This window comes from Aestuariibius violaceus (assembly GCF_040779325.2).
Lineage (GTDB): Bacteria > Pseudomonadota > Alphaproteobacteria > Rhodobacterales > Rhodobacteraceae > Aestuariibius > Aestuariibius violaceus.
This window is the reverse complement of record NZ_JBFONT020000001.1, coordinates 1-110,172: the sequence shown is the minus strand read 5'-3', so window position 1 is coordinate 110,172 and position 110,172 is coordinate 1. Positions and strand designations below refer to the sequence as shown.

114 protein-coding genes (1 of these 114 only partly in view) are annotated in these 110,172 nt (G+C 65.1%); 54 read left to right on the top strand and 60 right to left on the bottom strand.

From position 1 onward, the window contains the following. The 8 genes from AADZ90_RS00570 to polA form a co-directional block, all read left to right on the top strand. A protein-coding gene (locus tag AADZ90_RS00570) for a cation:proton antiporter domain-containing protein (protein WP_367311418.1) crosses the window boundary here: on the top strand, positions 1 to 456 show its 3' portion. Its footprint begins 1,512 nt before the window's first position; 456 of the gene's 1,968 nt are visible here — the last part of the coding sequence; its start codon lies beyond the left edge, outside the window; its stop codon occupies positions 454 to 456. 99 nt (positions 457 to 555) lie between these two features. After that, entirely contained in the window at positions 556 to 1,422 is an 867-nt protein-coding gene (locus AADZ90_RS00565) for a metal ABC transporter substrate-binding protein (RefSeq protein WP_411996960.1), read from the top strand. Further along, positions 1,419 to 2,288: a manganese/iron ABC transporter ATP-binding protein gene (locus tag AADZ90_RS00560; RefSeq protein WP_367311420.1), complete on the top strand. Its 870-nt coding sequence runs from the start codon at positions 1,419 to 1,421 to the stop codon at positions 2,286 to 2,288. The genes AADZ90_RS00565 and AADZ90_RS00560 overlap by 4 nt, the downstream gene beginning before the upstream one ends. A gap of 276 nt (positions 2,289 to 2,564) precedes the next feature. Further along, on the top strand, positions 2,565 to 3,413 hold the full coding sequence (locus tag AADZ90_RS00555) for a metal ABC transporter permease (RefSeq protein ID WP_367311421.1): 849 nt from the start codon (positions 2,565 to 2,567) through the stop codon (positions 3,411 to 3,413). Next, a complete protein-coding gene (locus AADZ90_RS00550) occupies positions 3,410 to 4,255 on the top strand; it encodes a metal ABC transporter permease (protein ID WP_367311422.1) in 846 nt (281 codons plus the stop codon). The genes AADZ90_RS00555 and AADZ90_RS00550 overlap by 4 nt, the downstream gene beginning before the upstream one ends. Before the next feature lie 27 nt (positions 4,256 to 4,282). After that, entirely contained in the window at positions 4,283 to 5,128 is an 846-nt protein-coding gene (locus AADZ90_RS00545) for a fumarylacetoacetate hydrolase family protein (protein ID WP_367311423.1), read from the top strand. After that, positions 5,125 to 5,814, top strand: coding sequence for a TIGR02117 family protein (locus tag AADZ90_RS00540; protein ID WP_367311424.1), 690 nt, complete (start codon positions 5,125 to 5,127; stop codon positions 5,812 to 5,814). The genes AADZ90_RS00545 and AADZ90_RS00540 overlap by 4 nt, the downstream gene beginning before the upstream one ends. A 228-nt stretch (positions 5,815 to 6,042) precedes the next feature. Continuing rightward, the gene (gene polA, locus AADZ90_RS00535; protein WP_367311425.1) at positions 6,043 to 8,832 is read left to right on the top strand and encodes a DNA polymerase I; all 2,790 of its coding nucleotides are present in this window, start codon (positions 6,043 to 6,045) and stop codon (positions 8,830 to 8,832) included. Between the two features lie 9 nt (positions 8,833 to 8,841). Here the strand turns inward: polA and AADZ90_RS00530 are convergent, their stop codons facing one another. From AADZ90_RS00530 to AADZ90_RS00515, 4 genes are all read right to left on the bottom strand, one after another. Continuing rightward, on the bottom strand, positions 8,842 to 9,147 hold the full coding sequence (locus AADZ90_RS00530; RefSeq protein WP_367311426.1) for a phosphoribosyl-ATP diphosphatase: 306 nt from the start codon (positions 9,145 to 9,147) through the stop codon (positions 8,842 to 8,844). Next, on the bottom strand, positions 9,144 to 9,959 hold the full coding sequence (locus AADZ90_RS00525) for a nucleotidyltransferase domain-containing protein (RefSeq protein WP_367311427.1): 816 nt from the start codon (positions 9,957 to 9,959) through the stop codon (positions 9,144 to 9,146). The genes AADZ90_RS00530 and AADZ90_RS00525 overlap by 4 nt, the downstream gene beginning before the upstream one ends. Further along, positions 9,956 to 10,714 (bottom strand): imidazole glycerol phosphate synthase subunit HisF, encoded by a 759-nt coding sequence (gene hisF / locus AADZ90_RS00520; protein ID WP_367311428.1) that lies wholly within the window; start codon positions 10,712 to 10,714, stop codon positions 9,956 to 9,958. Before hisF ends, AADZ90_RS00525 begins: the two co-directional genes overlap by 4 nt. Before the next feature lie 175 nt (positions 10,715 to 10,889). Continuing rightward, positions 10,890 to 11,339, bottom strand: a complete 450-nt coding sequence (locus AADZ90_RS00515; protein WP_367311429.1) for a DUF2867 domain-containing protein — start codon at positions 11,337 to 11,339, stop codon at positions 10,890 to 10,892. Between the two features lie 67 nt (positions 11,340 to 11,406). Between AADZ90_RS00515 and AADZ90_RS00510 the strand changes: the two genes are divergently transcribed. The 3 genes from AADZ90_RS00510 to AADZ90_RS00500 all read left to right on the top strand — a co-directional run bounded on the left by AADZ90_RS00510 (position 11,407) and on the right by AADZ90_RS00500 (position 12,937). Then, on the top strand, positions 11,407 to 11,853 hold the full coding sequence (locus tag AADZ90_RS00510; RefSeq protein WP_367311430.1) for a DUF302 domain-containing protein: 447 nt from the start codon (positions 11,407 to 11,409) through the stop codon (positions 11,851 to 11,853). 102 nt (positions 11,854 to 11,955) lie between these two features. After that, on the top strand, positions 11,956 to 12,348 hold the full coding sequence (locus AADZ90_RS00505) for a hypothetical protein (protein WP_367311431.1): 393 nt from the start codon (positions 11,956 to 11,958) through the stop codon (positions 12,346 to 12,348). 64 nt (positions 12,349 to 12,412) lie between these two features. After that, complete coding sequence (locus tag AADZ90_RS00500; RefSeq protein WP_367311432.1) at positions 12,413 to 12,937, top strand: redoxin domain-containing protein; 525 nt, start codon at positions 12,413 to 12,415, stop codon at positions 12,935 to 12,937. Positions 12,938 to 12,940: 3 nt separating this feature from the next. Here AADZ90_RS00500 and AADZ90_RS00495 read toward each other — a convergent pair whose 3' ends face one another. From AADZ90_RS00495 to AADZ90_RS00485, 3 genes are all read right to left on the bottom strand, one after another. Beyond that, on the bottom strand, positions 12,941 to 13,633 hold the full coding sequence (locus AADZ90_RS00495; protein WP_367311433.1) for a helix-turn-helix transcriptional regulator: 693 nt from the start codon (positions 13,631 to 13,633) through the stop codon (positions 12,941 to 12,943). Then, the gene (locus AADZ90_RS00490) at positions 13,633 to 14,010 is read right to left on the bottom strand and encodes a VOC family protein (protein ID WP_367311434.1); all 378 of its coding nucleotides are present in this window, start codon (positions 14,008 to 14,010) and stop codon (positions 13,633 to 13,635) included. Before AADZ90_RS00490 ends, AADZ90_RS00495 begins: the two co-directional genes overlap by 1 nt. A 61-nt stretch (positions 14,011 to 14,071) precedes the next feature. Continuing rightward, positions 14,072 to 14,314 (bottom strand): DUF2798 domain-containing protein, encoded by a 243-nt coding sequence (locus AADZ90_RS00485; RefSeq protein ID WP_367311558.1) that lies wholly within the window; start codon positions 14,312 to 14,314, stop codon positions 14,072 to 14,074. Between the two features lie 256 nt (positions 14,315 to 14,570). Here AADZ90_RS00485 and AADZ90_RS00480 point away from each other — a divergent pair, with 256 nt between their 5' ends. Continuing rightward, the gene (locus AADZ90_RS00480; RefSeq protein WP_367311435.1) at positions 14,571 to 15,602 is read left to right on the top strand and encodes a hypothetical protein; all 1,032 of its coding nucleotides are present in this window, start codon (positions 14,571 to 14,573) and stop codon (positions 15,600 to 15,602) included. A gap of 4 nt (positions 15,603 to 15,606) precedes the next feature. On the opposite strand, the gene AADZ90_RS00475 is transcribed toward AADZ90_RS00480, so the two are convergent. Both AADZ90_RS00475 and AADZ90_RS00470 read right to left on the bottom strand, forming a co-directional pair. Next, positions 15,607 to 16,290 carry an SDR family NAD(P)-dependent oxidoreductase gene (locus tag AADZ90_RS00475; protein WP_367311436.1) on the bottom strand — a complete coding sequence of 228 codons (684 nt, stop codon included), beginning with the start codon at positions 16,288 to 16,290 and terminating at the stop codon, positions 15,607 to 15,609. Then, the gene (locus tag AADZ90_RS00470; RefSeq protein ID WP_367311437.1) at positions 16,287 to 16,871 is read right to left on the bottom strand and encodes a DUF1285 domain-containing protein; all 585 of its coding nucleotides are present in this window, start codon (positions 16,869 to 16,871) and stop codon (positions 16,287 to 16,289) included. Before AADZ90_RS00470 ends, AADZ90_RS00475 begins: the two co-directional genes overlap by 4 nt. Before the next feature lie 69 nt (positions 16,872 to 16,940). Between AADZ90_RS00470 and AADZ90_RS00465 the strand changes: the two genes are divergently transcribed. From AADZ90_RS00465 to AADZ90_RS00445, 5 genes are all read left to right on the top strand, one after another. Continuing rightward, positions 16,941 to 17,948, top strand: a complete 1,008-nt coding sequence (locus AADZ90_RS00465) for an AAA family ATPase (protein WP_367311559.1) — start codon at positions 16,941 to 16,943, stop codon at positions 17,946 to 17,948. Then, positions 17,945 to 18,817, top strand: a complete 873-nt coding sequence (locus tag AADZ90_RS00460; RefSeq protein WP_367311438.1) for a DUF58 domain-containing protein — start codon at positions 17,945 to 17,947, stop codon at positions 18,815 to 18,817. The genes AADZ90_RS00465 and AADZ90_RS00460 overlap by 4 nt, the downstream gene beginning before the upstream one ends. Continuing rightward, positions 18,817 to 21,591, top strand: coding sequence for a DUF4159 domain-containing protein (locus tag AADZ90_RS00455; protein ID WP_367311439.1), 2,775 nt, complete (start codon positions 18,817 to 18,819; stop codon positions 21,589 to 21,591). Before AADZ90_RS00460 ends, AADZ90_RS00455 begins: the two co-directional genes overlap by 1 nt. Beyond that, positions 21,588 to 23,651, top strand: a complete 2,064-nt coding sequence (locus AADZ90_RS00450) for a hypothetical protein (protein ID WP_367311440.1) — start codon at positions 21,588 to 21,590, stop codon at positions 23,649 to 23,651. Before AADZ90_RS00455 ends, AADZ90_RS00450 begins: the two co-directional genes overlap by 4 nt. A 626-nt stretch (positions 23,652 to 24,277) precedes the next feature. Further along, positions 24,278 to 25,081, top strand: a complete 804-nt coding sequence (locus AADZ90_RS00445) for a M35 family metallo-endopeptidase (RefSeq protein WP_367311441.1) — start codon at positions 24,278 to 24,280, stop codon at positions 25,079 to 25,081. Positions 25,082 to 25,106: 25 nt separating this feature from the next. Here the strand turns inward: AADZ90_RS00445 and AADZ90_RS00440 are convergent, their stop codons facing one another. Further along, positions 25,107 to 25,655, bottom strand: coding sequence for a TlpA family protein disulfide reductase (locus AADZ90_RS00440; RefSeq protein ID WP_367311442.1), 549 nt, complete (start codon positions 25,653 to 25,655; stop codon positions 25,107 to 25,109). Between the two features lie 24 nt (positions 25,656 to 25,679). Between AADZ90_RS00440 and argH the strand changes: the two genes are divergently transcribed. From argH to AADZ90_RS00420, 4 genes are read left to right on the top strand one after another with little or no spacing between them, the layout of a single operon-like run. Then, a complete protein-coding gene (argH, locus tag AADZ90_RS00435) occupies positions 25,680 to 27,068 on the top strand; it encodes an argininosuccinate lyase (RefSeq protein WP_367311443.1) in 1,389 nt (462 codons plus the stop codon). Continuing rightward, on the top strand, positions 27,047 to 27,247 hold the full coding sequence (locus tag AADZ90_RS00430) for a hypothetical protein (RefSeq protein ID WP_367311444.1): 201 nt from the start codon (positions 27,047 to 27,049) through the stop codon (positions 27,245 to 27,247). Before argH ends, AADZ90_RS00430 begins: the two co-directional genes overlap by 22 nt. Further along, positions 27,247 to 27,582 carry a DUF2834 domain-containing protein gene (locus AADZ90_RS00425; RefSeq protein WP_367311445.1) on the top strand — a complete coding sequence of 112 codons (336 nt, stop codon included), beginning with the start codon at positions 27,247 to 27,249 and terminating at the stop codon, positions 27,580 to 27,582. Before AADZ90_RS00430 ends, AADZ90_RS00425 begins: the two co-directional genes overlap by 1 nt. After that, positions 27,579 to 28,211 (top strand): DMP19 family protein, encoded by a 633-nt coding sequence (locus AADZ90_RS00420; protein WP_425474919.1) that lies wholly within the window; start codon positions 27,579 to 27,581, stop codon positions 28,209 to 28,211. Before AADZ90_RS00425 ends, AADZ90_RS00420 begins: the two co-directional genes overlap by 4 nt. Positions 28,212 to 28,463: 252 nt before the next feature. Here AADZ90_RS00420 and ilvD read toward each other — a convergent pair whose 3' ends face one another. Further along, positions 28,464 to 30,197, bottom strand: coding sequence for a dihydroxy-acid dehydratase (gene ilvD, locus AADZ90_RS00415; protein ID WP_367311447.1), 1,734 nt, complete (start codon positions 30,195 to 30,197; stop codon positions 28,464 to 28,466). A 131-nt stretch (positions 30,198 to 30,328) separates the two neighbouring features. Between ilvD and AADZ90_RS00410 the strand changes: the two genes are divergently transcribed. The 3 genes from AADZ90_RS00410 to AADZ90_RS00400 all read left to right on the top strand — a co-directional run bounded on the left by AADZ90_RS00410 (position 30,329) and on the right by AADZ90_RS00400 (position 33,697). Then, on the top strand, positions 30,329 to 31,495 hold the full coding sequence (locus AADZ90_RS00410) for a cation:proton antiporter (protein ID WP_367311448.1): 1,167 nt from the start codon (positions 30,329 to 30,331) through the stop codon (positions 31,493 to 31,495). A gap of 105 nt (positions 31,496 to 31,600) precedes the next feature. Beyond that, positions 31,601 to 32,479, top strand: a complete 879-nt coding sequence (locus AADZ90_RS00405; RefSeq protein ID WP_367311449.1) for a CPBP family intramembrane glutamic endopeptidase — start codon at positions 31,601 to 31,603, stop codon at positions 32,477 to 32,479. Between the two features lie 102 nt (positions 32,480 to 32,581). Next, positions 32,582 to 33,697, top strand: a complete 1,116-nt coding sequence (locus AADZ90_RS00400) for a DUF4240 domain-containing protein (RefSeq protein WP_367311450.1) — start codon at positions 32,582 to 32,584, stop codon at positions 33,695 to 33,697. Between the two features lie 71 nt (positions 33,698 to 33,768). Here AADZ90_RS00400 and AADZ90_RS00395 read toward each other — a convergent pair whose 3' ends face one another. Next, complete coding sequence (locus AADZ90_RS00395; RefSeq protein ID WP_367311451.1) at positions 33,769 to 34,365, bottom strand: hypothetical protein; 597 nt, start codon at positions 34,363 to 34,365, stop codon at positions 33,769 to 33,771. A gap of 378 nt (positions 34,366 to 34,743) precedes the next feature. Between AADZ90_RS00395 and AADZ90_RS00390 the strand changes: the two genes are divergently transcribed. From AADZ90_RS00390 to AADZ90_RS00380, 3 genes are all read left to right on the top strand, one after another. Next, positions 34,744 to 35,649, top strand: a complete 906-nt coding sequence (locus AADZ90_RS00390; protein ID WP_411996911.1) for a CPBP family intramembrane glutamic endopeptidase — start codon at positions 34,744 to 34,746, stop codon at positions 35,647 to 35,649. A gap of 55 nt (positions 35,650 to 35,704) precedes the next feature. After that, positions 35,705 to 36,673 carry an acetyl-CoA carboxylase, carboxyltransferase subunit beta gene (accD, locus tag AADZ90_RS00385; RefSeq protein WP_367311453.1) on the top strand — a complete coding sequence of 323 codons (969 nt, stop codon included), beginning with the start codon at positions 35,705 to 35,707 and terminating at the stop codon, positions 36,671 to 36,673. 278 nt (positions 36,674 to 36,951) lie between these two features. Next, on the top strand, positions 36,952 to 38,223 hold the full coding sequence (locus tag AADZ90_RS00380) for a bifunctional folylpolyglutamate synthase/dihydrofolate synthase (protein WP_367311454.1): 1,272 nt from the start codon (positions 36,952 to 36,954) through the stop codon (positions 38,221 to 38,223). A gap of 37 nt (positions 38,224 to 38,260) precedes the next feature. On the opposite strand, the gene AADZ90_RS00375 is transcribed toward AADZ90_RS00380, so the two are convergent. Then, entirely contained in the window at positions 38,261 to 38,785 is a 525-nt protein-coding gene (locus AADZ90_RS00375) for a hypothetical protein (RefSeq protein ID WP_367311455.1), read from the bottom strand. A gap of 906 nt (positions 38,786 to 39,691) precedes the next feature. Further along, positions 39,692 to 40,747: a cell division protein ZapE gene (gene zapE / locus AADZ90_RS00370; RefSeq protein ID WP_367311456.1), complete on the bottom strand. Its 1,056-nt coding sequence runs from the start codon at positions 40,745 to 40,747 to the stop codon at positions 39,692 to 39,694. A 142-nt stretch (positions 40,748 to 40,889) separates the two neighbouring features. On the opposite strand from zapE, the gene AADZ90_RS00365 reads away from it, so the two are divergent. Beyond that, positions 40,890 to 42,131 (top strand): MFS transporter, encoded by a 1,242-nt coding sequence (locus tag AADZ90_RS00365; protein WP_367311457.1) that lies wholly within the window; start codon positions 40,890 to 40,892, stop codon positions 42,129 to 42,131. 1 nt (position 42,132) lies between these two features. Here the strand turns inward: AADZ90_RS00365 and AADZ90_RS00360 are convergent, their stop codons facing one another. The 4 genes from AADZ90_RS00360 to AADZ90_RS00345 are packed head-to-tail and all read right to left on the bottom strand — an operon-like array spanning position 42,133 to position 45,576. Beyond that, a complete protein-coding gene (locus AADZ90_RS00360; protein ID WP_367311458.1) occupies positions 42,133 to 43,053 on the bottom strand; it encodes an alpha/beta fold hydrolase in 921 nt (306 codons plus the stop codon). After that, the gene (locus AADZ90_RS00355; protein WP_367311459.1) at positions 43,050 to 43,973 is read right to left on the bottom strand and encodes an ornithine cyclodeaminase family protein; all 924 of its coding nucleotides are present in this window, start codon (positions 43,971 to 43,973) and stop codon (positions 43,050 to 43,052) included. The genes AADZ90_RS00360 and AADZ90_RS00355 overlap by 4 nt, the downstream gene beginning before the upstream one ends. After that, complete coding sequence (locus AADZ90_RS00350) at positions 43,970 to 44,590, bottom strand: HAD family hydrolase (protein ID WP_367311460.1); 621 nt, start codon at positions 44,588 to 44,590, stop codon at positions 43,970 to 43,972. Before AADZ90_RS00350 ends, AADZ90_RS00355 begins: the two co-directional genes overlap by 4 nt. A gap of 50 nt (positions 44,591 to 44,640) precedes the next feature. Next, positions 44,641 to 45,576 carry an AEC family transporter gene (locus AADZ90_RS00345; protein ID WP_367311461.1) on the bottom strand — a complete coding sequence of 312 codons (936 nt, stop codon included), beginning with the start codon at positions 45,574 to 45,576 and terminating at the stop codon, positions 44,641 to 44,643. A gap of 197 nt (positions 45,577 to 45,773) precedes the next feature. Here AADZ90_RS00345 and AADZ90_RS00340 point away from each other — a divergent pair, with 197 nt between their 5' ends. Together AADZ90_RS00340 and AADZ90_RS00335 are read left to right on the top strand one after the other, a co-directional pair. Further along, complete coding sequence (locus AADZ90_RS00340; protein ID WP_367311462.1) at positions 45,774 to 46,022, top strand: hypothetical protein; 249 nt, start codon at positions 45,774 to 45,776, stop codon at positions 46,020 to 46,022. Positions 46,023 to 46,095: 73 nt separating this feature from the next. Continuing rightward, a complete protein-coding gene (locus tag AADZ90_RS00335; protein WP_367311463.1) occupies positions 46,096 to 46,713 on the top strand; it encodes a TetR/AcrR family transcriptional regulator in 618 nt (205 codons plus the stop codon). Here AADZ90_RS00335 and AADZ90_RS00330 read toward each other — a convergent pair. The 4 genes from AADZ90_RS00330 to AADZ90_RS00315 form a co-directional block, all read right to left on the bottom strand. Further along, positions 46,710 to 47,423 carry an NYN domain-containing protein gene (locus AADZ90_RS00330; protein ID WP_367311464.1) on the bottom strand — a complete coding sequence of 238 codons (714 nt, stop codon included), beginning with the start codon at positions 47,421 to 47,423 and terminating at the stop codon, positions 46,710 to 46,712. The two genes, AADZ90_RS00335 and AADZ90_RS00330, sit on opposite strands and share 4 nt — an antisense overlap. Positions 47,424 to 47,586: 163 nt before the next feature. Beyond that, positions 47,587 to 48,090 carry a GNAT family N-acetyltransferase gene (locus AADZ90_RS00325; RefSeq protein ID WP_411996910.1) on the bottom strand — a complete coding sequence of 168 codons (504 nt, stop codon included), beginning with the start codon at positions 48,088 to 48,090 and terminating at the stop codon, positions 47,587 to 47,589. Continuing rightward, a complete protein-coding gene (locus AADZ90_RS00320) occupies positions 48,087 to 48,359 on the bottom strand; it encodes a hypothetical protein (protein WP_367311466.1) in 273 nt (90 codons plus the stop codon). Before AADZ90_RS00320 ends, AADZ90_RS00325 begins: the two co-directional genes overlap by 4 nt. Before the next feature lie 3 nt (positions 48,360 to 48,362). Next, entirely contained in the window at positions 48,363 to 49,472 is a 1,110-nt protein-coding gene (locus tag AADZ90_RS00315) for an S-(hydroxymethyl)glutathione dehydrogenase/class III alcohol dehydrogenase (RefSeq protein ID WP_367311467.1), read from the bottom strand. Positions 49,473 to 49,569: 97 nt separating this feature from the next. Between AADZ90_RS00315 and AADZ90_RS00310 the strand changes: the two genes are divergently transcribed. Together AADZ90_RS00310 and AADZ90_RS00305 are read left to right on the top strand one after the other, a co-directional pair. Next, on the top strand, positions 49,570 to 49,854 hold the full coding sequence (locus AADZ90_RS00310) for an I78 family peptidase inhibitor (RefSeq protein WP_367311468.1): 285 nt from the start codon (positions 49,570 to 49,572) through the stop codon (positions 49,852 to 49,854). An 89-nt stretch (positions 49,855 to 49,943) separates the two neighbouring features. After that, the gene (locus AADZ90_RS00305; protein ID WP_411996909.1) at positions 49,944 to 50,105 is read left to right on the top strand and encodes a hypothetical protein; all 162 of its coding nucleotides are present in this window, start codon (positions 49,944 to 49,946) and stop codon (positions 50,103 to 50,105) included. On the opposite strand, the gene AADZ90_RS00300 is transcribed toward AADZ90_RS00305, so the two are convergent. Continuing rightward, the gene (locus AADZ90_RS00300) at positions 50,102 to 51,271 is read right to left on the bottom strand and encodes a benzoate/H(+) symporter BenE family transporter (protein WP_411996908.1); all 1,170 of its coding nucleotides are present in this window, start codon (positions 51,269 to 51,271) and stop codon (positions 50,102 to 50,104) included. The two genes, AADZ90_RS00305 and AADZ90_RS00300, sit on opposite strands and share 4 nt — an antisense overlap. Positions 51,272 to 51,406: 135 nt before the next feature. Between AADZ90_RS00300 and AADZ90_RS00295 the strand changes: the two genes are divergently transcribed. The 3 genes from AADZ90_RS00295 to AADZ90_RS00285 are packed head-to-tail and all read left to right on the top strand — an operon-like array spanning position 51,407 to position 53,211. Beyond that, positions 51,407 to 52,144 carry a DUF899 domain-containing protein gene (locus tag AADZ90_RS00295; RefSeq protein WP_367311471.1) on the top strand — a complete coding sequence of 246 codons (738 nt, stop codon included), beginning with the start codon at positions 51,407 to 51,409 and terminating at the stop codon, positions 52,142 to 52,144. Continuing rightward, the gene (locus tag AADZ90_RS00290; protein WP_367311472.1) at positions 52,137 to 52,841 is read left to right on the top strand and encodes a DNA alkylation repair protein; all 705 of its coding nucleotides are present in this window, start codon (positions 52,137 to 52,139) and stop codon (positions 52,839 to 52,841) included. The genes AADZ90_RS00295 and AADZ90_RS00290 overlap by 8 nt, the downstream gene beginning before the upstream one ends. 37 nt (positions 52,842 to 52,878) lie before the next feature. Continuing rightward, positions 52,879 to 53,211, top strand: coding sequence for a DUF2794 domain-containing protein (locus tag AADZ90_RS00285; RefSeq protein ID WP_367311560.1), 333 nt, complete (start codon positions 52,879 to 52,881; stop codon positions 53,209 to 53,211). A 3-nt stretch (positions 53,212 to 53,214) separates the two neighbouring features. Here the strand turns inward: AADZ90_RS00285 and AADZ90_RS00280 are convergent, their stop codons facing one another. Both AADZ90_RS00280 and AADZ90_RS00275 read right to left on the bottom strand, forming a co-directional pair. Further along, positions 53,215 to 53,976 carry a C40 family peptidase gene (locus tag AADZ90_RS00280; RefSeq protein ID WP_367311473.1) on the bottom strand — a complete coding sequence of 254 codons (762 nt, stop codon included), beginning with the start codon at positions 53,974 to 53,976 and terminating at the stop codon, positions 53,215 to 53,217. Continuing rightward, entirely contained in the window at positions 53,973 to 55,355 is a 1,383-nt protein-coding gene (locus AADZ90_RS00275) for a leucyl aminopeptidase family protein (RefSeq protein WP_367311474.1), read from the bottom strand. Before AADZ90_RS00275 ends, AADZ90_RS00280 begins: the two co-directional genes overlap by 4 nt. A gap of 175 nt (positions 55,356 to 55,530) precedes the next feature. Between AADZ90_RS00275 and AADZ90_RS00270 the strand changes: the two genes are divergently transcribed. Together AADZ90_RS00270 and AADZ90_RS00265 are read left to right on the top strand one after the other, a co-directional pair. Next, positions 55,531 to 56,154, top strand: coding sequence for a LysE family translocator (locus AADZ90_RS00270; protein ID WP_367311475.1), 624 nt, complete (start codon positions 55,531 to 55,533; stop codon positions 56,152 to 56,154). Between the two features lie 72 nt (positions 56,155 to 56,226). Continuing rightward, positions 56,227 to 56,709 (top strand): hypothetical protein, encoded by a 483-nt coding sequence (locus tag AADZ90_RS00265; RefSeq protein WP_367311476.1) that lies wholly within the window; start codon positions 56,227 to 56,229, stop codon positions 56,707 to 56,709. Between the two features lie 66 nt (positions 56,710 to 56,775). On the opposite strand, the gene AADZ90_RS00260 is transcribed toward AADZ90_RS00265, so the two are convergent. Further along, the gene (locus tag AADZ90_RS00260; protein WP_367311477.1) at positions 56,776 to 57,159 is read right to left on the bottom strand and encodes a hypothetical protein; all 384 of its coding nucleotides are present in this window, start codon (positions 57,157 to 57,159) and stop codon (positions 56,776 to 56,778) included. Between the two features lie 140 nt (positions 57,160 to 57,299). Here AADZ90_RS00260 and AADZ90_RS00255 point away from each other — a divergent pair, with 140 nt between their 5' ends. From AADZ90_RS00255 to AADZ90_RS00235, 5 genes are all read left to right on the top strand, one after another. Next, the gene (locus AADZ90_RS00255; RefSeq protein WP_367311478.1) at positions 57,300 to 57,935 is read left to right on the top strand and encodes a carbonic anhydrase; all 636 of its coding nucleotides are present in this window, start codon (positions 57,300 to 57,302) and stop codon (positions 57,933 to 57,935) included. Next, a complete protein-coding gene (locus tag AADZ90_RS00250) occupies positions 57,932 to 58,909 on the top strand; it encodes a sodium-dependent bicarbonate transport family permease (protein ID WP_367311479.1) in 978 nt (325 codons plus the stop codon). Before AADZ90_RS00255 ends, AADZ90_RS00250 begins: the two co-directional genes overlap by 4 nt. 1 nt (position 58,910) lies before the next feature. Further along, positions 58,911 to 59,219 (top strand): P-II family nitrogen regulator, encoded by a 309-nt coding sequence (locus tag AADZ90_RS00245; protein ID WP_367311480.1) that lies wholly within the window; start codon positions 58,911 to 58,913, stop codon positions 59,217 to 59,219. Positions 59,220 to 59,393: 174 nt separating this feature from the next. Next, positions 59,394 to 60,053, top strand: a complete 660-nt coding sequence (locus AADZ90_RS00240; protein ID WP_367311481.1) for a hypothetical protein — start codon at positions 59,394 to 59,396, stop codon at positions 60,051 to 60,053. A gap of 134 nt (positions 60,054 to 60,187) precedes the next feature. Continuing rightward, positions 60,188 to 60,595, top strand: a complete 408-nt coding sequence (locus tag AADZ90_RS00235; RefSeq protein ID WP_367311482.1) for a hypothetical protein — start codon at positions 60,188 to 60,190, stop codon at positions 60,593 to 60,595. Positions 60,596 to 60,605: 10 nt separating this feature from the next. Here the strand turns inward: AADZ90_RS00235 and AADZ90_RS00230 are convergent, their stop codons facing one another. From AADZ90_RS00230 to fnrL, 10 genes are all read right to left on the bottom strand, one after another. Then, complete coding sequence (locus AADZ90_RS00230; protein WP_367311561.1) at positions 60,606 to 61,628, bottom strand: aspartate-semialdehyde dehydrogenase; 1,023 nt, start codon at positions 61,626 to 61,628, stop codon at positions 60,606 to 60,608. A gap of 385 nt (positions 61,629 to 62,013) precedes the next feature. Further along, a complete protein-coding gene (ccoS, locus tag AADZ90_RS00225; protein ID WP_367311483.1) occupies positions 62,014 to 62,172 on the bottom strand; it encodes a cbb3-type cytochrome oxidase assembly protein CcoS in 159 nt (52 codons plus the stop codon). Further along, a complete protein-coding gene (locus AADZ90_RS00220) occupies positions 62,169 to 64,319 on the bottom strand; it encodes a heavy metal translocating P-type ATPase (protein WP_367311484.1) in 2,151 nt (716 codons plus the stop codon). Before AADZ90_RS00220 ends, ccoS begins: the two co-directional genes overlap by 4 nt. Beyond that, complete coding sequence (locus AADZ90_RS00215; RefSeq protein ID WP_367311485.1) at positions 64,316 to 64,777, bottom strand: FixH family protein; 462 nt, start codon at positions 64,775 to 64,777, stop codon at positions 64,316 to 64,318. Before AADZ90_RS00215 ends, AADZ90_RS00220 begins: the two co-directional genes overlap by 4 nt. Continuing rightward, a complete protein-coding gene (gene ccoG / locus AADZ90_RS00210) occupies positions 64,774 to 66,291 on the bottom strand; it encodes a cytochrome c oxidase accessory protein CcoG (RefSeq protein WP_367311486.1) in 1,518 nt (505 codons plus the stop codon). Before ccoG ends, AADZ90_RS00215 begins: the two co-directional genes overlap by 4 nt. A gap of 237 nt (positions 66,292 to 66,528) precedes the next feature. After that, entirely contained in the window at positions 66,529 to 67,485 is a 957-nt protein-coding gene (gene ccoP / locus AADZ90_RS00205; RefSeq protein WP_367311487.1) for a cytochrome-c oxidase, cbb3-type subunit III, read from the bottom strand. Beyond that, a complete protein-coding gene (locus AADZ90_RS00200; RefSeq protein WP_367311488.1) occupies positions 67,482 to 67,709 on the bottom strand; it encodes a cbb3-type cytochrome c oxidase subunit 3 in 228 nt (75 codons plus the stop codon). Before AADZ90_RS00200 ends, ccoP begins: the two co-directional genes overlap by 4 nt. A 9-nt stretch (positions 67,710 to 67,718) precedes the next feature. Then, positions 67,719 to 68,540 carry a cytochrome-c oxidase, cbb3-type subunit II gene (gene ccoO, locus AADZ90_RS00195; protein ID WP_367311489.1) on the bottom strand — a complete coding sequence of 274 codons (822 nt, stop codon included), beginning with the start codon at positions 68,538 to 68,540 and terminating at the stop codon, positions 67,719 to 67,721. Positions 68,541 to 68,548: 8 nt separating this feature from the next. Continuing rightward, positions 68,549 to 70,147 (bottom strand): cytochrome-c oxidase, cbb3-type subunit I, encoded by a 1,599-nt coding sequence (ccoN, locus tag AADZ90_RS00190; RefSeq protein ID WP_367311490.1) that lies wholly within the window; start codon positions 70,145 to 70,147, stop codon positions 68,549 to 68,551. Positions 70,148 to 70,279: 132 nt separating this feature from the next. Then, positions 70,280 to 71,026, bottom strand: coding sequence for a transcriptional regulator FnrL (fnrL, locus tag AADZ90_RS00185; RefSeq protein WP_411996907.1), 747 nt, complete (start codon positions 71,024 to 71,026; stop codon positions 70,280 to 70,282). Between the two features lie 70 nt (positions 71,027 to 71,096). Between fnrL and hemN the strand changes: the two genes are divergently transcribed. The 3 genes from hemN (at position 71,097) to AADZ90_RS00170 (ending at position 73,696) form a co-directional block, all read left to right on the top strand. After that, positions 71,097 to 72,443, top strand: coding sequence for an oxygen-independent coproporphyrinogen III oxidase (gene hemN / locus AADZ90_RS00180; protein WP_367311491.1), 1,347 nt, complete (start codon positions 71,097 to 71,099; stop codon positions 72,441 to 72,443). A gap of 69 nt (positions 72,444 to 72,512) precedes the next feature. Further along, a complete protein-coding gene (locus tag AADZ90_RS00175) occupies positions 72,513 to 73,328 on the top strand; it encodes a DUF6478 family protein (protein WP_411996906.1) in 816 nt (271 codons plus the stop codon). Positions 73,329 to 73,339: 11 nt separating this feature from the next. Next, a complete protein-coding gene (locus tag AADZ90_RS00170; protein ID WP_367311493.1) occupies positions 73,340 to 73,696 on the top strand; it encodes an acyl-CoA synthetase family protein in 357 nt (118 codons plus the stop codon). On the opposite strand, the gene AADZ90_RS00165 is transcribed toward AADZ90_RS00170, so the two are convergent. The 9 genes from AADZ90_RS00165 to AADZ90_RS00125 all read right to left on the bottom strand — a co-directional run bounded on the left by AADZ90_RS00165 (position 73,693) and on the right by AADZ90_RS00125 (position 83,709). Beyond that, positions 73,693 to 75,183, bottom strand: a complete 1,491-nt coding sequence (locus AADZ90_RS00165; RefSeq protein WP_367311494.1) for a mannitol dehydrogenase family protein — start codon at positions 75,181 to 75,183, stop codon at positions 73,693 to 73,695. The genes AADZ90_RS00170 and AADZ90_RS00165 overlap by 4 nt on opposite strands. Continuing rightward, entirely contained in the window at positions 75,183 to 75,950 is a 768-nt protein-coding gene (locus AADZ90_RS00160; protein ID WP_367311563.1) for an L-iditol 2-dehydrogenase, read from the bottom strand. Before AADZ90_RS00160 ends, AADZ90_RS00165 begins: the two co-directional genes overlap by 1 nt. Further along, positions 75,947 to 76,948 (bottom strand): ABC transporter ATP-binding protein, encoded by a 1,002-nt coding sequence (locus tag AADZ90_RS00155; protein ID WP_367311495.1) that lies wholly within the window; start codon positions 76,946 to 76,948, stop codon positions 75,947 to 75,949. The genes AADZ90_RS00160 and AADZ90_RS00155 overlap by 4 nt, the downstream gene beginning before the upstream one ends. 12 nt (positions 76,949 to 76,960) lie before the next feature. Further along, complete coding sequence (locus AADZ90_RS00150) at positions 76,961 to 77,791, bottom strand: carbohydrate ABC transporter permease (RefSeq protein ID WP_367311496.1); 831 nt, start codon at positions 77,789 to 77,791, stop codon at positions 76,961 to 76,963. Between the two features lie 12 nt (positions 77,792 to 77,803). After that, positions 77,804 to 78,670, bottom strand: a complete 867-nt coding sequence (locus AADZ90_RS00145) for a carbohydrate ABC transporter permease (RefSeq protein WP_367311497.1) — start codon at positions 78,668 to 78,670, stop codon at positions 77,804 to 77,806. A gap of 119 nt (positions 78,671 to 78,789) precedes the next feature. Further along, positions 78,790 to 80,094, bottom strand: coding sequence for an ABC transporter substrate-binding protein (locus AADZ90_RS00140; RefSeq protein WP_367311498.1), 1,305 nt, complete (start codon positions 80,092 to 80,094; stop codon positions 78,790 to 78,792). Between the two features lie 95 nt (positions 80,095 to 80,189). Further along, complete coding sequence (locus AADZ90_RS00135) at positions 80,190 to 81,221, bottom strand: LacI family DNA-binding transcriptional regulator (RefSeq protein WP_367311499.1); 1,032 nt, start codon at positions 81,219 to 81,221, stop codon at positions 80,190 to 80,192. A gap of 176 nt (positions 81,222 to 81,397) precedes the next feature. Beyond that, a complete protein-coding gene (locus tag AADZ90_RS00130; protein WP_367311500.1) occupies positions 81,398 to 82,270 on the bottom strand; it encodes a hypothetical protein in 873 nt (290 codons plus the stop codon). Positions 82,271 to 82,776: 506 nt separating this feature from the next. Beyond that, positions 82,777 to 83,709 (bottom strand): YwqG family protein, encoded by a 933-nt coding sequence (locus AADZ90_RS00125; protein ID WP_367311501.1) that lies wholly within the window; start codon positions 83,707 to 83,709, stop codon positions 82,777 to 82,779. A 215-nt stretch (positions 83,710 to 83,924) separates the two neighbouring features. Here AADZ90_RS00125 and AADZ90_RS00120 point away from each other — a divergent pair, with 215 nt between their 5' ends. Then, the gene (locus tag AADZ90_RS00120) at positions 83,925 to 85,946 is read left to right on the top strand and encodes an FAD-dependent oxidoreductase (protein WP_367311502.1); all 2,022 of its coding nucleotides are present in this window, start codon (positions 83,925 to 83,927) and stop codon (positions 85,944 to 85,946) included. A gap of 92 nt (positions 85,947 to 86,038) precedes the next feature. Here the strand turns inward: AADZ90_RS00120 and AADZ90_RS00115 are convergent, their stop codons facing one another. Continuing rightward, positions 86,039 to 86,185: a hypothetical protein gene (locus tag AADZ90_RS00115; protein ID WP_367311503.1), complete on the bottom strand. Its 147-nt coding sequence runs from the start codon at positions 86,183 to 86,185 to the stop codon at positions 86,039 to 86,041. Between the two features lie 201 nt (positions 86,186 to 86,386). Here AADZ90_RS00115 and AADZ90_RS00110 point away from each other — a divergent pair, with 201 nt between their 5' ends. Further along, the gene (locus tag AADZ90_RS00110) at positions 86,387 to 86,812 is read left to right on the top strand and encodes a DoxX family protein (RefSeq protein WP_367311504.1); all 426 of its coding nucleotides are present in this window, start codon (positions 86,387 to 86,389) and stop codon (positions 86,810 to 86,812) included. Positions 86,813 to 87,086: 274 nt separating this feature from the next. Here AADZ90_RS00110 and AADZ90_RS00105 read toward each other — a convergent pair whose 3' ends face one another. The 9 genes from AADZ90_RS00105 to AADZ90_RS00065 all read right to left on the bottom strand — a co-directional run bounded on the left by AADZ90_RS00105 (position 87,087) and on the right by AADZ90_RS00065 (position 96,710). Continuing rightward, entirely contained in the window at positions 87,087 to 88,328 is a 1,242-nt protein-coding gene (locus tag AADZ90_RS00105) for a mandelate racemase/muconate lactonizing enzyme family protein (protein ID WP_367311505.1), read from the bottom strand. Continuing rightward, positions 88,325 to 89,404 carry a zinc-binding dehydrogenase gene (locus tag AADZ90_RS00100; protein WP_367311506.1) on the bottom strand — a complete coding sequence of 360 codons (1,080 nt, stop codon included), beginning with the start codon at positions 89,402 to 89,404 and terminating at the stop codon, positions 88,325 to 88,327. The genes AADZ90_RS00105 and AADZ90_RS00100 overlap by 4 nt, the downstream gene beginning before the upstream one ends. A gap of 46 nt (positions 89,405 to 89,450) precedes the next feature. Further along, a complete protein-coding gene (locus tag AADZ90_RS00095) occupies positions 89,451 to 90,707 on the bottom strand; it encodes a TCR/Tet family MFS transporter (protein ID WP_367311507.1) in 1,257 nt (418 codons plus the stop codon). After that, a complete protein-coding gene (locus tag AADZ90_RS00090; protein WP_367311508.1) occupies positions 90,704 to 92,032 on the bottom strand; it encodes a lyase family protein in 1,329 nt (442 codons plus the stop codon). The genes AADZ90_RS00095 and AADZ90_RS00090 overlap by 4 nt, the downstream gene beginning before the upstream one ends. 63 nt (positions 92,033 to 92,095) lie before the next feature. Further along, the gene (gene pcaD / locus AADZ90_RS00085) at positions 92,096 to 92,881 is read right to left on the bottom strand and encodes a 3-oxoadipate enol-lactonase (RefSeq protein ID WP_367311509.1); all 786 of its coding nucleotides are present in this window, start codon (positions 92,879 to 92,881) and stop codon (positions 92,096 to 92,098) included. A 148-nt stretch (positions 92,882 to 93,029) separates the two neighbouring features. After that, positions 93,030 to 94,220, bottom strand: a complete 1,191-nt coding sequence (locus tag AADZ90_RS00080) for an endonuclease/exonuclease/phosphatase family protein (RefSeq protein WP_367311510.1) — start codon at positions 94,218 to 94,220, stop codon at positions 93,030 to 93,032. Then, complete coding sequence (locus AADZ90_RS00075; RefSeq protein WP_367311511.1) at positions 94,217 to 95,197, bottom strand: threonine ammonia-lyase; 981 nt, start codon at positions 95,195 to 95,197, stop codon at positions 94,217 to 94,219. Before AADZ90_RS00075 ends, AADZ90_RS00080 begins: the two co-directional genes overlap by 4 nt. Then, positions 95,194 to 96,024 carry an alpha/beta fold hydrolase gene (locus AADZ90_RS00070; protein ID WP_367311512.1) on the bottom strand — a complete coding sequence of 277 codons (831 nt, stop codon included), beginning with the start codon at positions 96,022 to 96,024 and terminating at the stop codon, positions 95,194 to 95,196. Before AADZ90_RS00070 ends, AADZ90_RS00075 begins: the two co-directional genes overlap by 4 nt. Further along, entirely contained in the window at positions 96,021 to 96,710 is a 690-nt protein-coding gene (locus AADZ90_RS00065; protein WP_367311513.1) for a haloacid dehalogenase type II, read from the bottom strand. Before AADZ90_RS00065 ends, AADZ90_RS00070 begins: the two co-directional genes overlap by 4 nt. 166 nt (positions 96,711 to 96,876) lie before the next feature. Here AADZ90_RS00065 and AADZ90_RS00060 point away from each other — a divergent pair, with 166 nt between their 5' ends. Continuing rightward, complete coding sequence (locus tag AADZ90_RS00060; RefSeq protein WP_367311514.1) at positions 96,877 to 97,629, top strand: GGDEF domain-containing protein; 753 nt, start codon at positions 96,877 to 96,879, stop codon at positions 97,627 to 97,629. A gap of 91 nt (positions 97,630 to 97,720) precedes the next feature. On the opposite strand, the gene AADZ90_RS00055 is transcribed toward AADZ90_RS00060, so the two are convergent. Both AADZ90_RS00055 and AADZ90_RS00050 read right to left on the bottom strand, forming a co-directional pair. Then, entirely contained in the window at positions 97,721 to 99,862 is a 2,142-nt protein-coding gene (locus AADZ90_RS00055; RefSeq protein ID WP_367311515.1) for a xanthine dehydrogenase family protein molybdopterin-binding subunit, read from the bottom strand. Between the two features lie 3 nt (positions 99,863 to 99,865). Then, complete coding sequence (locus AADZ90_RS00050) at positions 99,866 to 100,327, bottom strand: (2Fe-2S)-binding protein (RefSeq protein ID WP_367311516.1); 462 nt, start codon at positions 100,325 to 100,327, stop codon at positions 99,866 to 99,868. Positions 100,328 to 100,575: 248 nt separating this feature from the next. On the opposite strand from AADZ90_RS00050, the gene AADZ90_RS00045 reads away from it, so the two are divergent. The 5 genes from AADZ90_RS00045 to AADZ90_RS00025 all read left to right on the top strand — a co-directional run bounded on the left by AADZ90_RS00045 (position 100,576) and on the right by AADZ90_RS00025 (position 106,526). Further along, positions 100,576 to 102,180, top strand: coding sequence for an alpha-glucosidase family protein (locus AADZ90_RS00045; protein ID WP_367311517.1), 1,605 nt, complete (start codon positions 100,576 to 100,578; stop codon positions 102,178 to 102,180). 279 nt (positions 102,181 to 102,459) lie between these two features. Then, positions 102,460 to 103,071 (top strand): hypothetical protein, encoded by a 612-nt coding sequence (locus AADZ90_RS00040; RefSeq protein WP_367311518.1) that lies wholly within the window; start codon positions 102,460 to 102,462, stop codon positions 103,069 to 103,071. A 189-nt stretch (positions 103,072 to 103,260) separates the two neighbouring features. Then, entirely contained in the window at positions 103,261 to 104,445 is a 1,185-nt protein-coding gene (locus AADZ90_RS00035; RefSeq protein WP_367311519.1) for an MFS transporter, read from the top strand. 39 nt (positions 104,446 to 104,484) lie between these two features. After that, on the top strand, positions 104,485 to 105,666 hold the full coding sequence (locus AADZ90_RS00030; protein WP_367311520.1) for an NAD(P)/FAD-dependent oxidoreductase: 1,182 nt from the start codon (positions 104,485 to 104,487) through the stop codon (positions 105,664 to 105,666). A 14-nt stretch (positions 105,667 to 105,680) separates the two neighbouring features. Next, a complete protein-coding gene (locus AADZ90_RS00025) occupies positions 105,681 to 106,526 on the top strand; it encodes an NAD-dependent epimerase/dehydratase family protein (RefSeq protein WP_367311521.1) in 846 nt (281 codons plus the stop codon). A gap of 68 nt (positions 106,527 to 106,594) precedes the next feature. Here AADZ90_RS00025 and AADZ90_RS00020 read toward each other — a convergent pair whose 3' ends face one another. The 3 genes from AADZ90_RS00020 to AADZ90_RS00010 are packed head-to-tail and all read right to left on the bottom strand — an operon-like array spanning position 106,595 to position 109,342. After that, positions 106,595 to 107,386, bottom strand: a complete 792-nt coding sequence (locus AADZ90_RS00020; RefSeq protein ID WP_367311522.1) for a hypothetical protein — start codon at positions 107,384 to 107,386, stop codon at positions 106,595 to 106,597. Continuing rightward, entirely contained in the window at positions 107,387 to 108,364 is a 978-nt protein-coding gene (locus AADZ90_RS00015; RefSeq protein WP_367311523.1) for a hypothetical protein, read from the bottom strand. Continuing rightward, on the bottom strand, positions 108,365 to 109,342 hold the full coding sequence (locus AADZ90_RS00010; protein WP_367311524.1) for a DUF4123 domain-containing protein: 978 nt from the start codon (positions 109,340 to 109,342) through the stop codon (positions 108,365 to 108,367). 595 nt (positions 109,343 to 109,937) lie between these two features. On the opposite strand from AADZ90_RS00010, the gene AADZ90_RS00005 reads away from it, so the two are divergent. Continuing rightward, on the top strand, positions 109,938 to 110,172 hold a 235-nt coding region (locus AADZ90_RS00005; protein WP_411996905.1), incomplete at its 3' end, for a GTP-binding protein.

Genomic DNA, 110,172 nt, shown 5'->3' with positions numbered 1-110,172 from the left:
ACGACAGAGCTGGTCAGATATGTCTCCGACGCCCACCCCCATGTCCATGTGACCGCCCGCGCGCAGGACAGGAACCACGTTTACGAGCTGTGGGCCGCCGGATGCCGCGACATCATCCGCGATACCTTCGATTCAGCGGTGAGGACGGGACGATCGGCGCTGGAGGCGCTGGGCTACCACCCCTTCGACGCCGAACGGCAGGTGAAGGATTTCGTTGCGCGGGACCAGCACGCGTTGCGGCGGATGGCCGATCTCTACGATCCCGAGACGCCATCCTACAAGAACGACGCCTATGTCGCCCGCGCCCGAGAGCTGATGAAGGAGCAGGACGAGGCGATGCAGCAGGACAGCCCCGACTATACCGACTGGATCGGGCGCGCCTGGGTGCCGCCGAGTCCGGCTGATCAGAAGAGCGATGCGGAGGCGGCGGACGAAGCCGAGCGGAAGGCATCATAGATCTGCCACTTTTTGTTGATAATAATTCGCATTTGCATTGACAGGTCAAAGTGCGACAATATCTTCCCATCGTCACTCATCAGGGAGTCGTCGATGCGTATGATCCTCTTGTGTTTCGCTTTGCTCGCTCCTCCGGCGGCGGCCCAGGACCAGTTGAAGGCTGTTACCACCTTCACCGTGATTGCTGACATGGCGCAGAATGTGGCGGGCGATACGGCAGAGGTCGTCTCGATCACCCGCCCCGGCGCCGAGATTCATGGATATCAGCCGACGCCGCGCGATCTGATCCGCGCCCAGGATGCCGATCTGATCCTGTGGAACGGGTTGAACCTCGAGCTTTGGTTCGAGCAGTTCCTCGCCAATCTGGGCGATATCCCGTCGGTCACCGTGTCGGACGGGATCGACCCGATCTCCATCGCCGAAGGCGAGTATGAGGGGCGTCCAAACCCCCATGCCTGGATGGGTCTGGATAACGCGTTGATCTATATCGACAACATCCGCGACGCATTCTCCGAGGCCGATCCTGAGAACGCTGAGATCTACGCTGCCAACGCCGAGGCGTATAAGAACGAGCTGCGCGCAGTGATCGGACCTTTGCGAGAGCGGGTGGCCGCCCTACCCGAAGAGGCGCGGACTTTGGTCACCTGTGAAGGCGCTTTTTCCTACCTCGCGCGGGATTTCGGGCTGGAAGAGCTCTATCTCTGGCCAATGAACGCGGATCAGACAGGAACGCCACAGCAGGTGCGGCGAGTGATCGATGGCGTGCGCGAAAGCGGCGTCCCGGCAGTGTTCTGCGAAAGCACCGTCAGCAACGATCCCGCCCTGCAGGTGGCGCGCGAAACGGGCGCGGCGTTCGGCGGGGTGCTTTATGTCGATAGCCTGACAGAGGCGGACGGGCCGGTTCCGACCTATCTCGACCTGCTGCGCGTCACGTCCGAGACCATCGCGGAGGGTCTTGGCGGATGAAGGATGCCGTCGCCGCACCGCTGATCGAGGCCGAGACAGGGATCTCGGCCTCTGGCGTGACGGTGACCTACCGGAACGGCACGACGGCACTGCGCGACACGAGCTTTGAGATCCCGAAAGGGACGATCACCGCCTTGGTGGGCGTGAACGGGGCGGGCAAGTCGACCTTGTTCAAGGCGATTATGGGGTTCGTCCCGGTCGCGGCAGGTGAGATTTCCGTGCTGGGTCGTCCGGTGAAGGCGGCGCTGCGGCAGAACCTCGTCGCCTATGTGCCTCAGGCCGAGGAAGTCGACTGGTCCTTTCCGGTACTGGTCGAAGACGTTGTCATGATGGGCCGCTACGGACATATGGGGCTTTTGCGCCGCGCGGCAGAGGCCGACCGGCGCGCGGTGGCCGAGGCGCTCGAGCGGGTCGGGATGAGCGCCTATCGCGAGCGTCAGATCGGGGAGCTCTCGGGCGGTCAGCGCAAGCGGGTCTTCCTGGCGCGGGCGCTTGCGCAGGATGCCCAGGTGATCTTGCTGGACGAGCCCTTCACTGGCGTCGACGTGGCGACGGAGGAGGCGATCATCAAGCTCCTCTCCGACCTGCGCGAGGAGGGGCGGGTGATGCTGGTGTCGACCCACAACCTCGGGTCGGTGCCGGAGTTTTGCGACCGGACGATCCTCGTGAAGGGGACGGTGCTGGCATACGGGCCGACGGCAGAGACGTTCACGCGCCGCAACCTCGAACGGGCGTTTGGCGGCGTGCTGCGGCATTTCGTTCTGGGCGGTGATGATCTGCACGACGATGACGACCCGCGCCGCATCCGGGTCATCACGGACGACGAGCGGCCGTTCGTTATCTACGACGATGATCACCGTGATTAGGCTGAGCCGATTGCGATGGCGCTTATCACTCATGACTCGTCCGGCGTTTACGCCAGGCAGCGCCCGACCGTGCAGGGCGATTACGCCGCGCCACTTGCGCCACGGTCACCCTGAACCCCACGGGTCGGGCGCTTTTGCGACGTCCGTGATCCGCACGACCGAATGGTCGGTTTCTGATCTTACAAGCTGCTCAAACCCGCCCCGTCGGGTCGGGCACTCCGCTCCTCACGTCCACCAAAGGTCTGGCGCGCCCCTCCATTCTTTGCCGGTCTGGGCATGACCGATACCCTGTTCACCCCGTTTGCCTACGGCTACATGGTCAACGCGATCTGGGTTTCGGCCCTTGTCGGCGCGGTCTGCGCGTTCCTGTCGGCATACCTGATGCTGAAGGGGTGGTCGCTGATCGGCGATGCGCTGTCCCACTCCATCGTTCCGGGTGTGGCGGGGGCTTACATGTTGGGGCTGCCCTTCGCGCTGGGCGCGTTCCTCGCCGGTGGGCTTGCCGCCGCGTCGATGCTGTTCCTGCGGGAGAGGACGGGCCTCAAGGAAGACGCGATCATCGGGTTGATCTTCACCGGCTTCTTCGGGCTCGGGCTTTTCATGGTCTCGGTCTCTCCGGTGCCGGTGGACGTGCAGACCATCATCCTGGGCAACATCCTCGCGATCTCGCCCACCGACACGCTGCAGCTGGCCCTGATCGGGGGCATTTCGCTGGCCGTGCTGCTGCTGAAGTGGAAGGACCTGATGGTCGCCTTCTTCGATGAGAACCACGCGCGGTCGATCGGCCTCAGGCCGCGGGTCTTGCGCGCCGTCTTCTTCACGCTTCTGGCCGCGTCCTGTGTCGCGGCGCTGCAGACCGTCGGCGCATTCCTTGTCATCGCCATGGTCGTCACCCCCGGCGCGACCGCCTACCTGTTGACCGACCGCTTCCCGCGGCTGATTGCCATCAGCGTGGCCCTGGGCGCGGGGACCAGCGCGGTGGGCGCCTATCTGTCCTTCTTCCTCGACGGGGCGACGGGCGGCGTGATCGTCTGCCTGCAGACGCTGGTCTTCTTTCTGGCATTCCTGTTCGCACCCAAACACGGGCGGCTCGCGGCGCGCCGCCGGGCACAGGCGGCGCTGTGATAGAGATGGCGCTCGCCCCCTTTGCCTTCCCGTTCATGGTGAAGGCATTCGTGATCGCTGGGCTGATCTCGATCCCCACGGCGCTGCTGTCGTGTTTCCTCGTCCTTAAGGGCTGGTCGCTGATGGGCGACGCGGTGAGCCATGCGGTGCTGCCGGGGATCGTGCTGGCCTATATCGCGGGCATTCCGCTGATCATCGGCGCCTTCGCGGCCGGTATGATCTGCGCCGTCGCGACCGGATACCTGGCCGAGCAGAGCCGGGTGAAGGAGGACACCGTGATGGGCGTCGTCTTCTCCGGCATGTTCGGGCTGGGGCTGGTCCTCTACACGCAGGTCCAGACGGATGTGCATCTGGACCACATCCTGTTCGGCAACATGCTGGGCATTTCGGGTGGGGAGCTTGCCACGTCGGGGATCATCGCCGGGGTCGTGGCCTTGGTCCTGCTGGCCAAGCGGCGGGATCTGATGCTGCACGCCTTCGACCCCGCGCAGGCCCGTGCCCTGGGGCTACCGGTGCGGTGGCTGCATTACGGGCTTTTGTCGCTTTTGTCGCTGACCATCGTGTCGACGCTGTCGTCGGTCGGGCTGATCCTGACGATCGGGCTGCTGATCGCGCCGGGGGCCATCGCCTTTCTGCTGACCCGCCGGTTCGAGCGGATGTTGGGGATCGCCGTGGCGGTCACGCTGCTGGCCGGGTTCGCGGGCGTCTACCTGTCGTTCTGGATCGACAGCGCGCCTGCGCCCACGATCATCCTGATCCTCAGCGGGATCTTCGTCATCGCCTTCGCCGCTTCGGCCCGCCGGGCGCGGGTGGCTTCCAAAGCCGGACGCGCGACGCCATAGTCGCGCCAGACGGCAAGGGAGGCAGGCATGAAATTCATCCGGTTCGGAGAGCCCGGGTCAGAGCGGCCGGGGATGGTCGACAGCGAGGGGCACCACAGGGACCTGTCGGAACATATCTTCGACCTTGCGGGAGAGGCGCTGGCGCCCGACGTTCTGGCCCGGCTGGCCGAGATCGACCCGGCAGAGTTGCCGCTTGTGCCCGACGGGACGCGGCTGGGCCCCGCGGTGGCGCGGCCCGGCAAGATCGTCTGCATCGGTCTGAACTACGCCGACCACGCCGCCGAAACGGGTGCGACCCCGCCGAAAGAGCCGATGATCTTCATGAAGGCGACCTCGGCCTGGTCGGGGCCGAACGACCCGATCCGCATCCCGCGCGGGTCCGAAAAGACCGATTGGGAGGTCGAGCTGGCTGTCGTGATCGGGCGGCGGGCCAAGTATATCTCCGAGGCGGAGGTGCCGGATCATATCGCGGGCTACGCGGTGATGAACGACGTGTCGGAACGCGCCTTCCAGAAGGAACGCGGCGGGCAGTTCACCAAGGGCAAGAGCGCCGACAGTTTCGCCCCGTTCGGGCCGTGGCTGGTCACGCCCGACGAAGTGGCCGACCCGCAGGCGCTGAGCCTGTGGGCCGAGATCGACGGCCACCGCTATCAGGACGGCACGACCGCCGACATGATCACGCCGGTCTTCGACGTCATAGCCCACCTGAGCCAGTTCATGACGCTGGAACCGGGGGACGTCATCGCGACCGGCACCCCGGCGGGGGTGGGCCTGGGTGTGAAGCCCGACCCGGTCTTCCTGAAGCCGGGCCAGGCGGTCAGGATCGGGATCGAAGGCCTGGGCGAGCAAGAGATGCAGACGGTCGCCGATTGATCTACCTGCGGCGCGCCCTGCTCGGCTTCCTCGCCGTTCCGCTTCTATGGCTGCTTGCGGCGATCCCGGGGGCGGTGATCCCCGGTGCAAAGGCCCCCGTCGCGCCTGCCCCGCAAGACCGGCAGATCTATGTCGCGACCGGGTTGATCCATAACGACATCATCCTGCCCGCCACGCCCGAGATCCGCCGCCGCTTCGCCTTCGCCGAGGCGGCGGGCGTCCCGGTTGGCTGGGACGAGGTCAACTGGATCGTCGTCGGCTGGGGTGCGCGCGACTTCTACACCAAGACCCGCTTCTGGAACGATCTCGCGCTAGGCCCCACGCTCAAAGGCATCGTCGGGGATGAGGGCATTCTTCGCGTCGATGTCGCGGGAACGCTCGAGACGACGCCGCAATTGCGGCCGCTCGCCGTCAGCGATGAGCAGCTAGACCGCCTCCTTGACGCGGTTCTCGCCGATTTTGCGCAGGGGCCGGATGGTCAGCCGATCGCGCATCCCGTGCGAGGGTTCACTCCGTTTGACCGGTTTTTCCTGGCGGAGGGGCAGTTCAATGCGCTGTTCACCTGCAATTCGTGGGTGGGCGCCCGGCTGCGGGATGCGGGCCTGCCGCTGGGCGCCTGGACACCGACGCCCTACGCGCTGACCCTGTCGCTCTGGTGGCACGGGCATCTCAATGGCGACGTCTGAGGGGCGGCGCACGGCAATCACCGCGAGCACGACCAACAGGATTTGTAACACGATCACGAACATCAACTCTCCTCCAAGGATTGCCGACATCCTTCAACGGAGAGATTTAAGAAAAGGTTTCCTAAAATCAGCCGGGTCGCCGACGTGTCGCGGGTCCGTCGCCGGAAGGGATGGAAGCCACCGCCCCCCCGTGGCATGACGGCAGGGCGCGCGACAAGGGGGAAAGCCATGGCGATATCGTTCGGAAAGGGGTGCCACCTGCACCTGATCGACGGCTCTGCCTTCATCTTTCGCGCCTTCCATGCGCTGCCGCCGCTGACGCGCAAATCCGACGGTCTGCCGGTCGGCGCCGTCTCGGGGTTCTGCAACATGCTGCAGAAATATATCGAGGGGAATTCGGCGACCCATATCGCGGTGATCTTCGACAAGGGCAGCCACACGTTCCGCAACGATCTCTACGATCAGTACAAGGCGAACCGGTCGGAAATGCCCGAGGATCTGCGCCCCCAGATCCCGTTGACCCGCCGCGCGACCGAGGCCTTCAACATCGCCTGCAAGGAAATCGAGGGCTATGAGGCCGACGATATCATCGCGACGCTGGCCCGGCAGGCGCGCGAGGCCGGCGGGCAATGCACCATCGTGTCGTCCGACAAGGACCTGATGCAGCTGGTCGGCGACGGCGTCGACATGTTGGACCAGATGAAGAACACGGTGATCGATCGCGAGGGGGTGGAAGCCAAGTTCGGCGTGCCGCCGGAAAAGGTGGTCGACGTGCAGGCGCTGGCGGGCGACAGCGTCGACAATATCCCCGGTGCGCCGGGGATCGGGATCAAGACCGCCGCGCTGCTCATCAACGAATTTGGATCGCTCGACGAGCTGTTGGAGCGGGCCGAGGAGATCCCGCAGCCCAAGCGGCGCCAGACCCTGATTGACCATGCCGAGCAGATCCGCCTGTCGCAAAAGCTGGTGACCCTCGACGATCAGACCCCGCTCGATTTCACGCTCGACGATCTGGAAAAACGCGACCCGAATCCCGAGACGCTGCTGGGCTTCCTGCAGGAGATGGAGTTCCGCACGATCGTCAAACGGATCTCGGACTATCTGGGGGTCGAGGCGCCGGCCATGCCGGATACCAATCCCGCGGGGGCAGAGCCCACCGCCGTGGAGCAGCCCGACTTCACTGAGGCGACCTACGAGGCCGTGTCGGATATGGCCGTGCTCGACGCATGGATCGCGCGTATCCACGAACGGGGCTACGTGGCCGTGGATACCGAGACGACGTCGCTCAACGAAATGCAGGCCGAGCTTGTGGGTATCTCGCTCGCCGTCGAGCCCGGACACGCCTGCTATATCCCCCTGACCCACAAGAAGAGCGAGGCCGATGACCTCTTTGCCGAAGAAGGGCTGGCCGAAGGGCAGCTGGAGCTGGAGGCGGTGCTGGAAAAGCTCAAGCCGGTGCTGGAGGACGATGCGATCCTCAAGATCGGGCAGAACCTGAAATACGACTGGAAGATCCTCGCCCGCTACGGCGTCACCGTGGCCCCCATCGAGGATACGCTGCTGCTGAGTTACGCGCTGAATGCCGGGCTGCACCAGCACGGCATGGACACACTGTCGGAGCGGTATCTGGCTCACAACCCGATCCCGATCAAAGAGATCATCGGGACCGGCAAATCCCAGATCACCTTCGACCGGGTGCCGATCGACAAGGCGGTGCCCTATGCCGCCGAAGATGCCGATATCACCTTGCGCCTCTGGCAGGTCTTCAAGCCGCAGCTGCACCCGAAACAGGTGACGACGGTTTACGAGACGCTGGAGCGGCCGCTGATCCCGGTGCTGGCCCGGATGGAGATGGCGGGCGTCGAGGTCGACCGCGCCGTGCTGCACCGCATGTCGTCCGCCTTCGCCCAGAAGATGGCCCAGCTGGAAGAAGAGATCCACGAACTGGCGGGCGAAAACTTCAAGGTCGGCTCGCCCAAGCAACTGGGCGAGATCTTGTTTGACAAGATGAACCTGCCCGGCGGCAAGAAGGGCAAGACCGGCGCCTATGCGACCGGGGCGGATATCCTTGAGGATCTGGCGACCGAACACGACCTTCCGGGCCGCGTCCTTGATTGGCGACAGCTCAGCAAGCTGAAATCGACCTATACAGACGCCTTGCAGGATCACATCAACCCGGAAACGGGCCGCGTCCATACCTCGTATTCCATCGCCGGGGCCAATACGGGCCGCCTCGCCTCGACCGATCCGAACCTGCAGAACATCCCCGTGCGGACGGAAGAGGGGCGGCGCATCCGCGAGGCCTTCGTCGCGCCCGAGGGCAAGACGCTGGTGTCGCTGGATTATTCCCAGATCGAGCTGCGGATCCTTACGCAATTCGCCGACGTGCCCGCGCTGGAACGCGCGTTCAGAGACGGGGAGGATATCCATGCCTCCACCGCGTCAGAGATGTTCGATGTGCCCCTGGACGAGATGACGCCCGAGGTGCGCAGGCGCGCGAAGGCGATCAATTTCGGGGTGATCTACGGCATCTCGGGCTTCGGGCTCGCCCGCAACCTGCGCATCCCGCGGGAGGAGGCGCAGGGCTTCATCGACCGCTATTTCGAGCGTTTCCCGGGCATCAAGGACTACATGACCGAGACGACCGATTTCGCGAAAAAGAACGGCTACGTGCAAACGCTGTTCGGCCGCAAGATCCACACGCCCGAAATCAATGCGAAGGGCCCGACGGCCGGCTTCGCCCGCCGCGCTGCGATCAACGCGCCGATCCAGGGGACGGCCGCCGATGTGATCCGCCGCGCGATGATCCGGATGGAGGCGGCGATTGCCGACATTCCAGCCAAGATGCTGCTGCAGGTCCACGACGAACTGCTGTTCGAGGTCGAGGAGGGGCACGAGGACGCCCTGATCGCCGCCGCCCGCGAGGTGATGGAAGGCGCCCACAAACCGGTCCTGGATCTGGAGGTCCCGCTTAGCGTCGATGCAGGTCAGGGACGGAACTGGGCCGAGGCGCACTAGCCGCCCGGCTTACCGCGACCGCTTCTCCTCGAGGCCGCTTTGCGTCTCGCGCGCGGTCAGTTCGGCCTCGATATCCGCCAGCGTCACGCCGCGCGCCGCGCACATGACAAGAAGGTGGTAAAGCACATCCGCCGCCTCTGACGTCAGCCGGGCGGTGTCCCCCTTGACTGCCTCGATAATCGCCTCGACTGCCTCTTCCCCGAATTTCTCAGCACATTTTTCGGGGCCTTGGGCAAGCAGCTTGGCCGTCCAGCTGGCCTCAGGATCCGCGTCTCTCCGGGCCTCAACCGTAGCTGCGAGCTTTGCGAGGGTCATAGAATATCTCCTTCGGCGCGTCGCGTCCATTCGATATGAAACTGGTCGGCTTGGATCAGGGAGTCCGGCCGCGTTTCCGGAGTATCCGTGCTGAGCGTATCCCGTGCCTCAGCGATCTCTGCCATGACGAGAGTCATGAGCGGTTCTGCGGCTTCCTCTGAAAGTGCCGCCTCAGCCGCCTTCTTCTCTTCGATCAGCGCATCAATCTGGTGCACGAGTGACGCGTCGAGCCCGGCGCCCTCGACGAGGGCATCCATCGCCATCGGCACCACCCCCGTTTCGGGACGGAGCCGGAGCCAGCGAAGGGCAAGTGCCGGACGAAGGGCGTAGAAGAACTTCTTCAGTCTCAAGCGGCCTTCCTTGTCGTGGGCACGTTCCATCTGTCGCTCAGCAAGGCGGAGATAATGCCACATCACAGGCTTGCGCCGGAGAGCGTGTTGGGCGAATTCCAAGAGCGCCCCTGAAAAGCCATCTGCCTCGCGATACCGCACGGGTGACTGCAACCATTCCAGAGCGACGGCATTGGAGCCGAGGATCAGACCCAGTGTCTTCCTCAGATCCCATCCCGAAATGTCGAGTTCATCCGAGATTGGGCGCTCGATCACATCACGACCAGGCCGGACAGACAGATGCCAGTCGATTGGCCGGGTATAGATGAAGCGGACGTCGTAATCGCTGTCTTCCGAATGGAAGCCCCAGGCACGGCTGCCGGACTCCACCGCCAGCAGAATACGCGCGTCCTCTTCCCGTTCGATCTGTCTGAGCCGTTCGAGGATGTCCGCTTGTATCTCGGGGCCGACCGGCATGGTCATGGTCTGATGGGAATCCCGGCGGCGGCCATGTGGGCCTTCGCCTGGGCGATGGTGAAGGTGCCGAAGTGGAAGATCGACGCGGCGAGGACGGCGGAGGCGCCGCCTTCGGTCACGCCTTCGACGAGGTGGTCGAGCGTGCCGACGCCACCCGACGCGATGACTGGGATCGGCACGGCGTCGGCGACGGCGCGGGTGAGGGGGATGTTGAAGCCCTGTTTGGTGCCGTCGCGGTCCATCGAGGTCAGCAGGATCTCTCCCGCGCCCTTGGCGGCGACGGTCTGGGCGAAGGTGACGGCGTCGATCCCCGTGGGTTTGCGGCCGCCATGGGTAAAGATCTCCCACGTACCCGGGGCGACCGTCTTTGCGTCGATCGCGACCACGATGCACTGGCTGCCGAAGCGGTCGGCGGCGCGGGCCACGACATCCGGATCAGCCACAGCCGCGGAGTTGAAGCTGACCTTGTCGGCCCCCGCGAGAAGGAGATTGCGCACATCCTCGGGCGATCGCACGCCGCCGCCGATGGTCAGCGGCATGAAGCAATGTTCGGCCGTGCGGGTGGCAAGATCGTAGAGCGTGCCGCGGTTTTCGTGCGTGGCGTGGATGTCGAGGAAACACAGCTCATCTGCGCCCGCGGCGTCATAGGCCTTGGCCGCATCAACCGGATCGCCGGCATCGACGAGATCGACGAAGTTCACGCCCTTGACCACGCGGCCATCGGCCACGTCAAGGCAGGGGATGATGCGGGTCTTCAACATGTGCGGCGGTTTAGGGGAGGGGGGGATGCGGTGCAATGGGCCCGGGTGGCGGCGCGGTTTCGCCGGATCGGTCCGAGCGGGCGGTGGTTCGGCCGGGATTCAGGTATTCTTGGCAAGATGAGGAGGGACGGTTTCTCGCCAGGGCGCGCGTTAACCTCAATGGCGGGTGAGGCGGTCAGCCCGCCATGCGGGCGGTCGCCTGGCGGCAGATCGCGCGGTGAAAGGGCATGACGATCCGCAGATAGGTGCGGCCGAAGGCGTTATGCGTGTGCACCCAGGTCGCCATATGAAGGTCGGGGCCGGTGCGCAGCAGGCTGATGCGGAAATCGAGGTGCCTATCGTCGAGGCCGAGGATCAGCTCGGTATCGGACCGCGAGGTGACCGGGAAGGGGCCGATCCGGTCGCCGTCGCCAGCAAGCCGCGTGCGCAGGCCGAGCGGCGCGACGATCGCGTTGCGCAGCGCAAGAAGCCCCTTCGCCCAGCCGGGAAACGCCGTTGCGCGGCGGGCGGCCTCTTCCAGCGGAAGGGCGCTTGCGACTGCATAGCAGTCGATGAAATCGCCCGCGCGCATCCGGTCTTGCAGGGCGCTTTCCGCCGGGAGCGGCACTTCACGGACATGTGGCATGGCGGACCTCTTCTGCCGGACTAGGCTAACACCCGGGGCAATGTGCCCGAAAGAAGGAGGAATTTCTATGCGTCTTGGTGTCTTCGCAGCCATTCTCGCCCTCGGAGCCGCGCCGCTTTCGGCGCAGGAACTCGTCACGAAAAGCTCGCCCGCCCCGGTCGGCGAGACGATGGATGCGCTCGTCGCCGCCGTCGAGGGCGCCGGTGCCACCGTCTTTGCCCGCGTGGATCACGGCGCCGGGGCGGCCTCGGTCGAGATGGAGATGGGCGAGGCGCAGCTTCTGATCTTCGGCAACCCGCGGCTCGGCACGCCCGTGATGCAGGAAGATATCCGGGCGGGGCTCGTCCTGCCCCTGCGAGTTCTGGTTTACGAGGATGCAGATGGTGCGACCCAGGTCACTTACGAGGCGGTCGATGCGATGCTGGGTGATTTCGACGTCAGCGCCGATCTCGAGGTGCTCGGCCGGATGCGCGGGGCGCTCGATAACCTGACGGGGGCCGCCACGGGAGGCTAGCGGCAGTGCGGAGGCGTCGTGTCCTCATCGACGCATCGCGTTTGATCTAAACTGTGACAACCTGTCTTGCAGAGCCGGCCGGCCTTCGCCAAGTAGGCCGGCATGCCGATTGACGACTTGCCCTTCAGTCTGTCCGATTTCCTTACCGTGATTCACGAAGGGGGCGTCGGTCTCTGGTCGTGGAGCCCTGCGACACAGGAGGTCTGGCTTGACGATCTGTGCCGCCGCATGTGGGCCATCGACGATCCGATCGTCACGCTGGACATGCTCTGGGACCGGATAGCGGCTGAGGATCGGGAGGCTGCGATCGCAGCCTGGGAAAACTCAGCGATCGAAGATGGCCCCTTCGCCTTCGACTTCCGGATCGCGCCGGAGGGCGCGCCGATGCGCTGGATTTCGGCCCGCGGGATCGGTGGCCGTGCCGGGCAAAAGGGCGATGCGCAATTGGCCATCTTCTGCGATGTCACCGAATTGCGCGAGGCGCAGGGGCGCTAGCCCGACCCGGAACTTTCCCGGTCTTCGCGGGCTTCCCGTTGGTCAGACCTGCAGGAGAGGTTCCATGCCCGACACGCTCATGCCCGATCATCCGACCCCGGCCCTGTCGGTCCCTCTCATCATCGGGGGCCATTGGGATCTGGCCCGCCAGAGCCCCGAGGCGTTCACGATGATCGTCGTCTATCGCGGTCTGCACTGTCCGATCTGCAAGAGCTATCTCCAGACGCTCAGCCAGCATTATGCCGCCTTCATCGGCAAGGGCTTTTCGATCTTCACCGTGTCGATGGACGGGGAAGAGCGCGCGAAAGAGGCGCATGAGACGTGGGAACTTGGCGATATCCCCATGGGCTATGGCCTGACCCGCGGCCAGGCAGAGGCGTGGGGCCTCTACCTCTCCCAATCCTTCAAGGACAACGAGCCCGAGGTCTTTGCCGAGCCGGGGCTCTTCTGGGTGCGGCCCGACGGGCGGCTCTATCTGACCGACGTGTCGAACATGCCCTTCGCACGGCCCGATCTGGGCGTCCTCCTGGAGAAGGCCGATTTCATCCTCGACAAGGGATATCCCGCCCGCGGAACGCTGGCCGCCTGACGCTCAGGCGGGAAATCCGTGATGCTGCTCGCGCTTGCGGAAATCCTGCAGGGTCTGGCCGGGTTGCGGCTTGAACGGGCCGTCTTCGGTCAGCGCACGCATCCGGTCGACACGGAACATGCGGAAATCCTCGCGCAACTCGCACCAGCCGACCATCGTCCAGGTCAGACCCCAGAACCACAGGCCGAGCGGGCGGACGGTCCGCGTCGTCTCGGCCCCTGCCTCGTCGCGGTAGGCGAAGGTCAGGCGCGTCTGCGCATCGGTTGCGGCCTCGATCTGGTCCAGACGTTCCGCCACATCCGGCGCCTGCCGGTACGACCGGAAGGCATGAATATGAACCGCATCGGCCTTCCGTCGCGCCCGGTCCGGCAGGACGGCCGCGATCTTGTCGAGCGCTGCATCGGCGCCAGCGGCCATCTCAGGCCCGCCCCAGGCGCGGATCATGCGCGCACCACCCACAAGGGCCACGATCTCGTCCTCGGTGAACATCATGGGCGGCAGATCCCATCCACCGCCCAGGACGTAGCCCATCCCGGCTTCGCCGGTGATGGGCACGCCATTGGCCATCAGATCGGCCACATCGCGGTAAATGGTGCGGACCGACACTTCCAACCGCTCGGCCAGCGCGGCGGCGGTCATCAGCCGCCCCCCGCGCATCAGGTCCACGATCCGGAAAAGGCGGTCCGCCCGGCGCATCAGGCGGCCTTCGGTTCGAAAAGGCCAATGGAATTGCCGTCGGGATCGGTCGCGTAGCAGAACGTCCCCGCCGGGATCGGGATATCCTGATCCAGCACCGTGCCGCCGGCCTCCCAGCAGCGCTCTTTCGCCTTGGCGAGGGTATCGGGCACGACCAGATGAATCGTCGATCCCTCCCTCGATGGCTTGCCTTCGTAAAGGTGCCCGGCGACCCCCTTCGCAGGATCGGCTGTCGGGAAGAAAAGGATCGGCTGCGGTCCCTCCTCGTCCCGCTGCATTTCCCAATGGAAGACGGTCTCGTAAAAGGTGCGGGCAGCGTCGAGATCGCGCACAGGGATCTCGGTCCAGCAGACGGGATGGTCGGGTTTAAAAGGCATCTGGGTCTCCATCTTTTGTCTCATGACCCGATCCTGACATACCCCTCCTGACAGCGTACTGTCAGCGATCTTCGGCCGGAGGCTGAAAAGTCACCCGTGCGACGATCCGGCGGACCACCGGCGCCACGACCAGCACCGTTGGAAACGCCACCAGCCAGGACGACAGCCAGGCGCCCATCCAAACGCCAAGAAATCCTTCGGGCAGGCCAGCGGCCCGCCATGTCGCGATGCCAGAGACGACAAATGACATCAGCCCCGACAGCAGAAATCCGAACAGAACGGGCGCGAAACGGGCGGGGATCATGACCTTCGTCCTCATGTCTTGCGGCACCTCGACTCGGTACCGGTATCCAATACGTAAACAGACCGTTTTTCTAAGTCGATTGACGGTCGCGGGACATCTGGGGCAGTCACGACATCGTCAAAGTCCCGTCAGGGGCGCGCTGGCCCTGCTCGTCGGCACCTTCCGGTAAACAGTTGATGTTTCTCGTCTTTGATCCACGGCATCCGTGATGCCGTGCAAAAGGCGTTGACCCGAAAGAACAACCTACGAGGATCAGATGAGAAAGTCTTTCCTTCTGTCAGCGGTGCTGTCCTGCGCCGTGACCGCCGCGATGGCACAGATCGATAACCGGGCCGTGGACCTTTGGCTCGACGGTGACGATGCCGCGGCGCTACCCGAACTGGCCGATGCCGCGGAAGACGGCGATACCGAGGCCCAGCTCCTCCTCGGGCTCATCGACCGCGATACCGTCCCCGGCGGCTATTCCCGCTACGTCCTCTCGCTTGCCGACCAGGAGCGGGACGCGCTCCTCCGCGCGCCGGTGAGGGGTGGCACACGCAACTGGCTCCTCGAACAGAACGGCGATGCGCAGGCGGTTTCCGATGCCCTGTTCAACTACCGAGTCGCACTTGATCCCGTGCCGATGGCCGTCGCCCTCCAGCAGGAGGGGGAGGAGGCATCGGCGTCCTTCCTCCTCTGGACGGTCCTCGATAACGGCCGCTTCGACCGCCTCACCACGGTTCCGGCGGAAAACTACGGCCTTCTCGACATGGACGCGCTGGAATGGCTCCGCGCCTATCAGGAGCGGTCCGACAAGACGCTGACCATGACGACAGTCCTCGAGGATGACACGCCCGGCAAGGTCCCAGGCCTCCTGCTGCTCGCCCGCCTCGCACCGTTGTTGGGTCTGGAAGATAAGATCCGTCCCGACGTCCGCGACACGATCGACGTCCTGCGCGGCCGCCAGCCGGAAGAGCGCGGGGCGACGGTCCTCGATATCAACCCCTGGCTCGACCAACTGGCCGAGAGCGATCCTCACCTCGATGCTCTCAAGCGCTACTGCGATATCTGTCCCGAGGCCGGCGGCGATACGATGTGCATGAGCGACGCGCTTGCCGTGATCAGCGGCTACCGCACCCTGATGACCGTCCGCTCTCCGATCGAACGGGTCATCCCGGCCGAGGCCTACTTCACCAGCGACCGCCCGGTTCAACTGCTTGAGGATCTCGTCCGCAACCGGATGTCCTACTATCCTGGCCGCGTGAACTCCTCCTGCATCCAGGCGCGGATGTCCGAGGCGTTTCAGTAACTGCTCAGAAGCCCTCGACCCAGGGCCTCAGCGCAAGCTCGTTCGACCAGGTCGACCGGTCCTGGCGGACGAGCTCCAGATAGGTCCGCGCGATCGCGTCGGGGTTCAGCATCGCATCCGGGCGGCTTTCCGTCGTGCCCGGATTGCGGATCGCCCCGTCGATGTTCACCCAGGCGATGTGGATGCCCTTCGGATGCAACTCCCGGCTCATCGATTGGGCCAGGCCACGCTGGGCGAACTTGCCCATCGCGAAGGGGGCGGATTGCGGGAAGCCCTTCACGCCCGCCGAGGCCCCGGTGAACAGGATCGTACCCTTCACCGCGCCGTCGTTGTCCAGCATCCGCTGCGCGGCCGCCTGGGCGGTCACGAAGCTGCCGAAGGCGGTGACGTCGAGCGACCGCCGGACATCGTCCGGATCCAGATCGGTTATCGGCCCCCGGCTGCGGGCGGAGGGGTTGTAGATCGCGACTGTCAGCGGCCCCTCGATGGCCGCGATGATCGACCGGATGGCGTCCACGTCCGTCGCATCCGCCTTGAAGAGGCTCGCGCCGGTGTCTTTGGCGAGGTTCTCCAGCTTGTCGGTGTCCCGCGCAACGAGGTAGAGCGCATAGCCCTCGGCCGCGAACAGCCGCGCGAGCGAGGCCGATAGGCCATCCCCGACGCCGACAATCAGGCACGCCTCGCTCATGTTTTCTCCAGGTCCTTGCTCGGGATGATCGGGAAAAAGCTGTCGCCAGAGGTCACGCCGAACCAGCGCGCGCCGTCATGCTCCCGATGTTCACCCAGGTCCACCAGCCGGTAGAATGACTTCCGGTCGATCAGCGCCTCCAGCCCCCGTCGGATATGGATGTAGGGCGCGGGTTCGCCATCCGCCCCGTCGCGTTCCACCCGGATCGCGTGGTCGGGGCCCGCCACCACCCGGTCGCCCACGTTGGTCACGAATTCCAGCGCTCCGTCCTCAACCTCGAAATCGACCGCGACAAATGGCGCATCCTCAACGGTGATCCCCACCTTCTCGACCGGGGTGACGAGGAAATACTTTCTGTTCTCCTTCTTCAGGATGCTCGCGAACAAACGCACCAAAGGCTGCCGTCCGATCGGCGTACCCTCGTAAAACCACGTCCCGTCGCGGGCGATTCGCATGTCCAGGTCGCCGCAAAAGGGCGGATCCCAAAGATGCACAGGCGGCGGCCCTTTTTTGCCGGCCGCGCGCGCTGCTGTGGCAAGTCCGTCCGCACTGGGCTTTCTCACGCGGTCTTGTCCTGTCATCCGATTGCTATTTGGCTCGTGAAGAATAACTGTCGCCCTAGAGAGTATAGAGGGTTTTCGAGCATGACCATGACCGACCACGAGACGCTGCTGCCCGAGATCGAGGCGCTGGGCGCACGGCTGGCGGATGCCAAGGCCAGCATCTCGCGCCGCTTCATCGGGCAGGAGAGGGTGGTCGATTTGGTCCTTGCCGCGATGCTCAGCGGCGGACACGCGTTGCTGATCGGTCTTCCGGGGCTCGGCAAGACGCGGCTGGTCGAAACGCTCAGCACCGTGATGGGCCTCAACGGCAACCGCATCCAGTTCACGCCCGACCTGATGCCGGCGGATATCCTCGGCTCCGAAGTTCTGGAAACCGGCACCGATGGCGCGCGCGCCTTCCGGTTCATCGAAGGGCCGATCTTCTGCCAGCTTCTGATGGCGGACGAGATCAACCGCGCCTCCCCCCGAACCCAATCGGCGCTTCTGCAGGCGATGCAGGAACGTGAAGTGACGATCGCTGGCGAACACCGCCCCCTCGGCCCGCCCTTCCACGTGCTGGCGACCCAGAACCCGATCGAGCAGGAGGGGACTTATCCCCTCCCCGAAGCGCAGCTTGACCGGTTCATCGTCCAGATCGACGTGCCCTACCCTGAGCGCTCGACCGAGCGCGAGATCCTGCTGGCCACCACCGGCGTCGAAGAGGCCGTCTCGACCGGTATCTTCACCGCGCAGGAATTGATGGACGCACAGATCCTCCTCCGCCGGATGCCCGTCGGCGACACGATCGTCGAGACGATCCTCGACATCGTCCGTGCCTGCCGCCCCGACGATCCGACAGCCCCCGAACTCGTGCGCGAGAATGTCAGCTGGGGCCCCGGCCCCCGTGCCGCCCAGGCGCTTATGCTCACCGTCCGGGCTGAGGCGCTGCTGAATGGCCGCCTCGCACCGTCGCCCGATGACATCGCGTCAATGGCGGTGCCCGTTCTGGAACACCGCATGGCACTCAGCTTCGCGGCCCGGGCGCGCGGCGCGAAACTCACCGATGTCATCGAAAGTGTCACCAACCAGATCCTCAGGGTTCAGGACGCCGCGTGACGGCACCCGCGACCCTCCGCGCGCGCGCTGCTGACGCGGCGAGCTATTTCCCTCCACTTCTGGCTGAAGCGGAACACCTCGCCACGACCGTCCTTCTGGGCGAACACGGGCGGCGGCGGTCCGGGATCGGCGATGCGTTCTGGCAATACCGCCCGGCGCAGGTGACGGACGAGGCGCGCAGCATCGACTGGCGCCGCTCGGCCCGGTCCGACGGCCATTTCGTGCGCGAAAAGGAATGGCAGATCGCCCAGTCGGTGATGCTCTGGGTCGATCGCTCCGCCGCGATGGGCTTTGCGTCGTCCGACAACGTGCCGATGAAGGCCGACCGCGCCCGCCTGATCGGCCTCGCGACGGCGCTCCTCCTTGTGCGCGGCGGCGAACGCGTCGGGTTGACCGGCCTGCAGCTTCCCGCCCGCAGCGGGCAATTGCAGCTCCTCCGCCTCGCCGATGCGCTGTCGGAAGAACATGACGATGAGTACGGCACCGCCGACCCCCGCGGGATGCTGCCCCACAGCCGCGCCCTCTTTATCTCCGACTTCCTTGGCGACATCGGCCCGGCCGAAGACGCCCTGACCCGCGCCGCCGACCGCGGCGTGCGCGGCGCGATCCTCCAGGTGCTCGACCCCCAGGAAGAGGCCTTCCCCTTCGACGGGCGCACGATCTTCGAAAGCATGGGCGGCGGTCTGCGGCACGAGACGCAGAAGGCGGGCGACCTGCGCGTCCGCTACCTCGACCGGCTGGCCGAACGGAAGGCACATCTCGAAGCGCTTGCCCACCGCACCGGCTGGCAGTTCTCGACCCACCACACGGATAACAGCGCTGCCGCGGCACTCCTCTGGATCTACGGCGCCTTGGGAAGGCACGCCTGATGTGGGTGATCGGCCCCTTGGGCTTCACCGCCCCCTGGCTGCTTCTCGGCCTGATCGCGCTGCCAATCCTCTGGATCCTCCTGCGCGCCGTTCCGCCCGCCCCGATCCGCCGTCGCTTCCCGGGTGTCGCGCTGCTTCTCGGGCTGCAGGACGACGAAACCCAAAGCGACCGCACCCCCTGGTGGCTGCTGCTCCTGCGGATGATCGCGGTCGCCGCAATCATCCTCGGCTTCGCTGGTCCTGTCCTGAACCCGCAGGAAGAGCGGACCGGCTCCGGCCCGCTCCTCGTCCTGATCGATGGCACTTGGGCTGACGCCCCCGACTGGCCCCGCCGGATGGAACGTCTGTCGTCCCTTCTCGACGACGCCGCCCGACGCGCCCGCCCCGTTGCCGTGGCGCTGACGACCGATCCCCCCGAACAGATCGCCTTCCAGGCTGCCGAGGCATGGGAGCCGCGCCTCGCTGCGCTCGACCCCGCCCCCTATCCGCCCGCGCCGGACGAGATCGTCGCCTGGGCCGACGCCATCGAGGGCCCGTTCGAAACCTTCTGGATGTCCGACGGGCTCGACCGGCCCGAACGCGAACCGCTGCTCGCCGCGCTTGAGGAAAACGGCAACGTCACCGTCTACCAGACCGGCCGCCCGATCCTCGGGCTCGGCCCCGCGACCTTCGAAGAGGGGCAGATCGCGCTCACCGCCATTCGCTCTTCCGGCGGCCTGCCGCAGGACATCTCGCTCCTCGCTCACGGCCTCGACCCCGCGGGCGTCGAACGCGTCCTTGCCCGCGCCGACGCCACCTTCGCCCCGCAGGCAACCGAGGTCGAAATCGCGCTGGCGCTCCCGCCCGAATTGCGCAACCGCATCAGCCGGTTCGAAATCGAGGGCGTCCGCTCCGCCGGGGCCGTTACCCTCACCGACGACGCCCTGAAGCGCCGCGAGGTCGCGCTGATCGCCGGGCAGGAGGCGCGCGAGCAGGCCGAGTTGCTCTCGCCGCTGCACTACCTGGAACAGGCCCTGATCCCGAGCGCCGATCTGCTCGACGGTGCGCTCCAGGACATCCTGCCCGCGAACCCCGACGTGATCGTCCTCGCCGACGTCGCCCGCCTTTCGGAAGGCGAACGGGACAGTGTCAGCGACTGGGTCGAAAACGGCGGGATGCTGTTGCGCTTCGCTGGGCCGCGCCTGGCGGCCAGCGATGTCAGCCGCAATGTCGAGGATCCGCTGATGCCTGTCCGCCTGCGCGCGGGCGGCCGAACCGTCGGTGGCGCGATGAGCTGGGGAGAGCCCAAGGCGCTTGCCCCCTTCGACGAGGACTCGCCCTTCTACGGCCTGCCCGTGCCCGACGACGTCGCCGTCTCGGCCCAGGTGGTGGCGGAACCCGGCCCCGATCTGGGCGAGCGCGTCATCGCGGAGCTCAGCGACGGCACACCGCTCGTCACCCGCAAGCCGATGGGCGAGGGGCAGATCGTCCTCTTTCACGTCACCGCCAACGCCGAATGGTCGACGCTGCCGCTGTCGGGTCTCTTCGTGTCGATGCTCGAACGCCTCGCCGTCTCCACCCGGCCTTCGACGCCGGATGCCGAAGACCTCGCCGGCACGGTCTGGGCGCCGGAAGAGGTGCTCGACGCCTTCGGCCGTCTCGCCGAGGCCGACCGCCTGGGCGGCGTGCCGGGCGAACAGCTTGCCGAAGGCATCCTCTCACAACAGATGCCGCCGGGCCTCTACGCGGGAGAAGACCGCCGCATCGCCGTCAATGTGATCGGCGCCGAGACCGAGCTGTCCCCCGTGATGTGGCCTGCCCGCATCCCTGTCGAAGCACCGCGCGAAGGCCGGGAATTCCCGCTCAAGGGCATCCTCATCGCACTCGCCATGGTGCTGCTTGCCGCCGACATCATCGCTTCGTTGGCCGTGTCCGGCCGCCTCAGCGGCCCCCGCGGCGGCGTCACCGCAGCGATCCTCGCTGCGCTCGTCTTTGCCGCCCCGGCCGACGCGCAGGACACAACCGCGAACGATGCCGAGACCCAGCTGGCCCTGACAGCGACGAGCGAGGTCGTCCTCGCTCACGTCCTGACCGGCGACCCGCAGGTCGACGATGTCGCCGCCGCCGGCCTGCGGGGCCTGTCGCAGACGCTGTTCCGCCGCACCTCCATCGAACCGGCCGCGCCGGTTGCCGTCGACCTCGAACGGGACGAACTCGCCTTTTTTCCGTTTCTCTACTGGCCGATCACGGCCAACCAGCAGGTCCCGTCTCAGGCCGCCTACACGAAGCTCAATCGCTACCTCCGCAACGGTGGCATGATTCTCTTCGACACGCGCGACGCCGACACGGCCGGCTTTGGCAGCGGCTCTCCGGAGGGGCGCCGTCTGCAGGCCATCGCCCGCCCTCTCGACATCCCGCCGCTCGAGCCGGTTCCGGACGATCACGTTCTGACCCGCACTTTCTACCTGATCCAGGCCTTCCCGGGGCGTTACTCCAGCCGCGATGTCTGGGTTGAAGCTGCGCCGCCCGATGCCGAACGCGCCCCGGGCATGCCCTTTCGCAACCTCAATGACGGGGTCACGCCGGTCGTGATCGGCGGCAACGACTGGGCGTCAGCCTGGGCGATCGACCAGCGCGGCGGGGTCATGCTGCCAGTCGGACGAGGGGCCGCGGGCGAACGGCAACGGGAATTTGCCTACCGCTTCGGGGTGAACCTCATCATGCATGTGCTGACCGGCAACTACAAAAGCGATCAGGTCCATGTGCCCGACCTGCTTGACAGGCTGGGCCAATGACCGGGACGCTTCTCTTCGATCCGCTTCTCGGCTGGCCCCTTGTCTGGATGGCGGCGGGGCTCGCTGTGCTCGCCACGGCGATCGCCCTCTGGCGCGGGCTCTCTGGCTGGTGGCTGCGGGCGCTCGCCGGGATCACCCTGATCCTCGCGCTCCTCAACCCGTCGCTTCAGCAGGAGGAACGCGCTCCGCTGTCCGACATCGTCCTTCTCATCGTCGACCGCTCCGCCAGCCAGCGCATCGCCGACCGCCCCGGCCAGATCGCGGAGGCGGTCGAAACCCTGCGCAACCGGATCGAGGCGCGGCCCAACACCGACCTGCGCCTCGTCGAGGTCGGCGATGGCGACGGCGACGAAGGCACGCTCCTGATGTCGGCGGTGACCCAGGCGATGGCGGAAGAACCCCGCGCCCGCATCGCAGGCATCCTTGCGATCACCGACGGACGCATCCACGACGTGGACCTGGCCCCCGACCTGCCCGCACCCTTCCACACGATCCTGACCGGTCGCGAGGGCGATTGGGACCGGCGCCTCGTCGTCCGCAACGCCCCCGCCTTCGCGATCCTGGGCGAGCCGGTGAACCTCACCGTCCGGATCGAGGATCAGGGCGACGCGCCAGAAGCTGGCATCGTCGATCTGACCATCGCCGTCGACAGCGATCCGCCCGCGACCTTTCAGGTGCCCGTCGGCGAGGACATCCAACTGCCTGTCACGCTGCCCCATGGCGGCCGCAACGTGCTGCAGTTCAGCACCCCCGCGGCCGACGGCGAACTGACTGATCGCAACAACGTCGCCGTCGTCTCGATCAACGGCGTCCGCGACCGGTTGCGCGTGCTATTGGTCTCCGGGGAGCCCCATCCGGGTGAGCGCACATGGCGCAACCTGCTGAAATCCGACAGCTCGGTCGATCTCGTCCACTTCACCATCCTGCGCCCGCCCGACAAGCAGGACGGCGTCCCGGTGGGCGAACTCAGCCTGATCGCCTTCCCGACGCGCGAGCTGTTCATGGACAAGATCGACGAATTCGATCTGATCATCTTCGATCGCTACAAGCGGCGCGGCATCCTGCCGGGGCTCTATCTCGACAATATCCGCAGCTATGTCGAACAGGGCGGCGCGGTGCTGGTCGCCGCGGGGCCTGACTTCGCCTCGGCCGATTCGCTCTACCGGTCCAGCCTGGGCGACATCATCCCGGGCCGGCCCACCGCCCGGGTGATCGAGGACGGGTTCATCCCGACCCTCACCGATGCTGGCGAGCGTCACCCCGTCACCGAAGGCCTGACCGAAGGCTACGAGGCGGGCGAAGAGGGCGATCCCGGCTGGGGCCGCTGGTTCCGCCTCGTCGATGTGGAGACGATGAGTGGCACCGCGGTGATGGAGGGGATGGACGGCCGCCCGCTCCTGATCCTCGATCGGGTCGGGCAGGGCCGCGTCGCGTTGCTGGCGTCCGACCACGCCTGGCTCTGGAGCCGCGGCTACGAGGGTGGCGGGCCGCAGCTGGAACTGCTGCGCCGCCTTGCCCACTGGATGATGAAGGAACCGGAACTTGAGGAAGAGGCGTTCATCGCCGAAACCGATGGGCTTGAGGTGACGATCCGCCGGCGCACCATGGCCGACACGGTCGAAGAGACGACGTGGGAAGGGGCCGAAGGCGACCCTGCGGTGATCGATATGGAGGAGGTGGAGCCGGGCCTCTTCGAAGGCCGCTTCACCGCACCAGAGATCGGCCTCTACCGCATCACCGACGGGATCGAGGACATCGTCGTCGCCCTTGGCCCGTCCGCCCCGCGCGAGTTCGAGCAGACGATCGCGACCGGCGACGTGCTGGCGCCCGTCACCGAAGAGATGCGCGGCGGCACGATGCGTCTGGAAGAGGGCGTGCCGACGATCCGCGACGTCCGCGCCGGCCGCCCCGCCAGCGGCCGCGGCTGGATCGGCCTGACGCCCCGCAGCGCCTACCGGACGGCGGACCTGACGGTCTTTTCGCTCGTTCCGCCGTGGCTTCTGCTGCTGGTCTCGGCACTCTTCGTTGTCGGCGCGTGGCTCCGGGAAGGGCGGAGGTAGCATGCTGCCCTCAGCTGTGCCGTTCTGAATTCTTGGCATTGGGAGTTGTGGTCGCTCACCTCGGGTAGCGCATCCATGCGATTGTTTAGGTTTGGCCGGTGCGGGACACTTCGGAGGAGACCCTCGATGGATGGAGATCCCCGATGCTCTTTGCCCCAGATCTTCTGGACGACGCCGATGCAGAAGGAGTGTTGGTCGATCCCTCGTTGAGGCTCGATCGGTTTCCAGCACATGACACGACGCCGACGGCGGAACACCGTGCCGCCCTAGCGACCCTTGCCCGCAAGATTGCACGGAAAAAGCGGGGCTCTCTCTGCGTACGTTTGGTCGGGCATTCCGCAACCTGGCGCGGCATATCGCAGGCGACGTATGAGCAGAGATCCTACGAGAGGGCGGCGAAAACGGCGGCGATCCTGAAGCAGCGGCTCGAAGCGCACGGGCGCAGGGTGACCCTAAAACAGGAGGGCGCTCTCGCGACGGCAGATCCAACCCGCCGCTGCAGACCCACCGCCCGGGCCGATGTGACACTTCGGGTGACGTTTGCCAGCGACAGTCAGCCCCTTGTCTCAAACCTGACCCATCGGACAGACACAGCTGCCCAAGCGAACCGAGCGCGGAACCGGCGAGTGGATATCTATGTCGCTCGCACGTCGACGCTTGATCCGTTTCCAAAGAAAAGACACCTGAGCAATGTCTGCATGCGTCATGATCATACACCGGAACTGAAAGCGCTCGTCAAACTCTCGGCGAGCGCAAGCCGCAAGGCGCGCGACCGCATGCGTGCCCTCGCTTCCATGAGCGCTGCGATGAGGCGGAAGGCCTGGAATGACGGCCCCGAGAAGAAATGGTTCGGGCCATATCGCAAAGGCAGTCCAGGCGATTTCGAATTTGTGAGAGAGCGGATTGAACGGGTGCGCCGGATCTTTAAGGGCACACTGCCCGCGGGTCGGAAGGCCTGTGCGAACAAAGAAAATGTTCTGACGATCCGGGCCTTCAACTGCAGCGACGCGGAATTCAGAGGCTGTCGTGACGGCAAGCCGCCCGCACCGCCCAGAGACAAGGCTTGCTGCAATCACAAAAGCGACGCGGGCTGGACAGACAACCAACTAGTAGTTTTCACAAAAACAAAGGAAATCCTCTACGACCAACCGCTGTCACCTCGTCCGCATGTCATTAATATTGGCACGGCATGGTTTCGCCGTCCGCGCGGATTGTCGCGAAAGGCTTGGCAACGGCAGCGAAGGACGACAGTCCTGCATGAGGTTGCGCACCTTGCGGGCGCCTGGGCGGGAACAAGCGCCGATCCTGCAATTCCGGACGATGAGAGATATGGAAGGGCAACTGCCCGGCATCTCGCCCGCGCCAATCCCCGTGTGGCCCGGATAAATGCTGAGAACTATGCCTACTACATCCTAGAAATTGCAGACTAGCTCAGGCGGCTGATCCAACCGATCCCTAACTCGCTCCTTCGATCACGGCAGCGATGATCGCCTTCGCGCTCTCTGACGACCAGTCGGCATCGCCCTGCAGCCGCGCGACCTCGCGGCCCTGCCGATCGAGCAGCACCGTCACAGGAAGCCCCAGCACCCCGGCGCTGCGCGCCAGCGATTGCCGCGGGTCGCGGTGGAGCGGCAGATTGTCGACGCCGATCTCATTCAGGAACCGCGCCATGCCCTCCGGCGGGTTCCGGCCCGTGGCGACCGTGACGACCTGGAAGTCTTCGCCGCCCATTTCTTCCTGCAGGGCCGAGAGATGCGGCATCTCCTTCCGGCAGGGCGCACACCACGTCGCCCAGAAGTTCAGGACAACCACCTGGCCCTCCCAGGCGGCCAGCGTCGTCTCGGACCCGTCCTCGTGCAGGAATGGCGCGTCGACCGGCGCATCCGGCGTCGCGTGGATCACCAGCTTCCGCATGTCGCCGTCCTTCAGCGCCTCCAGCGCCGGGTCAGCATTTGCGAAGCTGGCAAGCCCCATGTAGAGAGCCGCGAAACCGAGAAGACGCATCAAGACCTCCTGAAAGGCGCTAGAATGACCGAGACCTCGAACCGGATGTGGGGCGGGCGCTTTGCCGCTGGGCCGGACGCGATCATGGAGGCAATTAATGCCTCGATCGGGTTCGACCAGCGGCTCGCGCGCGAAGACATCGAAGGCTCGCGGGCCCATGCCGCCATGCTGGCGGCGACGGGCATCATCAGCGGTAGCGATGCCGACGCGATCCGGGAAGGCCTCCTCACGGTGTTGTCAGAGATCGAGGGCGGGGACTTTCCGTTCTCGGCGGCCCTCGAGGACATCCACATGAACGTGGAGGCGCGGCTGCGCGACCTGATCGGCGAACCGGCGGGGCGGCTCCATACGGCGCGGTCGCGGAACGATCAGGTGGCGCTTGATTTCCGCATGTGGGTCCGCGCCCAATGCGACGCGCTGGACGAGGCGCTCGTCGCTCTCTTGCGCGCGCTCCTCGCTCAGGCCGAGGCGGGGACCGACTGGGTCATGCCCGGCTTCACCCACTTGCAGACGGCGCAGCCCGTCACCTGGGGCCACCACATGCTGGCCTATGTCGAGATGTTCGCCCGCGACCGCGCCCGCTTTGCCGATGCGCGCAAGCGGATGAACCTCTCGCCCCTGGGCGCGGCGGCCCTCGCCGGAACGTCCTTCCCTATCGACCGGCAGATGACGGCCGAGGCGCTGGGCTTCGACGGCCCGTCGGCCAACTCGCTCGACGCGGTCGCCGACCGCGACTTCGCGCTGGAATTCCTCGCCGCCGCCTCGATCACCGCGATGCACCTCTCCCGCTTCGCCGAGGAACTGGTGATCTGGTCCTCCGCCCAGTTCCGCTTCGTCACCCTGTCGGACCGCTTCTCGACCGGTTCGTCCATCATGCCGCAGAAGAAGAACCCCGACGCGGCCGAGCTGATCCGCGCCAAGATCGGCCGCATCCTGGGCGCCAACATCGCACTGATGACGGTCATGAAGGGCCTGCCGCTGACCTATTCCAAGGACATGCAGGAAGATAAGGAACCCGTCTTCGACGCCGCCGACGCGCTGATGCTGGCGCTGGCCGCGATGACCGGGATGGTGGGCGACATGACCGCCAACCAGGGCGCCCTGCGCGCCGCCGCCGCGTCGGGCTTTTCCACCGCGACCGACCTCGCCGACTGGCTGGTCCGCGTCCTGGGCCTGCCGTTCCGCGAGGCGCACCACATCACCGGCCGCCTCGTGGCCCTGGCCGAGGCAAAGGGCTGTGATCTTCCCGACCTCACGCTCGAGCAGATGAAATCCATCCATGACGGCATCACGGAATCCGTCTACGATGTGCTGACCGTCGAAGCCTCCGTCGCCTCGCGCACCAGCTACGGCGGCACGGCCCCGGTTCGCGTAAGGGAACAGATCGCCAGATGGAAAGAGCAGCTCGCCTGATACCCGCGCTTGTCGGCCTCGGCCTCCTCGCCGCTTGCGGCGCCGACGGCGCGCCAGAGCGTCCGGCCTACACGATCGGCCCTGACGTCACGATCGGGATCGACAGCCACGGCAACACGGATGTGGGCGCCACGGTCGGCGTCGGCCGCGGCCCCGTGACGGTGATCGTCGGGCTTTGATGTCTCCGCTCCGGCTGACCTACCTTGCGCTGGCCATCTGGGGCGCGATCCACCCGATGTCCTATTTCGTGTCCTGGTTCATGGAGCATGGTTGGCAGCTCGGCCCGATGATCGACGCCTGGTACGTGAACGACGCGACCTCCGGCCTCGTCTGGGACCTGACCATCGCCGCCATCGCGCTGACCGCCTGGATCGTGGCCGAGGTCTGGGCCCGCCGCAACTGGATCGCCCTGCTGGCCATCCCGGCGACCTTCGGCATCGGCGTCAGCTGCGGCCTGCCGCTTTATCTGTTTCTGAGGACGCGGGTCGTCTCATCTCAAAACCGTCTTTCATGATAATGAGGGTTATCGACAGCATTCCTCTTCCTGGAAGTACGCTCCGGCGAAACTCCATCTCGGATATCGAGTACGATGCGTGGGAGTTTGCCGATCTTGTCGTCTTATCCGAAAGCGTCTCACCATCGAAGAGGCTGAGAGCATTCTATAGTCTTGGGTACTATCTCGGTCAGGTCCTGAATGGTGGACATAGTCAGCTGACTTATAACATGGATATCGGCGAACGAAGATCAGGCTTTCTTATCGATAGTTTCATTTACGGCACCGAGATGATTGGAGCTCCGAAATTTGGGCGGATTGCGGAGAAGTATCAGGCTTGGATCAAAGAGCACAAAAATGAAGCAGGTATGCAGACCGGATTTGAAGGTGGTCGGGATGAATACCTAGATCATCTGGATGAGCTGTTTATCAAAACGGATGAAGAATACTCAGAGGAGCTGCAAGGTCGCCTGAAGAAAACCGAAATCGAAGAAGAGAAAGCAATTCTATCCAAGATCATGCAGGAAGAGCGCCTGCATAACATCCATGCGATCGTAAACTTTTGGCTACTCAGAAGCGACATGCTTATCGAGGTTCCCGATCCTTCGTTTAAGGAAACGGCTCAAGCGATGTTGTCACCGCTCAACTAGCTGGGCAGAGTTCACCAGCCTTGCCCAAGACCTCCCCATCGCGCTCAGCGTGTGGATCATGGCTAAGGTCTGGACTCCCAAGCTCACCTACAACAAGCAAACTCGTTAACCTTATCATCCATTAACCTTAACGCGCGCCCATTGCAGAGCGTCATCCTCTTCATCTGGCCAAAAATATGCAAAATTCGGCAGTCAATCTACGTCTGTGGTCAGTATGATGACCCGCCCGCGCAACTAGTTCGGAATGGCCCCTCAAATATCCGCATACACATGCCGCTCGCTTTTCGCGCCGGGATGCGTTACCGCGCCCAGCCGCGTTGACCCCACAAGCTGCGCATACTTCCAGAGCGCCCCGCTGGCATAGATCGTGTCGCGCGGGCCGGCCCATGCCTCCTTGCGGGACGCCAGCTCCTCTTCGCTCAGATCGACCGAGATCTCGCCCTTCACGGCATCGATCCGGATCACGTCGCCGTTGCGCACCAAAGCGATCGGTCCGCAATGGGCCGCTTCGGGGCCTACATGCCCCACGCAGAAGCCACGCGTCGCGCCCGAGAACCGGCCGTCGGTGATCAGCGCCACCTTCTTACCCATCCCCTGGCCCGAGATCGCGGCGGTCGTCGCCAGCATCTCGCGCATGCCGGGGCCGCCCGCGGGGCCTTCGTTGCGGATGACGATCACCTCGCCTTCCTTGTAGTCCCGCTTCTTGACCGCTTCGAACGCGTCTTCTTCGCATTCGAATACCCGCGCGGGGCCTTCGAAGACCTGATCTTCCGCGGGGATCCCGGCGACCTTCACGATGGCCCCTTCCGGCGCCAGATTGCCCTTGAGGCCCACAACACCCCCCGTCGGGGTCAGCGGCGTCTCGACCGGATAGATCACCCGCCCGTCGGCCTCGCGCGTGACGATATCCAGCTCCTCGCCCATGGTCCGGCCCGTGGCCGTCATGCACTCCTCATGGACCAGCCCGGCCTTCCTGAGCTCCTTCATCACGACGGGCACGCCGCCCGCCTCGTAAAGGTCCTTGGCCACGTAATTTCCGCCCGGCTTGAGATCGACGAAATAGGGCGTGTCCCGGAAGATCGCGCAGACATCGTCGAGGTCGAAATCGATCCCGGCCTCGTGGGCGATCGCGGGCAGGTGCAGCCCCGCATTGGTCGACCCGCCGGTGCAGGCGACGACGCGCGCCGCGTTCTCCAGCGATTTCCGCGTCACCACGTCCCGCGCGCGGATGCCTTTCTCCAGCAGCACCATCACCGCCTCGCCCGAGGCCACGCAGTACTGGTCCCGGCTTTCGTAAGGCGCAGGCGCCCCCGACGAGTTCGGCAAGGCCAGCCCGATTGCCTCCGACACACAGGCCATCGTGTTCGCCGTGAACTGCCCGCCGCAGGCCCCGGCGGACGGGCAGGCGACGCGCTCCAGCACCGCCAGCTGTTCGTCCGAGTAATTGCCCGCCTGATGCTGGCCCACCGCCTCGAACACGTCCTGAACGGTCACGTCCTTGCCATCCAGACGCCCCGGCAGGATCGACCCGCCATAGATGAAGACCGATGGCACGTTCAGCCGGACCATCGCCATCATCATCCCCGGCAGCGACTTGTCGCACCCGGCCAGGCCCACGATCGCGTCGTAGCAATGGCCGCGCATCGTCAGTTCGACCGTATCGGCGATCGCTTCGCGCGAGGCCAGGGACGACCGCATCCCCTCATGCCCCATCGCGATCCCATCGGTGACGGTGATCGTGGTGAATTCCCGCGGCGTGCCGTTCGCGTGCTTCACGCCCAGCTTGACCGCCTGCGCCTGACGGTTCAGGGCGATGTTGCACGGGGCGGCCTCGTTCCAGCAGGTCGCGACGCCGACGAAAGGCTGCGCGATCTCTTCCTCGCTCAGCCCCATCGCGTAAAAGTACGACCGGTGCGGCGCCCGCTGCGGCCCTTCCGTCACATGGCGGCTCGGCAGTTTCGCCTTGTCGATCTTGCCCTTCAGCATCCCCGGTCCTCCCTCGAAAGCGTCACCCCGGTCTACGAAAGCCCCTCAGGCACCACAAGACGGCTTTGCGCGGGAAAGACACATGACACGGATCAAAGACGCCGCCATCCGGCCCTGTCAGCGTGCCCGCCATGGATATTGCCCCGCTTCTCATCACACTGGGTGTTCTCTTCCTTGCCGGTCTGGCCGCGGACGAGGCCGGACGGATCACCCGGCTGCCCCGCGTCACCATGCTCCTGATCCTCGGCCTTCTGGCGGGAGAGGCCGGTCTGGGCCTCGTTCCCGAAGGTGTGTCGGAATGGTTCGACACGCTGTCGATCGTCGCGCTGACCATGGTAGCCTTCCTTCTGGGCGGGTCGCTCACGCGGGCAAACCTCGCCAGCCACGGCCGCGCGATCCTCGCGATCTCGCTCGTCATGGCGGGGGCCACGCTGCTGATCGTGTCGGCGGGGCTGATCCTCGCGGGCATGGAGCCCGGCCTCGCCGTCATCCTCGGCGCCATCGCGACGGCGACGGCACCCGCCGCCATGGCCGACGTGATCCACCAGTCGGGGGTCGAGAACGACTTTACCGAAACGCTCAAGGGCGTCGTCGCCATCGACGATGCCTGGGGTCTGATCGCCTTCAGCATCGCGCTCGTCGTCGTCGGTCAGACGGATGGGTGGGCGGTGCTCGCGATGGGAGCGGGGTGGGAAATTGGCGGCTCCATCGCGCTCGGCCTCGGGCTCGGTATTCCGGCGGCCTACCTCACCGGGCGATTGGCCCCGGGCGAACCGCTCCAGGCCGAAGCGATCGGCATCGTCTTTCTCACCGCCGGCCTCGCCCTCTGGCTCGAGATGTCATTTCTCATCACCGGCATGACGGCTGGCGCGGTGATCGCCAACCTCGCGCGCCACCACGACCGGGCCTTCCACGAGATCGAGCACATCCAGTGGCCGTTCATGATCCTCTTCTTCCTCCTCGCCGGTGCCTCGCTCGAGGTCGAGGCGCTGCGCCTCATCGGGTGGTTGGGCGCCCTCTATGTCGCCCTGCGCATCGTCTCCCGCCTCGCGGGCGGATGGATCGGGGCCGTGCTCGGCCGGGTCCCGCCCGAGGAGGCGCCGCTCTACGGCCCCGCGCTGATGCCGCAGGCCGGCGTCGCCATCGGCATGGCGCTGGTCGCGGGCGAGGCTCTTCCCGACAGGGCCGCGACGATCATGGCCTTCACCGTGGCCAGCACCGTCATCTTCGAACTGATCGGCCCGCCCGTAACCCTCGCCGCCATCCGCAAGACGGCCCGGCCCGCCTCGCAGCCGTAGCCGTAGCCGTAGCCCGCCGGGCGGCTGTCTTACCGGCCACACCCAAGCAACCGAGAATTTCGGGCCTGATTGTTGCACCGGCCGCACCTGCCTAGGGTCGCGGCCATGTCCTACGCCCCGCACGACCAGCTTGTCCTACTGGCCCGGCCCAGTCGAAGCCTCTGGCGCGTCATCGTCGGATTCCTCTGCCTGATCGCCCTGATCTTCGCGTTGGGCTACGGCGCGTTCGAGGTTGCCTACGCCATCTTGCCCGCCGACCTCAGCTGGCGCATCTATGACGAGAGCGAGGTCGGCGACACGCCCTTCGGCGTCGCCATCACCCTCGGCCTCTTCGCGATTGCCACCATCGCGCTCGAAGCCGTGATGCGGCTCTTCCACCGGCGCGGGGTCCTCGAGCTGCTGGGAGACCTGCCCCAGGCGGTCCGCGACTTCATCCGGGTGATGGCCGCCTTCATCCTTCTCTCCGGGCTGCTCACGTTTCTGCCCTCTCCGGATTACGGCGAACCCGTGCCCAATCTCCATCCCGGCCAATGGCTCCTGCTTCTGCCGCTGATGTGCGTGTTTCTCTTCATCCAGATCTCGGCTGAAGAACTGGTCTTCCGCGGCTACCTGCAAAGCCAGCTCGCCGCCCGCTTCACCCACCCCGCTATCTGGATCGGGCTGCCCTCCGTGCTTTTCGGGCTCCTGCACTGGGGCAATGCCGAAACGACCGAGGGCTCGGTCGCCTATGTCCTGGCCACAACCGCCTTCGGCATGGCCGCCGCCGACCTGACCGCCCGCACCGGCACCCTCGGCGCCGCGCTCGGGTTGCACTTCGCGGTGAACTTCTACGCCATCTTCCTGGTGGCCTTCGACGACTGGGCCTACGGATACGCCCTCTTCGTCATCCCCCTGAACGGGACCCCGCTTGAACACGACCCCCTGATCGAGCTGGCGGTCATCCTCAACATCTGGCTCGCCGCCCGCGTGGCCCTGCGCCGCTAGCGCAACATATCCGCGGTCCGGTTTAAGCCGGGCCGCCACAAGCAATTGAAACCGAAAAACCAAATCGCGATACCTCGTCCCAGCAGCTCAAGAGTACCCGCCATGTACGACGAGATCCCGCTTAGCGAGACCGAGGTCTTCCGCCCCCGCTACGACAGCTTGTCGAAAGACCTCGACCGGCTCATGGAACACGTTTCGAACCTCTATCACGATGACCGCCTCTTCAACGAGTTCAGCAAGGCGAACGCGGCGGGGGAAAGGGCCGCGATCGAAATCGAAGACGCCTATTTCGCCCGCGGCCTCTACGCACAGATCGAAAGCCAGTACACCTATACGTTCGAGATCGCCTTCGGCCCGCCGCACCAGGGCATGCTCGACGCGTTGGAGCGTCTGATCGCGGCGGGGCAGGGTCAGCGCGCCATCCGCATATGGCGCAACTACCTCGCGCTGCAGAAGTCGCCGTTCTGGTCGCGGATCGACGAACGCAAACGCGGCTTCAAGATGTCCCCCTACTGGGCGGCCAGCGAAAAACTGCAGCGCAACTCGCACGAAAACCTGATCCGCGATATCCCCCGCTACAAATCCGGCCTCCTCGCGATGATGGACACGGCCCGCGATATCTTCCTCCGCGCCGGAGCGACCGAGGCCCAACTCGCCCGCCTTGCCGCCGACCGGGAGGAGGTCGAAGCAGAGGAACGCCGCCGCCCCACGGGCAAACCCGACCCCCGCAAGATGGATACGGACATCTTCTGGGAGGTCATCGGCACCCAGGGCGATGGCAGCCCCGCCGAACAGATCGACGCGATCACGGACAGGCTCGCCATGTTCAAGGCGACGCCGATCAAGGCTTTCGACACGCTGTTGCGCGAGCTGGACGCGCAAGCCTACCGCAGCGATATCTGGGCGCTTGCCTCCCTCCCGCAGGACGGCTGCTCCGACGATGCGTTCGAAGGCTTCCGCTGCTGGCTGATCCTGCAGGGCAGGGAGGTCTTCGAGACCACCCTGGCCGACCCCGACAGCTTCGACACCTCGCTCTTCACCGGAGAGGCAAGCGCCTGCAACACCCTCCGCGACGCGCCGCCCCTCGCCTACGAGATGCGCACGGGCAAGGCCCTGAAGCGCAAGAAACTCCCGCCCCTCCGCCTGCAGGGCCCCGAGATCGAGGAAGAGCACTTCGCGACAGCCCTCCCCCGCGTCGCAGCGGCTTTGAACACATAGAGGTCCAGCCAACCAAACAGCGTATCGGTCCCACAGCTAAGACGGCTGAACCTCCCGGACGCCGTCCGAGATCAGGTCCCGGCGCCGCTGATCGCGCAGGTCGTCGCGCCAAACAGCCGCGACTGACAGCTTGTCGGCAGGATCCGGGCCGGCTTGTAGGTCAGGTTCGCCGCCTCGGGCCCCAGGTTCTGGATCATCAGCTGCCGGACGAACGCAACCGCCTGCGGATCGTCCTCTCGCAGGCCCAGTACATTCACCGTCCCCGGCGAAAGATCGACCACATCGGTCGCGCGCAGCGGTATCAGCTCGCTGGAACTGTTCGAGCCGAAGATAAAGCCATAGATGCCCGATCGGTAATAGCTTGCCGACATGACCCGGAACCGATCCTCTCCAGAGCCCAGGATGACCTCCTGCTGGTCCGGATAGAACGGATTACGCCCGAAGGAGTATCCGGACTTGTTCCGCCCGACACTGCTGCAGCTGCGCATCATACCTTGCGTCACCGGGCAAAATTGCAGGCCGAACATGAACGTGTCGTAACTGGAGTTGTCGACTAGATAGACCCTGTCGCGGCCGACATCGAAGGCACTCAGCTGTTCCGGGGTGCTCGGCGGGATGGTGAAGCAGGCGGACAGGAGAAGCGGCAGCAGCAGGGGAAGATATCGCATGGCAATTCCTTGGCTCAAAGTCAGGTTTCAACGGTCGCGACGATAGAGCGCCCGATCGTGACGGGTAACGAGAAGCTGCCGGGAAAGGCACATCCCGCCAAGGTATTGATAATAAGCAACAGTTTCGGAAGCTCGTGAGGGCGGCTCTGAGCTTCTGTCAATTATCTTCCCCCGATAGGCCCCGTCTCTCTCCGATGCGCGTCAAGCGACCCTGCGAAGCGCTAGCGTGGTCTCTGCTGTCCACGCTTACAAAAATCCCGCGAGGGTGCCGTTGCGCTCCCAACCCGCCGATTTGCGCGAGATACCTTGATCAACGGGTGTAATGCGAGAGCCCGTGCTTTCTCCGCCAAACCCCGCCCGCCGCCGCGAATGAGCCGAATGAACTCCCCCATTGCTCCGCCGCCGCCCACGGCTTACCTCCCCTCCATGTCTTACGGCCCCCAACGCTATCTCTCCGATCCCGCCCGCGGCTCGAACGGGCTCTGGCGTACGCTCGGCGGGTTCGTCGCCATCGCGCTGACGCCGCTGATCCTCGGCGCGCTCCTCCTTGCGCCTCTCTACGCGGCCCTTCCCGTCTCGGCCCGCGACTACAGCACGCCGCTCGGCACCACGCTCGCGCTCGCCTCGTTCGGGCTCTACATCCTCGCGGTCGCAATCATCCTGCCGCTCCTGCACAAGCGTGGCCTCTTCTCCCTCTTCGGCGACCGCGACCGCTTTGTCGCCGATTTCCGCCGCACCGCGCTCGCCGCGCTCGCTGTCCTCGCCGCCATCGCCTTCCTCGTCCCCGGCGGCGGCGACACCGGCCCGATCGAGCCGAACCTGGCCTTCTCCACCTGGCTCGGCTTCCTGCCCTTCGCCCTCGGCGCGATCTTCCTGCAGGTATCGGCTGAAGAACTGGTCTTCCGCGGCTACCTGCAAAGCCAGCTCGCCGCCAAGCTGTCCGATCCGCGCCTCTGGCTTGGCATCCCCGCGCTGCTCTTCGGCCTGCTCCATGCGGGCAATTCCGAAAGCCTTTCCGGCGCGCTCACCTATATCGCGATCACCTTCGCCATGGGCCTCGCCCTCGGCGACCTGACCGCGCGCACCGGCTCGCTCGGCCCCGCCATCGCGCTGCATCTCGTCAACAACACGATCGGCATCCTCTTCGTGGGGATGGAGGGGCTGCTCGACGGCCTCGCGCTCTTCGTCACGCCGACGGAAGGGGCCATCGAACCGCCCCTCTGGCCCAGCCTTCTGACCGTCCTCAACCTCTGGCTCGCCGCCCGCGTCGCCCTGCGCGTCTGATTGCATCCGCGCCCGCGGGGGATTATCTCCCGGGACGCGTCAGGAAAGGTCGCCCATGAACTGGATCACCAACTACGTCCGCCCCCGGATCAATTCGATCTTCTCGCGCCGGGAAGTGCCCGAGAACCTGTGGACCAAGTGCGACGAATGCGGAACGATGCTGTTCCACCGCGAACTCAGCGACAACCTCAACGTCTGCACCAATTGCGGCCACCACATGAACATCACGCCGCGCGACCGTTTCGCGGCGCTGTTCGACGGCGGCATCTATACCGAGGTCAAGGTGCCCGAGCCCATCACCGACCCTCTGCATTTCCGCGACCAGAAGCGTTATCCCGACCGTATCAAGGAAGCCCGCCGCACCACCGGCGAGAATGAGGCGATGCTGGTCGCCGAAGGCGAGATGGGCCGCACCCCCATCGTCGCCGCGGCTCAGGACTTCACATTCATGGCGGGCTCCATGGGCATGTATGTGGGCAACGCGATCATCGCTGCCGCCGAACGCGCGGTGAAGCTCAAGCGTCCCCTCATCCTCTTCTCCGCCGCAGGCGGCGCGCGGATGCAGGAGGGGATCCTGTCGCTCATGCAGATGCCCCGCACGACCGTCGCCGTGCAGCTGCTGAAAGAGGCGGGCCTGCCCTACATCGTCGTCCTGACGCACCCGACGACCGGCGGCGTGACCGCCTCCTACGCGATGCTGGGCGACGTCCACGTCGCCGAGCCCAACGCGCTGATCTGCTTCGCCGGTCCCCGCGTGATCGAACAGACCATCCGCGAAAAGCTGCCCGAAGGCTTCCAGCGGGCCGAATACCTCCTCGACCATGGCATGCTCGACCGCGTGACCCCGCGGACCGAGATGCGGGATGAGCTGATCGCGATCACCCGGATGCTGCTTGGCATGCCCCCGGCCATCAAGGGGGACCTCCCGGCGCCGGCCAACGGCCCCGACGCCCCCGACCAACCCCCCCTCGTCCTCTCCGACCCGATCCAGCCGGAGGAAAAGGGGGAGAAGCCGTCGTCGTAGAAAGCCGGACCTCGACGATATGAGAGCGCCGCTAACCGAAGAGGGCAGCGCCCGACCTGACGGGGCGGGAAAGCGCCGGGCTCTGCCCGTTCATGCCGGAAACCGTCCACTGGACGATTTCTTTTTCGGCATTCACCCCCGTGGGGTCCGAGACGGCCGTCGGGCCAGTGGCGCGGCGAAAGCGTCTCGAACGGTCGGGCGCTGCCCGGCTTTGCCGCCGGGCGGGACCATTGGGCTAGCGATCTCTCTTAGAAGCCATCTGTTGCGGGTCTCCTGTCATGGCTGACCCCTCCGACACCATTCTCGCGCGGCTCATGACGCTGCACCCCAAGATCATCGACCTCACGCTCGATCGGATGTGGCGCCTGCTCGACCGCCTCGGCAACCCGCAGGAGCAGACCCCGCTCGTCATCCACATCGCCGGGACCAACGGCAAGGGCTCCACCCTCGCCATGATCCGCGCGGGGCTCGAGGCGGCGGGCCACAGCGTCCACGCCTACACCTCCCCCCACCTCGTCCGCTTCCACGAACGCATCCGCCTCGCGGGCGACCTCATCGCGGAAGATGACCTTTCCCGCCTCCTCGACGAGTGCGAGAAAGCCAATGACGGCGCTCCGATCACCTATTTCGAGATCACGACCTGCGCCGCCTTCCTCGCCTTCGCCCGCCATCCGGCCGATTACCTCCTGCTCGAGGTCGGGCTGGGCGGCCGCCTCGACGCCACCAACGTCGTCACGCCGAAGCTCTCCGTCATCACCCCCGTCTATTTCGACCACGAGCAATATCTCGGCCCCACCCTCGCCGATATTGCTGGCGAAAAAGCGGGCATCCTCAAGCGCAACATCCCCGCCATCATCGCCAGACAGCACGACGAAGCCCTCGACGTGATCGAGGCCAAGGCCCGGGAGATCGGCGCCCCCCTCCTGATCCACGGCCAGCACTGGCACGTAACCGAGGAGCGCGGCCGCCTTGTCTTCCAAGACGAAACCGGCCTCCTTGACCTGCCGCTCCCCAACCTCCCCGGCGCCCACCAGATCGGCAATGCCGGCACCGCGCTCGCCGTCCTGCGCCAACTGGGCGTCAAGGAACCCGCCTGCGAGGCCGCCGTCACCCAGGCCCGCTGGCCCGCCCGCCTCCAGCGTCTGCGCACCGGCCCGCTGGCCGACGCTGTGCCCCAGGCCGAACTCTGGCTCGATGGCGGCCACAACCCTGCCGCCGGTCAGGCCATCGCCAATACCTTGTCCGGGATGCCACCCCGCCCCCTTCGGCTCGTCGCGGGCCTCCTCAACACCAAGGACGCCTCCGGCTTCTTCGCCCCCTTCAAGGCCCTCGGCGCGGACGTCCACACCGTCACCATCCCTGACACCACCGCGACCCTCTCGGCCGAGGAAACCGCCGCCGCGGCCCAAAAGGCCGGTCTCCCAGCCCAGCCCGCGTCAGACGTCCTCACCGCCCTCCGGGAAATCGCGGAAGAGACCCCCACCGCCCGCATCCTGATCTGCGGCTCCCTCTACCTCGCGGGAGAGGTGCTGCGGCTGTCGCAAGAGTGAGGTATGCGGATATTCTTTGCCGGATGACGCTGGTTTTCTAAGGCGCGGGACCGGCGATGCGTGTCAGCGTTACAGCATTGCTGCAACTGTATCGGTCTGGGCTCAATCGAAATCTGTAGGTCCCGGTTATCTGATCCCGACCTGCGCCCGGGCGAAGAAAAACATGACCGATTTGGCGGCCTCTTAAGTGAAGTGTGCCATTGATTGAGTTTCTGCCGGTGTGCCACGCACCGGCCCAGGCTTCGCCCTTTAGGTCAAGCCGCTGCCCCTCGTCTGTCAGCACCTGTCCCGTCACGGTTTCTCCGTCCACCTCGAGTCGAACATCGGCCCCCGACGTGACGCACGGCTTTTTCAGCGGATCCGGATAATTGTGGGTGAGATGCCGCCACTTCTGAGCGGGAGAGAAACGGCCCGACCAGACGCCATCCAGCGACATCGGCCGGTTCTGTGACGGGTCACTGTTGATGCCCAACGCGTTGTCGATGAAATCACCGCACGACTGAAGAAAAAGGAGCGTCGCAACAAAAGACAACAGTCGGAATACTTTCGTCCTCAACATCATCGTACGCTCGAATTCAGGGTCCGCACGCCTCTGGCGCCGCCCACGTCTATAATCACAGCGACAGCGTTGCATTGAGAGGTATCAAACCGGCGACATGTGTGCCGACGGTGCTGCCTCTGCCTACGGTAGGCCGGGACGCTTGACCGCGGAAAAAGGGGCCTAGGAGAAGTAGCTGCCGGACGTCTCGCTACGCTCCGGGCGCAAGGTTAGAGATCTCCTTTCGGGCAGGTTTCCATAAGTCACCGCTTATGGATTGGCCCAACCCATAAGCTGTCGCCGATAGATCCCGGACCGACAAAAATCCCGGCCCCCTGTTTTTTAACGAAAAGAGGCGCCTGTGGCCGACGAACATGTCCGACAGAAAGCCGACCAAAAGCCGACGGGATGCCGACACCGCGAATCGCCGTTTCGAAAAGTGGTCACACGATTCGTTTTTCTTTTGACCGGCGGCATTTTTCCCTTCTATATGTTGCCTCAGTAACAAGTGACTGGGGTCTGTCACCCCGTTTATACCAAATGTGCAACCCGCCCTGGGGGGTGAGGATGAGAAGAGTGACTTACGTCCACAAAGCCCCGATTGCTTCGGAATCGCGTTCAAGATCAACGCTTTACCTCAGCAAGCCGCTTCTGAAGAAACGGACCCGTACCCCCGGCGGCGCCATCTGCGGAACCGCCTTCGCTCTCGCCGCGATGCTTTCCCTCAGCGTCGACCGGCCGGACGAGATCACGGCCCGCTTGGCAACCGCACTGCACCTCCCCGTCCTGCTTCAAGATACTGAGAAGGCAAGAGAAAAATCGAGCAGCCCGATCCTTGCGGAACTGGACGGAACCCGCGGCGGACCGCGTCCGCGCGCACGCGCGCAGGACCTCTGACGCGACCTCAGGGGGCAGGCTGACCGCCAGAAGTCAGCCGCCCCACCCTTCGCTTTGCATCTCGCGCAGTCGGCTCGCCGTCCGCTCGAATTCGAACGACCCCTCGCCTTCGACATACAGCATCTCCGGCACCGCCGCCGCGGTACAGATCAGCCGCACCTTCGCCTCGTACAAGGCGTCGATCAGCGTCACGAACCGCCTTGCTTCGTTGAAGTTGGACCGCCCCAGTTGCGGGATATCCTCCAGGATCAGCACCCGCACCGCCTCGGCCACGGCCAGATAATCCGCAGGGCCCAGAGGCTTCCCGCACAGCTCGTAGAAGCGCCCCCGCGCCACCCCGTTCGAAAACGCCGGCAGCTCCACATCCCGCCCCTTCACGCGCAACACCAAAGGCTCTCCGCCACCACCCGCCAAATCGCGCCAGATCGCGTCGACAGCCTCCCGCGCGTCGCTGTCGATGGGGCTGAAATAGACCTGCTCTCCAGCCAGCCGGTCCTGCCGGTAATCCGTGGGAGATGTCAGCTCCCGCACGACCATCCGCTCGTTCAGTAGCTCGATAAACGGCAGGAAAAGCTGACGGTTGAGCCCATCCTTGTACAGATCCCCCGGCACCCGGTTCGAGGTCGTGACGACCACGACCCCCCCATCGAACAGCTTCTGGAACAACCGCCCCACGATCATCGCATCGGCGATGTCGGTGATCTGCATCTCGTCGAAGGCAAGGCACCGGACGGCATCGATGATCCGGTCGGCCACGGGCCCGATCGCGTCGTCCTTTCCGGCCGCCCGCGCTTCGGCCAGACCGGCCTGAACCTCCTGCATGAAGGCGTGGAAATGCACCCTCCGGCAGGGCACCTCCAGCGTCGCGGCGAAGAGGTCCATCAGCATCGACTTGCCGCGCCCGACCCCGCCCCAGAGGTAGAGCCCCCTGGGCGGCTCCGGCGCCTTGCGGAACAGCCCGCGCTTGGGCGCCTCGTGCAGGGCCGCGCGGATACGCGCGAACTCCTCCAGCACCGCCTCCTGCGCCGGATCGGCCGTCAGAAATCCATCCGCCACTTTCTGCCGGTAAAGCTCCAGAACGCCTGTCAAAACCCGTCTCCCTGCCGTCCCAGCGGCATAACCGACGGGCGCGCTGCAGAAAAGCGGCCGCTTCGGCCACAAAAATTCTTGATCGTACACGTCAAATTAACTCGTTTGACGTAGGCCTGCGCCCTAAGCACTGATTCAAAACATGGAGACGCGCGCAACCCTCATCACTCCCGTCCTCGTTGCGGGCTGCATCATCATCATGATCAGCTTCGCGATCCGCGCGAGCTTCGGGGTGTTCCAGATTCCCATCGCGGAAGAGTTCGGCTGGCTCCGCACGGATTTCTCGCTGGCGATCGCGATCCAGAACCTCGCCTGGGGCATCGGACAGCCGATCTTCGGAGCGATCGCGGAAAAGATCGGCGATCGCAAGGCGATCATCATCGGCGCGATCATCTACGCGTTGGGGCTACTCCTGTCGGCGGGGGCCACCACGCCCATCGCGCACCAGTTCTACGAGGTGCTGGTGGGCTTCGGCATCGCCGGTACGGGCTTTGGCGTGATCCTGGCAGTCGTGGGACGCGCCGCGTCCGACGACAACCGGTCGATGGCGCTCGCCATAGCCACGGCGGCCGGGTCTGCCGGGCAGGTCTTCGGCGCGCCGTTGGCCGAATGGCTGCTGAGCATGATGAGCTGGCAGATGGTCTTCGTTGTTTTCGCAGGCGTCATCCTCGCCACGCTGGCCTGTCTGCCGATGATGCGTTCGCCCGAACCCGCGACGAAGGCAGAGCTTGAGGAAAGCATGGGGGCGATCCTCGGCCGGGCTTTCCGCGACCCATCTTATGCCTTGATTTTCCTTGGCTTTTTCTCTTGCGGCTACCAGCTGGCCTTCATCACCGCCCACTTCCCGGCGCTGGTGACCGAGATGTGCGGCCCCATCGCCCCCGGCGGGATGCTCCACAACATCGGCATCACGACCACCTCGGCCCTCGGCGCGGTGGCGATCTCCCTCATCGGCCTTGCGAACATCGCGGGTACCCTCGCGGCAGGCTGGGCAGGCAAGCGCTACACGAAAAAGTATCTGCTCGCCGGCATTTACACCGCCCGGACCATCGTCGGCGCGCTCTTCTTCCTGTTCCCGATCACCCCCGAAACAGTGATCCTTTTCTCCATCGCGATGGGCAGCCTGTGGCTTGCCACGGTTCCGCTGACCTCCGGCCTCGTCGCCCATATCTACGGGCTGCGCTACATGGGCACGCTTTACGGGATCGTCTTCCTCAGCCACCAGCTGGGCAGCTTCGTCGGGGTCTGGCTGGGCGGTGCGCTCTACGATGCGTACGGCACCTATGAGACGGTTTGGTGGGTCGGCGTCGCCGTTGGCGCCTTCTCGGCCATCGTTCACCTGCCGATCAAGGAACGGCCCCTTCCGGCACGCGCGGTGGCCTAGCCTAGTCCGGCCGCACCTTGATCATCAGATCGCGCAGCTCTGACACCGCCTGCCGCCCATGCGTATAGGGCAGCCCGTGATCGGCCTCGTCGATCACCGCCTGATGGGCGTCGCGGTTCCACTGCGCCAGCTTGCCCAGCGCGCTGATCGGGATCATCGCATCCTGTTTGCCCCAGACAGCAAAGACCGGGATCTCGGTCTGGAAGAGCTTCCGATGGGCCTCCTCCATCTTCTTTGAAAGGATACCGCGCCGGCTCGACAGGACGGCGTCGACGAACCCCTTCCGCTGGTATTGCGCTGCCTGCACCTCGGCAAGGTTGGCAACCTCGCTGCCGCCGTCATCGAAAGTGGCGCGCGCCTGACGCCCGCTCATCACCCGGTGCAGCCAGCCGCCCAAAAGGGGCACACGGCGGATCCACTGGCTTTCCGGCCCCTCGACCGTTTCCACGCCGGTCGATGCAAGAAGGACCACCTGCCGCACCCGCTCGGGGTTGAGCGCGGCCCAGGACGTCGCGATCGACCCGCCCATGGAATACCCCATCACCGTCAACTCGTCGGACAGGCCAAGCTTCGCAAGCAATTCGTCCAGCTGACGATGGAAGAAGGCGGCGTTCTGGGCCCCGCGCGGCGCGTCCGAAAACCCCCGCCCGTAAAGGTCATAAACCAGCGTCCGATAGCCCAGCTTGCCGAAAGAGGCGGCGACCGACTCCCAGATCACCGACGGTGTCGTCAGCCCATGGATCGCGACGATCACCGGCCCCCGCACGGGGCCCAGCCAGCGATAATGGGTCTTGCCTTGCGACAGCTCCACGAACTCGCCCGGCGCCTCCTCCGGGTCAGGGTCCTTTTTGCGCCATTCCAGCACGAAGGGCAGGGCGAGCACCGCTACAAGCGCAAGGACCAGGATCCAAAGCGTCGTCATGTTGCCTCCCCTCCGTCCCGCCAGACCTCCAGCACGTGGCGGGCGACCATCAGGTCCATATGCGCGCCGCCTCCATTCTTGAAGATCGTCAGATCGTCGGGCCCGTCGCGCACCATCTTCGCGGGCTCATAGAAGTCCGCAAGAACATCAAACTCGGAAATCACGTTATTTTCCAATGGTATCATCAATTCTCCAATGTGATGAACCGTGGTCTCCCGGCTGTCAACGAAAAGCCGCCCCCGGGCGATGGCCGTATCGTCGGCTTCGCGCATGTCGGATTTGTAGGCGCCGATCAGGTCCAGATGCTGCCCGGGGCGCAGCCAGTCGCCACGGATCAGCGGCGTCTGCGACATGGTCGCGGTCGAGATGATGTCGGCCTCCCGCACCGCGTCCTCGAGCGACGCGGCGACCTCGGCCGCAGTCTCGTTGGCCAAGGCGCGTGCGCTGTCTCCGGTGCGGCTCCAGATCCGTATGGCCGCCCCAGGAAAAAGCGCCCTGTAGCCGTCGACCAGCGACCGGGCGACGGTCCCCGCGCCGACAAGCAGGATGTTCCGGCTGTCGTCCCGCGCCAGTCTCCGGGCGGCCAACAGGCTATCTCCCGCCGTCTTCCACTTGGTCACGAGGTGAAAGTCGACCAGCGCCTCGAGCGTCCCGTCCACGTCGGAATAAAGACACAAGCCCCCGTTGATGACCGGCTTTCCGGCGGCGGCATTCTCAGGTACCACCGTCGCCGTCTTCACCGCCGCCCCAAGCCCAGCGATCCACGCTGCCCGCGACAGAAGCGTTCGGTCCCCCTGATGCAGAAACGTATCCCCGATCTCGGCCCTGGGCCGTTCATGGCCCTTCGCGATGGCGTCCAGCACGCCGTGCCAGGTCAGATGACGTTCCCCCGCCTCAAATGAAATGACGGGGAGGCTCACGCTGCCTGCTCGGGCGTCAGAAGCCCCTCGGCCACCAGCCGCTCCGCGAAACCCTCGGACCCGTCGAAGTGATGCGTCTGCCAGCCCCGCTCGGCGGCAACCGCGACGTTCTCCGCCCGGTCGTCTGTGAACAGAAGCGCACCGGGCGCAACTCCGCTGTCTTCCTCGACGATCTCGTAGATCCGCGGCTCAGGCTTCACCTCGCCAAGATGGCCCGAGATGTAGCGCCGGTCGAACTCCTCCAGGAACGGATATTCCCGCTCGCCCACTTCGAAGGTCTGAATGCCGAAATTCGACAGCGCAAAGGTCGGCACCTCCGCCCGTCGCAACGCACGCAACAGCCGGACTGAATGATCGATCGCAGGCGACGCCATCTCAAGCCAGCGGTCATGCCATATGCGGATCTCCTCGGCCCAGGCCGGATGGGCTTCTGCCATGGCCTCGACCTGCGCCTTCCAGTTGGCTCCTCGATCCACCCGGTCGTTCATCTGATGCAGGTCGACCTCGGCGAACAGCGTGCGCCGCCGCTCCTCCCCGATCAGCCGGTCATAGACCCGCTCGGGCTGCCATTCGATCAGCACGTTTCCGATGTCGAATACGACCGCCTGGATGGACATTCCGCGTTCTCCTCTCCTGCCAGCGCGCGACCCCTTCAGATTTCGCTAACTCACCCGCCCGATCCTGTCACCCACGCAATGACGACAGGAAGGGTCGCAACGCTCAGAACGGTCGAAACGAAAATCGCCGCCGATGCCCGGCCTGGTGCGATCCGGTAATGCTCCGCCAGGATGAAGACGTTCCCGGCCACGGGCAGGGCGGCTGCCGCAATCATCACCGCCGCCGCATAGGGGTCGATCTCGAACAAGACGAGTGCGCACAGGGCCACCGCAGCGGGATGGAGCACCAGCTTGCAGAAGGTCAGCCATCCGGCAACGCTCAGCCGCTCGGCCGATTTCGTCGCCAGCGACGCGCCGATCGCAAAGAGCGCTCCGGGGGTTGCCGCCGCGCCGAGGATCGTCAGGAACTCGCCCATCGGCTGCGGGATCGGCAGCTCGAGCGCCGACCAGGCGAGGCCAAGGGTGATTGCAACGATCATCGGGTTGCGCAGAAGGCCAAGGGCGACCGTGACAAGGATGCGGGGCGACAGGCGCCCATCCCGCGCACCGGTGATGAGAATGACGATGAGGCTGCCGAAAACGATCAGGTCGACGGCCAGCACCAACATAACCGGCCCGATCGCCTCGGGGCCCAATAGAAGGACCAGCATGGGGATGCCCAGAAAACCGACATTGCCGATCACGGCGCACTGCGCCTCGACCGCCGCCTCCTGAACGCCCCGCCGGCGCAGCAGGGCGACCGCCGTCGCGATGCCGTAGATCACCGCGGTGCCGATCAGGTAGGCGCTGACAAACGGCCAGTCCAACACCTCGGCCAGCTGCAGATTGGCGGCAAACCCGAACAGCATCGCGGAAAGGGCGAAATAGAAGACGAACTTGGTCAGATAGGCGGTCGCCTCGGGCGGGAAAAACCGCGTTCGTCCTGCGCCGTAGCCCAACCCGATCAACAAGAAGAACGGTAACGTCTTGAGGAATACGGCCAGCATGCCTCACTCGGATAGCGGCAGCCGCAGGCCGGACCAAGCGAATTCGACAGCAGACGGCTGGGCCTTCATTTCCGCAGGTCTCCTTGTGCAAAAATAACTGAACTGTTCAGTTCATTTTTTCTGGACAGCTTTAACCCAGTTGTATTATCCAAGGAATGCGAACCAAACAGTTCAGTTTGTATTTAGAGGAACGTGAGATGTCTGAGACCTTGAAATCCGTCCTTCTTGCCATTGCCCTCGTGCCCGGAGCAGCGCTGGCCGTCACCGGCCCCGACGAGGCTGAAACGCAGACCGGCGAGACCGTCACGATCGAGCGTCCGGCCGAAACCGCTCAGGGCCCGGCGCCCTGCACCCAGCTTGAGATGAGCGTCGGCATCGATGCGGCCGAATGCGGCACGATGACCAAGGCCGAACTGGCGCGGATCTGGATCGACATGACCGACTGATGTCAGGTGACGTCGCGGGCGGCGCCTCCGTGCCGCCTTGCCAGAACTAAACCAGACGGTTTATATCTTGGAAATGAATGTACAGAGTATAGCGTCAAAGCGTGGCCGTAAGATCGAGCAAGTCCTCGAAGGCGCACGCACCGTTTTCATGGCCGATGGGTTCGAAGGGGCGAGCGTCGACGACATCGCCAAGACGGCCGGCGTTTCCAAGGCGACCCTCTACAGCTACTTCCCTGACAAAAAATTGCTTTTCATGGAAGTCGCCCGGCTCGAATGCCTGCGCATGGCCGAGAATTACGACCAGGTCCTCCACGAAGGCAGCGACGTGCGCATCGCACTCAAGTCGATGGGCATGGATCTGATGACGCTCATTACCTCGGATTTCGGTCTGAACGTCTTCCGCATCTGCGTCGCCGAAAGCGATCGCTTTCCTGAACTCGGCCGCCAGTTCTTCGAAAACGGGCCAATGAAGGTCCGGGCGATGACGATCGACTATCTCGACCAGCAGATCGCGGCGGGAAAGCTGAAGATCAAGGATTGCGCCTTGGCGGCCGACCAGTTCGCTGAAATGTGCAAAGCTGATATCTTTCCATGCATGGTCTTCGGGATCGACCAGAAGCCAAGCAAGGACAGAATCGAGCACATCGTCGACGAAGCCGTCGAAACCTTCATGGCCCGCTACGAGGCCTAGTCGATCCGCCGCACCAGAAGCTGGTTGTCATCGCCACGCTTGGTTTCAAGCATCCGGATTTCCTTCACCAGGTCGCTCAGCTTTTTCTTGCCGTAGGTCCGCGTGTCGAAATCCGGATTTGCGGCGGTGATGTACTGCCCCAGCGGGCCGAGCCCGTACCACTCGTCATCCTGCCCGATCGCATCCATGGCCCGAAAGATGATGTCGCGCGCCTCGTTCACGGGGCGTGATTTGCCGCGCTCCCCCTTCGGAACCTGCGCCTGCGTGGTCTCCTGGCCGAGGTTTTCCAGAAAGATGAACCGCTTGCAGGCCTTGCGAAACGCCTCGGGCGTCTTCTGCTGCCCAATTCCATAGACGTCGAGCCCCTGTTCCCGGATCCGCGAGGCGAGCCGGGTGAAGTCGCTGTCCGACGACACCAGCACGAAGCCGTCGAACCGCCCGGAATGCAAGAGGTCCATCGCGTCGATGACCAGGCTGATGTCAGAGGCGTTCTTGCCCACCGTATTCGCCGGCGAATGAAGCGGCACCAGCCCGTGATCCGCCTGCACCCGGTTCCAGCCGGCCATCTGCTGCGACGAGAAATCCCCATAGCACCGCCGAACCGAGGCCTCCCCAAGGCTCGCGATCTCCTCAAAGATCGCGCCCGCGAATTTGGGCGACGTGTTGTCGGCGTCTATGAGAATTGCGAGGAGGGGACGATCGGTGGCCATGGTGTTCTTTCTTCTGACGTCGGACCGGGGGCCAGCCCCCGGACCCCCGGAATATTTACCGAGGCAAAGACGATGAGATTTGAACGGTATCTAGATCAAAGATGTTGCGAGTGAAACCGGAGGAGCCGTCCGATCGGCGTGGCGCGTTAACCTTAATGGCGCCTTAGGCCTTCCCAAGGAAGCGGTGCATCACAAGCGCGTCCGTGTAGGCCCCGTCGGGCAGGCGAAATGCTTTGGGCAACCGGCCCACCGTCTCGAAACCCGCGTGGGTCCAGAGGTCGACGGCTCGGGTATTGGCAGCGACGACGAAGTTGAACTGCATCGCCTCGTACCCGGTCTCTTTCGCGGTTATCAGCGCATGGTCGAGCATAGCGCGCGCAACGCCCTTGCCGCGGGCGGCCTCAGCAGTCACGAAAGCGGCGTTGCAGACATGCGCGCCGCCGCCCTGCTGGTTGGTCTTCAGGTAGTAGGTGCCAAGTGGCGCTGCATCCTCGGCGATGAAGACGTGGTGATCCGAGCCGGTCCAATAGGCCAGCGCGTCCTCGCGGGAGATCGCCGGGTCGACGGCATAGGTGTCGCCGGCTCGGAAAACGGGTTGGAGCATGGCCCACAGCACGGTCGCATCGCCGGGGGTCGCAGGCCGTATTGAAAGGGGCCCAGCGGTCAAGATATCTTCACCGTGAATCCACCTTCCGGAAAATGCTTCGCTGCCATTTTGCGCGCAGACTGGGTGACCCGTCCTATCATGGATTTCCGCACCGCAATCGTAACTCTGTCAGTCGTGCGGTCGATGTCCCGTATCGAAATCTTTACACCCTCCTCATGGTGGAAGGCCCGCCAGATATCTTCCCCAAAATTGCGAATGCGATGGGTGCGGTCCTCGACCGCGCCGATATTCGTTTGCATGTTCTCAAAGATGATCTCGATCGTGGGCACCACCTAGTAGACCACGACCGACCGGATTGACTTACCCTCATGCATCAGGTCGAACCCCTTGTTGATGTCCTTGAGCGGCATCGTGTGGGTGATCATCGGGTCGATCTCGATCTTGCCGTCCATGTACCAGTCGACGATCTGCGGCACCTCCGTGCGGCCTCGTGCGCCGCCGAACGCCGTGCCACGCCAGACGCGGCCGGTGACCAGCTGGAAGGGGCGGGTGGCGATCTCGGCCCCCGCCGGGGCGACGCCGATGATGATGCTTTCGCCCCAGCCCTTATGGGCCGCTTCAAGCGCGATGCGCATGACCTCGACATTACCTGTGGCATCGAACGTATAGTCGCCGCCGCCCGTCAGGTCGACCAGATAAGGGGCGAGGGGGCCATCGACCTCCTTCGGGTTCACGAAATCGGTCATGCCAAAGCGCTGGGCCATCGGCACCTTGTCGGGGTTGATGTCCACCCCCACGATCCGGTCCGCCCCGGCAAGCCGCAGCCCCTGGATCACGTTCAACCCGATCCCGCCGAGGCCGAAGACGATGGCGGTCGACCCGATCTCGACCTTCGCCGTGTTGATGACGGCGCCGATCCCGGTCGTCACGCCGCAGCCGATATAGCAGATCTTGTCGAACGGCGCGTCCTGCCGGACCTTGGCCAACGCGATCTCGGGCAGGACGGTGAAGTTCGAAAAGGTCGAACAGCCCATATAATGCAGGATTGGCGTTCCATCCGTCATCCGGAACCGGCTCGTGCCGTCCGGCATTACCCCTTGTCCCTGGGTCGAGCGGATTGCCTGACAGAGGTTCGTCTTGGGGTTCAGGCAATACTCGCATTCCCGGCATTCCGGCGTGTAGAGCGGGATCACGTGATCGCACGGCTTCACGCTCGTCACGCCCGGGCCGACATCACGGACGATGCCCGCCCCCTCGTGGCCCAGGATCGCCGGGAACAGCCCCTCCGGATCGGCGCCCGATAGCGTGAATTCGTCCGTGTGGCAGATGCCCGTCGCCATGATCTCGACCAGGACCTCCCCCTCCTTCGGCCCGTCGAGCTCTACCTCCATGATTTCGAGCGGCTTGCCCGCCTCCAGGGCAACGGCGGCTTGGGTGCGCATGGATATCCTCCCCTTCACTGTCGCGGCGAGGGTGGGGGATTGCCGATCCCCGCGCAAGGGGCTTGACCCAGGGCGCGGGTGTGCCACTTATGCCGCCATGAAATATGCACTGCCGATTTTCCTTTTGGCCCTCGCAGCTTGCGAGCCATCACCCTCCGTCAGCGAAGAGCCCGGCGGGCTCGACAAGCTGACCCCCGATACCTGCGGCGCAGCCGATTACGAGAGCCTCGTCGGCTCCAACATCGCAGCCGTCACGCTGCCGTCGAGCCTGAATGACCGGGTGATCGGCCCAGGCGATATCGTGACACAGGAATACAGCCCCGGCCGGATCAATTTCCGCGTCGACGAAAACGGGGTGATCCTATCCGTCACCTGCGGCTGACGGCCCTGCTGGCGCTGGCCGCCTGCGCGCCGGTCCCGGAAGCGCGGCAGCCCGCGGATCTGTCGGCTTGCGAGGGCGAGCGGTATCGCGTGTTGATCGGCCAGCCCGAAGCGGCGCTGCGCGAGCTGCTGATCCTCCGCCCGGTCCGCGTCATCCGGCCCGAGATGCGGGTGACATGGCCGCCCCTGGCCGAGAGGCTGAACTTCGAAATCGGCGCAGACGGCCGCGTCGCGAGGGTCTTCTGCGGCTAGCGCTTCAGCATCTTCGCCAGCTGGACCACCCCACCGAGTACCAGACCCCAGACTGCCGCACTCAGCCCGATAATCGTGATCCCGGATGCCGTGACGAGGAAGGTCACCGCTGCCGCCTCCCGATACTCCGGCTTGTCGAGCGCCGCCTGAGCCGAATTCGCGAAAACGCCAAGCAAGGCGATGCCCGCCAGCGTCTCCAAAGTCATCGGAGGCGCCGCCGCGGCCACCACCGTGATGACAGCGGCAAAAAGACCGAGGACGCAATAGAACACCCCCGCCATGACCGCTGACCAGTAGCGCAGGGTCCGGTCGGGATGCGAGTCCTCCCCGGCACACATCGCGGCCGTGATCGCAGCAAGGCAGGTGGCGGGCGCGCCGAACGGGGCGGAGGCGACGCTGGCCGCGCCAACGCCGGTCAGCATCTGGCCGGGCGGCGGTGTGTAGCCGAAGCTCCGCAGGACGGCGATGCCGGGGATGTTCTGGGTCGCCATCGTCACGATGAAAAGCGGCAACGCGATACCGAAAACCGCCGAGGCCGTGAAGCTCGGGGCCGTGATCGTCAGACGTGACAGGATCTGGTCGGGCGGGGTGAGGGTGAAGTCATTCGTCCAGAGCGTCAGCAGGAACGCGGCGACGACTGCCGCCGGAACGGCGAAGATGCCGGAAAAGCGTCCAACGATAAACCAGGTCAGGATGATCGGCAGCGCCGTCTCGGGCACCTCTGCCAGGGCCAGGAACGGCGCCGTGCACAGCGCCACCAAGACGCCGGCCAGCATCGCCTGCGCCAGCGGCGGGGGGATCGCCGCCGCAAGCCGCCCGATCGGCCGGACCAGCCCCGCCACCAGCGTCAGGATACCCGCGATCAGGAACGCCCCGACCGCCTCCGAAAAGCCGCCTGCGGGTGTTGCCATGACGGCAAGTACGGCAACGCCCGGCGTCGACCACGCCACGCTGATCGGCTGTCCTTTCCAAAGGCTCAACGCGATCCCGGCCAGCCCCATGGAAAAAGCGGCTGCGGCAAGCCCCGACGCCGCCTGCACCTCCGTCGCGCCCATGGCGGCCAGCCCCTGCAGTACGATCGGGAAGGAACTGAAAAAGCCAACGACAGCCACGACAAAGCCGGTCGAGACCGTCTGTCCGGGAGGTATCGCGCGCCTCAGGGGCATCTGGTTCACAGTTGACATAAACGTGGAGATTGCGGGCATTCCCGGTGGGCGTCAAACAGACAGAACGCTCGGCTCGTTGACGATGTAAAATTAAATTGATATCAACTTAAATGACATCACAGCGCGGAGGGAAGCATGGCCGAGGCAACGAAGTATCCTGAAATCGTGTCACAGGATAAGTGGCTGACAGCCCGCATGACCCTCCTCGCCGAGGAAAAGGCGTTGACCCGCCAGCGCGATGCCGTCGCGGCCCGGCGTCGTCGGCTCCCCATGGTTCGGATCGAGAAAGACTACGCTTTCGAGGGGCCAAGCGGCCCGCTATCCCTTGCCGACCTCTTTGGCGGTCACAGCCAACTCTTCCTCGGACACTTCATGTTCGATCCGGATTGGGACGAGGGCTGCTCAAGCTGCACCCATCTCGCCGATGAGATCTCAGATGGTCACATCCGGCATCTCGCCGACAGCAACACGGCGTTCACTTACGTTTCCCGCGCCCCGATCGCCAAGATCGAGGCCTACAAGGCCAAACGCGGCTGGACCTTCCCCTGGGTCTCCTCCTTCGGAAGCGACTTCAACTACGATTTCGGCGTCACGCTCGACCCCGCCAAGGGCGCCACCTCCTACAATTACAAGACCCGGGACGAACTTGCGGCTGATGGCTTCACCCTGACTGAGGGCAAACCGGCCGAGACACCCGGCTTCAGCGCCTTTCTCAAGGTCGGCGACGATATCTTCCACACTTACTCGACCTTCGCCCGCGGCTGCGAAGCGTTCGGCGGCGCCCATTACATCCTCGACATGACCGTCTGGGGTCGCCAGCAATCCTTCGAGGACTCGCCCGAAGGCTGGCCGCAGAACCCGACCTATGGCTGACCGTGCCGCCGAGCTGATCGCCGCCCTGAGCGAGCTTGCCGACCCCGAAGAGGTTCCGAAGGTCCGGAAGTTCTTCCGTGGTGCCGATCCCGAGACCCAGGTGATGGGCGTCTCCATCGGCAAGGTCTTCCCCGTCGCCAAGCGCTTCGCCGATCTCTCCCTCGACGACATCGAACGCCTTCTCGAGGATCCCCACTACGAGGTCCGCATGGCCGCCGTCTCGGTGATGGATTTCCAGGCACGCCAGAAACGCCTCGACCCAGAGCGGCGCAAGGCACTCTACAATCTCTACCTGCACTGTCACGACCGCATCAACAACTGGGATCTCGTCGACCGCGCAGCGCCCCATGTGATCGGCGAATACCTGATCGACAAGGATCGCTCCGTCCTCGACCGGATGGCGGGATCGGACGACCCCAACGCCCGCCGTACCGCCATCGTCGCCACCCACGCCTTCCTCAAGCGCGGAGAGGTCGCCGATACGTTCCGCATCGCCGAGGTGCTCGCCGAAGACAAGGACACCTACGTTCAGAAGGCGATCGGCTCCTGGACCCGCGAGGCCGGCAAACGGGACGAAGCCGCCCTGCGGCATTTCCTAGATCGCAACGCTAACCGCCTCCCCAGACCAACAGTCACAGCGGCCAGCAAGCCGGTCAAAGACGAACGTGCAGGCAACACCCATACCTCAAAGACTTGATCCGCACGCTTTTTGCGGCAACTCTGCCCTCATGGATATGTCGACCGTGACGCCTTTCCCCGCCCAATCGGGGGTCGTGAGTTTCCACCGAACAGAGTTAAGCCCGATCCTGTCGCTCTATGGCCGAATGGTCGCGGCAGGCGAATGGCGCGACTATGGGATATCGCATCTGAAAGACGTGGCTGTCTTCGCCGTCTTCCGCCGGACTGCGGAGCACCCCCTCTACCGCATCGAGAAACGCCCCAAGCTGCGGAGCCGCCAGGGCCAATACGCGGTGATCGGGGCGGAGGGGCAGGTGCTCAAGCGCGGGCACGACCTCAGGGCGGTGCTCCGGGTGCTCGAGCGCAAGCTGATCCGCGCGGTCGAGTAAGTCTTAGAGCCGTTTGCGCGCCGTCGGCTTTCCGTCCCCCTGCGCTTCAATCCGGGCGATAGCGGGGCCCAGCGGCTCGTAAGCGACGGCCATGTGGTGGGCGTTCGCGTGCAGGATCGTCTGTTCATCCACGACCCAGGCAACGTGCCCCTTCCAGAAGATCAAATCCCCATGGCGCAGATCTTCGGTCGGCTGCCCCAGTTCCGCCTCCTGCATGTCGCTGTCGCCGGGGCAGGGGAGGCCGCAGGCCAGGCAGGCAATCTGGGTGATGCCTGAGCAATCCAGCCCAAACACGGAATTTCCGCCCCACAGATAGGGCGTCCCGAAGAACAGCTGCGCCACCGTCACCGGATCCGAAAACGGCCGGTCGAGCGGGCGCAGATGCGCCTTCGGCACGAACCCTGCATCCGTCTCAAAGAATTTGTGCCGCTCATCCACGACCGCTAGTTCCGTCCCGAACCCATAAGAGGCCAACTCCCGCGTCTTCATGTTCGGTTCAGGATATGCGTGGGTCGCACGGACGGCCACCCGATGGGTCGTGGCGGGGGCCTTGTGCAGGTCGTCACTCAAAACCCAACCCGTGTAACCGTCGCGCCCCGCTGTGACCTGCATCCAGCCATCCCGCGCCGCGTGGGCCGAAACCGCCTCTCCCCGCTGTAGCTGCCGGTCCCGCGCCCCTTCGGGACTGCGGCAGATGTCCGTCAGCCGCATCGCCCGGCGGGCCTCACCGGGGCCAAGATCCAGCCGTCGCGGATCCTCGCTCATAGGTCCAGAATCTCCGGCAAGGCGTCGAAAAGCGCCCGGGCCCCCTGTCCGACGCCGCCCTTGGGCCGTCCGGGCGCCGGGTTCGGTGTCCACCCGTAGATGTCAAAATGCAGATACCGCGGGTGCGTCGCAAACCGCCGCAGGAACAGGGCCGCCGTGATCGACCCCCCAAATCCGCCCTTTGGCGCATTGTCGAGGTCGGCAATCCCAGGTTCCAACATCGCTTCATACGGGTCATGAAACGGCATCCGCCACACGGGGTCACGCACTCGCACGGCGGCCTCGGCCAGCGCTTCTGCATCGTCGTCGTCACCGGTGTAGAACGGCGCCAGATCCGGTCCGACCGCCACCCGTGCCGCCCCGGTCAGCGTTGCCATCGAGACCAGAAGATCCGGCTTCTCCTCCACCGCCAGGGTCAGCGCGTCGGCCAGCACCAGCCGGCCTTCCGCATCGGTGTTGTTGATCTCGACCGTCAGCCCTTTGCGCGAGGTCAGGATGTCGCCCGGCCGCATCGCTTCGTCCGAGATCGAGTTTTCCACCGCCGGGATCAGCACCCGCAGGCGCAGCGGCAGCCCCAGCGTCATGATCATGGAGGCGAGCCCCAGCACCGTTGCCGCCCCGCCCATATCCTTCTTCATCAGCGCCATTGACGAAGACGGCTTGATGTTCAGCCCACCGGTATCGAAACACACGCCCTTGCCGACCAGTGTCAGCGTTGGCCCTTCCTCCCCCCAGCGCAGGTCGATCAGGCGCGGGTCGTCATCGGCGGCGCGGCCAACGGCATGGATCATCGGAAAGCCCTGATCGAGCAGATCGTCCCCCTCGGTCACCTCCACACGCGCCCCATTCGCCTCGGCCAGATCGCGCGCTGCCTGTTCCAACGCGGCAGGCCCCATATCGCCCGCCGGAGTGTTGATCAGATCGCGGGTCAAAACCTCGCCCGCCACGATCGCCTCGATCCGCGCCGCGTCGACGCCGCCCGGCGCGACCAGCTCTGCCACCGCAGGCGGTTGCTTCGCGTAGCGGTCAAAGCGGTACCGCGACAAAAGCCAGCCGAGGCACGCTTCCTCCAGATCCCCGTCTTCCAGATTGCCCTGCAGCGCGTATCGTCCGGCCGGCAGGCCCGAGGCAACGCCCGCCATCGCAAAACGCTGGCGCTTCCGTGCCGTCTCGTCGCCCAACCCGCCCAGGGCCGCCGCGATTGCGCCATCCTCACCCGGGATGACGAGCGCTGCGCCAAATCCCGCGTTGAAATCCTGGGCTTTCGCCCAGGTCGCCGCCCGCTCGCCCAACGTGTCGAGGGCCTTGCGCAACCTGCAGGGCCTGACGGGATAAAGCGGTATCGTCGGGCCATCAGGTGACGCGAACGTAAGGGTCATCAAGCGCTCCTTTTTCTTCTCGCGCAGCCTAGTTCGGCGCGGGCACAGGGCAAGCAGGACGATAGGTGACGTATGGTAAGTCATGCGCCGTAGTCCGCTTATCAGAGAATGCCTCTGACCGGACTTCTGGTGTAAGTTGAGGATCAGGAGACCGAGCCCCGGCAGGAGATATGGGATGGAGTACGTCAACTTCTGGATCGTCATCGGCGCGGCCCTCCTTGGCGGGCTGACGCCCGGTCCTGCGACACTCGCGATCGCGGGTACCTCGATGGCCCGCGGGAGGGCGCTGGGTCTCTCGCTGGCCTGGGGCGTCACGGCGGGGTCGATGGTCTGGGCAATCTTTGCGGCACTCGGCTTCGGCGCGATCCTCGCGGCCAACCAATGGCTGATCGAGATCATTCGCTTTGCCGGCGCCGCCTATCTTGCCTGGCTGGCTTACAAATCCGCCCGCGCCGCGATGAGGTCCCAGGATCTTGTGCCGAAGGATGTCGGCGCGGGCTCCTACTCCCTCGCCTGGGTGAAAGGCACGCTCATCCACCTGACCAATCCCAAGGCGGTGATCTTCTGGGGGTCCATCTTCGCGATCGGCCTCCAGCCCGGCGCGACCGGGGCTTCCATCGCCTGGATCGTCGGAACCTGCGTCGCGATCAACTTCACGTTGGTGACGGGGTACGCATTCCTCTTCTCCAGCGCGCCGCTCACCGCCGCCTATCTTCGCCTCCGCCGGTGGTTCGAAGGCATCTTCGCCACCTTCTTTGGGGGAGCGGCGGCCTTTCTGCTTACGAACCGGACAACATAGATCGTAGCCGCCCCGTTGACGAAGCGTCGGAAAGACGCCACCAGGTAATCTAGGTGTGCTATCGGGGCTTCGATGTATTGGCCCATTCCCGGCATAAAGAAGCACCCCAAGAAGCGCTGGGATCAGCCGGATCGCATCTTCTTCGGCTTTGGTGCTTGCCACATCTTGGCCGGAGTGTTTCTCGAAGACGCGCCCGTCGATGGCTTTCACGGTGAGTGGATCGTGCAGGCCGACGGCTTTGGCGGCAACCATATCTTCGTGACGAACGGCAAGGTCGCGTTTGACTTTCATGGCTACTCACTGCGCAGAAAGCTCCTTTCCCGCTATTGGGCCGGATATCAGGATCGGTATCCCGGCTGGCGCGCAAGGATCGTGAGGATTGATTTCCCCCCTGCTCGACACCATTGCGTTGAACGCCCGGAAGCATCTCGGACCAGATCAGTATTTCAGCGATCCCATACCGAGAGCGAGGTACTTCATCGCATCAAAGAAGTGCCCTGTGCAGCTACGCAGCCTGCTCTGATCCAAGTACGGGCCCCGGTCACGAGCCCATAGCCGTGCTCCCAAAGGTCAGACGCAGTGCGTCTCCTCCGAAATGCTCGTCGAGCGCCGCAACAGCCCTCACCCCAGTCCCGCATCCTCGGGATCCTCGATCGCCGCCAGCGATGCGATAGCGACCCGGCCGACCCGCGCGATCGTCGCATTGGTCGCCACCGGATCGCGCGCGCGCACGGCCTTGACCACGCAGCCCGCCGCATTAGCCAGCGTCGTCAGTCCGATCCGTCCCGCCGCCTCCGCGATCGAGCGAGAGATGCGTACCATCACGATCAGATCCGCATCCGCATGCGCGCAGTCCAGCGCCTTGAGGTCGGTTGCCAGCCGATCAATCGACCGATCCACCGTATCGGCACAGGCGCTCGCCCCCAGCTCTTCCAGCAGATACTGAAGCCGGTCGAGATCGACATCCACGCTGTCCATCGGCCGCAAGGGAATCACTTTGTCCATGCCACCATGCCTCATCATTTGTTCACGATCTGTTTCGCTCCATCCCTTTCCGAATTCGTATACACCGCCGCGAAATCTCTTTTGTCTTTCAATCAAATCCCGCATATCTGCCGCCCACCGGACCCGAGGGGAGGGATCAGATGCATCGTATGAAGCCGTTGCCTGGCTACCTCGTGCAGCGCTATCGCGGGTGGAAGGCGACTACATTCGAAGAAAATGCCGCCTGGTACCGTAACTTGGCCGAGGCGGGCCAGCATCCCCGCACCATGGTGATCTCCTGCTGCGACAGCCGGGTCCACGTGACCGCGATCTTCGGCGCCGACCAGGGTGAATTCTTCATCCACCGCAACGTGGCCAACCTCGTTCCGCCCTACACGCCCGACGGTGATCATCACGGCACCAGCGCGGCGGTCGAATACGCGGTGAAGACTCTCAAGGTCGGTGACCTGATCGTCCTTGGTCATACCAATTGTGGCGGGGTCAAGGCCTGCCACGACCGCTGCGTGACGGGCGAAAAGATCGAAAGCGATTTCGTCGGCCGCTGGCTCGAGATCCTCGAACCGCGCTGGCCGAACGTCAAAGACCTGCCAGCCGATGAACGGGTCAAGGCCTTCGAACACGAGGCCGTCCTCGTCTCCCTGGAAAACCTCCTCGGCTATCCTTTCGTCGCCGAAGCGGTCGATGCCGGGCGCCTCGGCGTCCACGGCGCGATCACCGATATCGGCGAAGGGCACCTCTCTGTCTATGATTACGACAAGGGCTTCCAGCAACTATGAGCGAGATTGCCGCGCTCGCCGCCCAGAACCTGCTTTCACCGATCATCCTCAGCTTCGCGCTGGGTCTCGGCGCGGCGCTGGCGCGCTCCGACCTCTCGGTGCCAGAGGCGGCGGCGAAGGCGATGTCGCTCTACCTGCTCTTCGCCATCGGCTTCAAGGGTGGGGCCGGGGTCGCAGAACACGGCGTCGATGCGCGCCTCGTCTTCGCGCTGCTGGCCGGTGCCGTCCTCTCCTTCGGGCTGCCGTTCATCGCCTTCGCGCTGATCCGGATCATGACCCGCCTGCCGGTGCTCGACGCAGCCGCCGTCGCCGCCCATTACGGTTCGATCTCCATCGTTACCTTTGTCGCCGCGACCTCCGTCCTCCAGGGCCGGGGCACCGATCCCGAAGGCTACATGGTCGCCGTCGCCGCGGTGATGGAGGCGCCCGCCATCCTTTCCGCCCTCTGGCTCGTCGCGCGCGGCGACAAGAGCCGCCGGATGGAACCCGATCTCTGGCGCGAAATCCTGCTGAACGGGTCGATCGTTCTCCTGCTGGGATCCTTCGCCATCGGCTGGATCACGGGGACCGACGGGCTCGACCTGATCTCCAGCTTCATCGTGGCGCCGTTCCAGGGGGTCCTCTGTCTCTTCCTGCTCGACATGGGTCTCGTCGCAGGCCGCGGTCTGAGGGAAACCCGCGGCGACCTCGGGGCGGGCGCGATCGCTTTCGGTCTGACGATGCCGCCGGTCGGCGCCAGCTGCGGCCTTCTCATGGCGTTCCTCCTCGGCCTCTCGCCGGGCGGCACTGCACTGATGATGACGCTCGCCGCCTCGGCCAGCTACATCGCCGTGCCCGCCGCCATGCGCGTGGCCCTGCCCGAAGCGCGGCCGTCGATCTACCTCACGCTGTCGCTCGGCGTGACCTTCCCCTTCAACCTGACCCTCGGCATCCCGCTTTATGTCGCGGTTGCCACGGCCGTTACAGGAGGCTGAGATGGACACCCACAAGGCCAAACGCGTCGAGATCATCATCGAGGCCCCGATGGAGCGCCGCCTGACCCAGGCGCTCGAAGGGGCGGGGGTCACGGGCTTCACCGTCCTGCCCGTTCTCGGCGGGTCGGGCCGCTCCGGCCGGTGGAGCCGCGAGGGCCAGATCGGCCGTTCCGGCATGGTCGCCGTGATCTGCCTGATCCGCCCCGACCGGCTCGACGACTTGCTCGACGCCGCGTTCGAGGTCGTCGAGACCCATATCGGCGTCGTCAGCGTCACGGATACCGAAGTGCTGCGGGCCGAGCGGTTCTAGCTCTTCGGGCGCAGAGCAGATCCAGCGACAATAGAGCTTGGGGCATCGCCATTTGGGGCAGATGGGGCAAACATCTGATCGGCGTCGCTCCTCAAAAATCCACCGCGCGTTAAGGACGTTTTCAGATTCGCCCGCCATGGTCCGGAGAAACCCGAACGGCCAGAAAGGCGACCGATGCCGAAATTCATTCTCCACGGATACGAACTGACGGCGCGCGCCGACGGGCCGGTCCAGAGCCTGACCCAGTCGCGGCTTGAAATCGAACCGGTCGACGGGGGCGTCTTCTGCAGCTTCGAATACGTCCCCGGCGGCCCCAGCGGGGCCGAGGTCGCGGTCTCGCCCGGCGTCATGGTCTATGACGGCGTCGGCCCGGCTCTGGGCCTTCTGCCCGATGATCTGGAGCTCTTCCAGCTCTCCGCCGATGGCTTCATGTCCACCATCCTCGCGCTTACCTTCGATGGCGGGCGCGTCGTGTCGGACGGGGTCTTCGCGCTGGCGGGCGATCCCTTGCCACGCTTCACCGAGGCGATGGAGATGGACCAGTTTCTCAAAGGGGCGACCCTGGAACGGCTGCCATATGACGGAGAGATGCGGTTCGACCTGCGCAGCGTGCCCGCGGTCGATGTGATCGACGACGACGCCTTCGGCGAGGAGGACTTCGTTTTCGCCGGAACCGGCGATCCCGGAGAGGAGGAGGCGGATAACCTCTTTATCGAACTCAGCCTGGAGGAAAATGAACCTGAATTGCCGGACCCGGCTCCCGAACCCAGCATGCTGGAAGATTATGCCCTTTCTGTCGAGCCGCTCGATCTTACCGATGACGGCCTGTTCTGATCTGCTCTGGGTTCAATCAAGCTTAATTAGCAGTTAGCCGGTCACGAGACCGTCCCGCGAACGTCGTCCCCCCGCCAAATTGGTGCCGATATTGCCCGCGATCACCAGTTTCCATACGAGGATGGAAATCGGCCATGACCGCACAGACCACGTTCCAGGACCGTATCGCCCGGATCGAAGAGACACGCGAAAAAACCATGCCGCCGGTCACGCCGTCCCGGCCTGACCGCCCCGCAAAGCTCTCCCTCGGGCGTTCTGGCCCCGGGTTCTTTGCGAAGTTCGCCGTTGGCATGCTCTTTATCCCGCTTGGCTTCATCCTCGGCTTCGTTACCAACGCGGCGCTTGATGCCATGAATGAAACAGGCAGCTGGAACGGCGGTGCCGTCCTCTACGTCCTCGCCGCCGCCCATCTCGCGCTTTTTGTCGGGATTGCCGTGGCGATCATCACCCGTGGCCGGATCAAGCTGCTGAATCACAGCCTGTTCACCGCCTGCATCGGCTACGGCATTGCGTCCCTGCTCGTCGCGACCGTGATCGGCTGAGCCTCGCGGCTCAGCCCTTTTGCAGCACCCGCTGGCCCAGCACTTCGGCGATCTGCACCGCGTTCAGCGCCGCCCCCTTGCGCAGGTTGTCGGACACGCACCACAGGTTCAGCCCGTTCTCGATCGTCGAATCCTGACGGATGCGGCTGATGAAGGTCGCGAAATCTCCGGCCGCCTCGATCGGGGTGACATAGCCGCCATCCTCGCGCTTATCGATGACCATGATCCCGGGCGCCTCGCGCAGGATGTCCCGCGCCTCGTCCTCGTCGAGGAATTCCTCGAACTCAATATTGATCGCTTCCGAATGGCCGACAAACACCGGCACCCGCACGCAGGTCGCCGTCACCTTGATCGCGGGATCGACGATCTTCTTCGTCTCGGCGACCATCTTCCACTCTTCATAGGTGTCGCCGCTGTCCATGAAGTCGCCGATCTGCGGGATCACGTTAAACGCGATCTGTTTCTGGAACGTCTTCGGCGCGACCTCGCTCGTCGGATTATAGACAGCCTTCGTCTGGTCCCAAAGCTCGTCCATCCCGTCCTTCCCGGCGCCCGACGCCGACTGATAGGTCGACACGACCACCCGCTTGATCGTTGCACGGTCATGCAGCGGCTTCAGCGCCACCACCATCTGCGCGGTCGAGCAGTTGGGGTTCGCGATGATGTTCTTCTTGGAATACCCCGTGATCGCGTCCGCATTCACCTCCGGCACGATCAGCGGGACATCCGGATCGTAGCGGTAGAGCGAGGAGTTATCGATCACCACACAGCCTGCCTTCGCGGCCTTGGGCGCATATTCCTTGGTCGCATCCGACCCGATGGCGAACAAGGCGATGTCCCATCCGGTGAAGTCGAACGCAGCCAGGTCCTCCGTCTTGAGTGTCTTGTCGCCAAAGCTCACTTCCGTCCCCAGCGACCGCCGCGACGCCAGCGCCACGATCTCGTCAACCGGAAACTCCCGCTCGGCGAGGATGTTCAGCATCTCCCGCCCGACACTGCCGGTAGCCCCGGCGACGACGACCTTATACCCCATGACCTCTTTCCTACGTTCCATGCGCGCCGCGACATAGACAGCAATGCAAGCGGGGGAAAGGGGCGGGGCGCAGAAAAAACGGGACATGGCGCGCGCCATGTCCCGCTATCTAACCCGAAACCGCTTACTCTCCCCCGGCCGATTTCTGGAGTTCGACCGTTAAGTGACACTAGCATGACAAGAGATTACGCACAATTCGTCCGCAACCTGACTTTTAGACAGGTCGGCCTCACAATTTTGTGTGACGCCTTCGATTATGTCCCGTTTTTGCCCGTCTGGCAGGCTCTGGATGCCCGGATCTTCGGCGTCTGCGAACAATTCTTGCGATTGCCGCCCTATCGACCGGTACGGCCGTCACCTGGGGTCGCGCGCACTGCGCTCCGGTTCACTCCCCGGGCGCGTCGTCGTGCCGGTCGTCGAGGACAGAGTGCCGCCCCCGCTCCATATCGTCATACTGATGATTGCGCATCGCCCAGACGAAGGCCGCAAGCGCCCCAAGGCCCAAGACCAGCGATACCGGGATCAGAAAAGCCAGAACACTCATTTCGGCGCCCTCAATGCGTTGAGGGACACCGTAATCGACGAGGCCGACATCGCCAAGGCGGCGAGCAGCGGGGTCGCAAACCCCGCCAGCGCCACGGGGATCGCAACCGCGTTGTAGGCCAGTGCCAGCCAGATGTTCTCCCCCATCCGCCGCCGCGCCGCCCGCGCTTGGATGACTGCATCCGCCACCGGATCAAGCCGCGCGTTCAGCAGCACCACATCCGACACCGCCCGCGCCGCATCCAGCGCCGACGCCGGCGCGATCGATGCATGGGCCGCCGCCAGCGCGCCCGTATCGTTCAGCCCGTCGCCCACCATCAGCACCGTGCGGCCCCCGGCCGCCAGTGCCTCCACATGCGCCGCCTTCTTCGCTGGGGTCAGGCCCGACTTTGCCGCCTCGATCCCCAGCTTTCCCGCCAGATCCGCCACCGGCGCCGCGGCATCGCCCGAGATCAACTCGACCCGCAATCCCAGTCCCTTCAATCGCGACACGGCCTCCTCGGCGCCTGCACGCGGCCGGTCGGTAAAGCCGATCGCCACCGGCGCTCCGTCGCCCCGGTCAAGCCACGTCGCCGTCCGGTCCGCCTCCGCAGCGCCGACCCAGGCGGCGCGCCCCAGCCGCACCTGCTGTCCGTTATGAACCGCCGCGATGCCGAGCCCCGGATGCTCCACACGGTCCTCGACCGGCACCGGCGTCAACCCGCGGGCCCGCCCATGGGCAACGATCGCCAGGGCCAGCGGATGCACCGACCCCTCCGCCAGCGCCATCGCCAGCCGCACGTCCTCCACCGCAGGTTCTCCCACCACGACCGGAGCGCCCTCCGTCAGCGTCCCCGTCTTGTCGAAGATGACGGTATCGACCTCAGCCAGCCGTTCCAAAGCCGTGTTCGACTTGACCAACAGCCCCTTACGGAACAGTCGTCCCGAGGTCGCGATCGACACCGCGGGCACGGCCAGTCCCAAGGCGCAGGGGCAGGTGATGATCAGCACCGCCACCGCGATCCCCAGCGCCAGCAGCGCATCGCCCGTCCCCCAGAACCAGCCCGCGAATGCCGCCAAGGCCAGCAGATGCACCACCGGCGCATAGGCCCGCGCCGCCCGGTCGGCGAGCGAGGCATAGCGCGTCCGCGCCGCCTCGGCCGTCGCCACCAGATCGGCGAGCCGCGACAGCGCTGTATCCCGCCCCGCCCGTGCCACCGTCACGACCAGCGGCCCGGTCAGGTTCAACGTCCCCGCCTCCACCGGATCCCCCGGCGCGATCCCGACCGGCAAGGTTTCCCCGGTCAGCAGGGCGCGGTCCAGCTCGCTCCGCCCTTCGGCGACGATGCCGTCCGCAGGCAGCCGCATCCCCGGCGCCACGCGGATGGCGTCCCCGGCCCGCAGGTCCGCCGCGCGCACGACTTCCTCGCCGCCGTCGGTCAGCCGGGTCGCCCGTGGCACCTCCAGCGCCGACAGCTCCTTCGCGGCCGATCGCGCGGCCGACCGGCTCGCATGGTCCAGATACCGCCCCGCCAGCAGGAAGAAGGTCAGCGACAAGGCCGCCTCGAACCACGCGTGCCCCTCGCCCCCCTGCAACGCCTCGACGGCCGAGATCAGCGTCGCCAGCAGGATCGCGAGGGCAATCGGCACGTCCATGTTCAGCCGCGCCGCCCTCAGCGCCCCAAGCGCCGAGACAAAGAACGGCCGGGCCGAGAACACGATCGCCGGCACCGCGATCAGGGCCGAGATCAGGTGGAACAACTGCCGCGTCGTATCCGCAGCCCCCGACCAGACCGCGACCGACAGCAGCATCACGTTCATCATCGCAAAGCCCGACACGCCGATGCGCATCAGAAGGTCCCGCCCCGTCCGGTCCTGCGGGGCCAGCTCCGCCACGTCCAGCTCGTGCGCCTCGATGCCCACCGCCGCCAGCGCCTCGATCAGCGGCGCGGCCTCCAGCCGCCCGCCGGTCGCGACGGTCGCCCGGCGGCGCGACAGGTTCACATGGGCGCTCACCCCCGGCAGCGCGTTCAGCGTATCCTCGGCCGTGGCGATGCAGCCTGCGCAATGGATGCCGGGCAGGTGCAACAGCACATCCGCCGCCGGTGCAGCAGAGCTTGGCCGCTCCGGCGCGGCCACACAGCCCGGGCATCCGACGGTCGCCGTCATGCGCCGCGCACCCAAAGCGGGATGGTCCGGCGGAACTGTGTCCCGTCCTTCGCCACCAGATCAAGCTTCAGGATCCACTGCCCCGGCGCCGGATCCACATCCGCCTCGTAGGCGGCGCCGGTCCAGACCAGCGCCGGTTCCCGATCCTCGCCCACATGGGTCGGCCGCCCGAACAGCGCGCCCGCGACCTCGGGATACACGGCCGCGCCCGCCGCATCGCGGATCGCCACCGTCAGCTTGCCCCCGTCCAGGGCCGCGTCGACCGACCAACCCAGCGCATCCTGCGCCGCGCGGTCCTCGTCAAAGCGCTGCGAGGCGACATAGCTGTTCTTCGTCTCCAGCCCCGGGAACGTCCGCACCGCGTTGAAGGCCAGCGTCAGGTTCACCGTGATGATGATCCCGAAGCCCACGGCGAACATCGCGAATACCTTGCGTCCCGTCAGTTTTGCCTCGCTCATGGCAGATCCCTTCCGTTGAATGTGCTGTCCCTGTGGGCGCGCTCGCCGCTTTGAACGTCCTCGACCCAGAACCGGAAATCGCTCGCATGCTGCTGGGCCGCGTCTGATCCCGGACGGGCACTGACATAGACGCGCTGCAGCCGCTGGGTGTTGGCGGGCACCTCCACGAACAGCGTTTCGGTCCCTTCCAGTGCGATCCGCAAATCCTCTTCCGTCGCGATCGACAACCGGAACCGCCGGTCATCCCCGTGCTTGTTGCGCAGCCGCACGTCATAGAGGTTGCGGATCGTTCCGTCGGCCAGCGTCACGAATTGCGGGTTGCGGATCGGCGCCACCGTCATCTCGATCTCGGGCCGGATGAACAGGGCAAAGACCAGCGCGACGCCGATCCCGCTCCACAGCGTGGTGTAGAGGATGTTGCGCGGCTTCACGACGTGGGTCCAGGCAGCCTTCGGCGGCTCGCCCGCAATCTCGTTCGGAGCGTCCGACAGGGCGAGATAGTCGATCAGCCCCCGCGGCTTGCCGATCTTGGCCATCACGTCGTCGCAGGCATCGATGCACAGCGCGCAGGTGATGCACTCCATCTGCTGCCCGTCGCGGATGTCGATCCCCATCGGACAGACGGCGACACAGGCGTTGCAATCGATGCAATCGCCCAGTTCCTCTCCGCTGGCCGAGATCCGCGGCGCCTCGCCCTGCCGCTCAACCGCCTTGCCGTAGCGGGCGACCGCATCGGCCCCGCCCGGCACGGCCTCGGCCACTTCCTTCCGGCGCTTGGTGCCCTTGCCCCGCGGCTCTCCCCGCCAGTCGCGATAACCGACGGTCAGCGTGTCCTCGTCCATCATCGCGCCCTGGATGCGCGGCCACGGGCACATGTAGATGCAGACCTGTTCCCGCATGAAGCCGCCGAAGACGAAGGTCGTCGCGGTCAGGATCGCGATGGTGATATAGGCGACAGGCGGGGCCGAAAAGGTCGCAAGGTCCCGCGCCAAGGCCGGCGCATCGGTGAAATAGAACACCCACGCCCCGCCGGTGGCGAGCCCGATCAGCAGCCAGACAGTCCACTTCGTGACCCTCAGCCGCCACTTCCGCACGGTCCACGGCGCGTCATGCAGCCGGATGCGCGCGTTGCGGTCGCCCTCGATCCAGCGCTCGACGAGGATGAAGAGATCCGTCCAGACGGTCTGCGGGCAGGCATAGCCGCACCAGACCCGGCCAAGCGCGGCGGTGAACAGGAAAAGCCCTAGCCCCGCCATGATAAGCAGCCCGGCCACGAAGTAGAATTCGTGTGGCCAGATCTCGATCCAGAAGAAGTAGAACCGCCGGTTCGCCAGATCGACCAGCACCGCCTGATCGGGCAGCGACGGCCCCCGGTCCCAGCGCAGCCAGGGCGTGACGTAGTAGATGCCCAGCGTCACGATCAGGATCCACCACTTCAGGCGCCGGAACGGGCCCGACACACGGCGAGGGAAGATCGGCACGCGGGGTGCGTAAAGGGACGTGGACTCGGACATTCGGACAGCAGGTTCCCGAGAGGATGTTAGCACGGTTTTGTCGAACTGGCCTCACTGGCGCCTTGACCTGGATCAACCATCTCTGCGGCAACCCACCGCGGCGCCCGCTCAGCGAAACGTCCGCAGCACCGGCCTGGCGCTGCGGACATGGAAAATCTGGAGCAGGGGCGGGACCGGATCTGCCCCTGCTCCGAGCGGGTTGCGGCCAGACAGGGGCGTCAGCCGCGCGTGCCCCGCTCAGTCAGAGGGGCCTGCATCCGTACCGGCCAGACGCGTGCTGTCCTGCGCGCCGGGACCGGTCTCCTCCCGCAGGCTCGCCTCCTCCTCTCTCGCGCGCTCACCGCCGCCCAGCTGGTGGACGTATGCGGATACGGCGCGCACCTCGGCCTCGCTCAGGCGGGGCGGGCCCCAGGGGGGCATCACGCCAAAGCGGGAATAGGTGATCGTTTCGGTCAGGGCGGCCTCGTCGCCGCCGTAAAGCCAGATCGCATCGGTCAGGTTCGGCGCACCCTGAAGGCGATCGCCGCGCCCGTCTTCCCCGTGGCACGAGGCGCACTGCTGCAGGTAAAGCTCCGCCGCGGGGCCGTCGGCCGGGGTTGTGCCCGACGCCATCGCCTGAACCTGCGCGACAAGGCTCACGATTTCCTCGTCTTCCAGGATCTCGCCAAAGGCGGGCATCTGCGACCAGCGCGCATCCGGGTCCTCCTCGTTCCGGATCCCGTGACGGACGGTGTATTCGATATCCTCGATCGTGCCGCCCCAAAGCCAGGCGTCGTCCAGCAGGTTGGGATACCCCACCGCACCGGCCGCGCCAGAGCCATGGCATTGCGAGCAATTGTTGCGGAAGACGGATGCACCCGCCTGCACCGCATAGCTGTAGAGCTCCTCGTTCTGGGCCAGCACCCCGGGATCGACCTCCAAAAGCGCCGCCTGGATGCTGGCATTCGCCAGATCGACCCGTTCGATTTCGGCCGCAACCTCGCCCCGGGTCGAATAGCCCAGCACGCCGCCCGTCGCCCGCTCGACCAGGGGCCAGGCGGGGAACAGGATCGTATAGACGATCCCCCACAGAACTGTCGCGTAGAAGGTCCAGAGCCACCAGCGGGGCAGGGGATTGTTCAGCTCCTCGATCCCGTCCCATTCGTGGCCGGTGGTCTCGATGCCGGTGACGTCGTCGGTCTTGCGGGTGCTCATGGGCGGAGTTCCTGAGTCAAAGTCTCACTGCCGCTATCGGGATCGTCCCTGTCGGACGGGGCACCCGGCGCAGTCTCATTACGGAAAATCGAATTCGCAATCTCGTCATGCAGATCGCGGCTCTTCGGGCGGAACGCCCAAAACCACACGCCGATGAAGAAGACGAACAGGACAAGCAGCGCCCAGCTATCCGCGAATTCCCGAAGGATCGAATAGGTGTCCATCGCGCCCTCCTACCGGCTCTCGTCGGCGATGAAGGTCGAGAAATCGACCGTCGTGCCGAGCATCTGCATGTAGGCGATCAGCGCATCCATCTCGGTCAGCGCCTCCTGCCCGTCGAAATTGCGGGTCTGCGCGCCCGGATAGCGTTCCAGCAGTGCGTCCCAGTCACCGAACGGTTCGACCTGCACACGCATGTCGGCCGCCGCATTCTCGATCATCTCGTCGGAATAGGGCACGCCCACGAAGCGGTGCGTCGCCATCAGCGGCCCGATATCCGCCGGATCGAGCTGCGCCCGCAGCAGGTAATCGTATTTCGGCATGATCGATTCCGGCACGACCGATTGCGGATCGGTGAAGTGGTCCACATGCCACTCATCCGAATACCGCCCGCCGACCCGCGCCAGGTCCGGCCCGGTCCGCTTCGATCCCCACTGGAAGGGATGGTCATACATCGATTCCGCCGCCAGCGAGTAATGGCCGTAGCGCTCCACCTCGTCGCGCATCGGGCGGATCATCTGGCTGTGGCAGACATAGCAGCCCTCGCGGATATAGATATCGCGCCCGGCCAGCTCGAGCGGGGAATAGGGGCGCACGCCCTCCACTTCCTCGATCGTGTTCTCCAGCCAGAACAGCGGCGCGATCTCCACGATGCCGCCGATCGTCACCACCGCGAACGAGGCGACCAGAAGCAGCGTCGCGTTCTTCTCAAGGATCGCGTGCTTGTCGATGAACTTGCTGTGGTGCGGCAGCTCATTGGGCACCTCTTCGGGCAAATCCGCCAAGGTCGACACATTTGGGTCGTTCTCGGGGGAGGGGATCTTGTCGTTGCTCATCTTGTCCCTCACTCGGCAGGAATGGCGGAGGTTTCAGCGGTGCGCGGCTGCGGGGCGCGGATGGTCATCCACATGTTCCACACCATCAAGAGCGCGCCGCCGAGGTAGAGGATCCCGCCCGTCGCGCGGACCAGATACATCGGGAACTTGGCCGCAACCGTGTCGGCGAAGGAGTTCACGAGGAAGCCGTTGGCGTCGGTCTCGCGCCACATCAGGCCTTCCATGATCCCGGTGACCCACATCGACGCCGCGTAGAGGACGATGCCGATCGTCGCGAGCCAGAAGTGCCAGTTGATCGCCGCCATCGAATACATCTGCCGCCGTCCCCAAAGCTTGGGCGTCAGGAAGTAGAGCGCGGCAAACGTGATCAGCCCGTTCCAGCCCAGCGCGCCGGAATGCACGTGCCCGATGGTCCAGTCCGTGTAGTGGCTCAGAGAGTTCACGGCCCGGATCGACATCATCGGCCCTTCGAAGGTCGACATGCCGTAGAAGGCGAGGCTTGCCACCATCATCCGGATGATCGGATCGGTGCGCAGCTTGTCCCAGGCACCCTGCAAGGTCATCAGTCCGTTGATCATGCCGCCCCAGCTAGGCATCCACAGGATGACCGAGAACACCATACCCAGCGTCGAGGCCCAGTCGGGCAGGGCGGTGTAATGCAGGTGGTGCGGGCCTGCCCAGATATACAGGAAGATCAGCGCCCAGAAGTGGATGATGCTGAGCTTGTAGGAATAGACGGGCCGCCCCGCCTGCTTGGGCACGAAGTAGTACATCATGCCTAGGAAGCCTGCGGTCAGGAAGAAGCCCACCGCGTTGTGGCCGTACCACCACTGGGTCATCGCATCCTGCACGCCCGAGAAGACCTGCACGGACTTCGAGCCCAGGATCGAGACGGGGATCGACAGGTTGTTGACCACATGCAGCATCGCAACGGTCACGATGAAGGCCAGCAGGAACCAGTTGGCGACGTAGATATGCGGCTCCTTCCGCCGCATCAGCGTGCCGAGGAAGACCAGAAGGAAGACGACCCAGACAATGGTCAGCCAGATATCGACGTACCATTCGGGCTCGGCATATTCCTTCGACTGGGTGGACCCCAGCAGATAGCCGGTCGCCGCCAGGACGATGAACAGCTGGTAGCCCCAGAACACGAACCATGCCGCGTTCCCGCCCCAAAGACGCGCGGCCGAGGTGCGCTGGACGATATAGAAGGACGACGCGATCAGCGCGTTGCCCCCGAAGGCAAAGATCACGGCCGAGGTGTGCAGTGGCCGTAGCCGCCCGAAGTTCAGATACCCCTCGGACCAGTCAAAATTCAGAACCGGAAAGGCCAGCTGGAAGGCGATGAACGTGCCCGCGAGGAACCCGGCAATGCCCCAGAACGCCGTCGCGATGACCGCGGCGCGCACCGGGCCATCCATGTATTGCGTCAGGTCATGCGCAGGTTTCGGTTCGTCGATCCGGCGCAACTGCCACAGGAACAGCCCGCCCGCGACCACCATGACGATCGCGGCGTGCACGCGGTAGGCAAGGTCGTGCCCCCAATCCGCCGCAAGCGCCGCAATAAACGCGACCACACCCCAGGCCGCCAGCTTGAAATAGTCCATGTTCCGGTCTCCAGCATCCCCCGCAGCCACGGCTGATGCCGCGGCTCCGTTGCCGCCCCGGATCGCATGCCGGAAAAATCGGAACCTTGATGTGGATCAAAGAGCCGGGATTGGCTCCTGCTCATGCCTTGGTCAGGCCAGCGTGCCGCCATCCTCGTCGTCGCCCGCCTCATCGACCAGCGCGTCGAAGTCGGGGATCTCGATCCGCCGTGCGCCGTCCGTCACGATCAGCCCGTCCCGCTTCAGCGCGCTGATCTGGCGGCTCGTCGTCTCGATGGTCAGGCCCAGATGATCGGCCATCTCGTCCCGCGACAGCGGCAGATCGATGATGACCTTCGCCCCCGGGCGGGCGCCTCCGCCGTTCAGATGCGCCATCCGCCGGGCAAGACTGACAAGAAACGACGCAACCTTTTCCCGCGCTGTCAGCCGGCCCAGAACCACGGCCCAGTCCCGCGCCGCATCCAGTTCGTCCAGCGTCATCTGCAGCAGGCGGGCAGAGACCCGTGGCGTGTCGGCGATCAGTCTTTCGAACCGCGCCCGTTCGAACCGGCACAGCGTCACCCGGCTGATCGCTTCAATATCGAAAGGATAATCCGTCCGCCCCGGGCGCCCGATGAAATCCCCGGGCAAGAGAAGCCCAACCATCTGCCGCCGCCCATCGGGCAGGGTGCGCGACATCGTGGCGGCGCCTTCCACGACCGAACAGAAATGGGTCATCCGATCGGTCGCGCGGAACAGCGTCTCGCCCGACTCGGCGGTCGTATAGCTCTTGATCCGTTCAAGAACTTCCAGCTCATCGGATTCGCACTGGGCGCAGACCGCATTGTGGCGGATCGGGCAATCCGCGCAGGCGACATCCGTCTTCGACATCATCTTCATGGACGGGACGCTATCCGCTGGTTTGATCTCAATCAATGCGAACCGCCCGGCTTTGGCTGACTGAGGCAACATGACACGAGCCCCGTCCCCCGCCCCCGAAGCGCTGCTCGCCAGCCGCGTCCCGCGCTATACGAGCTATCCGCCCGCCAATCGCTTCAGCGACACGGTCGGACCCGCCGAGATGGGAGAGTGGCTTGCCGCCCTCGACCCGGCCGACCCTGTCTCGCTCTATCTTCATGTGCCGTTTTGCCGCAGGCTATGCTGGTTCTGCGCCTGTCGCACGCAGGGCACGCCCTCCGGTGGTCCACTCGAAGACTACCTCGGCTGGCTCGAAAGCGAGGTCCGCCTCGTTGCCTCCGCCGCGCCCTCCGGCCTCACCGCCGGGCCGCTCCATCTCGGCGGCGGTACCCCCACGCTCATGTCCCCTGACCAGCTCGCCCGGCTGACCGATCTCATCGGCGCACATATCCCGTTCCAGGCGCTCGAGGTCGAGATCGACCCGACCGAGATCGACGCCCCCCGCCTCGACGCGCTTGCCGCCGCAGGCATGACCCGGGCCTCGATCGGCATCCAGGATTTCGACCCGCGCATCCAATCCGCCATCGGCCGCGCGCAGTCGCCCGACGAAACGCGCGCCGCGATCGATGGCCTGCGCGACCGCGGCACCGGATCGGTCAATGTCGATCTGCTCTACGGCCTGCCCTACCAGACGCGCCGCACGCTGTCGGCGACGCTGCAGACGGTGATCGCGCTGAACCCCGACCGGATCGCGCTCTTCGGCTACGCCCACGTCCCGTGGATGGCCCGCCGCCAGCGGATGATCCCCGAACAGGCGCTGCCCGGCCCCGCCGAACGGTTGGAGCTCTTCGCCCTCGCCCGCAAGCTCCTTCTGTGGGAGGGCTACGTTCAGGTCGGCATCGATCACTTCGCGCGTCCTGAAGACCCGCTGGTGACCGCCGCCTCTGCAGGCACCCTGAACCGCAACTTCCAAGGCTACACGACCGACACCGCCGCGACGCTGATCGGCCTCGGCGCCTCCTCGATCTCGCGCTTCGCGGAAGGCTACATCCAGAACGCCCCCATCGTCTCGGCGTGGCGCAGCGCGCTGGACGAAGGAACGCTGCCCGCCGCACGCGGCCTCCGCCTGACCGCGGACGACCGGATGCGCGGCGCCGTGATCGCCGGTCTCATGTGCCGCTTCGAAGCCGATCTCGCCAAGGCGGCCACCGACCACGGCTTCCCCGGCGACGCCCTCGATGCCGATCTCGCTCGCGCCATGGCCGCGTTGGGCGATGCCGTCGCCACCGATGGCCGCACCCTGCGGCTCACCCATGACGATGGCCGCTACGCCCGCATCGCCGCCTCTTTCTTCGATGCCGGAATCGAAGCCGACCGCGCTTATAGTCTCGCCGTCTGACCTGACGATCCACCCCCGATACCGGAAATCCGTTGCGATCCTCCGGAAAACGCTACATCTGGACCGGGGGTGTTTGTCAGGCAAGGCATGGCGAAGGACAGCTGGAAGAACCCGATCGCGCGCGGCACCAAGATGGCCGATGCCGCCCGCCATACGCGCAGCGTCGAGCGCTGGCGCAAGCTTGCCGCGCGCGCTTCCAACATGCCGCTTCGCCGCCTCGGCGACCTCGCCGAACAGGCCCGCGAACTGCGCTATCCGCTGACCGAATTCCTCACCACCGCCGAAAGCCGCCTCGCCATGCCGCGCATCGGGCAGGACGTCTTCCAGCTCCAGCCCGGCACCGATTGGAGCTGGCGGCCCGAGGCGTGGCGCACCCCGCTTCCCCAGCGCGGCGCGGCCTGCCTCGCCAAGAAGGACCGCTTCGGCGACGAGCTGTCGGTCTTCCACGATTGCAGCCTTGCCGAGATCTCCCTCCACCAGCACCGCAACCGGCGCGAGGACGATCTGTCGCCCTTCGGCCTGCGGGTCGAGGTGTTCGGCTTCAGCGGCTCCTTCCTCAGCCTCGTCCTTGACCTGCCCGACGGTGCGGTCAAGAACCTGGCCAAGCGCCACGTCCTGCGTATCGACACCGTGATCGAGGTCGAACGCCCCTGCCGCGTCTTCGCCCGCCTCAACGTCCGCCACGGGCCCAATACCGACCAGCTCACCCGCGAGTTCCCGGCCGAGACACCCAGCGCGAATGTCGAATTCGACCTCGCCTACAGCAAGCTCAACGAGAAACGGATCGAATCCGCCTGGCTCGACCTGATCTTCGAGGAACCCGCCATGAACGCGGTTGTCCTGCGCGACCTCGCGGTCAGCCGTTACCCGCGCGCCGATCTTTGAGGGGGGACACCATGACCAACCTGACATCACTCGGCCTCACAGAAGGCATCTGGGAGGCGCTGGTAGCTGCCGACGACAAGCCAGCGCTCGTCGTCGAACATGACGGCACGCCGCTGGCTGATACCGAGGTCAAGGCAGGCCCGGAAGACGGCCAATGGCTCCTCCGCGTGCCGGTGCCGGCCAGCGCCCTCTCCGACGGCATCCAGATCTTCCGCGTCCTCGACGGCGACGGCGCGACCCTCGGCCAGTTCGAGATCCTGGCCGGCGCCCCGCTGGCAACGGACATCCGTGCCGAGCTCGCGCTTCTCCGGGCCGAACTCGACCTCCTGAAAAGCGCCTTCCGCCGCCATTGCGCCGAAAGCAGCTAGGCCTCGGCCAGATAGGCCTCGAGCGCCGCCCGGCTCCCATCGCGCCAGATCAGCGTAAGCCACTCCGCAAATGTCGCGGCGAACCCGTCATGCCGGGCAAGGTCGCCGTAAAGATCACCCTGACCGATCCACGCCGCCGGATCCGCCCGCGCCGCCAAGGCCGCCCCGTGCAGCGCCGCCCAGACGGGATCGTTCGGCTCGATCGCCGATCCATCCTCCCTGACGCCCGCACACATCCGTGCCCAGAACGCCTGTGCCAGGGCCAGCCCGCGCACCGACCCGCCCCGCGCCATCGCATCACGCAGCGACGGGAACAGAAACCCCGGATGCCGCGCGGACCCGTCGAACGCCACCCGCCGCGTCGTGTCCCGGATCGCCGGGTTGGCGAACCGCCGTGTGACAAGCGCAAGGTAGTCCTCCGGCGAACTCTCCGGCACCGGCCGCACATAAGGCACGATCTCGCGCTCCTGCACCTTCCGGAAAAACCCAGCAATCCCCGCATCCGCCATGCAATCGGCGATCGTCGGCACCCCCAGCACCTCGCCCACATTGGCAAGCAGCTGATGCCCGCCGTTCAGGATCCGCAGCTTCATCGCCTCATAGATCGGGACGTCATCCGTCACGATCGCGCCGACCTCTTCAAAGGCCGGCCGCCCTGCGCAGAAGCGATCCTCGATCACCCATTGCCGGAAATTCTCATGCGTCACCGGCGCCTGGTCCGCGACGCCCAAGGCCGCCGCCTGCGCCAGCACTTCCGGCGTCGTCGCCGGGACGATGCAATCGACCATCGAGTTCGGAAATGCCCCCTCGGCCGCGATCCACGCCGCCAGATCAGGGTCCGACAGCCGCGACAGCCCCACCACGCAGTCCCGCAGGATGTCCCCATTCCCTTGCAGATTGTCGCAGCTCAGCCCGGTAAACGGCCCCACACCCGCCTCTCGCCGTGCCTTCAGCGCCGCGACGATGGCGCCGAACACCGTCCGCGGCGCATCCGGATGCGCTGCATCATATCGCACATCCTCATGCCCCTCATCGAACGCCCCTGACGTCGGATCCAGGTAATATCCCCCTTCCGTCACGGTCAGCGACACAATGCGGATCGCCGGATCCGCCATCTGCCGGATCAGCGTCCCGTTTCCCTCCTCGATCGGCAGGTAATCCACCATCGGCCCGATCACCTCGGCCGAGGTTCCGCCCGGGTCCAGCTCGATCAGCGTCGTCAGGCAATCCTGCGCCAGCAGCCGCTCCCGCATCGCCGCATCATAGGCCCGCACCCCCGCGCCAATGATGGCCCAGTCCAGCGCCGCCCCCCGCTGCATCAGCCGGTGCAGATACCACGCCTGATGCGCCCGGTGAAAATTCCCCAGCCCGATATGGACGATCCCCGGTGTCAGATCCGACCGCGCATAGGCCGGGCGCTCGATCCCCTCCGGCAACTGCTCCAGAGTGCCCAGCCCCAGCCTCACGCTATCCGCCACCGACGCCATCAGCTCATCCAGTTCCCGCCATCGACATTGTAAGTCTGGGCGACGATGTAGTCGGCCTCGTCCGACGCCAGGAACACCGCCATCCCCGTCAGATCCTCCGCCCGACCCATCCGGCCGTAAGGCACCGCCGCGCCCACCTCGCGCTTCTTCTGCCCGGGCGCCTTGCCCTCGTATTTCGCGAAGAACGCGTCGACCCCGTCCCAATGCTCCCCATCCACGACACCGGGGGCGATGGCATTCACGTTGATCCCGTGCCGGATCAGGTCCAGCCCCGCCGATTGCGTCAGGCTGATCACCGCCGCCTTCGACGCGCAATAGACGGCCACCAGGGCTTCCCCCCGCCGCCCGGCCTGGCTTGCCATGTTGATGATCTTGCCGCCCTTGCCGCGCTCGATCATGTGCCGCGCCACGGCCTGCAGCGTGAAGAGCGTGCCGGCGACATTCACGTCAAAGACCCGCCCATAATCCGTCCGATCGATCTCCACGATCGGCGCGGCACTGAAGATCGCGGCGTTGTTGATCAGAATGTCGATCCCGCCCAGCGCGCCTACAGTCTCCGCCACTGCCGCGTCGATGCTGTCCTGATCTGTGACATCCAGTCGAACGGCCCGCGCCCCGATCTCGTCGGCCGTCGCGCTGGCCCGGTCCAGGTCGATATCGCCGATCATCACCCGGGCCCCCTCCCGCAGATACGCCTCCGCAAAGGCCCTCCCGATGCCACGCGCGGCGCCGGTGATCAGCGCGGTCTTCCCGTCCAGCCGCATCAGATCCGCAGACCCTCGGCGTCAAAACGGTGAATGACGTCGTCTCGCGGCGTCAGGCTCACCCGGTCCCCGTGCCGGAACCCGATCTCCCCATCCGCCCGCACCGTCAGCGTCTCGGCCAGCCCGGTCTCGTGGATGTGGAAGAACGTGTCGGACCCCAGATGCTCCGACACACCGACCGTGCCTGACCAGATCCCGCCGCTTTCGCTGATCGAGATATGCTCGGGCCGCACCCCGATCGTCGCCGCGCCATGCTTTTCGGCCTCACCGCCCGAAATCAGGTTCATCTTCGGCGACCCGATGAAGCCGGCCACGAACAGGTTGCGCGGGCTGCGATACAGATCCAGCGGGCTGCCCACCTGCTCGATATTGCCTGCCCGCAGGACAACGATCTTGTCGGCCATCGTCATCGCCTCGACCTGGTCGTGGGTCACGTAGATCATCGTCGTCTCAAGCCGCTTGTGCAGCTCGCTGATCTCCAGCCGCATCCCCACCCGCAGCGCCGCATCGAGGTTCGACAAGGGCTCGTCGAACAGGAACGCCGCCGGTTCGCGCACGATCGCCCGCCCGATGGCGACCCGCTGTCGCTGCCCGCCGGACAGCTGCCCCGGCCGCCGGTCGAGGTAATCGGTCAGGTTCAGCACCGCCGCAGCCCCATCCACCCGCCGGTCGATCTCGGCCTGGTCCATCTGCGCCATCCGCAAGGGAAACGCGATGTTCTTGCGCACCGACATATGCGGGTAAAGCGCGTAGGACTGGAACACCATCGCCAGCCCGCGCTTCGCGGGCGGGATGTTCGTCGCGTCGTTCCCGTCGATGCGGATCTCCCCGCTGGTCACATCCTCCAGCCCCGCGATCAGCCGCAGCAGCGTCGACTTCCCGCAGCCAGACGGGCCGACGAACACGGTGAACTCGCCGTCCTCGATGGTCAGGTCCAGCGGCGGGATGACCTCGACCTCGCCGAAGCTCTTCGTCACCTTGTCCAGTGTGATGCGTCCCATATCGGTTATCCCCTATTTCACGGCGCCGAAGGTCAGGCCGCGCACCAGTTGCTTCTGGCTGAACCAGCCCAGGATCAGGATCGGCGCGATCGCCATGGTCGAGGCCGCGCTGAGCTTGGCGTAGAACAGCCCCTCCGGGCTCGAATAGCTGGCGATGAACGCCGTCAGAGGCGCCGCCCCCGCCGCCGTCAGGTTCAGCGTCCAGAACGCCTCGTTCCAGGCCAGGATGAAGTTCAGAAGGATGGTCGACGCGATCCCCGGCACCGCCATCGGCGTCAGCACGTACAGGATCTCCGACCGCAGCGAGGCGCCGTCCATCCGCGCCGCCTCAAGGATCTCGCCGGGGATCTCCTTGAAATAGGTGTACAGCATCCAGACGATGATCGGCAGGTTGATCAGCATCAGAACGATGACCAGCCCGATCCGCGTATCCAAAAGCCCCAGCCGGATGAAGAGCAGGTAGATCGGATACAGCACGCCCACCGCCGGCAGCATCTTGGTCGACAGCATCCAGAGCAGGATATCCTTGGTCCGCTTCGACGGCACGAAGGCCATCGACCAGGCCGCGGGCACCGCGATGAGGACACCCAAAAGGGTCGAGCCACCCGCGATGATCACCGAATTCCACAGGAACCGCATATAATTCGACCGCTCCTGCACAACTCCGTAATTCTCCAGCGTCCAGTCGAAGAACAGGAAGGACGGCGGGCTCGCGATCGCCTCGGCCTCGGTCTTGAAGCTTGTCAGGATCGTCCAGAGGATCGGAAAGAAGATCAGGATCCCGACCGTCCAGGCGAGGGCCGTGTTGATCGCCTTCCGCCGCGGGGTGACTGCGCGTGCCATCTGCGATCCTCCTCAGCTATCCAGGTTCTTGCCGACGATGCGCATCAGGAAGAGCGCAACGATATTGGCGAGGATGATGGCGTAGACACCGCCCGCCGATCCCAGCCCCACATTCTGGCTTTCCAGAACCCGCTGATAGATCAGGTAGGTCAGCGTCCGCGTCCCGAACGCGCCGCCGGTGGTCACAAAGATCTCGGCGAAGATCGACAGCAGGAAAATCGTCTGGATCAGGATCACGATGGTGATCGCCCGGCTCAGATGCGGCAGGATGATGAACCAGAACCGCTTGAGCGGCGGCGCCCCGTCCATCTCGGCCGCCTCCAGCTGCTCGCTGTCCAGCGACTGGATCGCCGTCAGCAGGATCAGCGTGGCAAAGGGCAGCCACTGCCACGACACGATCAGAATGATTGAAAAGGTCGGCAAGTCGGACAGCCAGACGATCGGATCGGCCCCGAAGGCTCGCCACAAATGCGCGAACAGGCCGTTGACCGGATCCATGAACATGTTCTTCCAGACCAGCGCCGACACCGTCGGCATGACGAAGAAGGGCGCGATGACAAGGATGCGAACCACACCCTGGCCCCACATGGGCTGGTCGAGGAGCATCGACAGCAGCACCCCAAGCGCGACCGTGATGACAAGAACGCCCCCCACGATGGTCAGAGTCGTCAGAACACTGGGCCAGAACGAACTCGATGTGACGAAGCGGGCATAGTTCTCGAACCAGACAAAGCCCTGGTCGCCGCCGCGAAGGGGCAGGTAGCGCCGGAACGAAAACCACAGCGTCATGACAAGCGGGACAAGCATCCACCCCAAAAGAAGGATGACGGCTGGCGCCATCATGAGGCGGGCGGCGGATCGCGAGTGCTGGGTGGCCATGACACATCTCCCGACTTGGCGGTCTGGGTCTCGATCGGCCCTGAGACAATCAGGCCGATAGGCGGATCTGTGGCGCATCCCGGGGCGGTCGAAACCGCCCCAAGACGTGGGAAGGAACCCTAGCGGTAGCCGGCCGCTTCCATCGCGTCGTTGGTGATGGCCTGCGCCTTCTCAAGCGCTTCTTCCACCGTCTGCTGCCCGGCATAGACGGCCGAGAATTCCTGGCTCACCTCGGTCGCGATACCCGCGAATTCGGGGATGGCCACGAACTGGATCCCGACATAGGGCACCGGATCGACGGTCGGGTTCTGTGGATCGGCCGCGTTGATCGAGTCGAGCGTCTTCTGGGCGAAGGGCACCTCGATGTAGTTGGCGTTCTCGTAAAGGGACGTGCGCGCGCCCGGCGGAACGTTCGCCCACCCCTCGTTCTCGGCGACCAGCTCGATGTATTCCTTCGACGTGGCCCACTCGATGAACTGCCTGGCGGCATCTTCCTGCTGCGTACCGGCGGGGATCGCCAGGGCCCACGCCCACAGCCAGTTGGCGTTCTTGCCCTGGCCGGTATTCGGCGCCAGCGCGAAGCCCACGCTGTCGGCAACGTCGGAATCGTTGGGGTTGGTCACGAAGGACGCCGCAACGGTGGCGTCGATCCACATGCCGCACTTGCCTTGCTGGAACAGCGACAGGTTCTCGTTGAAGCCGTTCGTCGCATAGCCTGCAGGACCATAGTCGTTCATCAGGTTGACGAAGAAGGTCAGCGCCTCGTTCCACTCGGGCTGATCGAATTGCGCATTCCAGTCCTCGTCGAACCAGCGCGCCCCGAAGGAATTGCCGGTCACGGTGATGAAGGCGCCGCCTTCCCCCCAGCCGGCCTTGCCGCGCAGGCAGATGCCGTTGATGTCGTTCTCGGGGTCATCCATGGCGGCAGCCGCCTCGCGAATGAACTCCCAGGTCGGCGCATCTGGCATCTCCAGACCGGCCTCTTCCATCAGGTCGGTGCGGTACATGACCATGGAGCTTTCGCCATAAAACGGCGCCGCATAAAGCGTGCCCTCATGGCTCAGGCCCGCGCGCATCGCCGGCAGGATGTCGTCGACGTCATACTCCGCCGACAGATCGTCCAGCGGCACCAGCCAGCCATTCGCGCCCCAGATCGGCGTCTCGTACATGCCGATCGTCATGATATCGAACTGGCCGCCATTCGTGGTGATGTCAGTCGTGACGCGCTGACGCAGGACGTTTTCTTCCAGCGTCACCCACTCGACCTCGATCCCGGTCGCGGCGGTGAATTCGTCGGTGTAACCCTGCATCCGGATCATGTCGCCGTTATTCACTGTCGCGACGGTGATCGTCTGCGCGGTTGCGGTCGACCCTGCCACCAGGGCAAGCGCGGTCGCCGCACGAAGTGCGTTCCTGAGATACATCCAGATCCTCCCTAAACTTGGATGTTGCGCAGGCACGCTAGTTCATAATTTGCCGCGGCGTCAACTAAATTTTTACGCGCGCAAAGAAAACGCGGTCACGCCGAGTCCCTCAGAACCAGTCGCGCCGGGAACAGCGTCTCGGTCCGCGTCCCGAATTTTCCACCGCTTTCGATGAGGTCGAACAGGGTTTCCACACTGCGCCCCGCGACGTTGTCATAGTCATGGGCGGCGGTCGTCAAAGACGGGCAGGTGAACCGCGCAAAGGGATGATCGTCGTTCGACGCGACGCGCAGGCGGCACGCTTCCGTCCGCCCAACCCGAATCCCCAGCTCGTAGGCCGCCGACAGAAACCCGATCGCCAGCCGGTCGTTGCTGCATAGAACCGCATCGGTCGGCAGCGCACCGTCCTGCAAAACCTTCGCCGCCCCCTGGCGCCCGATCTCCTCGAACGCCCAGCCTTCGCCGTCGATGCTGATCACATGCGGCTCGAAGCCCAGCCGCTCCATCATGCTCACATACGCGATCCGCCGCTTGTTCGCGTTCGGGTTCGCGGGCGTCTTCATCTCGAAAAAGGCGGGCGGGGCCCCCGTCCGCGTCAGATATTCCACCGTCTGTGACACAAAGCTGAAATTGTCCGACCCCACGAACGCCGCCCCGATCCCCTCGAGGTTGCTGTCGAACAAAACCGTCGGCACGTCGCGGCAGAACTTTTCCACCTCCGACCTGTCCGAGGCCCGCCCCAGCGGCGCCAGCAACACCCCCGCGGGCTTGAGCGACCTGAGGCTGTCCAGGATCTCCATCTCCAGCTTCTGCTCCCCGTGCGAGCTGAACAGCGACGGGCGATACCCGGCCGCGATACACCGCTGCTCCAGATAGCGGGCGATCTCGGCAAAGAACGGATCGGCCAGGTAGGGAACCACGATGCCGACATTCTTCGTCAGCTTCCGGTTCTGGTTCATCGCAAAGATGTTCGGCCGGTAGTCGTACTGCTCCAGAGCCTCCTCGATCCGCGCCCGGGTCGAGGCGCGCACGCTCTCCGGATCATGGAAATACTTCGACACCGTCGGTCGGGAGATCCCACTGACCGCGGCAAACTGCTCCATGTTCCGTATCTTCGCGTTCGACATCGTCCCCGCCGGAATGTTTCCAATCTGACAAGCGCGAGCTTACCAGAAAATTTGCGCGCGACAATTATCAAGGATTGAGAAGCCGACGGCAGGTGCCGTCCCCCGATCACATTGGAATCGCTGGAGCAGCATCAATCAGCCGCGTGCAGCGGCTGCCAGAAAACATCGACGAAAGATCAGTCCATTTCCGAAAGATGCGGGTCTGCCGTAATCAAATAGCTATTTTCGAATACCATGGGAACGCCATTCGGCAGCGCGCCGGGGATCTCGGTAAGAAGCGCCATGTGCGGCAAGGAAAATATCTCCGTGCGCGCCGTCTCATCGGGGTTTCGAACGATAAACAGATGCTCGTCATTCGCGCTGAAAAACGGGTAATCCAATTCTACGGATGCATCGAAAATGATCTGATTTCCACTCAGGAAATCTTGCATGACATAGGTGCCCGGTTTTTCGCCCAATGCTGCGACGTAGCGTCCGGTGTGCGAAACGACAGCGATGGTCTGATCCTCGCTCCAGTTTTCCGGCCTGATCCGATCCTCTGTGCCCACATCAAAAACGGTCAGCCCGTCATATTCGTAATCGAAGACGTATAGGCGTTGCCCGTCGCAGGACAGACCGGCACTATGCGGGTCGGACGGGCGCGGTGTCGTGATCGAAAGCGCTCGCGCCTCGCCAAGACCGTCCAGCGTCAGCGGCACCAGATTGATCGCGCCCGACGCCCCGGCAAAAGGGAGCTGCGCAAGCAGACAATCCGTTCGCAGTCGTCCGGTCAGGAAGGTTTGCCCTGGCAATACGATCGGCTGTGAATATCCTTGAACCACAGCCTCTCCGGCGTCCTGAAGGACGCTGTAAGAGCCGCCAACGATGTCATGGAGCCGCGGAAAGGCGCTGGTCGAGGTTTGAAGACGCCTCGTTTCGGCGGCAAGCAGGCTGCAAAACTCCGTTTCTGCAATCCGCACGTCGTCGCAGGTCAGCTTTTTGACCTGCGCAGCGGCGAAGAGAGGTGCAAACGCCAACATGGCGGCTGTCAGAATGCCAAGCCGATTCATATCCCTGCCCCATATCTGTTCTGGCGTTGATCTCTACCGCCGTCAGATCGGCGCTGGTTCAATCAGACAAGGCCATGCTTCGCCTTTCAGCAAAAAAGCCGGCCCAACGCAACCTGGGCCAACATGTCGGAAATCCGGGAAGCCGGCCTGCCCGTCGAGGCGGAAATGGGGGCGGTCGCGACCCGCGGCACCCGATATCGGCTTATCTCTCACGGATGATCTATGCCGGGCAGCGGAGGTTTGCTCTGTCCCGCAACGCTGCCACCTTCCCCCTGACGCCGCGTCCCGCGCGACCTCCGCGTCAACCGCAAGCACTCTGCGCGGCGAGGAGGGTCGCCGCAAACCAACCCATCCTACTTGGTAAAACCGCTCGATCTCACCGTCACAACGCCGGAAAACTTCATCTTAATAGTCGCTGGCGAGATGGCGTGAATGAGCGAGGCTGTATCCTCGCGGGCGTTTCGGCGGGCGGCATCCCGCACGGACCGGGTCGCTTCTGCGCAAGATCAGCTGCAATCCCAATTGTAAGCCACACGGTCGAACCGCCGCGCAGCCAGGTCTTCCTTGCTGATCAGGAAGCAGGCTTCCCCCGCATCACCCCAACAGATCTCGATCTCCTCGGCCTCATCGTAAACAAAGCCCAGCTGCAAAAGAACTTCCGAGTAACTCGGCCGATCATCGATCCTGCGAAAGTCGTCCTGGGTAAAATCCGGATGCCCGCCGTAATACACCTGCGCCTCCTTGGCCTGCGCCAATCCGTCGTAAAACGCCTCGTGCAGGTCATCCGGGGCATCAGAGAACGCGATGTCGGAAAGATGCACAAGGCCAAGGCTGTTCGGTGAAACCGGACCCATTGCGGGCCGCCCGGTCAGGCGCCGTCCCTCTTGCGTCAGCCTCGGTGAAAGCGGGCTGAACTCCCACCCCTCCTCCGGCAGATCGCGCCGCTCCAGACCGCCCGCGCTCTCGTGATAGAGAAGCGCGAAGCCATCATTCCCCACCGATGGAAACCTGCAGCCGTTCAGATCATTGTCCCGAACGAAGAACGACAGAACCCCCTCCGCCGGATACCCCTCAAGCGGCGGCATCTCACCGAAGTTGATCTGCGCGAGAAAGATCATCGGCGTCCCGCCGCTATCGAGCGGCCAGGGGGCGCCGGGCGGCAAACTCGGCCTGCCTCCGACAGAGGAATGGGGGTCCTCTGAACTCGGCTGATCGGTCAGCGTCAACGCGATCGCGGGACGGGCCAGCGCCTCGGCCTCCCGGCGCGCCCGCTCCATGATGCCGGGCCAGTCGCGATCGTCGGGCGGTTTGCCTGATGCCTCCGGCTTTCGGCCCGAGAAATAGCCGCTCTCTTTTTCCTTGCGCCGCTCCCGGACAAGAAAAAAAGCGACAACGGCAAGAGTTGCCGCAAGCATGATCCACTGCGCGAGATTGCCCATAGTGCCGTCCTCTGGTCATCCGCGGCGTTGCGATCCCGCGTTGATGCCGAAGGTGACCTGATGGCAACCGCGAAGTCAAACCACGCGCCGTCGCCGCAAAGCCCGCCCTCCCGGCGAAAGACCTCAAGTTGCAGCCCAACCCGTCCCCCTGACGCCGCGTCCCACGTGACCTCCGCGTCAACCACAGGCACTCTGCGCTCCGAGGAGGGCCCCCAATGACCGCATATCCCCATCTGCTCGCACCGCTCGATCTCGGCTTCACGACGCTCAAGAACCGTGTCCTCATGGGCTCGATGCATACCGGCCTTGAGGAAACGAAGGACTGGAACCGCGTCGCCACCTTCTACGCCGACCGCGCCCGCGGCGGGGTTGCCCTCGTGGTCACCGGCGGCATGGCCCCCAACAAGGAAGGCGGCGTCTTTCCCGGCGCCGCGGGGCTCTTCACCGATCAGGACATCGCCAACCACCGCATCGTTACCGATCGGGTCCATGACAATGGCGGCAAGATCGCGATGCAGATCCTCCATGCGGGCCGCTACGCCTACGGCCCAGACTGCGTGGCCCCCTCGGCCATCAAATCTCCGATCTCCCCCTTCCCGCCGAAAGAGCTCGACGAGGACGGCATCGAGAAACAGATCGCCGACATCGCCACCGCCGCCGCCCGCGCCCGCGAGGCGGGCTATGACGGGGTCGAGGTCATGGGGTCGGAAGGCTACTTCATCAACCAGTTCCTCGTCACCCACACCAACAAGCGCACCGACCGCTGGGGCGGCGCCTACGAGAACCGGATGCGCCTGCCCGTCGAGGTGATCAAACGCGTCCGCGCCGCCGTCGGCGACGATTTCATCCTCATCTACCGGCTCTCCATGATCGACCTGATCCCGGGCGGCTCGACCTGGGAGGAGGTCGTCCAACTCGCCAAGGCCGTCGAACAGGCGGGCGTCACCATCCTCAACACCGGCATCGGCTGGCACGAGGCGCGCATCCCCACCATCGCCACCTCCGTCCCCCGACGCGCCTTCACCTGGGTCACGAAGAAACTGATGGGCGAGGTGCAGATCCCCATCATCACCTCCAACCGCATCAACATGCCCGAGGTCGCCGAAAGCGTCCTCGCCGATGGCTGCGCCGACATGGTCTCGATGGCGCGCCCCTTCCTGGCCGATGCCGATTTCGTGGCCAAGGCGCAGGCCGGAACGCCCGAACTGATCGCGCCCTGCATCGCCTGCAACCAGGCCTGCCTCGACCACACCTTCCAGATGAAGATCAGCTCCTGCCTCGTGAACCCGCGCGCCTGCCACGAGACCGAGATCGTGATCGAACCCGCCGAGACCCCAAAACGCATCGCGGTCATCGGCGCCGGCCCCGCCGGCCTCTCGGCGGCCATCACCGCCGCCGAACGCGGCCACGACGTGACCCTCTACGACAAGGCCGACCAGATCGGCGGCCAGCTCAACCTCGCCAAGCAGGTCCCCGGCAAGGAAGAGTTCTGGGGCCTCGTCGACTACTTCCGCGCCAAGCTCGACGAAACCGGCGTGACCGTCCAGCTGAACCACGAGGCCACCGCCGACGACCTCGACCCCTACGACGAGATCATCGTCGCCACCGGCGTCCTCCCTCGCGATCCGCAGATCCCCGGCCAGGACCACGAAAACGTGGCGAGCTATATCGAGATCCTGCGCGGCCGCGAGGCCGGCCAGCAGGTCGCCATCGTCGGCGCGGGCGGCATCGGCTTCGACGTCGCCGAAACCCTCGTCACCGACGACAGCCCCACCGAAGACCTCGACGCCTGGCTTGAGGAATGGGGCGTCGGCGATCCCGAAAACGTCCGCGGCGGCCTCCGCCCCGAAGGCCCCCAACCGGACGAGGCCGCCCGCAAGGTCACACTCATCCAGCGCAAGTCCGAGAAACTCGGCAAGCGCCTTGGCAAGACGACCGGCTGGATCCACCGGGCCGCGCTCAAGATGAAGGATGTCGAGATGATCGGCGGGGTGAACTACGAACGCATCGACGGCGAGGGCCTGCATATCAGCTTCGGTGAGACCCGCGAAAAACCGCAGCTCATCCCCGCCGACACCATCGTCCTCTGCGCCGGCCAGGTGCCCCTGCGCACGCTGGCCGACACGCTCGAGGCCAAGGGCCGCAAGGTCCACGTCATCGGCGGCGCCGACGTCGCCGCCGAACTTGACGCCAAACGTGCCATCGACCAGGGCACACGGCTGGCGGCGGAACTCTAGCTCACCCAATGACACCCAACCCGCCCGTCCTCCCGTTTCGTGTCATCCTCGAACCGGTAGAACGAGTGATCTCCTTGGGCTAAACCCGATCCCTATCCCGGCACGCAGGCGGGGCTGTTCATGATCGCCGTCCGGGGGTCGGGATCCGTCGTGCTGAAGCGGATCGTCATCCCGCCCCACAGGCCGATATTTTCCCTCTGCGTGGCAAACGCCTCGGCGGCGGCCGGTATCTCCGCCATGGGCAAGATACACTCCACCGATCCGGTGCCGCGGAGCATATCAAACTGAATCCGGCACGACCCGTCCTCTTCGCCGCGCCGCTCGCAAGCCCCCGTCCGGAACGTGATCGCGCGAGGAGGCGGAAAACGCGAAACCCTGACTTTCCATCCAGGCTCCACGCGTTATATAGTACGAAAATCGTATTATCCGGACATCGCCCTATGCCGCTCTCCCTCTTCTCGACGCTCCTCCTCCATGCCGGACGGGTCATCCTCGCGTCGCTCTTCATCCTCGGCGGTCTCAACAAGATCGCCGATCCGCAAGCCTCGGTCGTGATGATGGAGGCTACGGGCCTGCCGCTCCCCGGCCTCGCGATCTACGCCGTCATCCTCCTCGAACTCGGCCTCGGCCTCGCGGTCGCGCTGGGCGGGGCCGTCGCAAGCGGGCGACTGGTCGCCCCTGCCGCCCTCGCGCTGACGCTCTACACCCTCGCGGTCAATGTCTTCTTCCACCCCTTCTGGGCGATGGAGGGCGTGCAGGCGCAGACCGAACTCTCCCTCTTCTTCAAGAACGTCTCGGTCATGGGCGGCCTGCTCGCCATCGCCGGTCTCTACCTCGACCGATCGGGCGCGCCCGATCGCCCGTGATTGTAGGATGGGTGATTTCACCCATCATCCTACCCTGGAAACAATCCCGCCCCTCCGTGTCATTATCCCCACCGTTGCGCTGCAGTGCAGCAGAACGGTCCGTTACCGTACGATCCGCGTCCGAAATGTCCGACAGAAGTCCGACAGGAAGCCGACCGGATGCCGCCACGCCGCAACGCCCCGAATCTCCTCGATTAACCCGCAGATCGTGCCGATTCGGCAGGGCAGGGCGGTTGCGCCTCTCCGGCCCGCCGTCCGCCCCGGTCACATCCCGTTAAGACCCGCCCGCCTTCTCATCGGAAGGCGCACCGCCCTCGAAGGAATTCGGCGCGTCATAGCGCGGCGGCGCCTCCTGCATCTCCAGATGCAACCGGTTGCCTTCATAGGGATGTGCCCGCGCCAGATCCTCATCGACCTCGATGCCCAGCCCCGGCGCATCCGAAAGCGTCACAGACCCGCCCTCGACCCGAATGCCGCCTTTTATCAAGGCGTTATGGAACGGCGTCTCGATCGTCTCGGCCATCAGCAGGTTCGGAATGGCCGCCGCCAGATGCAGGTTCGCCGCCCATTCCACCGGCCCCGCATACAGATGCGGCGCCACCTGCGCGCCGAAGGCCTGCGCCAGAACCGCGATCTTGCGTCCCTCCCAGATGCCCCCCGCCCGGCCCAAAGCAGGCTGCAGGATCCGCGCCGCCCCGGCCTTCAGAACGGCCGCGAACTCGGCCGACGTCGTCAGCCGCTCCCCCGTCGCCACGGGGATCGACGTGGCCCGCGCGACCTCCGCCATCGCCTCGACGTCATCCGGCGGCACCGGCTCCTCGAACCACAAAGGATCGAACGTTTCCAATGCTTTAGCCAGCCGGATCGCGCCCCCGGGCGTAAACTGCCCATGCGTCCCGAACAGCAGATCCGCCCGGGTTCTCACCGCCTCCCGGATCGCTCGGCAAAACCGCACCGATAGATCGATATCCCACAAGGACGGCTGGTGCCCCCCAAAGATTGTATAGGGGCCCGCCGGATCGAACTTCACCGCCGTATAGCCCGCCTCGACCAGCCGAACCGCCGCGTCCGCTGCCATCTCTGGCGACGACCAGAATTCGGCCCAAACCCCGTCAGGCGGATAAAGGTAGCTATAACAACGGATTGCCTCATTCACCCGCCCACCCAGAAGCGCATGAACCGGCCGCCCCCGCGCCTTGCCGACGATATCCCAGCAGGCGATCTCAAGCCCCGAAAACGCCCCCATCACCGTCGGATCCGGCCGCCCCGTGAAGCCCGCAGAATAGACGCGCTGGAACATCCACTCCACCCGCTCCGGGCTTTCTCCCGCCATATGCCGCGCGAAGACGTCCTCGATGACCGCCCGCATCGCCTCGGGACCCACCGTGCTGGCATAGCACTCGCCATACCCGATGACCCCGTCATCGGTCGTCAGCTTGACGATGATCCAGTATCGCCCGCCCCAGCCCGGCGCGGGCGGGGCGATGACGAAGATTTCCAAGTCCTTGAGTTTCATCGGAAAACGATCACGTTCCGCCGGGCCGCCCCGCTCTTGGTGTTGGCGATCGCCTCGTTGATCTGATCCAGCGACCACCGGCCCGAGATCAGCCCGTCCAGCTCCAGCCGCCCCTGCCGGTAGAGGTCGACGATCCACGGAATATCGCGCTGCGGCACCACGTCCCCCATCTTCGACCCGATCACCCCTTGGCCCGTCGCGGCCATGATGACGGGTTCGTAAGAGGCCATTTCCCCCAGATGCGGCATCCCCACCATCACGACCCGCCCGCCCGGCGCCAGATAGCGCGGCGCGGTGTCGAAAGCGGCGATCGCGCCGACCGTGACCAGCACCGCATCCGCGCCGCGCCCGAGGGCCGCGCGCGCCTCCCGCCAAGGCGCCTCGACGGTGGCAAGCACCCCGTCCGTCGCCCCGAACTCCTTGGCGACGCTCAGCTTTTCCTCGCTCATATCGACCGCCACGATCCGTCGGGCGCCCGCCACCCGGGCCCCCTGGATGGCGTTCAGGCCGACGCCGCCTGCGCCGATCACCACGGCATCCTGCCCGGCCCGCAGCCCCGCCGCGTTGACCACCGCACCGACCCCGGTGATGACCCCGCAAGCCACCAAGGCGGCGGCCTCGGCGGGCACGTCATCGGCGACCGGCACGACCTGGCTCTGGTGCACGACGACCCGTTCGGCAAAGGCGCCGCAGGCCATCGCTTGGGTCAGCGGGTTGCCGTCCGGCAGGCTCAACGGCCCCTCATCGGCCAAGGCCTCGCAATGGACGGGCCGCCCGGATGCGCAGCTGGGGCACCCGCCGCAGGCCCGGATCAGCGTCACGATCACCCGGTCGCCTTCGGCCAGCCCGCACACGTCCGGGCCCACCGCCGCGATGCGCCCCGCCGCCTCATGGCCATAGACCGCGGGCAAGGCCCCACCCCAGGCCCCTTCGGCGAACGAGATGTCGGAATGGCACACCGCCACCGCCTCGACCACGACTTCGACCTCGCTGCCCTGAGGCGCCCGCAGCAGCACCTCCTCCACGCTCAAGGGCGCGCCGAATTCCCGGCACACGGCCGCACGGATTGCCTTCATTCCCGTCCCCTTTCGGGACAACGCTCTGTCTTGCTTCATCTTTTCGCTATCCCGTTTTCGTCATTTTGCGCCGCCCCCGCGACGTCACCCCGAAGAAGACCGGCAGGCAGACCAACATCAGCAGGGCCGACAGCGCGAACGGCGCCCCCGGCAGATAAAGGGCCTCATCCGCAGTGAAGGCCCAGAAGATCTGCGTCATCACCAGCGGCGCGAAGATCTGCGCCACCGACTTGGTCGAGGCGATGACGCCCTGAAGCTCTCCCTGACTGTCATCGGCGACCCGTCGGCTCATCATCCCCTGCAGCGTCGGCGTGATGATCGCCCCCAGTGCCGTGAACGGCGTGAAGATGATGGCGACCAGCCCGTTCTGGAGGAACACCAGCACCATGAACGCCACGAAGTTGAAGGCCAGCGCGCCCGTCACCGCCCGCCGTTCCCCGAAGGTCGGAATGATCCACCGGATCAACCCGCCCTGCACGATGGCCATCGCGATCCCGAACGCGCCCAGCGACAGGCCCACCATCCCGCTATCCCAGCCGAACGCGGCCTGACCGTAAAAGGCCCAGGTCGCCGGATAGACGATGAAGGCGAATTCATAGAGGAAGACGAGGACAAGCAGCCGCGTCACCTCGGGCAGTTTTCCCAACGCCGCAAAGGCCGCAAAGGGGTTCGCCCGCTTCCAGAGGAACGGCCGTCGAATCCGGTCCGTCACCGTCTCGGGCAGCACGAAATAGCCGAAGACAAGGTTCAGCGCCGCCAGCCCCGCCGCCGCATAGAACGGTGCCCTTGTGCCGAATTCGCCCAGCAGCCCGCCGATCACCGGCCCCAATACGAAGCCGATCCCGAAGGCCGCGCCGACCAGCCCGAAATTCGCGGCCTTCTCCTCGGGTTTCGAGATATCAGCGATGAAGGCCGTCGCCGTCGACTGCGTCGCCGCCGTGATCCCGCCGATGGCCCGCGCGACGAACAGCAGCCACAGCGATTGGGCCGTCGCCATCACCAGGTAATCCGCCGCCATCACAGCCAGGGACACTAGCAGGACAGGACGCCGCCCGAACCGGTCGCTCAGGCTCCCGATCGCGGGTCCGAACGTGAATTGCATCACGGCGAACAGCGTCGTCAGAACGCCGCCCCAGATCGCCGCATCGCCCAGCGTCCCGCCGTCGATCTCCTGCAGCAGGTCCGGCATCACCGGGATGATCAGCCCGATCCCCATCGCGTCGATCATCAGCGTGATCATGATGAAGACGAAGGCCCGCTTCGACCGTCGCGGCGCCTGCGTCGCCACCGGCGCGTCCGTCACCCCAACGCCCTCACGGCCGCGGCGAAGGCCCGCGCCTCCGCGGGCGCCTGCCCAAGCGACGCCGCCGCATCGAAGACGCCAGTCAGGTCCGCCTCCGGAAAGTGCTCTGCTGCACGCGCCTGCAATCCGCGCCCCGGCTGAACCTTCCGGCACATCTCCTTCACCGCCGCCTGCGCGTCAGGTCGCGGCATGGTCTCCGCCAGCCGGAACGACAGTGCTTCGGCAAAGATCAGCCCCGTCCCATCATCCAGCCCGCGCGCCATCGCCTCCGGCACCGGGGCCACCGATCCGGCCAGCTCTTCCGCCAAAGCCAAAGCCCGCCCCACCGCCAGTACCAGCTGAGGAAGCGCCAGCCACTCGGCCATCCATGCCGCCCCGTCCCGCTGCTGCCGATGCGCCGCCGCGCCCTGCAAGGTCACGTTCAACCCCACCGCATACCGCGCGAGTGCCGAGATCATCGCAGGCCCCACCGGGTTCTGCTTCTGCGGCATCGTCGAAGACCCGCCAGACGGTCCCAGCCGGACCTCCCCGATCCCGCTCTGTGCCAACAAATGCAGGTCCTCAGCCATCTTCGCCAACACGCCCGCGACCCGCACCATCCACGCCGCCAGAGCCACCACGGGTTGCCGGTCAGCATGCCAAGGGCCATTCGGCACCCCAAGGCCCAGCCCCTCGGCCAACCCCCGCGCGACGTCCGGCCCGTTATCCCCCATCGCCGACAGCGTCCCCGCCGCCCCGGACAGGCTCACGACCAGCGCCCGCTCCCGCAGCGGCTCCAGGTCCTCAAGCAACGACAAGACCGGCCGCCCCCACCCGGCGGCAATCCCGCCAAAGCATACCGGCACCGCGGCCTGACCCCAGGTCCGACCGGCCATCGGCAACTCGGCATGGTCCTCCGCCAACCGCCCCAGCGCCCGGCAAAGGCCCGCCATCCGGCCCTCGAACACCTCCAGCACCCGCCGCATCCGAAGCATCAGGGCCGTGTCGACGATATCCTGCGAGGTCGCCCCGTAATGCACCCAGGCCGCGTGGTCCGGCGCGCCCATTTCCGCCCGAAAGGCGGCGACCAGCGCCGGCACCGGCACGCCACTCCGCCCGGTCTCCGCCGCCAAGGCACCGGGGTCGAGCTGTATTTCCATACTCATCCGGTGGATGGCCGCCGCCGCCGTCTCCGGGATCAACCCGGCCGCCGCCTGCGCCTTGGCCAAGGACCCCTCGACGAGCAGCATCGCCCGCAGCTCTGCCGTATCGGTGAGCAGCGCCCCGATCTCGCGATCTCCGGCCAGCTCCCGGTACAAGGCGGACTCGAACAAGGACGCTGCCATCAGCAAATCACCCACAGGCTCATCCGCCGGACCGTGACCCGCCCATGCCTACCTGTAAACCCGCTAAAGATGCCCGATCTCGCGCAGGAAACCCGTCAGCAAAGCCGCGTAGGTCTCGGGGTCCTCGACGCAGGGCAGATGCCCAACACCCCGCATGATCTCGAACCGCGCACCGGGGATCAGATCCACGGTTTCCTTGACCAGATCGGGGGGCGACGCCGCATCCTCGCTGCCCGCGATCCCCAGGGTCGGCAGCCGCAACCCGGAGGTGGGCGAGATCATGTCGGCCCGCGCGATCGCCGTACAGCCGCCGATATAGCCTTTGGATGAGGCGTCCAGCAGCCGATCCCGCCAGGCATCGCGCCCGGCAAAGCCGGGAGCGAACCACCGGTCGAGCACCCCGTCGGCCACGCCGACCATCCCGTGCGCCTCGACCGCCGCGATCCGCTCCTGCCAGAGATCGGGATGCCCCATCTTCACAGCCGTATTCGACAGAACCAGCCCGCGCACCAGATCCAGCCGCTTGGCCGCCAGCCCCTGCGCGACCATCCCGCCCAAGCTCAGCCCGACAAGCACCGCCTGCTCTACGCCGCAGGCATCCAGCACAGCCTCCGCATCGACGATCAGCGCCCCCATCGTATAAGGCGGCTCCGGCACCGACGACCGTCCGTGGCCCCGCATATCGAACCGGATCACCCGCAGATCGTCCGGCAACCGCGCGACGACCTCGTCCCACAGCCCCAGATCCGTCCCCAGCGAGTTGAGAAACAGCACCACAGGCCCGTCCGCAGACCCCTCATCCCGTAGAAACAGCTCCGCATCGTGCCGCTTCGCAACCTTCTCTTCCACGCGCCTCACGTCTTTATTCACCCTCTGTGCATCCAGTAACCTTGCGGTCCATTAACCTTAACGCCCCCGCCCGATCAAACGCGCCGACGCGTCCCCTTCATCTGGCCAAAAGTACTCAAATCCGACATCAACCACCCATCCCCACGGCTCACTCATAAAGCCGCAGATGCGCCATGATCTGCCCGTGATCCGAGGCGAGCTTGTTGTACGGTGCCTCCGGATGGCTCCCATCGGTCAGGTGGTCGTTCAGCACGCTGAAATACTCCATCTCGCCGATCCGCCCCTCGTAATCCGGGTGGAAATGGCGGCTCAGATAGATCTGATCGATACTCTCAAAGACACCACCGAACGCCGCAGTATAGACCATGTCGCGCAGCGATTTCCGCACAAACAGCTTCTCTGCTGAATGGAGCCGCACCGCCTCCACGTCCTCCCGGATCTGCTCCGCTTCTTCCTCTGAATACCGGTCGCCCTGATGCTCCGCATCGTGCCGCCGCATCCAGGCATAGTTCCGGAACGGTGCCTCGCCCGAGATGATCTCGGAACTCACCGCCGCTTCGCCGTCGTTGAAGTCGCCCATCACGATCACGGGCTCGCCGCGGCCCAGCGAGGCGAGCACCGCCCGCCGCAGCATCCATGCCTCCGCCATCCGCCGCAGCCCCGCGCGAAGCGACCCAAGCGCCCGTGCTGCCGCATCGTAATTCGTCAGATCGGCCGCTGGCGCGAACGCCGCCCCGGGGCCCCGATCATACTCCCCCAGCTTCGATTTAAGATGGCAGTTGAAGACCGTCACGATCCGCCCGCCCACCGGCACCCGTACCTTCAGCACGGGCCGCGACAGCCGCTCCATCCGATAGCTCCCGCACGGCTCCCCGTCGAGCCCGCGGAACCCGATTTCGACCGGCGGGTCAAGCACCTGCATCACCTCCGGCGGCTCCGCGAAGCCATGCCGCGACAGCACCGCAACCCCCGGCCGCCGCTGCCCCGGCCCTCCATCATTGGCGTTCGGCGCCACGATCATCTCCGCGCCGCGGTATCCCTTGACCTCGAGCTTGCGGAAAATCGCTTTCCGCGCATAGCGCTTCGACGGATCCGGCACGCTTGCCGCATTCGCGACCTCCGCCCGCCGGTCGGTCTCCGCCACGACGGCACCCAGCGCCTCCTCCTCGAAGATCTCCTGAAACCCCACGACATCCGCATCGAGGCTGAGCAGCTGATCGGCCAGCCAGTCCTGCTTCCAGGCGTGCTCCTCGGGCGTATACCGCTCGAACTTGTAGTACTCCTCGTCCGGCCCGATCAGGTTCTTGACGTTGAAGCTCGCAACCGAAAACCGCGTCACAGCGCGACCCCATGCTCAGTGATCGCGCGCGAGAAGATGGCCGGGTCCACGTTCCCGCCCGAGGCGACGACGATGACATCCCCGCCCTCGCTCTCGTCCGGATGGAACAACGCCGCGGCCAATCCGACCGCGCCGCCCGGCTCCAGCACCATGTTGAGATGGCTGAACGCCACCGCCATCGCCTTGAGCGCCTCCTCCTCCGTCACCACGATGCCCGGCCCGCAGAGCCGTTTCATGATCGGAAAGGTCAACTCCCCCGGCGACGGCGACAGGATCGCATCGCAGAGCGCCCCGGGCCGCGGCTCGATCGACTGGATCGACCCCGCCTCGAGCGACTTCTTCACGTCGTCAAACCCCTCTGGCTCCACTGGTCGCGGCTTCAGCCCCGGCGCCTCCGCCTCCAGCGCCAGCGCGATGCCCGAGGTCAGCCCGCCACCGCCGCAGCAGATCAGCACATCGGCCACTTCGACGCCCGCGGCCTTGGCCTGCTTCGCGATCTCAAGGCCCGTGGTCCCCTGACCGGCGATCACCTGCGGCTCGTCGAATGGCTTGATCAGCGTCAGCCCGCGCTCTTCGGCAAGCTTCGCGCCGATGGCCGCCCGGTCCTCGCCGGCCCGGTCGAACAGCTGCACCTCGGCCCCCAGCCATTCGGTATTCCGCCGCTTCGCCTCGGGCGCGTCCGCGGGCATCACGATCACCGCAGGCACGTCATGCGCCGCCGCGGCCATCGCGACCCCTTGCGCATGGTTGCCGGACGAAAACGCCACGACGCCCGCCTCGCGCTGCTTGCCTGACAGAGAGGTGATCGCCGACCACCCGCCGCGGAACTTGAAAGATCCGGTATGCTGCAGGTTTTCGGCCTTCACGAAGACCCGCCGCCCCGCGATGGCGTCCAGTTGCGGCGCCGTCAGCAGCGGCGTCCGCCGCATATAGCCCGCCAGCCGCTGGTCCGCCGCGCGGATCATGTCGTAATTCATTGCAATCCCTCCAGGAATTCTTCGATCAAAACCACTGCTTCGGGCTCGTCCAGGAACGGCACATGCCCTCGATCCGGCACCTCGGAAAACCGCATATCCGGTCGCCGCCGCCGCATCTCGGCGACGGTTTCCCGCGACAGCAGGTTCGAATTGGCTCCCCGGATCAGGCCCAAAGGCAACCCGTCCAGCGCGTCAAACAGCGGCCACAGATCCGCGCCGCCCGTCGCCTCTGACTGGGCGATCACCGCCTCCCGCAGCGCCGGATCATAGAGCAGGTCCAACCCGTCCGCCTCCTGCCGCCACCACCGCCGTGCGGCGGCGCGCCACTGGTCGAGTGTCATGCCGGGGAAGCCGTCGGCCATGTTGACCGACAAAGCCTCCGCCGCCGCATCGTAATCGGCGAAGGCGGGGCGGCGGCCCAGATAGGTCATGATGAACTCGATCCCAACCGGCTCGATCACCGGGCCGATATCGTTCAGCAAGACGCCCGCCAGCCGGTTCTTCGCCGTCGCGGCCAGCAGCATCGCGATCAGCCCGCCGCGCGAGGTGCCGAGGATGGCCGCCCGATCCACGCCCAGACGATCCAGAAGGGCCAGCGCATCCTGCCCCTCCTGCATCAGGCTGTAGGTCTCGGGATCGGCATGATCCGACGCCCCGCGCCCGCGGTAATCCATCCGGATGATCCGCGCCTGACTTGCGAACCGGTCCACCACCGGACCGAAATCGGCCATGTTCCGGGTCAGCCCGGCAAGGCAGAGCAGCGGCAGCCCGTCGCCCACATCGTCATAGGCCAGTGACAGGCCGTCTTCGGTCCTGAACGTCTTCACAGCCGCGCCGCCAGATCCGGGATCGTCACCAGGTCATGCAGGATGGTCTCTGGCGGCGCATACAGCCGGTCCACTGGTAGCCCGGCCCGGTTCACCCAGACGGTCCGGAACCCGAAGCCCGCCGCGCCCACCGCATCCCACCCGTTGGAGGAGACGAACAGCACCTCGTCCTGCGCGCAGCCGAACGCGGCCTCGACCATCCCGTAGACGGTGTCATGCGGTTTGAAGACGCCGACATCCTCGACCGACAGTACCTTGTCGAGCCGGTCGCCGATCCCGGCCGAGGCCACCGCACTGTCCAGCATCCCCGGCGACCCGTTCGACAGGATGCCGGTGGCATAGCCCCCGGCCTTCAGGGCCGACAGCATCTCCGGCACCTCCGGATAGGCGGACAGCTCCCGGTAGAGCGCCAGCAACCGCTCCCGCAACGGCGTATCCTCATCCAGCCCCGCCTTCTCAAGCGCCCAGTCGAGCCCGTCTTCCGTCACCTGCCAGAAATCGCAATGCCGCCCGGCTACGGCCCTCAGCCAGGTATATTCCAGCTGCTTCGCCCGCCAGTCGGCGGCGATCTCCGGCCAACGCGCGGACAGTTCAGGGAACTCTGGCTCCTCCGCCGCCTCCCGCGCCGCCGCGGCCACGTCGAAGAGCGTTCCGTAAGCGTCGAAGATGCAAGTCGTGATCGGCATGGCCCCTCCCTCCGCTGGCGCACAGTGCCAGCGGTGATCGGCTGATGAAAGGGCAAAGGCGCGGCGGCACATCACGCGGATTTGCGATGATGTCTTCTGAATTTCTTACGGAGAATAAACGATTGTTAAACCAAATCCGGCGAGCGTGGGTGGAGGAGGGATATGCATGGTCAAGCTGCTCGAGGCGCTTGCCGCGCGATCGCTGGTCGACGGCGCTGTCAAATGCACCGGTCTGGTTGCGCTCATCGTCGGGGCGCATTTCGCCGTGGATTACCTGCTGGATGGCCGGCTCTCGATGCCGCCGGGCGAGTTGATCCTGACCACAACCCTCGTCGGCGCGCCCGTTCTGGCGCTTTTGATGGCAGCGGTCGCCCATTTCAGCCGGTTGGAGCAGGCGCTGGCCGTCACTGCCTCGACGGATATGCTGACCGGTCTGCCGAACAGGCGCGCCTTCTTCGCCGCCGCGGGAGAGATGCTGGAAGCGGGGCAGGAGGGGCTCGTCCTTCTTGTCGACGTCGATCACTTCAAGGCGATCAACGACACCCACGGCCATGCTGCCGGCGACATCTGCCTGCGCGCCATCGCCGACCATCTGCGCATGATTACAAGAAAAGGGGATGTGGTCGCCCGTATCGGGGGAGAGGAGTTCGCCGTCTTCATGCCGAACTCGCCCGCATCCGCCGTGCCAGCGATCGAACAGCGCCTCTGCGAACGCCTCTCCGTCAGGATCTCACAGGATGCGGAGGCTCTTCTCATGACGGTCTCCGCAGGCGCAACGACCGTTCAGAGCGGAGATGCCATTGAGCGGCTGCTAACCCAGGCCGACAATGCGCTTTACCGTGCCAAGGCAGCCGGGCGCGCCTGTCTTGTCGTTCATCGGCAGCACGACACCGTCACACCATTTCAGAAGCGGGCCTGACGACGAAAGAGGCTTTCAAGCCGATAGGGTACTGCAGTTGGCCCCCGGCGATGCGGCGCCGGGGGCCAAGTGCGGATCTTAAGGGCCGGGTTCAAGATCCCGCTGATTGGAACGGCAACTGCCGCGGCGAGCTGCCCGTGAGCGACCGCCAGGCATTGGCCATCGCGGGCGCGATTGGCGGCACGCCAGGCTCCCCGACCCCGGTGGGATCATTGTCGCTGTTGATCATCGATACCTCGACTGCGGGCATGTCGTAGATGCTCATCAGCGGATAGGTGTCAAAATTGCCCTCGCGGACAAGCCCGCCATCCTCGATTACGATCTCATTATAGAGCGCCGTGCCCAGCCCAAAGCCGATCCCGCCTTCCATCTGTGCAAGGACGACATCCGGATTGACCGCAAAGCCGCAATCGACGGCGCACCAGACGCGCGTGACGCGCGGCATGCCGCGATCCTCCTCGACCTCGGCAATCATCGCCACGTAAGAGCCGAAGCTTTCATGCAGGGCGACGCCCATTCGCCGGTCCCCGGTGCCGGGCCCCGACCAGTCGGCCATATCTGCAACCCGCTCCAACACGGCGCGGTCGCGTCCCGCCTCGGGCCGGATCAGCGCCAGCCGCCCCTCGACCCGATCCTGACCACCCTGCTCAAGCAACTCGTCCAGGAAGATCTCGGTCGCATAGGCGGTATGGGTATGCCCGACCGCCCGCCACCACAGAACCGGAACCTGGCTTTCCATCCGTGCCCATGACACGCGATGAGCCGGCCACGCATAGGGCATCTGGGTCGACCCTTCGTAAGAGGTCGGGTCCATCCCGTCCTCCAGCATCCCCTCAAAGGGGGAGCCTGCGATGATCGACTGGTTCGCGATGGTGTTTTCCCAAGCGACGATGTTGCCATCGGCATCCAGCCCGCCACGGATCCGGTGGACGGTCAGCGGGCGATAGTAGCCGCCGCGGATGTCATTCTCGCGCGTCCAAAGCAGTTTGTAGGCGCCCGGGCCGGCGGTCCGCCCGATGCTGGCCAGCTCCGCAGCCAGGTGAGAGGCCGGCTGGGCCCGGCGGCCAAAGCTTCCGCCGGCATACATCGTGTTGAGCGTGATGTTGCCGGGATCCATCTCGAGGACGGCGGCCATGACATTCTGGTCCACCGTCTGGATCTGTGACCCCATCCAGACCTCCGCCTCGCCCTCGCCAAGCTGGATCACGCCGTCGAGCGGTTCCAGCGGCGCATGGGCGAGAAACGGAAAGGTGAACTCGGCCTCAAGCACGGTCTCCGCGCCTTCAAGGGCCGCATCGACATCTCCCGCTTCCTCCGCAACCCGGCCGCCGGCACGTGCTGCTTCGGCCCAGATGCGCGCCAACTCGGCCGACGATCGGGTCTCGGCATTCGTTTCATCCCATTCCACCGAAAGTGCGTCGCGCCCCCGGAAGGCGGCAAAGGTGTTTTCGGCATAGACCGCCACGCCCGACGGGATCTGGGCAACGCGCAGCACACCCGGTACCTCCATTGCCGCACTGTCATCCACCGACACAACGGTCGCGCCAAATTTCGGCGGATGCAGCACCGCCACCGTTTCCATCCCGTCGAGATAGACGTCGATGGTGAACATCGCCTCGCCATTGGACTTTCCAAGCCCGTCGATCCGCTCGACCTTCTGGCCGATATAGATGAAATCGGCCGGGTCTTTCAGTGGCGGATCCTCCGGCATCGGCATCGACCGCGCCGCCTCTGCCAACTCGCCAAAGGTGGCGGTGTTGTTCGACGCTGCATGGCTCAGCACGCCCTGCGCTACAACGATCTCTTCGGCGGGCACGCCCCATTCCTCCGCTGCGGCGGCAACCAGCATCCCGCGGGCAGCGGCGCCTGCCCGGCGCATCTGCATGTAGGAATTGGCCATCCCGGTCGAGCCGCCGACACCCTGCAATCCGAATGCAAAGTTGGCGTAGAGCTGGGCATTGGCGGGCGCGCTTTCCGCCCGCATCTGGGACCAGTCGGCATCAAGCTCTTCCGCGACAAGCGATGCCAGCCCGGTATTCGCGCCTTGTCCCATCTCCAGATGCTTGACGAGGACGGTCACCGTGTTGTCCGGCGAGATGCGAATGAACGCGTCAGGGTCGAAATTCTGCGGCTGGGCCTGCTGGGCGCGTGCGCTGCGCGGCAGCATGACCGAGATGATCAGGCCGGCCGATCCGGCAAGGAAGGCGCGGCGGCTTGGATTCAGAAGATTCATCGCTCAGCCCTCCAACGTTTCAGATGCCTGACGAACCGCGAGCCGGATCCGCGCATAGGTGGCACACCGGCAAAGATTGCCCGCCATCGCATCGTCGATCTCCTGATCGGTCGGACTCGGCGTTTCCTGCAGAAGCGCCGCCGCCGCAACGACCTGGCCCGACTGACAATAGCCACATTGCGGTACGTTCAGATCGACCCAAGCCGCCTGAACAGCTTCGGCCTCAGGCCCTTCGAGCCCTTCGATCGTGCGGATATCGGTGCCAGCCACGGCATCGACCGGGGTCACGCAAGCGCGCGAGGCGAACCCGTCGATCAGAACTGTGCAGGCCCCGCACTGGGCGATGCCGCAGCCGAATTTCGTGCCGGTCAGGCGAAGATTGTCGCGCAGAACCCAGAGAAGCGGCGTCTCGGGATCGACGTCGACCTCCTGCGTCTGGCCATTGACGGTGAGGGAAATGGACATGGGCGAGCTGGCTCCTCTCGGAAAGGGTGAAAGCTGGCTTGATGCTTAAAAACTGTAACGCAGCATCACAATTTCCAGTCGAAGCACTGTAAAAATACACGCGATAGGTGACTCTTTGTGCTTGACGGCCAGGGCCCGCGCAGTGAGCACGAGTCGGCAGAGGCATCTGCGCCGGCGGGTGCCGATCGGTCGCAACCAAAACCGGCGTTTGTGGTTGGACCCGAACGTTTGCCGGGACGGAGGATGTCATGAGCGAGTGGTGGCGCGGCGCGGTGATCTACCAGATCTATCCGCGATCCTTTCAGGACAGCGACGGCGACGGGATCGGCGATCTCAAAGGGATCACGCGGCGCCTCCCCCACGTCGCGGATCTGGGCGCCGACGCGATCTGGGTCTCACCGATCTTTACCTCGCCGATGGAGGATATGGGCTACGACGTGTCGGACTACACTGACATCGACCCGATGTTCGGCACGCTCGCGGATTTCGACGCTCTGGTGGACGAGGCACACAGGCTCGGGCTCAAGGTCATCGTCGATCAGGTGATCTCTCACAGCGCCGCGAAACACCCCTGGTTCGCGGAAAGCCGGGCATCGCGCGACAATCCCAAGGCCGACTGGTACGTCTGGGCCGACCCAAAACCCGACGGCTCGCCGCCCAATAACTGGCCCTCTGTCTTCGGCGGCCCGGCGTGGGAGTGGGAGCCGCGGCGGCGCCAATACTACCTGCACAACTTCCTGATCTCGCAGCCGGACCTCAACTTCCATAACTCGGCGGTTCAGGACGCGTTGATCGAAACGATGCGCTTCTGGCTCGACCGTGGCGTCGACGGCTTCCGGCTCGACACGGTGAACTATTACTTCCACGACGCCAAGCTGCGGGACAATCCGCCCGCTCCAGACGGCGGTTGGGAGATGGCGACCGACGTCTACGGGATGCAGGACCACAGATATTCCAAGACCCAGCCCGAAAACCTGCCCTTCCTGGAACGCCTGCGGAATCTGACGGATCAGTACGACGACCGGATGATGGTCGGCGAGGTCGGCGAGCATGGCCAGAAATCGATCGACGTGATGGCCGAATACACCCGCGGCGAAAAGCGTCTCCACATGGCCTATTCCTTCGCCATGCTCGGGCCCCAGTTTTCCCCCAAACACTTCCGCACCTGCATCGATGGCTTCCTCAAAGGCGCCCCCGACGGCTGGCCCTCCTGGTCGTTCTCCAACCACGACGTCCCCCGCCATGTCACCCGCTGGGCAGAGCATGGTGCAAACCCCGACGCGCTGGCCCGCCTCTGCCTCGCGATGCTGATGAGCTTTGAGGGCACGATCGGCATCTACCAGGGCGAAGAGCTCGGCCAGACCGAGACCGAGCTGGTCTATGAAGAACTCACAGATCCGCCCGCGCTCCGCTTCTGGCCCGAGATCAAGGGCCGTGACGGCTGCCGCACCCCCATGGTGTGGGAGGCGAACGCCCCCCACGGCGGCTTCACCACCGGCACCCCCTGGCTCCCCGTCAAGGCCCCCCAGCTCGCGAACGCGGTCAATGGTCAGGGCGCCCACAGCGTCTTGCGCTTCTACAAGGACGTCATCGCCTTCCGCAGCCAGAGCCCTGCGCTCAAGGCAGGCCGCACGGAATTCCTCGACACCCCCGATCCCATCCTCGCCTTCCTCCGCCGCCACAAGGACCAGACCCTCACCTGCCTCTTCAACCTCTCCCCCCTCCCGCAGGAGATCACCCTCGACTGCGAACCCCGCGCCACCGCCCTTTCCCGCTGCAAGGTAAAAGGCTCCGTCATCACCATCCCGCCCAATGGCTTCGGCTGGTTCGAGGGGGAGTTCAGGGCGGCCTAGAGCGATCCGCGAACGCCAGACACCAAGGCTCGTTGGTTTTTGCCTGTGCATCCGCCCGGCCCGGTTTGCTGGAGGTCATATCCTGCGACTAAGTGCGTCGGACCGTCTGGATCAGCGCTCCGTAGCGCCGGACAGCACCGCTTTGCTCTCTCAGAAGGCGAGCACAACGTAGGGCGCGATGAGGGATCGCTCTGCTGAATCCACCAGACCGGGCCAGATCACACGCTAGATCCTCGCAGTGGAATGTGCAGGATCCCGCATCGATCTGGAGAGGCTCGTATGAAATCGATTGCCAAGGTCTTATTCGGAGCAGTTCTGGGCGCGGCATTCGCACTCTGGATCATCAAAGAGAGGGTGCAATGGCTGTCGTCGCTGACCTTCACCCTCGAAGCGCCACCGGTTCCATTGTCTGTGCTGGCCTCGATCCGGGAGGCCGAAGACGTCTCCTACGCCGGCCGCTCGCCGTTGCGGCGGCTTGGCGAGGCGGGGCAGGACATTCTGGTCTTCGCATCACCCGAGCTGGCGTATCGGCTGAACTCCTCGGTGGGGCGATACAGGATCAAGGCGCAGACGATCGAGGCGATCCTGCCATGGGCGATCGATGAAGGGTATCTCGTGCTCGACGATATACCGGAAGACGCCTTTGCCCACGCCCTGGCTTACTTCTCTGAACAACCGGCCCTCAACGACTGGCAGGCTGCGGTTTACCTGGCGTGGCTCAGGTCTGAACATGCCGGTCTCGCCGCCGTGAGCTGGCCTGACATCGCGGCAGATCCCGAACTCGTGGCCAAGCTCTATTCCGGATACATGGGGGCGGGCGGCGCCTGGGACGCCTGGCGCGCCGACCTGGTGCCAGGCCCTGTCGCACGGCGACGGTTGGGCCTTAACTGATCGCTTGGGGCATCACGCCTCGCATCGGGTGACTTCGCGATCCGCCCGACCCGCAATCCAGCGGATATTGGTCACAGTCCTCTCGCGACTGGCATTCCGCAGACCGGCTTTTGACGCAAAGCGACCATCACGATCTTCGCCGCCGATCCGGCTTGCCCTCATCCGCGCCATGACGCAGCGTCCGGCGCCATGGCCCTCCGGCAGAACACGACCATCCGGCGCCTCCTCACGACCCAGATCCCCGCGGATTTCGCGGACTGGCTCCACTTCGTCGCCATCGGCGCGCTCCTCGCCTTCACCTGGCAGGTCGAGCCGATCGTTTTCGCCCTCCTCGCGGTCGCGATGGGGCTGCCCTACATCCTCGTCGGGCCGCTCGCGGCCTACTGGATCGATCGCAGCGGCATCCGCGGCGTCCTGATCGGCAGCAACCTCGCCCGCGCGCTGGCCATCGCCGCCTTCACTCTCGCCGAAAGCTGGCCGGTCCTGCTCGCCCTGGTCTTCCTGGCAAGCTCCATCGATGCCGCCTTCACCCCGGCCAAGCAGGCGGCGATCCAGGCCGCCACCACCCCGGAAGATCGGATGGCGGCGAACAGCATAAGCCACGCGATCAACCAGGCCTCCAAGATCGTGGCCCCGGCCCTTGGCGGGGCGCTTCTGATCGCCTTCCAGCCGCAGCAGGTGTTCCTGCTGAACGCTGCTATCTCCGGCCTCGCCGCAGCGCTTCTCATGCGGCTCCCGGTCATCGAACGTCCGGCGCCGGAAGACGACGGCGGCCCCCTCGCCGGCCTGCGCGCGGGCTGGGACGAGGCGATGGGCAAACCGCGCCTCAAGGCTGCGCTCGGGCTGATGGCGGCGGGCTATTTCGCGATGTTCTTCTACGACACCCTGATCGCCCCGCTGACACGGGACCTCGGGTTCGACCCGCAAACGCTCGGCCTGGCCCTCGCCGCCGTCGGCGCAGGCGGCGTGCTGGGCGCGGGCACGCTCAGCCTACGGCCAACCGAACGGCCCTTCCGCTTGATTTCTATCAGCGCGCTGGTTGGCGGCCTCTGCGCCGCTTGCCTCGGCCTGGCAGAGGCGCGCGAGGGCCTTCCGCTCGCCGCCTTCCTCGGGCTCTTCTTCGCAATCGGCATCGCCTCGGCTGCAACCGTCGTCCCGATCCGGACCGTCCTGCAAAGCGAAACCCGGCCCGACCGTATGGCCCGCGTCACCGCTCTCAGCGAGGCGGCCAACACCTCCGCCCTCCTCATCGCGCCCTTCCTCGGTGCCGCACTCGCCGCCGCCACGACGATCGGTTCGGCATTCGTCGCGGGCGGCGCCATCCTCCTGCTCATCGCCCTCGCCGCGCTAGTGATCCACCGGCGCGATCCGTGACGCTTCCCTCCCGCCATCAGCCGGTCTAGCGTCCGCCCCATGACAGAGCGGTTCGATGTCGTGATCATCGGGGGGGCCATGATGGGATCCTCCGTCGCCTGGTGGCTCTCCCGCCATCCGGATTTCAACGGCTCCATCTTGGTGCTCGAACGCGACCCGACCTTCGCCCAGGCCTCCACCACCCATTCCAACAGCTGCATCCGCCAGCAATTCGGGAGCGAGATCAACATCCGCATCTCGCAGTTCGGGGCGGAATTCCTAAAGAACTGGCGCGACTACCTCGGCTCGGCCGCCCCGAAACCCGCCTTCAGGGAGTTCGGCTATCTCTACCTGGCCGCCGATGAGCCTTTCGCCGACGCACTCCGCGCCAACCACGCTCTGCAAACCGACCTTGGCGCCGGAACGGTGCTGCTGTCCCCTGAAGAGATCACGGCGCGCTACCCGATGATCGACCCCACCGGCCTCCTTCTCGGCAGCCTCGGCACACGGGACGAGGGGTATTTCGACGGCCACGGTATCCTCGCGATCTGGCGGGAGCAGGCCAAGGCGGCGGGCGTCACCCGCCGGACGGCCGAGGTGACGGGCCTCCGGCGCACAGGCGCCCACATCACCACCGTTTGCCTCGCCGATGGCAGCACGATCACGGCGGGCGCCGTCGTCAATTGCTCCGGCCCCAGCGCCGCCTACACCGCGCAGATGGCGGGCCTCGACCTGCCCGTCGCGCCGCAGAAGGCCTATTCCTTCCTGTTCGATGTGGCAGAGCCGCTGCCCCTCGACCTGCCGCTCACCATCACGCCGAACGGTGTGCATGTCCGCCCCGAAAGCCGTTCGTCCTACCTCGCGGGGTGCATGGACGCCGCCGGGCCAGGCGCCGATTACGACGATTTCCAGATGGACCACGCGCTCTGGATGGACCTTGTCTGGCCGACGCTGGCCGAGCGCATTCCGGTCTTCGAACGCATCAAGCTGCGCACCGACTGGGTCGGCCACTACGCGATCAACACGCTGGACCACAACGCCATCGTGGGCGCCCATCCCGAGGCCGGAAACTTCTACCTCTGCAACGGGTTCTCCGGCCACGGCCTGCAGCAATCGCCCGCCATGGGCCGCGGCCTGGCCGAACTGATCGCGACCGGCCGCTACCAGACGCTCGACCTCTCGCCCCTGGGCTACGAGAGGGTCGCCGAACGAACCCCGCTGGTCGAGCGGGCCGTGATCTGAAGGGAAGGACCATAATGCGGAAATTCAAGAAACTCGTCCTCACCGGTGCCTGCGGCGCGCTCGGCTCCGTCCTGCGCGAGCCGCTGGCGGGCATGGCCGAGGCGCTGCTCTCGACCGATATCGCCGACGCGCCCGACACCCTGCACGAGAACGAGACGTTCACACAGGCCGACCTCGGCAAGATGGATCAGATCGAACCGTTGCTCGAAGGCGCCGACATGGTCGTCCATTTCGGCGCCATCCCCGACGAGGCGCCCTTCGATGAGCTTCTGGGCCCGAACTTCTTCGGGTCCTACCACATCTGGGAGGCCGCCCACCGCCACGGCGTCCGCCGCGTCGTTTACGCCTCGTCGGTCCACGCGGTGGGCATGCACCCCTCCGCCGACGGCATCGACCTGACGGCGCCCCACCGCCCCGACACGTTCTACGGCCTGTCCAAGTGTTTTTCCGAAGACCTTGCCCGCCTCTACTGGGAAAAGCGCGGGCTAGAGGCCGTCTGCATCCGCATCTTCTCCTGCCAGCCCGAACCCGCAAACATGCGCGCGCTGGGCACGTGGCTCTCCTACCCCGATCTGGTGCGGCTGGTGCAACGGTCACTCGACACGCCCACCGTCGGTTTCGTCCCGGTCTACGGCGTCTCGAACAACGACCGCTCGCCGGTCAACAACCACCAGGCCGCCTTCCTCGGCTACAAGCCCCAGGACAATGCGGAGGATTACTACGACAAGGTCATCGCCACCGCGCGGCCAGCCGATCCCCAGGACCCGTCACAGATGCGCCTGGGCGGCCCCTTCGCCATCGTGCCGCTCGGCGAAAGCGGCGTCGCAATGATCAAGAAGATGAGCGAGGCGGCGGATTAACGCGGGTTGGCCGGAGCAGCCGTGAGGTCGTGATCAAACCGGTTTGACCCCGAACCGCCCTGTTCGGCCTATTCGTTCGGGCCAGCCTCGGGCAGCGCGCTCGCCTTGATCAATTCTGCCATCGTCGGCAGGATGCCGAGGTCGACGAGCGCGATCTCGACCGCCTGCGCGCGTTGCACCTGAGCGGGGTCCGCTGAGTCGAGTTGCGTCTCCTGTGACGCCACCAGCGTGCCGGGTCCGATCGGGAAGAGCAGGGTGCCGTCGGGCATGTCCGCCGGTCTGATCTCGTGCGCGAACCAACCAAGCCAGCCGCCCCAGGCGCGGTGTTTGTGAATGCGCCCCTCAAGCTCGTAGAGGTAGGCGTCGAACCAGATGTATCGCGGAACGCGCCAAGCGACGAAGAGTTCGGTAAGGCGCCGCCAGCCGGCGAGGTCGAGGATCACGGCACCTCGGCTCACGTAAGAGGCATAAACCAGCTGCTCGGAATGCATCATGCGGGTTCCGCCCCTGTAGCGGACCTGGTCGTAGTAGTCGTACGGCACGTCAGGCGGCGAAGGGAATGCATGCGGCAGTTTGAGGGTGTAAGCCTCGTCAATCGTTCCGATATCGCCCAGCTCTTTCGTTTTGCGCCGATGCTCGTTCTTAAGGTATTCCAGATAAGCTTCAGGCTCCCTGACAGGGTTCATGCCGGTATTGTTGTGCGCTTCTTCATCGGTGCGCGAGTAGACCCAATTACCGGTGAAGATCAGTTCGCCTTCCAGAGCGCGGCCAAAGGCAAGAAATTCGTCCATTGCTTTGAGAAGTGGCCAACGAACGTTGTCTAAGTAGGCATACATGTTGACTTTGTTTCGGACGTGCATTCAAAGCGCTCCTCTTCCCCAACCGCCGAAATCCGACAGAGGATCGGATGTCCGCATGTCCACCTCGTGCATTTCCTCCAGAACTGTCCCGTAGGTCATCGGCTCATGGCGGTCCGTCACAAAGAAATAGCCGCGGAGCTGAGTCATGATGGTGAAAACGGATCGCACATTGCGGTTGCTGAAGACCCATCTTAGGCCAACGACATGCTCCGGACCGTCCGGTCCAATCGTAGCCACCTGTCGATCCAGCTGTGTACCGAAAGCTGCTTCCAGCGTGCTGTCACCGCGACCCTGGGGACCGGGCGCTTCGGGCGCCTCAGACGGATCATCTCTAAGTGCGTCCACATTCACATACTTCCCATACCCGAACTTCGTTTCGATCAGCGTGCAGCCGATGAAGTCCAGCCCGTCCCAGCTGCCCGTGCGCCCGCGACGCCATTCCCATTCGCTGATGCTGACATGAAGCCGCTCTTCGCCCGAGAAGGAGCTGACGGTCGTCGCATAGGCAAACCATGGGATCACATGATGCTGATACACCGCACCGATCGAAGAATAATAGGGCCGCTCGACGGTGCCTCCCTGAAAGGAACGCAGGTAATCCTGCCCCTCTTCGGCCGGCGGGCAATGCGGGCAGTTCCCATCTTCTTCGTGGCATCTTCGCCTGAGGCGCTGCTGGACAGTTTCTTCGTTCTCTCGTTCGCGCGTGCCAAGGTCCAGATCTGGCCAGCGTCTCGGTACTCTGGGGGCCGGCTGGCGTTGCGGTTGACGCTCGGGATCGCGTTCGCCCTGCGTCGTGCTGCCTCGTCGGATGCGCTCGATTTCACGGCGGATGTCTTCGATCGTGATCGGCGGATCGACAGGCCGTCGTCGGAAATCGCGATCCCGGTGGTAGGCAAGCAGCGCCGCTGTCGAGGTGGCGGCGAGGCCAACGCCGACCACGATGAGGCCCCAGCCGAGAGGTGCGAGAATAATAGGCATCTAGTTTGCCCTTCGTTTTTGATTATCGAGGTACCAATGCATTCGGTAAATCCAATCGAGTGCAATATCTTCGCTGCGGCCGGGCTCTCGACGCATTGAGATGAAGGGCTTGGTTTCAAGGCAAGCAGGCCAACGAGGCCGGTCGTAGGCGAAAATCAATTCCATCATTCGCGACCGAATATCCGCGTCCTTGATACCCACGTCGAGGCAGAAGTCGATGAACTCCCTAAGCAGGAAGGACAGAGCGCGCGGGGTTCGATATTCTTCAGTTGTCCAGTCCGGCCCGATCTCAAACAGATCATTTGCTGCGTCGATCATGTTTCTGTGCAGGATGAGCCGTCTGATTTCCATCCTTTCGGGCAAGGCGGGTGGCGGGACAGGGTCAGGCAAAGGTATCGATGCCGTCAGGACGATCGTCCTGACGACAATTGGGCAGATCATCCGGTCCGCCACATCTCCCATGATCCCACGAAATGTCTGGTGATAAGACGGGAAAAGGTGCGCGTTGTCCGCAAAGGGTGGGAACAGCCGGGGTTCCCAGAATTTGAAGAAACTCCACCGCCCGGTGTGATCTTTCAGGCGAGTGAACTTGCGTAGCTGCTTTCGAAGCTCATCAAAGGTGGCTGACGACCTTAGATAAATCCCCGGCTCGCGTTCCAAGAATTGGTTCGGTCCATCGCCTTGTGTGAATAACCCACTTGTAAAGGTGTTGCCTTCTTCGAGGCGCGCGATCCATGGGGCGACGTCACGCAGGTCTTCTGCGGCGCCGCCCTGAAACATGCACGCATGGTCCAGATCCGATGCCTCCAGAAGCTCAAGCAAGCCGGGTATCTTGGCCACATCAAGAACGGCATAGGTGTGCAGAAGACGGATCGGACGGCCTTCGATGACACCCTCTTGGCCGAACAACGTGTCCCGCAGTGTCCGGGGAGCGGTCAGCGGTTCGGGCGTGCCTGGCTGGTTGTCCAGCGGCTCCACGTTTTAGACGGTCTCGATTTCAAGGAACGTTTCGGTCGCCGTCCGGGTCCCGTTGCCGATGCTATCCGGCGACTTCGTCCAGCAATCATCCTCGCCCGGATCGTCTGTCACAGGCACCCCTTATCGCTTGTCGACCCGCACGGGTCTGATGATGAAGAACTCCAATGCAGCGAGTCTATCCGGATTGAAATTGCCGTGCCATAGCCTCTGTGCGCGAAAAGGCTTTGAGTGGATTTCCGAAATCGGCTCAATTAGGGATCATAGAGCTGATTGTCGCCACCCGTTGCGTGTCTCTCGGCCGGACGGTCCGTTAACCCGGGTTTTCGGCCGGAAATTGTCCGACAGAATGCCGACGTAAAGCCGACGGGATGCCGACACGCCGGATCGCCGGATTTTGCTTGGGTTAACGGGTGATTCGCGGGGTTTGCGACGTTTGGTGTGGCGGCCGCGCGAACGCGCTCTTTAAGTTCCTTTCACCTCTGTGGCGGGCCGCTGCGTCATTCGCTTGATTTCCCCCGGTCATGGTCCTATGTCGCGCCCGTCTGAGAACCGGGCGCGCCGCCGCGCCCCCTTATGAAAGAGGCGCTCAAGGCTTATGGCGAAGGAAAAGTTTGAGAGAAACAAGCCGCATGTGAACATCGGCACGATTGGTCACGTTGACCATGGGAAGACGACGCTGACGGCGGCGATCACGAAGTATTTCGGGGACTTCAAGGCGTACGACCAGATTGACGGCGCGCCGGAGGAGAAGGCGCGGGGGATCACGATCTCGACGGCGCATGTGGAATACGAGACCGACGCCCGCCATTACGCCCATGTCGACTGCCCGG

Excerpts from the sequence above, each read along its gene's own strand:
- AADZ90_RS00510 (WP_367311430.1), top strand. The coding sequence starts at position 11,407 with ATGCGTCTTGGTGTCTTCGCAGCCATTCTCGCCCTCGGAGCCGCGCCG.
- AADZ90_RS00125 (WP_367311501.1), bottom strand. The coding sequence starts at position 83,709 with ATGGGCAATCTCGCGCAGTGGATCATGCTTGCGGCAACTCTTGCCGTT.
- AADZ90_RS00515 (WP_367311429.1), bottom strand. The coding sequence starts at position 11,339 with ATGCCACATGTCCGTGAAGTGCCGCTCCCGGCGGAAAGCGCCCTGCAA.
- argH (WP_367311443.1), top strand. The coding sequence starts at position 25,680 with ATGACCGAGACCTCGAACCGGATGTGGGGCGGGCGCTTTGCCGCTGGG.
- AADZ90_RS00245 (WP_367311480.1), top strand. The coding sequence starts at position 58,911 with ATGGACACCCACAAGGCCAAACGCGTCGAGATCATCATCGAGGCCCCG.
- AADZ90_RS00155 (WP_367311495.1), bottom strand. The coding sequence starts at position 76,948 with ATGGGACGCATCACACTGGACAAGGTGACGAAGAGCTTCGGCGAGGTC.
- AADZ90_RS00120 (WP_367311502.1), top strand. The coding sequence starts at position 83,925 with ATGACCGCATATCCCCATCTGCTCGCACCGCTCGATCTCGGCTTCACG.
- AADZ90_RS00150 (WP_367311496.1), bottom strand. The coding sequence starts at position 77,791 with ATGGCACGCGCAGTCACCCCGCGGCGGAAGGCGATCAACACGGCCCTC.
- AADZ90_RS00310 (WP_367311468.1), top strand. The coding sequence starts at position 49,570 with ATGAAATATGCACTGCCGATTTTCCTTTTGGCCCTCGCAGCTTGCGAG.
- ccoN (WP_367311490.1), bottom strand. The coding sequence starts at position 70,147 with ATGGACTATTTCAAGCTGGCGGCCTGGGGTGTGGTCGCGTTTATTGCG.
- AADZ90_RS00215 (WP_367311485.1), bottom strand. The coding sequence starts at position 64,777 with ATGAGCGAGGCAAAACTGACGGGACGCAAGGTATTCGCGATGTTCGCC.
- AADZ90_RS00390 (WP_411996911.1), top strand. The coding sequence starts at position 34,744 with ATGAACTCCCCCATTGCTCCGCCGCCGCCCACGGCTTACCTCCCCTCC.
- AADZ90_RS00060 (WP_367311514.1), top strand. The coding sequence starts at position 96,877 with ATGGTCAAGCTGCTCGAGGCGCTTGCCGCGCGATCGCTGGTCGACGGC.
- AADZ90_RS00270 (WP_367311475.1), top strand. The coding sequence starts at position 55,531 with ATGGAGTACGTCAACTTCTGGATCGTCATCGGCGCGGCCCTCCTTGGC.
- AADZ90_RS00090 (WP_367311508.1), bottom strand. The coding sequence starts at position 92,032 with ATGGCAGCGTCCTTGTTCGAGTCCGCCTTGTACCGGGAGCTGGCCGGA.
- AADZ90_RS00315 (WP_367311467.1), bottom strand. The coding sequence starts at position 49,472 with ATGCGCACCCAAGCCGCCGTTGCCCTGGAGGCGGGCAAGCCGCTCGAA.
- hisF (WP_367311428.1), bottom strand. The coding sequence starts at position 10,714 with ATGTTGAAGACCCGCATCATCCCCTGCCTTGACGTGGCCGATGGCCGC.
- AADZ90_RS00165 (WP_367311494.1), bottom strand. The coding sequence starts at position 75,183 with ATGGCGTCGGTGGCGGATAGCGTGAGGCTGGGGCTGGGCACTCTGGAG.
- AADZ90_RS00075 (WP_367311511.1), bottom strand. The coding sequence starts at position 95,197 with ATGAATTACGACATGATCCGCGCGGCGGACCAGCGGCTGGCGGGCTAT.
- AADZ90_RS00465 (WP_367311559.1), top strand. The coding sequence starts at position 16,941 with ATGACCGACCACGAGACGCTGCTGCCCGAGATCGAGGCGCTGGGCGCA.
- AADZ90_RS00240 (WP_367311481.1), top strand. The coding sequence starts at position 59,394 with ATGCCGAAATTCATTCTCCACGGATACGAACTGACGGCGCGCGCCGAC.
- AADZ90_RS00035 (WP_367311519.1), top strand. The coding sequence starts at position 103,261 with ATGGCCCTCCGGCAGAACACGACCATCCGGCGCCTCCTCACGACCCAG.
- AADZ90_RS00275 (WP_367311474.1), bottom strand. The coding sequence starts at position 55,355 with ATGACCCTTACGTTCGCGTCACCTGATGGCCCGACGATACCGCTTTAT.
- AADZ90_RS00030 (WP_367311520.1), top strand. The coding sequence starts at position 104,485 with ATGACAGAGCGGTTCGATGTCGTGATCATCGGGGGGGCCATGATGGGA.
- AADZ90_RS00360 (WP_367311458.1), bottom strand. The coding sequence starts at position 43,053 with ATGACGACGCTTTGGATCCTGGTCCTTGCGCTTGTAGCGGTGCTCGCC.
- AADZ90_RS00400 (WP_367311450.1), top strand. The coding sequence starts at position 32,582 with ATGTACGACGAGATCCCGCTTAGCGAGACCGAGGTCTTCCGCCCCCGC.
- AADZ90_RS00115 (WP_367311503.1), bottom strand. The coding sequence starts at position 86,185 with ATGGCGGAGATACCGGCCGCCGCCGAGGCGTTTGCCACGCAGAGGGAA.
- ccoO (WP_367311489.1), bottom strand. The coding sequence starts at position 68,540 with ATGAGCAACGACAAGATCCCCTCCCCCGAGAACGACCCAAATGTGTCG.
- AADZ90_RS00545 (WP_367311423.1), top strand. The coding sequence starts at position 4,283 with ATGAAATTCATCCGGTTCGGAGAGCCCGGGTCAGAGCGGCCGGGGATG.
- AADZ90_RS00295 (WP_367311471.1), top strand. The coding sequence starts at position 51,407 with ATGGCCGAGGCAACGAAGTATCCTGAAATCGTGTCACAGGATAAGTGG.
- AADZ90_RS00495 (WP_367311433.1), bottom strand. The coding sequence starts at position 13,633 with ATGCGCCGGGCGGACCGCCTTTTCCGGATCGTGGACCTGATGCGCGGG.
- ccoG (WP_367311486.1), bottom strand. The coding sequence starts at position 66,291 with ATGTCCGAGTCCACGTCCCTTTACGCACCCCGCGTGCCGATCTTCCCT.
- AADZ90_RS00140 (WP_367311498.1), bottom strand. The coding sequence starts at position 80,094 with ATGTATCTCAGGAACGCACTTCGTGCGGCGACCGCGCTTGCCCTGGTG.
- AADZ90_RS00560 (WP_367311420.1), top strand. The coding sequence starts at position 1,419 with ATGAAGGATGCCGTCGCCGCACCGCTGATCGAGGCCGAGACAGGGATC.
- AADZ90_RS00260 (WP_367311477.1), bottom strand. The coding sequence starts at position 57,159 with ATGGACAAAGTGATTCCCTTGCGGCCGATGGACAGCGTGGATGTCGAT.
- AADZ90_RS00055 (WP_367311515.1), bottom strand. The coding sequence starts at position 99,862 with ATGAATCTTCTGAATCCAAGCCGCCGCGCCTTCCTTGCCGGATCGGCC.
- AADZ90_RS00425 (WP_367311445.1), top strand. The coding sequence starts at position 27,247 with ATGTCTCCGCTCCGGCTGACCTACCTTGCGCTGGCCATCTGGGGCGCG.
- AADZ90_RS00045 (WP_367311517.1), top strand. The coding sequence starts at position 100,576 with ATGAGCGAGTGGTGGCGCGGCGCGGTGATCTACCAGATCTATCCGCGA.
- AADZ90_RS00380 (WP_367311454.1), top strand. The coding sequence starts at position 36,952 with ATGGCTGACCCCTCCGACACCATTCTCGCGCGGCTCATGACGCTGCAC.
- AADZ90_RS00025 (WP_367311521.1), top strand. The coding sequence starts at position 105,681 with ATGCGGAAATTCAAGAAACTCGTCCTCACCGGTGCCTGCGGCGCGCTC.
- AADZ90_RS00065 (WP_367311513.1), bottom strand. The coding sequence starts at position 96,710 with ATGCCGATCACGACTTGCATCTTCGACGCTTACGGAACGCTCTTCGAC.
- AADZ90_RS00220 (WP_367311484.1), bottom strand. The coding sequence starts at position 64,319 with ATGACGGCGACCGTCGGATGCCCGGGCTGTGTGGCCGCGCCGGAGCGG.
- ccoP (WP_367311487.1), bottom strand. The coding sequence starts at position 67,485 with ATGAGCACCCGCAAGACCGACGACGTCACCGGCATCGAGACCACCGGC.
- AADZ90_RS00440 (WP_367311442.1), bottom strand. The coding sequence starts at position 25,655 with ATGCGTCTTCTCGGTTTCGCGGCTCTCTACATGGGGCTTGCCAGCTTC.
- AADZ90_RS00375 (WP_367311455.1), bottom strand. The coding sequence starts at position 38,785 with ATGATGTTGAGGACGAAAGTATTCCGACTGTTGTCTTTTGTTGCGACG.
- AADZ90_RS00015 (WP_367311523.1), bottom strand. The coding sequence starts at position 108,364 with ATGCCTATTATTCTCGCACCTCTCGGCTGGGGCCTCATCGTGGTCGGC.
- AADZ90_RS00345 (WP_367311461.1), bottom strand. The coding sequence starts at position 45,576 with ATGCTGGCCGTATTCCTCAAGACGTTACCGTTCTTCTTGTTGATCGGG.
- AADZ90_RS00410 (WP_367311448.1), top strand. The coding sequence starts at position 30,329 with ATGGATATTGCCCCGCTTCTCATCACACTGGGTGTTCTCTTCCTTGCC.
- AADZ90_RS00500 (WP_367311432.1), top strand. The coding sequence starts at position 12,413 with ATGCCCGACACGCTCATGCCCGATCATCCGACCCCGGCCCTGTCGGTC.
- AADZ90_RS00250 (WP_367311479.1), top strand. The coding sequence starts at position 57,932 with ATGAGCGAGATTGCCGCGCTCGCCGCCCAGAACCTGCTTTCACCGATC.
- AADZ90_RS00235 (WP_367311482.1), top strand. The coding sequence starts at position 60,188 with ATGACCGCACAGACCACGTTCCAGGACCGTATCGCCCGGATCGAAGAG.
- AADZ90_RS00530 (WP_367311426.1), bottom strand. The coding sequence starts at position 9,147 with ATGACCCTCGCAAAGCTCGCAGCTACGGTTGAGGCCCGGAGAGACGCG.
- AADZ90_RS00050 (WP_367311516.1), bottom strand. The coding sequence starts at position 100,327 with ATGTCCATTTCCCTCACCGTCAATGGCCAGACGCAGGAGGTCGACGTC.
- AADZ90_RS00365 (WP_367311457.1), top strand. The coding sequence starts at position 40,890 with ATGGAGACGCGCGCAACCCTCATCACTCCCGTCCTCGTTGCGGGCTGC.
- AADZ90_RS00285 (WP_367311560.1), top strand. The coding sequence starts at position 52,879 with ATGTCGACCGTGACGCCTTTCCCCGCCCAATCGGGGGTCGTGAGTTTC.
- AADZ90_RS00105 (WP_367311505.1), bottom strand. The coding sequence starts at position 88,328 with ATGAAACTCAAGGACTTGGAAATCTTCGTCATCGCCCCGCCCGCGCCG.
- AADZ90_RS00340 (WP_367311462.1), top strand. The coding sequence starts at position 45,774 with ATGTCTGAGACCTTGAAATCCGTCCTTCTTGCCATTGCCCTCGTGCCC.
- AADZ90_RS00170 (WP_367311493.1), top strand. The coding sequence starts at position 73,340 with ATGACCAACCTGACATCACTCGGCCTCACAGAAGGCATCTGGGAGGCG.
- AADZ90_RS00485 (WP_367311558.1), bottom strand. The coding sequence starts at position 14,314 with ATGATCCCCGCCCGTTTCGCGCCCGTTCTGTTCGGATTTCTGCTGTCG.
- AADZ90_RS00330 (WP_367311464.1), bottom strand. The coding sequence starts at position 47,423 with ATGGCCACCGATCGTCCCCTCCTCGCAATTCTCATAGACGCCGACAAC.
- AADZ90_RS00480 (WP_367311435.1), top strand. The coding sequence starts at position 14,571 with ATGAGAAAGTCTTTCCTTCTGTCAGCGGTGCTGTCCTGCGCCGTGACC.
- AADZ90_RS00265 (WP_367311476.1), top strand. The coding sequence starts at position 56,227 with ATGTATTGGCCCATTCCCGGCATAAAGAAGCACCCCAAGAAGCGCTGG.
- AADZ90_RS00200 (WP_367311488.1), bottom strand. The coding sequence starts at position 67,709 with ATGGACACCTATTCGATCCTTCGGGAATTCGCGGATAGCTGGGCGCTG.
- AADZ90_RS00040 (WP_367311518.1), top strand. The coding sequence starts at position 102,460 with ATGAAATCGATTGCCAAGGTCTTATTCGGAGCAGTTCTGGGCGCGGCA.
- AADZ90_RS00020 (WP_367311522.1), bottom strand. The coding sequence starts at position 107,386 with ATGCACGTCCGAAACAAAGTCAACATGTATGCCTACTTAGACAACGTT.
- AADZ90_RS00300 (WP_411996908.1), bottom strand. The coding sequence starts at position 51,271 with ATGCCCCTGAGGCGCGCGATACCTCCCGGACAGACGGTCTCGACCGGC.
- ilvD (WP_367311447.1), bottom strand. The coding sequence starts at position 30,197 with ATGCTGAAGGGCAAGATCGACAAGGCGAAACTGCCGAGCCGCCATGTG.
- AADZ90_RS00470 (WP_367311437.1), bottom strand. The coding sequence starts at position 16,871 with ATGACAGGACAAGACCGCGTGAGAAAGCCCAGTGCGGACGGACTTGCC.
- AADZ90_RS00475 (WP_367311436.1), bottom strand. The coding sequence starts at position 16,290 with ATGAGCGAGGCGTGCCTGATTGTCGGCGTCGGGGATGGCCTATCGGCC.
- accD (WP_367311453.1), top strand. The coding sequence starts at position 35,705 with ATGAACTGGATCACCAACTACGTCCGCCCCCGGATCAATTCGATCTTC.
- AADZ90_RS00490 (WP_367311434.1), bottom strand. The coding sequence starts at position 14,010 with ATGCCTTTTAAACCCGACCATCCCGTCTGCTGGACCGAGATCCCTGTG.
- AADZ90_RS00455 (WP_367311439.1), top strand. The coding sequence starts at position 18,817 with ATGTGGGTGATCGGCCCCTTGGGCTTCACCGCCCCCTGGCTGCTTCTC.
- fnrL (WP_411996907.1), bottom strand. The coding sequence starts at position 71,026 with ATGAAGATGATGTCGAAGACGGATGTCGCCTGCGCGGATTGCCCGATC.
- AADZ90_RS00280 (WP_367311473.1), bottom strand. The coding sequence starts at position 53,976 with ATGAGCGAGGATCCGCGACGGCTGGATCTTGGCCCCGGTGAGGCCCGC.
- AADZ90_RS00555 (WP_367311421.1), top strand. The coding sequence starts at position 2,565 with ATGACCGATACCCTGTTCACCCCGTTTGCCTACGGCTACATGGTCAAC.
- hemN (WP_367311491.1), top strand. The coding sequence starts at position 71,097 with ATGACACGAGCCCCGTCCCCCGCCCCCGAAGCGCTGCTCGCCAGCCGC.
- AADZ90_RS00100 (WP_367311506.1), bottom strand. The coding sequence starts at position 89,404 with ATGAAGGCAATCCGTGCGGCCGTGTGCCGGGAATTCGGCGCGCCCTTG.
- polA (WP_367311425.1), top strand. The coding sequence starts at position 6,043 with ATGGCGATATCGTTCGGAAAGGGGTGCCACCTGCACCTGATCGACGGC.
- AADZ90_RS00135 (WP_367311499.1), bottom strand. The coding sequence starts at position 81,221 with ATGTCGAACGCGAAGATACGGAACATGGAGCAGTTTGCCGCGGTCAGT.
- AADZ90_RS00290 (WP_367311472.1), top strand. The coding sequence starts at position 52,137 with ATGGCTGACCGTGCCGCCGAGCTGATCGCCGCCCTGAGCGAGCTTGCC.
- ccoS (WP_367311483.1), bottom strand. The coding sequence starts at position 62,172 with ATGAGTGTTCTGGCTTTTCTGATCCCGGTATCGCTGGTCTTGGGCCTT.
- AADZ90_RS00395 (WP_367311451.1), bottom strand. The coding sequence starts at position 34,365 with ATGCGATATCTTCCCCTGCTGCTGCCGCTTCTCCTGTCCGCCTGCTTC.
- AADZ90_RS00430 (WP_367311444.1), top strand. The coding sequence starts at position 27,047 with ATGGAAAGAGCAGCTCGCCTGATACCCGCGCTTGTCGGCCTCGGCCTC.
- AADZ90_RS00525 (WP_367311427.1), bottom strand. The coding sequence starts at position 9,959 with ATGACCATGCCGGTCGGCCCCGAGATACAAGCGGACATCCTCGAACGG.
- AADZ90_RS00145 (WP_367311497.1), bottom strand. The coding sequence starts at position 78,670 with ATGGCCACCCAGCACTCGCGATCCGCCGCCCGCCTCATGATGGCGCCA.
- AADZ90_RS00230 (WP_367311561.1), bottom strand. The coding sequence starts at position 61,628 with ATGGGGTATAAGGTCGTCGTCGCCGGGGCTACCGGCAGTGTCGGGCGG.
- AADZ90_RS00130 (WP_367311500.1), bottom strand. The coding sequence starts at position 82,270 with ATGAATCGGCTTGGCATTCTGACAGCCGCCATGTTGGCGTTTGCACCT.
- AADZ90_RS00420 (WP_425474919.1), top strand. The coding sequence starts at position 27,579 with ATGATAATGAGGGTTATCGACAGCATTCCTCTTCCTGGAAGTACGCTC.
- AADZ90_RS00565 (WP_411996960.1), top strand. The coding sequence starts at position 556 with ATGATCCTCTTGTGTTTCGCTTTGCTCGCTCCTCCGGCGGCGGCCCAG.
- AADZ90_RS00350 (WP_367311460.1), bottom strand. The coding sequence starts at position 44,590 with ATGTCCATCCAGGCGGTCGTATTCGACATCGGAAACGTGCTGATCGAA.
- AADZ90_RS00255 (WP_367311478.1), top strand. The coding sequence starts at position 57,300 with ATGCATCGTATGAAGCCGTTGCCTGGCTACCTCGTGCAGCGCTATCGC.
- AADZ90_RS00335 (WP_367311463.1), top strand. The coding sequence starts at position 46,096 with ATGAATGTACAGAGTATAGCGTCAAAGCGTGGCCGTAAGATCGAGCAA.
- AADZ90_RS00110 (WP_367311504.1), top strand. The coding sequence starts at position 86,387 with ATGCCGCTCTCCCTCTTCTCGACGCTCCTCCTCCATGCCGGACGGGTC.
- AADZ90_RS00505 (WP_367311431.1), top strand. The coding sequence starts at position 11,956 with ATGCCGATTGACGACTTGCCCTTCAGTCTGTCCGATTTCCTTACCGTG.
- AADZ90_RS00405 (WP_367311449.1), top strand. The coding sequence starts at position 31,601 with ATGTCCTACGCCCCGCACGACCAGCTTGTCCTACTGGCCCGGCCCAGT.
- AADZ90_RS00450 (WP_367311440.1), top strand. The coding sequence starts at position 21,588 with ATGACCGGGACGCTTCTCTTCGATCCGCTTCTCGGCTGGCCCCTTGTC.